The sequence below is a fragment of the Vibrio sp. Isolate33 genome (assembly GCF_022397895.1).
Classification (GTDB): domain Bacteria; phylum Pseudomonadota; class Gammaproteobacteria; order Enterobacterales; family Vibrionaceae; genus Vibrio; species Vibrio pomeroyi.
Window position 1 is genome coordinate 1 of record NZ_JAKEUP010000010.1, and the last position, 115,343, is coordinate 115,343.

Genomic DNA, 115,343 nt, shown 5'->3' on the forward strand with positions numbered 1-115,343 from the left:
GAAGTCATTCGACGATATGTACGGCACCAAGACAAGCAGGACATAGAGTATGAACAACAACTGCAGTTATTGAAGAACTGATAGCGCGGACGCCCCCTTCTAGGGGGTTATAAAGCAAAACCGCCTTCTAAGAAGGCGGATATTTTTTGTTTAATTAACCGCTTACAACAAACTGAACGCTACTGAGATTTGCCCTGTATTTGACTAAACTCCACCACATCTTTGTAGAAAGCGCGTTCGAACTGAGTGATTGGTGCTTCCACTGGTTTATCAGGATCTGACTTTTCAGGGAAATAATCACGAACAAACTGCACGAAGATTGAGTTTGGATTACCTGATTTATCTAAACCAAACCCCGCCATATTGTAACTGCCGTATAAAGATCCGCTTTTGGCTATGATGTTGCCTTGAATCGGCTCTTTTCGCATGCTTGGACGGTATTTGAGAGTTCCATTAGTACCAGAAGTAGGCATAACCTTAATCAGGTTGAGCTGTTGATCGTTTTCCCAGATATAACGCAGAACTTGCGCCATGGTCTGCGATTTCATTCGGTTATTTCTAGATAACCCTGAACCATCGACGAGCTGCGCTTTACTGAGGTCGATGTTGGCCTTAGTCAGTAAGATCTGCTTTATCGCTTCAGTGCCGTTATTGAAACTGCCCGGTTGAACATAAAATGTCGCACCTAGCGTTTTGGTAAGGTTGTCAGCAATTAGGTTGTCTGATTTCTTCAGCATGATATCGAGCAGTTCTGGAAGATTTTCAGAATGGTGGCTAGCGACTAATGTTATTTTGTCTGCTTTCTCTTTTTTCCCAAGGATCACATCGCCTTTAATCTGGATTTTCAATTCTTTAAGAAGTGATGTAACGACTTGAGAGGTATAAAGCTCTGGGTTTTGAATCGCAAACTTGAGTGGCAGTGGTTTCTTACGCTCAACCAAGCAACCAGAAAGCTTGTAAGCGTTGTCTGGGGTAGTAATGAGCTCTAAGTCGCATTGTGTGGCCTTCTGCCCTGAGCGCGTTACGGTGGCTGCAGTGGTTGTCACGTCTATCGGATAATGTGCAGGGATATATACACGCGTTGTCCCGTTATCTTTTGTATAAATAGAGGTTTGTGCGCAGTTGCTGTCCAGTGTCATCGCGCTAGAAGGCGCGCTGTAACAAACGCCTAAAATATCCCAAGGCCAACCAACGGCACGTTGATAGCCCGTATAAGCCGAGTTATCGAGGTATAAGTTGCCTTTGATGGTTCTAGATTGTGACTTAGCGTATTGAGCTAAAAGGCTTTTTAGATCTTCTCGTTGTAGTGTTGGGTCACCGCTGAATGAGATCACAACATCCCTATTAGAGCGAGCTATGTCGGTCGTGTAGTGAAAGTCATCCCCCAGTTCCAACTTAGCCGCTAAAGCCGTAACAAGTTTTAAAGTGCTGGCTGGTGGATAAAAGCCATCACTGTTGGTATTCATTTCATTTGAATCGCCACTCAATGACTGCAGTATTAAGCTTGTGCTGCTGCCATCGGGCAGTTTATCTAAAGGGGCGTATGCGAAAGCGTTAATAGAGGAAACGCTGATGGAAAAACTACACAGAAGTAGAGTAGGTAGAAGGCGCATAGAAGATTTTCTTGGATGGCTGATTTTTTCAGTATACAGATATAAAAAACGCCCGCTAGATAGCGGGCGTTTTGATTCTCAATTAACTAATTAATCAATTAGATAATCAGAATTAGAAGTCGTAACGTAGACCTAGAGCGATTTCGTCTTCAGCGTCAGCAGAATTTGCTAGGCCGTTTGATACTAGGTTAGTTGTACCGATCTTATCGCCTTCAGAGATTAGGTTGAAGTTGTAAGATACGTAGCCACGGAAGTTAGGCTTAAAGTAGTACGTTGCATCGATTGCGATGTTGTCTGCAGACGTTTCGCTATCAGTTTCAGCGTTGTTGTACGTAGTTGTGAATACCGTTTGACCTAGCGTGTAAGCCGCTGCAAATTCGTAACCAGTGTAGTCAACAGATTTATTGTTGTACTCATCGCCCGATACAGTAGTTGCTTGTTTTTCACCATCAGTGAATACACCTGCGAAGTACAGGTCAGAGATAGCGTAAGATGCAGAAAGCATGTACTCGTTAGATTGGTCTTGGTCTGCGTAACCAGCACCTAGTTTAGCGCCAGTTTCGCCGATTGCGTAGATAGCAGATAAAGAGTAACCATCTTTACCGTTGTCTGTGAACTCACCGTTAGTCTCTTCACGGTCAGCGAAACGGTAGCTTGCTTTTAGACCTAGGTCTTGGAATTGACCTTTGTAAGAAAGCATGTTGTCTGAACGGTCAGCTACAGCTAATTTGTCTGCTGCAGAGTTACCGTGGTAAGCCATGATATCTGTGAAGTCAGTGATTACACCTAGAGCACCTTCGTTTTTACCGTAAGTTACTTCACCGAATGTACCGCCTAGACCAGCGTAAGTGTAACGGTTAGTGATGCTGCCGTCGTTGTTATCAGTAGCGCCGCCGTTTTCAGCAGTTGTGAATTCGCCTTCGTAGAAACCAACACCGTATAGGCCGTCTTGGATTTCAACTTTACCTAGGAAGTTAAGACGGATACGTGTTTTGTCTTCAGCTTTGCCATCTTTTAGAGATAGACGAGCTTCAGCACGGCCGCCCATTTCAACAGAGTTACCGTCTTGGTTGTATAGTTCTGCCGCGTTAGCGCCAGTAGCAAGAGCTGCAGCAGATACAGCAAGCGCGATCATAGTCTTGTTCATGTTATTAATTCCTAATTACTGTCCATAAAGGTATTTATCAAGGATTTGAATCCTTTTTGTGTATTGCTCGTATTAATCAAGCTTCATAATCATGCTTAGAACAAAAGCGTGAAACTTGCCAGAGCAATTCATGGGGTACTTTTTACCTCTAAAGTTCCATTGCCAGTTAGTAAAATGATATCAATAGAAATAGTGAACACTGTTTTATTATATTTGCTGTTATTTAAGTGTTTGTTTTTATTTTATTTTTATAAAAGTGTGATCTGTGTTTATTTGGTTTGTTTTTGTTTTTTTTAGGTATTTTGTCGCTGACTTATTGATGGGTAGGTTATTATTCATTTTTGTGATGTCTGTAATTTAGACCTAGATAAAGCTTTTATAACGCAAAGTGGAATAAAGGTGATTTAGCTATAAAGTTTGTTTACACTAAGCCAAATCGTTTTGTTTCTATCACCCAATAAATATGTTGGGTGGATTTATGTTGGCCAAAGAAAGCTTTGGCATAGAGGTAAAAAATGGAAAAGGTTCCAATGACAGTACGTGGCGCTCAGCAGCTACGTGACGAATTAGATCGCCTACTTAAGCTGCGCCCTATTATTTCAGCAGCTATTGGTGAAGCACGTGAACTGGGTGACTTGAAAGAGAACGCAGAATACCACGCGGCTCGTGAAGAGCAGGGTATCTGTGAAGCTCAAATTCGAGATATCGAATACAAGCTATCACTTGCTCAGATCATCGATGTAACTCAGATGGATAACACTGGTAAGATTATCTTTGGTACGACAGTGACTTTGATTGATGTTGATACGGATGAAGAATTCCGCTACCAAATCGTTTCTGAAGACGAAGCTGACATCAAAACTGGCCGTATTTCTGTGAAATCACCAATTGCTCGCGGTCTTATCGGTAAGATGGAAGGCGACGAAGTAATGATCTCTACCCCTGGTGGTGACAAAGACTTCGAGATCGACAAAGTAGAATATATCTAATTGAATTTTCTTTGTTTCTGATAAGTAAAAAGGTCGCTTAATGCGACCTTTTTCGTTTCTCACGCTACACTAAAAGATAAGCGCAGTGGCTTTCTCTTGGCGAAGTTAGCTTATATTAAGCTCTTATTTACGTGGAATCTCGATTTTACGTGCTTCTGACTGACGGAACAGTACTAGAACTTTACCGATAGTCTGTACTTTCTCAGCTTTAGTTTCACGTACAATTGCATCGATAATCAGTTGCTTAGTCTCACGGTCTTCTGATGCAACTTTAATCTTGATCAGTTCGTGGTGGTCTAGAGCTAATTCGATTTCCGCTAGAACAGCTTCAGTAAGTCCATTTGCGCCCATTAGCACAACAGGTTTTAAACTGTGAGCTAGGCCCTTTAGATGCTGCTTTTGTTTGGTACTTAGGTTCATTACGCGGCCAATTTTCTTTACTATTAGGGTTGAAAAAACCTATTTTAACGCCATCTAAAGCTGAAGACTATAATTTATTCAGCAATTAGTACTTTCCTCCAATTTAGGTATCCAATGAGCAAACAGAAACACTCGGCCAGTTCAGGCCGTTGGTTGAAGGAACACTTCGACGACAAGTACGCAAACGAAGCAAGAAAGAAAGGCTATCGTTCACGTGCTTATTTCAAAATGGAAGAGATTCAAACGAAAGATAAATTGCTGTCTCCTGGGATGACCATTGTGGATTTAGGTGCAGCGCCTGGCGGTTGGTCTCAATATGCTGCTAAGATTGTTGGAGACAACGGACAAATCATTGCGTGTGACTTGTTACCAATGGATCCGATTGCTGGCGTTAGCTTCTTACAAGGCGATTTTCGTGAAGACGCTGTGCTAGAAGCTCTATTGGAACGTATACAACCAAACATGGTTGATGTAGTGATGTCAGATATGGCGCCTAATATAGCAGGCAACAATTCTGTGGATCAGCCAAGAGCTATGTATTTAGTTGAATTAGCTTTGGATATGTGTCGACAAGTTCTAGCTACCAATGGTAGTTTTGTTGTAAAAGTATTCCAAGGCGAAGGCTTTGACCAATATGTTAAAGACGTCCGTGAGATGTTTAAAACAGTCAAAGTTAGAAAACCCGACTCTTCTCGTGCTCGATCTCGTGAAGTGTTCATCGTAGCCACTGGTTACAAAGGTTAACGATTCTCTTCCAAGAGTGAGAGTTAACAACATGGCTACAGGTTACAAACTGTAGTACCCTACCTTTAATTACAATTAGTTATCGAGAGGCTTACACCTTGAGTGACATGGCAAAAAATTTAATTCTGTGGCTTGTTATCGCGGTAGTGTTGATGTCGGTGTTCCAGAGCTTCGGCCCTGGGGAAAGTAACGGCAGAGCAGTAGATTACACCACGTTTGTACAGGAAGTTGGCCAAGGCCAGATTCAAGACGCACAGTTCAATAACAGCGAAATCACTTTCACACGTCGTGGTGGTGGTTCTAAGTATGTAACTTACATGCCTGTTTATGATCAAAAGCTACTTGATGACTTAATTAATCAAAACGTAAAAGTTCAGGGTACACCACCTGAAGAGCAGAGCCTACTTGGCACTATCTTCATCTCTTGGTTCCCAATGATCTTACTGATTGGTGTGTGGATTTTCTTCATGCGTCAAATGCAAGGCGGTGGCGGCGGTAAAGGCGCTATGTCTTTCGGTAAGAGTAAAGCTCGAATGATGAGCGAAGAACAAATCAAAACGTTGTTTGCGGATGTTGCTGGTTGTGACGAAGCAAAAGAAGACGTAAAAGAGCTTGTTGATTACCTTCGAGACCCAAGTCGTTTCCAAAAACTGGGTGGTAAGATCCCGACAGGTATCCTGTTGGTTGGTCCTCCTGGTACTGGTAAGACATTGCTTGCAAAAGCGATTGCTGGTGAAGCGAAAGTACCGTTCTTTACTATCTCAGGTTCTGACTTCGTTGAAATGTTTGTTGGTGTTGGTGCATCTCGTGTACGTGACATGTTCGAACAAGCGAAGAAAGCGGCACCTTGTATCATCTTTATCGATGAAATCGATGCGGTAGGTCGTCAACGTGGCGCTGGTGTTGGTGGTGGTCACGATGAGCGTGAACAAACACTAAACCAAATGCTGGTTGAGATGGATGGTTTCGAAGGTAACGAAGGTATCATTGTTATCGCTGCGACTAACCGTCCAGACGTACTAGACCCAGCACTACTTCGTCCAGGTCGTTTTGACCGTCAAGTTGTGGTTGGTCTACCTGATGTACGTGGTCGTGAACAGATTCTTAAAGTACACATGCGTAAAGTTCCACTATCGGGCGATGTTGAACCATCTTTGATTGCTCGTGGTACTCCAGGCTTCTCTGGTGCAGACCTTGCGAACCTTGTGAACGAAGCGGCTCTATTTGCTGCTCGTGGTAACAAGCGCAATGTATCTATGGTTGAGTTTGAACTTGCGAAAGATAAGATCATGATGGGTGCAGAGCGCCGTTCAATGGTTATGTCCGAAGAAGTGAAAGAGTCAACGGCTTACCATGAAGCAGGTCACGCGATTGTTGGTCGCTTGGTGCCTGAACACGATCCAGTGTACAAGGTGTCAATCATTCCACGTGGTCGTGCACTTGGTGTGACGATGTACCTACCTGAACAAGACCGCGTAAGCATGTCTCGTCAACATCTAGAATCAATGATTTCTAGCTTGTACGGTGGTCGTCTTGCTGAAGAGCTTATCTACGGTAAAGACAAAGTGTCGACTGGTGCGTCTAACGATATCGAACGTGCAACTGATATTGCGCGTAAGATGGTAACGCAGTGGGGCTTCTCTGAAAAACTGGGTCCTCTTCTTTATGCTGAAGAAGAAGGTGAAGTTTTCCTAGGTCGCGGCATGAGCCAAGCTAAGCATGTTTCAGACGATACAACTAAGCTGATCGATGAAGAAATTCGTATTCTAATCGACCGCAACTATGCTCGTGCGAAGCAAATTCTTGAAGAGAACATGGATATCATGCACTCGATGAAAGATGCACTAATGAAGTTTGAAACGATCGATGCAGGTCAAATTGATGACTTGATGGAACGTAAAGACGACATTCGTGAGCCAGCTGGTTGGGGTGATCAGGTGAAAGCAGAACCTGCAAAGGAAGAAGCTAAATCAGAAGAAGTTACAGCCGAACCAAAAGCTGAAGAGTCGAAAGTTGAAGAAGTTAAATCTGAAACAGATGATGCTCAAAACAAAGATTCTTAATCGCTAAGTTATAAATTAAAACCCTGAGTACGCTCAGGGTTTTTCTGTTTATAGCCCAAGATGTTTTTACCTTTTAAGACCCGCCTTTCATGATATTAAAAGCACACAATAAAACACTCGTTTTAGATCGCCCACATGTAATGGGTATCCTCAATGTCACGCCTGATTCTTTCTCTGATGGCGGAAAATTCAATTCACTAGATAATGCATTACTGCAAGCTGAGCGCATGATTCAAGCTGGCGTGAGCATTATTGATATTGGTGGTGAATCGACTCGTCCCGGTGCTCCTGACGTTTCCCTAGAGGAAGAGTTAGCTCGAGTTATCCCTGCGATTAAAGCGATTCGCGCTAAATTTGATGTTTGGATCTCTATTGATACCAGTAAAGCGGAAGTGATGCGTCAAGCTGTTGAAGCGGGTGCAGATTTGATCAATGATGTGCGCGCGTTACAAGAGCCCGGTGCTTTAGAAGCTGCCGCTGATGCGAAGGTTCCGGTTTGCCTGATGCACATGAAAGGTCAACCAAGAACCATGCAGGCCAATCCTAGTTACGACGATGTTCTAATGGATGTTGAAGCTTTCTTACAAGAAAGGGTTGAAGCTTGTGAGGCGGTTGGTATCTCAAAAGAACAGCTGATTCTAGACCCAGGTTTTGGTTTTGGTAAAACTATCGAGCACAATTACCACCTATTAGCGCACCTTGAGAAGTTTCATACGTTGGGCTTGCCTGTCTTGGCGGGAATGTCGAGAAAATCGATGATCTTTAAGCTACTAGACAAGGCGCCTGCAGATTGCATGGTAGCAAGTGTGACTTGCGCGACCATTGCAGCAATGAAAGGTGCACAAATTATTCGCGTTCACGATGTCGAAGATACATTGGAAGCGATGAAGATAATCGAAGTGATGAATAACAATCACTAATCATAATTAAGGAAATCAACATGTCTGATAAAAGACGTTACTTCGGCACAGATGGTGTGCGTGGCAAAGTAGGCCAGTACCCGATTACACCTGATTTTGTTCTGAAGCTTGGCTGGGCTGCGGGGCGTGTTCTTGCAAAACAGGGCACAAAGAAAGTGATCATTGGTAAAGATACTCGTATCTCAGGTTACATGCTTGAATCAGCTTTAGAAGCTGGTCTTGCTGCTGCTGGCCTTCAAGCTACATTTACGGGACCAATGCCAACACCTGCGGTTGCTTACCTAACACAGACATTCCGCGCAGAAGCGGGGATTGTTATCTCTGCATCGCATAACCCTTATTACGATAACGGCATCAAGTTTTTCTCTTCTGAAGGTACAAAACTTCCAGACGATATCGAGCTAGCAATTGAAGCTGAACTTGATAAAGACATTGAGTGTGTTGATTCTTCTGAGCTAGGTAAAGCAGTACGCTTAAACGATGCGGCTGGTCGTTACATTGAATTCTGTAAGAGCACATTCCCAAATCAGATGACACTTGCTGGAATGAAGATTGTTGTCGATTGTGCACACGGCGCAACTTACCATATCGCTCCTGCGGTATTTAAAGAGTTGGGCGCTGAAGTGATTGCTATGGGCGTTGAGCCAAACGGCACCAACATCAACCATGAAGTTGGTGCAACCGATGTGCGCGCTCTGCAAGCAAAAGTGGTTGAAGAGAAAGCTGCACTAGGCCTTGGCTTTGATGGTGACGGCGACCGTATCATCATGGTTGACGAGCTAGGAAATAAAGTCGATGGTGACCAAATTGCTTACATCATTGCACGTGATGCATTGCGTCGTGGTGAGCTGAAAGGTGGTGTTGTTGGTACACTAATGACGAACCTGGGTATGGAAAACGGCCTTAAGCAACTAGGCATTCCATTTGTACGTGCCGCTGTAGGTGACCGTTACGTGATGGAACAACTTTTGGCTAAAGGTTGGAAGATCGGTGCTGAAAACTCGGGTCACGTTATCCTATTAGATAAAGTGACAACCGGTGATGCTATCGTTGCTGCGCTACAAGTTTTAGCTTCGGTTGTAGACAGTGAAATGACGCTGAACGAGCTTTCGCAAGGTATGACTCTATACCCTCAGGTTCTGGAAAACGTTCGTTTCAGCGGGGATTCAAACCCATTAGAAGCAGAAGCAGTGAAAGCAGCAGTTGTTGAAGTGGAAGCTGAGCTTGGTGAGAAAGGTCGTGTGTTATTACGTAAGTCTGGTACTGAGCCATTGCTACGTGTGATGGTTGAAGGCGAAGATGCCGATCTTGTTCAAGCATCTGCGCTTAAGATTGCTGATGCAGTAAAAGCAAACTGCTAATTTAACCTTTTACTGGATAGGCGTAGTGAATAGCGCCTATGATTTGAAGTGATTGACTTATATAACGGTCAAGAGATATAACGGTCAAAAGAGACGTAAATGAGTTTTGTGTCGCTTTTGACCTTTTTTTGACCATTCACTTGGTAAAGGCTTATTTTTTAGCAAATTCTCCTTGTCAGCCATCGTCGCATTCGCTAGTATTGCTCGGCCTTCAGTTAGGAGGTCGCTAGCCTTGTTCTTAAAAATAGTTTTTTGAACGGCGCTGGCTCAACAATTAGGAACATAGGTGGAAAAATGTTTACAGTTCTACTTGTGATTTACCTGTTGGCAGCGCTTGGTGTAATTGGCCTAGTGTTGATTCAACAAGGTAAAGGCGCAGATATGGGAGCCTCTTTCGGTGCTGGCGCTTCAAACACTGTGTTTGGTGCTGGTGGCTCAGGAAATTTCCTTACCCGAATGACTGCAATTTTTGCAACTACATTTTTTATCCTTAGCTTAGTGCTTGGTAATATGTCTACACATAAGACTGAGTCACAGTGGATTGACCCGACCCAAGGTCAGGTAATTCAGCAAGCTGATGATGCAGTGAGTGAAGTTCCATCGCAAGGCGATGAAATTCCACAATAATCTGTAAAGATTTGATGCCGAGATGGTGAAATTGGTAGACACGCTAGCATGAGGTGCTAGTGCCTTAGGGTGTGAGGGTTCGAGTCCCTCTCTCGGCACCATGTTTACAAACTTGTAAAACATCTTGTTGGGCGTATAATGCTCGCAAGTCGGACGCGGGATGGAGCAGCTTGGTAGCTCGTCGGGCTCATAACCCGAAGGTCGTCGGTTCAAATCCGGCTCCCGCAACCAATTTCAATGCTATTATATAGCTTGTGTTGGTAGCAAGTTTGCACAGTGTGAACCTCACTGTGAGTTAAGTGCGATATCGAATGTGATGGCACTTAGCATATAAGGGTCCAGCAACAAAAACCCCGGCTTATACGGGGTTTTTTGTTATCTAAGCATTTGTAAATGTATTTAGATAATGTTTGCTTGGAATTTAAATTGGGCTTTGAGCCCTTTTTTTGTTTCTGGAGTGGTTAAATGACTGGTTTAGAAAGACAACTTACTGAAATGCTTGACGCTCCAGTAGCAGCATCAGGTTATGAGTTAGTTGGATTAGAATTTATTCGTGCTGGTGAGCACTCAACGCTACGTATTTACATCGATTCACCAAACGGTATCAATGTAGATGATTGCGCTGAAGTTAGTCACCAAGTAAGTGCCGTAATGGACGTTGAAGATCCAATTTCAGTGGCTTATAACCTTGAAGTGTCTTCACCAGGTTTAGAGAGACCACTGTTCAAAGCAGAGCATTACCAACAATTTATTGGTCACGAGGTAAGCATCGTTTTGAAAATGGCTGTCGGCAACCGTCGTAAATGGAAAGGTGATATCCAATCTATTGAAGGCGAGACAGTAAAAGTATTGGTTGAAGGACAAGAAGAAGAATTCGTCCTGAGCAATATTGCGAAAGCGAACCTGATCCCTAAATTTTAGTTCTCCTAGAGAGAAGAGCTTAAGAGGCTAGATTAATGAACAAAGAAATTTTGGCGGTAGTAGAAGCTGTTTCTAACGAGAAAGCAGTTCCTCGTGAGCGTATTTTTGAAGCGCTTGAAATCGCGCTTGCAACAGCAACTAAAAAGAAAAGCGAACTAGAAATTGAAGTTCGTGTTGAAATCGACCGTAAAACGGGTGATTTCGAAACTTTCCGTCGCTGGGAAGCTGTTGAAGAAGTTGAATTCCCAACGAAAGAGATCTCTCTTGAAGCTGCAAAGTACGATGATCCAGAGATCGAACTTGGCGGTTTCATCGAAGACGACATCGAATCAGTTACATTTGACCGTATTACGACTCAAACAGCTAAGCAAGTTATCGTACAGAAAGTACGTGAAGCTGAGCGTGCTCAAATCGTTGAACAGTTCATCGACAACGAAGGTGAGCTAGTAACGGGTGTTGTTAAGAAAGTTAACCGTGACACAATTATCCTAGACCTAGGTAACAACGCTGAAGCAGTAATCCTTCGTGATGACCAACTTCCTCGTGAAAACTTCCGTCCAGGTGACCGTGTTCGTGGTCTTCTATACGCAGTTAAACCTGAAGCTCGTGGTTTCCAGCTATTCATTACTCGCTCTAAGCCTGAAATGCTTGCTGAACTATTCCGCGTTGAAGTACCTGAGATTGGCGAAGAGCTAATTGAACTTAAAGGTGCTGCACGTGACGCTGGTTCTCGTGCTAAAATCGCTGTGAAAACAAACGACAAGCGTATTGACCCTGTTGGTGCGTGTGTTGGTATGCGTGGTGCACGTGTACAAGCTGTTTCTGGTGAGCTTGGCGGCGAGCGTATCGATATCGTACTTTGGGACGATAACCCGGCTCAGTTCGTAATCAACGCAATGGCTCCTGCTGATGTTGCTTCTATCATCGTTGATGAAGATGCACACTCTATGGATATCGCTGTTGAAGCGGATAACCTAGCACAAGCTATCGGCCGTAGCGGTCAAAACGTACGTCTAGCATCTCAACTTACTGGTTGGGAACTGAACGTAATGACGGTTGAAGATCTTCAGAAGAAACACCAAGAAGAAGCCGTTGCTTCTATTGAAAACTTCATGAAGCACCTAGACATCGAAGAAGACTTTGCTCAACTGCTTGTTGAAGAAGGTTTCTCTACACTAGAAGAAGTGGCTTACGTACCAGTAAACGAACTTCTTGAAGTAGATGGTCTAGACGAAGGCATCGTTGAAGAACTTCGTAGCCGTGCTAAAGATGCACTAACGACTCTAGCACTTGCGAAAGAAGAAACTTTCGACGGTGTTGAGCCTGCTGAAGACTTGCTAGCTCTTGAAGGCCTAGAACGTGAAATGGCTTACAAACTGGCAGCTAAAGGCGTGGCAACATTGGAAGACCTAGCTGACCAAGGCGTTGATGAACTAGAAGGCATTGAAGACCTAACTGCAGAGCGTGCGGGCGAGCTAATCATGGCTGCGCGTAACATCTGTTGGTTCGGCGACGAAGAATAATTCAGCAAGGAGAGAAAGCGGTATGACACAATTAACAGTTAAAGCACTGAGTGAAGAGATTGGTACGCCAGTTGACCGCTTAATTGAACAACTTGCTGATGCAGGCATGAAGAAATCAGGGTCGGATCAAGTAACTGATTCAGAGAAGCAAACATTGCTAACGCACCTTAAAAAGGAGCATGGCGATACTTCTGGTGAAGCAGAGCCGACTCGTTTAACTCTTCAACGCAAGACCCGCAGCACGCTAAGTGTTGCCGCTGGAGGCGGTAAGAGTAAGGATGTTCAAGTAGAGGTACGTAAAAAACGTACTTACGTGAAGCGCAGCGCTATTGAAGACGAAGCGAAACGTGAAGCTGAGGATGCAGCATCACGTGAAGCGGAAGAGAAAGCACGTCAAGAAGCTGAAGAGCTTGCGAAACGTGAAGCTGCAGAGAAAGCACAGCGCGAAGCTGATGAGAAAGCAAAACGTGAAGCGGATGCAAAACGTGATGCTGAAGAAAAAGCTCAACGCGCACAAGCTGAAAAGGCTAAAAAAGACATGAATTCAAAAAATGCAGACGCTAACGCACAAGCGAAAAAAGAAGCGGATGAACTAAAAGCTCGTCAAGAGCAAGAAGCAACTCGTAAAGCAGAAGCTGAAGCAGCTAAGCTTGTAGAGGAAGCTCGTAAGCTAGCTGAAGAAAACGAAGCTCGCTGGACTGAAGAAGAGAAGAAGAAGAAAGAGCAAGAGAAGTCTGCGGACTACCACGTGACTACTTCTACTTACGCGCGTGAAGCTGAAGATGCAGCGGATCAGAAAGAAGAAAAAGCGCCTCGTCGTCGTAAAAAGAAAGCAGCTCCAGCTAACCAACCTGGCAACAACCGTGGTGGTCGTAACCAACGTGGTCGTGGCGCTAAAGGTAAGCTTGCGAAACCAACTTCAATGCAGCAAGGCTTCGATAAGTCAGCAACTGTTGCTAAGTCTGACGTTGCTATCGGCGAGACTATCGTTGTTTCTGAACTGGCTAGCAAAATGTCAGTTAAAGCAACTGAAGTTATCAAAGTAATGATGAAGATGGGCGCTATGGCGACTATCAACCAAGTGATCGACCAAGAAACAGCACAGCTTGTTGCTGAAGAGATGGGTCACAAGGTAATCCTACGTAAAGAAAACGAACTTGAAGAAGCAGTACTAGCTGACCGTGATAGCGATGCAATCGCTGAAGGTCGTGCTCCTGTTGTTACTATCATGGGTCACGTTGACCACGGTAAAACTTCAACACTGGATTACATTCGTAAAGCACACGTTGCTTCTGGCGAAGCTGGCGGTATCACGCAGCACATTGGTGCTTACCACGTAGATACTGACAACGGCATGATCACTTTCCTTGATACTCCTGGACACGCGGCGTTTACAGCTATGCGTGCTCGTGGTGCTCAAGCGACAGATATCGTTGTACTAGTAGTTGCAGCAGACGATGGCGTAATGCCACAAACAATCGAAGCAATCCAGCACGCGAAAGCGGCAGGCGTACCTCTGATTGTTGCTGTGAACAAGATCGATAAAGAGGGTGCAAACCCAGACAACGTTAAGAATGAGCTAGCTCAATACGACGTAATCCCTGAGGAATGGGGCGGTGAGAACATGTTCGTTCACATCTCTGCAAAACAGGGTACAAACATAGATGGTCTTCTAGAAGCTATCCTTCTTCAGTCTGAAGTTCTTGAACTTACAGCTGTTAAAGAAGGCATGGCGTCTGGTGTTGTTGTTGAATCTCGCCTTGATAAAGGTCGCGGTCCAGTTGCAACAGTACTAGTACAGTCAGGTACTCTAAACAAAGGCGACATCGTTCTTTGTGGTCAAGAGTACGGCCGTGTTCGTGCAATGCGCGATGAGAACGGTAAAGAAGTAACTACAGCGGGTCCTTCTATCCCTGTAGAGATTCTAGGTCTATCTGGCGTTCCTGCTTCTGGTGATGAAGCAACTGTTGTTCGTGACGAGCGTAAAGCACGTGAAGTAGCGAACTACCGTCAAGGTAAATTCCGTGATGTTAAACTAGCTCGTCAACAGAAAGCTAAACTAGAGAACATGTTCGCGAACATGGCTGCTGGTGAAGTTGCTGAACTGAACGTAGTACTAAAAGCTGACGTTCAAGGTTCTGTAGAAGCAATCGCTGATTCTCTACTGAAACTATCAACAGACGAAGTTAAAGTGAACATCGTAGGTTCTGGTGTTGGTGGTATTACTGAAACTGATGCAACACTTGCAGCAGCTTCTAACGCTATCATCCTTGGTTTCAACGTTCGTGCTGACGCAACTGCGCGTAACACGGTTCAGAACGAAAACCTAGACCTACGTTACTACTCAATCATTTACCAACTGATCGACGAAGTTAAACAGGCAATGGGCGGTATGCTTGCTCCTGAATTCCGTCAAGAGATCATTGGTCTTGCTCAAGTTCGTGACGTATTTAAGTCGCCTAAACTTGGTGCAATCGCTGGTTGTATCGTTACTGAAGGTACGATTAAGCGTAGCAACCCAATTCGTGTACTTCGTGAAAACGTTGTTATCTACGAAGGTGAGCTAGAGTCACTTCGTCGCTTTAAAGACGATGTTCAAGAAGTTAAGAATGGTTACGAGTGTGGTGTTGGCGTTAAGAACTACAACGACGTACGCGTTGGTGACCAGATCGAAGTATTCGAAATCGTTGAGGTTCAACGTACTCTAGACTAATCAGTCTGTACGACTCGACATATTGACTAAGGTTACTAACATTACTAGTAAAGGTAATAAGTAATCGGTTGTTGAATACACCATGGGGGGCTGGTAATTACCAAGCCCCCCATCTTTCTAAGTGAGAAAAGAAAATGTCAAAAGAATTTAGCCGCACACAACGTGTGTCTCAGCAGCTTCAAAAAGAGCTAGCACTTATCCTACAACGTGAAGTTCGTGACTCACGTATCGGTATGGTAACCATCTCAGACGTAGAAGTGTCTCGTGACCTTGCTTACGCAAAAGTATTCGTTACTTTCCTATGTATTGGTGAGCAAACACCTGAATCATGTCTTGCTGCTCTTAAAGAGCACGAAGTGCCAATCCGTATGGCGCTAGGCAAGCGTATTCGTCACCGTCTAACGCCTGAAGTTCGTTTTACTTACGACAACACACTAGTAGAAGGCATGCGTATGTCTAACCTAGTAAGTGAAGTGCTAAACGATGATAAGCGCAAGCAACAAGAAGCTGGCCGTACTGACGAAACTCAGTCTAAGGGCGAAGAGTAATGGCTCGCCGTCGTAAAGGTCGCCCTATTAACGGGGTAATTCTGTTAGATAAGCCAACAGGCATTTCGTCTAATGATGCACTGCAAAAAGTAAAGCGTATTTACTTTGCAGAGAAGGCAGGGCACACCGGTGCTCTGGATCCTCTTGCGACTGGCATGCTGCCAATTTGTCTTGGTGAAGCAACGAAGTTCTCTCAGTTTCTTCTAGATTCTGATAAGCGCTACGTAGTGATCGCCAAGCTTGGTGAGCGTACCAATACCTCTGACTCAGATGGTGAAGTGGTAGAGACACGTGATGTAAACGTGACTCAAGAACAACTTGAGCGTTGTATCGAAACCTTCAAAGGTGAAACTGACCAGATCCCTTCAATGTTCTCTGCTTTGAAATATCAAGGTAAGCCTTTGTATGAATACGCACGTGCAGGTATCGAGGTTCCTCGTGAGTCTCGTAAGATCACGGTGTACTCTATTGAACTGCTTCGCTTTGAAGGCGATGAAGTTGAGATGGAAGTACATTGTTCAAAAGGCACTTACATCCGCACAATCACCGACGATCTTGGTGAGATGCTAGGCTGTGGTGCTCACGTGACCATGCTTCGCCGTACTGGTGTAGCAAAGTACCCTTACGAGCGTATGGTAACGTTGGAACAACTGAACGAGATCTTAGAGCAAGCGCAGGCGCAAGAAATTGCACCTAAAGAGCTGCTTGATCCACTGTTGATGCCAATGGATACTGCTGTTGAAGACTTACCAGAAGTAAACCTGAATGCGGAACTGACTGACCTAGTTCAGCATGGTATGCCTGTTCAGGTTGCTGGTGCGCCGACGGAAGGTACGGTTCGCATGACAAGCGGTGAAGAGAAGCTGTTTGTTGGTGTTGCTCAAATTGCTGAAGATGGTCGTGTAGCACCGAAACGTTTGGTTGTTTTCAGAGATGAAGAACCACAAGCGAGTGCTTAAATCGAGTGAGATATTCGCGCTGAGTCGTTAAAGACGAGCAAATAAGACAGAAAGCGGACGCCTAATTTAGGCGGTTCGCTTTTTTCGTTTTTAAGGTGTTCGATTGTTATTGCACCAACTGACAAACTTCCCTATAATCCTCGGCTCGCGTAGTGGCTGAATCAGAGATTGGCTGCTACAAATATTAAACTACTCTTATCAGGAGAGAATTATGTCTCTGAATGCAGAAACTAAAGCAGCAATCGTTGCAGAATACGCACGCGCTGAAGGCGATACTGGTTCACCAGAAGTACAAGTAGCACTACTAACTGCTTCTATCAACCACCTTCAAGGTCACTTCAAAGCACACAAAGGCGATCACCACAGCCGTCGTGGTCTTCTACGTATGGTTTCTAGCCGTCGTAAGCTTCTTGACTACCTGAAAGGTAAAGACCTTTCTCGTTACCAAGATCTAATCAAGCGCCTAGGCCTACGTCGCTAATAGCGATGTCTGCAAAGACTGTTTGAAGAAAAGGAGCATTTATTGCTCCTTTTTTTGTGCCTGAAAGACAGAGTTTGAAGTAATTCACGGAGCTTTTTCAGCGCGAAAATATCCCTGTATATAAAAATAGTTTATACTATGCCTCGCCTGTACAGCTATCTGTATAGGTATTATACGACCCAGAAGTTACAGTCACAGATGTCGGCCAATAGGTCGCGACTATTCAAAGTGGATGCTCGTTGTATTTTTGATATAACGAATTAATTCCGTCTGCTTTGACTAGTCGCGATTGGTGATTTTTGGGTTCCAACTTACTGACTCTAAAGAACACTCTTTAGATAAAGGAAATACAATGTTTGAGAAACCAGTTGTAAAAACGTTTCAGTACGGTAACCACACAGTTACTCTAGAAACTGGCGTTATTGCTCGTCAAGCTACTGCAGCAGTTATGGTAACAATGGACGACACTTCAGTATTCGTATCTGTTGTTGGTAAAAAAGAAGCGGTAGAAGGTCAAGACTTCTTCCCTCTAACAGTTAACTACCAAGAGCGTACATACGCTGCTGGTAAAATCCCAGGTGGCTTCTTCAAGCGTGAAGGTCGTCCATCTGAAGGCGAAACACTAACGGCTCGTCTAATCGACCGTCCAATTCGTCCTCTTTTCCCTGATTCATTCAAGAACGAAGTTCAAGTTATCGCTACAGTAATGTCTGTAAACCCAGACGTTCAACCTGATATGGTAACAATGATCGGTACTTCAGCGGCTCTTGCTATCTCTGGTATCCCGTTCAACGGTCCAATCGGTGCTGCACGCGTAGGTCACATCGACGGTCAACTTGTTCTTAACCCAAGCACAACTGAACTTGAAGCTTCTAAACTAGACCTAGTGGTTTCTGGTACTGAAGGCGCGGTTCTTATGGTTGAATCTGAAGCTGATAACCTAACTGAAGAAGAAATGCTTTCTGCAGTTGTTTTCGGTCACGATCAACAACAAGTTGTTATCAACGCTATCAACGAGTTCGCAGCAGAAGTTGCTACTCCAGCGTGGAACTGGGAAGCACCAGTAGTAAACACTGAGCTTAAAGCTCGTGTTGCTGAGCTTGCAGAAGCTCGTTTATCTGACGCTTACCAAATCACTGAAAAAATGGCTCGTTACGAGCAAGTTGGCGCAATCAAGAACGACGTTGTTGAAGCACTACTAGCTCAAGACGAAGAACTAAACGAGCGCGAAATCCGCGGCATGCTTGGTTCTCTAGAGAAAAACGTTGTACGTAGCCGCATCATCGCTGGCAACCCACGTATCGACGGTCGTGAAAAAGACATGGTTCGTGCGCTAGACGTACGTACTGGTGTTCTTCCACGTACACACGGTTCTTCTCTATTCACTCGTGGTGAAACTCAAGCTATCGTTACTGCTACTCTTGGCACACAACGTGACGCTCAAATCATCGATGAGCTAACAGGCGAGCGTAAAGACAACTTCCTACTACACTACAACTTCCCTCCATACTGTGTTGGCGAAACTGGTTTTGTAGGTTCTCCTAAGCGTCGTGAAATCGGCCACGGTAAGCTAGCTAAGCGTGGTATCGCTGCAGTAATGCCTTCTGTTGATGAATTCCCATACACAGTTCGTGTTGTATCGGAAATCACTGAATCTAACGGTTCTTCTTCAATGGCTTCTGTATGTGGTACATCTCTAGCTCTTATGGATGCTGGTGTTCCAATCAAGTCTTCTGTTGCGGGTATCGCAATGGGTCTTGTTAAAGAAGGCGACGACTTTGTTGTTCTTTCTGACATCCTTGGCGACGAAGATCACCTAGGTGACATGGACTTTAAAGTAGCAGGTACTAACGAAGGTATCACTGCTCTTCAAATGGACATCAAGATCGAAGGTATCACTAAAGAGATCATGCAAATTGCTCTTAACCAAGCGCAAGGTGCACGTAAGCACATCCTTTCTGTAATGGATGAAGCTATCTCTGGTGCTCGTGAAGATATCTCTGAATTCGCTCCACGTATCCACACAATGAAAATCAGCTCTGATAAGATCAAAGATGTTATCGGTAAAGGCGGCGCAGTTATCCGTGCTCTTTGTGAAGAAACGGGTACTACAATCGAAATCGAAGACGATGGCACAATCAAGATTGCTGCTACTGAAGGCGCAGCTGCTAAAGAAGCTATCCGTCGTATCGAAGAGATCACAGCTGAAGTTGAAGTTGGCCGCATTTACCAAGGTAAAGTTGCTCGTCTAGCTGACTTCGGTGCATTCGTAACTATCCTTCCAGGTAAAGATGGTCTAGTACACATCTCTCAAATCGCTGACAAGCGCGTTGAGAAAGTGTCTGACTACCTAACTGAAGGTCAAGAAGTGCCAGTTAAGGTTCTTGAAATTGACCGTCAAGGTCGTGTACGTCTAAGCATGAAAGAAGCAGTTGAAACGCCAGCTGAAGGCGAAGCACCTGCTGCTGAGTAATTCTCAGTGTGTCGATGGTGATATCGCTTTTTAGTGATTTCTAACCTATCGTCAACAAAGCATGTTATAAAGGGGAGCATATCGCTCCCCTTTTTTATTGCGGTCATAACAGGAGTAATTATTTGTGAAATGGTTTCAAACCGCGAGTATGTGTTTACTGCTTGTACTAACTGGTTGTGCAACAACATCAGATAACGCCTCACGTTGGGTTTATCCACCAATGGCTGTGCCACTGCAACCAAGCGTTCAGCAAGAAGTTCAAATTGCACGCCTTAGTCAGTTATTGCAGCGCCCAGATTTGAACGATGAAGTTAGAGCTAAGATGCTGTTTGAACGTGGTAACTACTACGACAGTGTTGGCCTGCGTGACTTAGCGCGCCTCGACTTCAACCAATCTCTTTCATTGAACCCTGCTCAACCTGATATCTTCAATCTTTTGGGTGTTTACTTTACGCAGGTAGGGGAGTTTGATGCGGCTTACGAGTCTTTTGATTCTACTCTAGAGCTTGATCCTGCAAACTCTTATGCAGAAAGAAACCGCTCAATTGCTCTCTACTATGGCGAACGTTACGACTTAGCCAATGAAGAGATGATGAAGCACTACGCCGATGATCCTAGCGATCCGTTCCGTGCATTATGGTTGTACATCATTCAGCATGAACTCACGCCAGAACAAGCGAAGCTTGATTTACAAAAGCGTTACGAAAGCCGTGATGAGCAGTGGGGCTGGGTGTTAGTGGCCATCATGCTTGATGACATTACCGAAGAGCAGGCTTTCAAGGCGATCTTAACCGGTACTCGTGACAACACATTACTGGCACAGCGTCTAACAGAGACTTACTTCTACCTTGCTAAGCGTTACCATATGAACGGTGACTACGCGAATGCGATCTCTTTGTATAAGCTGTCTGTGTCTTTCAACGTGTATGAATACGTAGAGCACCGATACTCCTTCTTAGAGTTAAGCCGTATCTTCACTACGCTTAAAGCCGAACATCTAGCTCAAGTTAAGTTGGCAGAGGCTGAAGAAGAAGCTAACGCTCGATAAGCAATACATCATGAATATTAAGAAGCCGCTGCCTGTCAGCGGCTTTTTTTATGACTGTTTTTTATGATCTTCATCTCGTTTTGATTGCTTTTTATTTAAACAATATTAAAATAGTTAGTCTTGCTAACTAAATGTTATTCTTTGATCGGGTGAGTATGCTAAACCAGAATTTAGAAAAGATTGAGCGCTTCGCCTCTAAGATATGGCGTACTCAGGTGAATGAAGATCCTATCTGCCAATTGAGCTTCAACGAGTATGATTATCTGAAGGTCATACAGGCTTCACCAGAGCCGATTCGATTGACTGACCTTGCTATTGAAATGCAGGTGACTAAGCCCTCAGCGACCACTATGGTTCAAAGGCTTGAGAGAAAAGGCCTGGTTGAACGCAAGGCGTCACTTGAAGATGCAAGATCCAAGTTAGTGGTATTGACCAACAAAGCTGAGCTGGGTTTAGAAGAGGAGAGCAAGATCTACCAAGTGATGGCTCAAATACTAGAAAGCCGTTTATCTGAGCAAGAATCTAAGCAATTGAACCTATTATTAGACAAAGCTTTGAAGTAAATAATTTAGATATTTAGTTAGCCTTGTTAACTAATTTTACGAGTCATATCTCGTTGATATGCGACTCACAAATGAAAGTAGAGTAAGAAATGAGTAACTCAATTAGTCGTCAATTTTGGCGATACACAATCCCTACCGTGGCGGCGATGTTGGTTAATGGCCTGTACCAAGTGGTGGATGGCATTTTCATTGGCCGCTATGTTGGCGCTGATGGACTCGCGGGTATTAACGTCGCGTGGCCTGTGATTGGTTCAATTCTCGGTATTGGTATGCTGGTGGGCGTAGGTACTGGTGCGCTTGTCTCGATTCGCCAAGGTGAAAAAGACACTCAAGGTGCTAAGCAGATCCTGGCGACCGGTTTAACCTTGCTACTGGCGATAACGCCGATTGTTTCAGCGTTACTGTATCTGTTTGCCGACAACTTTTTGCTTTGGCAGGGTGCAGAAGGGCGTGTGTACGAACTTGGCCTGCAATATTTACACATCCTAATTGGTGCTAGTGTCTTCACTTTGGGCTCTATCGCGATGCCGTTTCTACTGCGTAATGACGACAGCCCGAACTTAGCCACGATCCTGATGATTGTCGGTGCGGTGATTAATATCGTTCTGGACTACCTGTTTATCGCTCAGTTTGGTTGGGAGTTGATGGGGGCGGCACTAGCCACAGCAATCGCACAATTTGTGGTAACGGGCTTAGGTCTGGCTTACTTCTTCTCACGCCGAGCAAACTTACGCTTACGCTGGAATGAGTTGCGATTAAAGCTATCTGTTATCCCACAGATCTTCGCAATTGGTACATCAAGCTTCTTTATGTACGCCTATGGCTCGATGATGGTGGCGCTACACAATGCGTTGTTCTCTCAATATGGCGACCAGTTGATGATTGGTGCTTACGCTATCTTGGGCTACATCGTGACGGTTTATTACCTCACGGCTGAAGGTATCGCAAATGGTATGCAACCATTAGTGAGTTACAACCATGGTGCGCGTAACCAAGCGAATATTCGTAAGTTACTTAAGATTGCGATGTTGAGTTCAGTATTGATTGGTGTGGCGTTTGTGTTGCTTCTCAACGCGTTCCCACGTGAGTTTGTGTCAGTCTTTAACTCGGACGAACCACAGCTAGTAGAGTACACAGTATTGGGTATTCGACTACACATGTTTGCATTGGCACTGGATGGTTTCTTAGTGGTAGCGGGCGCTTATTACCAAGCAGTGAACAAGGGCAGCAAGGCGATGTTTGTGACGATAGGCAATATGCTTATCCAACTGCCTTTCTTGTACATCATGCCGAAGTTGTACGGTGTGCCGGGGATCTGGATTGCGTACCCATTGTCTAACATTGCGTTAAGCGTAGTGGTTATGGTGATGCTCTACAAAGACGTAAAGAAGCTCGATGCTTCGCAGATGGAAACAGCGACGGCATAGATCGCTTTTCTTAAGTCGAACTAAAAAGGTCTAGCGAATGCTAGACCTTTTTTGTATCTGTCGCTGATAGGTTTAATTATCGAACTAGATGTTTTTTACGTCTAAACCTGCGAGTTGATGCCAGTAACCATTACATTGGCGGCTTTCAATCTTCATCGGGTTTTGACCTTGTTCGTTAGCTCTGAAGTTATTAATTTCAGAGAAGGTATCGATGCCGAGCGGGCTTAAACGAACTACATCAACCAAGTCGTGCATGTTGGGTAAATCATTCACTAGGTTGTAGCAGTAACCCGATTGGGTCTGGATACCATTAAGGTTGAATACCGATTGGCCTTCTTGGCTCTCGACCTGCAGTCCGGTTGGGTACTTAATACAGCAGGTTTCACAATCGTCTTTGGCTTTGTTTTCTGCGCGAGCGGTAAAGCAGCGTGCTGAGTAAGCAAGAGGCAAGTAACCGTGGCTAAATACTTCGACTTCGAACTTGTTACGAATATTGAGTTCTTCACATTGTGTCATCACATTGCTAAGCCATTCACGAGAAAGCTCGACAGGCATACACCAGCGCGTCATACCTTGCTTTAGGAACAGGTTCAGCGTGCGTGCGTTGTATGTATTTACCGCAGGGCCGACAACGAAAGGTACTTTGCTTTCGCTTGCCAGTTGAATAGCAGACACGTCATTGGCTTCAATCGCGAAGTCACCGTTATCAATGTACTTCTTCATGATGTTGACTTCGCTTGGCGCTTCCAGCAATGCCATGGTCGACAATACAACTTGCTTACCTGAAGCAGACAGCTCTTTAGCGATGTCCATCCAGTGTTTCGCTTTCATCTCACGACGTTTTGAACACACGGCTTCACCGAGATAGATGATGTCAGCGGAGCTTGATTTCGCTTGCTCATAGAAGCTTTCAACATCTTGTTTTGGCCAGAAATAAAGTAGAGGGCCTAATGCGTATTTCATTGAGTTCTCCATTTGGCTCTATTGCCATTTACGGTGATAAGCGCCAAGCGTGGTTTGTGTACCTTCAGATACATTCGCCAGCGTCGCATTCCAAGCTTGTTCTACTTGGTATTGTTCAGGATTTGCTAAGTAGCGGTCGATGGCTGCACGCCAAGTGCGAGTCACTTGTTCAACATAAGCTGGGCTGCGCTGACGACCTTCAATCTTCACTGAAGCAACATTCGCAGCGAACAACTCAGGAAGCATTGATAATGTGTTAAGGCTAGTCGGCTCTTCAAGTGCGTGGTAGCGCTTACGCTCACCGTCGATCTCCGCTTCAAAGCGACCTTTACACAGCGTTGGGTAGCCCGCGTTCTCACCTGCTTCATACTTATCAATAAGGATTTCATTCAAGCGAGACTCTAGGCCTGTTTCTGTCTCTTGCCAGCGAACGTATTTCGCAGGAGAGCATGCGCCCACTGTATTTGGTGATTCGCCAGTCATGTACGAAGATAGGTAGCAACGGCCTTCTGCCATGATACACAAGCTACCAAAAGCGAATACTTCAAGGTCAACGTCAGAAGTGATGTTACGAGAAAGCTGTTTGACCTGATGAATCGATAATACACGTGGCAGTACAACACGCTTAACGTTGAAGTTTTTGTGGTAGAAGTCGATCGCAGCGGCATTGGTTGCTGATGCTTGTACTGATAGGTGCAGCTCAAGATCAGGGTACTTATTTGCCGCGTATTCGAGTACTGCGATGTCTGCGATGATCAGTGCATCGACACCCAGATCAGCCGCGTTGTCTACCGCATTAGTCCAGCGTTCGAAGCCATTTGGGTGAGCAAACGTATTTAAGGCAACATGAATTTTCTTGTTGCGGTCATGTACATACTGCACGGCACGATCGAGCTTTTTACCCGCAAAGTTTAGTCCTGCAAAGTGTCGGGCATTGGTATCGTCTTTGAATCCGATATAGACAGCATCCGCACCGCAATCAATGGCGGTTTTCAAAGCAGGTAAGTTACCCGCTGGGCATAAGAGTTCCATTTGCTCACTACCAGTAGAATTAAGTTGAAGCGAGCATTTTATGAAGAATTGTGAATGACGGAATTGATGTAAGGCAGGTTTAGATGGATAAATCTGCTTTTACTCCGTTTGAGGTACTGACGAGCGGTGGTTTTGTGTGTTGCTTTGGCTTTGGAGGAGGTGTGTATTCGAATCGTCTAATCAGTTCTTATGACGGCGGTTTTGTGCGAATAGCTCTTCAACATCTTGTTTCGGCTGTGGGCGATAGAAGTGGAAGCCTTGAATGGAGCTACAGTTGAGGTTCGACAGAAGCGTCGCTTGCTCACTGGTTTCGACACCTTCTGCAACCACAGTTAAATCGAGAGATTTACCCAGGTTGATGATGTTTTCAATTACGGTAATTTGCTTTGGTAGGGTATCGATATCCGAGATGAAAGCACGGTCGATCTTAAGCTCATCAATAGGGAAGCGAGCAAGGTAAGACAGAGAAGAGTAACCGGTACCGAAATCATCAATCGATAGGGCGAAGCCGAGCTTTTTGATGGCGTTGAGCATTTGCAGCGTGTGTTCACTGTCACTCATCACTGCACTTTCTGTCAGCTCAAACGTAATTGCACTTGGGTCTAGCTCTGTCGAACGCAGTAGCTTTTCCATGTAATCAATCAGCTTTGGATTACCAAACTGTTCAGGAGAAAGGTTGATCGCTACACGGCCTGGCAGGATCCCCTGCATCTTCCAGCGTTTAACGGTCGCAAATACTTCACGCATCACCACACGACCAAGCTGCTCGATAAGGCCAGCACGTTCTGCAACTGGGATGAAAGCGGCAGGACTGATGTAGCCTTCAACTGGGTGTTTCCAACGAACTAGGGCTTCTGCTCCGTTGATGGTGAAGTCACGGGCGTTTACTTTTGGTTGGTACCAAACCTCGAGTCCGTTTTGTTGCAGCGCCTTCTGAAGCTCTATCTCAAGCCACAGTCGCATACGTGCTTCTTTGTTCATCTGTTCGTTGAACTTGATCAGGCGATTACGACCACGATCTTTCGCCTCATACATCGCAGTGTCGGCATTTTGTAAAAGGATGCGAGCATCCGTACCATCTTGAGGAAAGCTTACACTACCAATAGAGCAGGCTAAGCGTTTACTAAAGTGGTGAAGATCGAAGGGTTGGTTGATCAAGGAAATGATCTTTTCAGCGAGCATTTCAGGTGTTCGTTGATGTTCAGGCTCTGGCAGAATAATACCAAATTCGTCACCACCTAAATGACCGATAACGGCTTGACGAGGCAGCAAGCGTTTTAAGCGAGAAGCGACCTCTTTAATCACTTTGTCACCGATGTGATGACCCAGTGAGTCATTGATATTTTTAAAGTTATCAATGTCTAAGTAGAGCATGACAACAGGCGTGTCGTTGTGAATGAACTGCTCAAGGCGCTTGGTAAACCCAACTCGGTTGTAGAGCTTAGTTAACGCGTCGATATAAGCATCTTCACTGTTTGCCGGAGTGTATTGTTTTGCGGTTTCTTGTGCGTCTTGGATAAGCACAAGTTGGGTGCTACTGCCGAGAATGGCCGTTGAGTCGATGTTGAGTTGAACCTTACGTTCAAAGCCACATCGAGCGCCCGTTAAGCAAACCAAACCAGACTCAGAAATAATAGAGCTCAGGCTATTATTGAAGACTGTTTTGGTTTGTTCATCGATAAATAAGCGGCCTAACTCTTCGCCAATCAGCTCAGTAGTGGAATTGAAACCAAGTAAGCGAGCTGCTGCTGGGTTGGATGACAAGATGTAGTCGTTCTCAACCAAGAGTAATCCGTCTGGGAGTAGGTGAGAGAGCTTATGGAATTTCGCTTCGGACTCTTCTAAAGAACGGACAAGGACTTGGTTCTCTGATGTATCGAAGGCATGAAAGACGATGTAGTCAGTTTTGTTGCCGTTTGCTAGAGGGGATAAGCTGAAATGAAGGCTGGTATCGAGGTCAGTTTCGTTGAGGGTAACTTCGGCCTCAATTGTTTCGCCATTGAAGGCGCGCTCATAGTAAGGCTTAAGATGTTGGTAGAATTGCTCGCCTAAGGTTTGACGGTCATTCATGCCTGCAAGCTCTGTTTGGCTCAAACCAGCAATATCGCAGTAACGCTCATTCACCATAAAATAGTTATGTTGAGCATCAAGTACTGCAAAAAAGAACGGACTATTTGCAGTTAGCTGGGTAAACCAATGTTGTAGTTGCTGGGGAGGCATCAAAGTACTACCAATTCTCCAAGAGCTTGAATATTCACTATCGATAAATATTTATTACTTTTTGTGTGGTTATCGATATTTACCTGTGAGTGCAGCGATCCGCTGTAATTCTCATTACCTGAGTTACTATAACTGTGATTTTCAGGATATTAAAGGTCGAGTATCAAACAGAAGTTAATTTGATACATAACAGTAACTGAGATCTCAACATCATCTATGATGCATTCCATATTATTGACAAAGTTACGGATAAGTCACGTGATAAACAAGATTCGCACTCAACTAGTTCAAAATGCCGCATCAATTTTGCGATCTCCAGTCCAGTTATTACCTAAAACAGTACAAAAAAGAGCCTTATTAGAAGCACTGAAGAATGTCTTCAAGGAAGCTTTAGAAGACGGTGACTTTGAGTTCTTAGAAGATAAGTGGCTGAAAGTTTCAATAAAAGATATGGGGTTAAGTTGGTGTATTAGTTACGAAAATGAGCAACTGGTTGTAGCTGATAAAGAAGTCGCTGAAGATGTCAGTTTTAGCGGAAATCTTAACGATCTTGTGTTGATTGCGGGACGTAAAGAAGACCCAGATACGCTTTTCTTCCAACGTCGACTGTCTATTGAAGGCGATACAGAGCTCGGTTTAGAGGTCAAAAACTTGATGGATAGCGTAGATTTGGACTTATTGCCGACTCCTATGAAAACTTTGTTAAATCAATTAGCTGATTTTGTGCAGAAGGGAGTACAATCCCCAGATACACAAAGTGAGGTAATGAATGCTTATTCGAACTGAAGCACCGGCAGATATACTTGTCATTGATCGTCTATTGAAATCTGTTTTTGAAACGGATGCAGAAGCTAATTTGGTTATGAGCTTGCGTGAGAATAGTCATTTAACGCTATCGCTGGTGGCTTGTTCTGACGAAGGCGAGGTGGTTGGTCACCTGATGTTTAGCCCAATTACCCTTAAAGGTGACGATCACAACTGGCAGGGTCTTGCGCCACTTGCTGTGAAAGAAGAGTTCCGCAACCAAGGCATTGCTAAATCACTGGTTGAAGATGCTTTCTCTACTTTGGTTGATTTCGGTTACCCTGCCTGTGTCGTGCTTGGTGATCCGGCCTATTACGGTCGCTTTGGTTTCAAGGCTGCGAGTGAGTTTGGTTTGAGCTGCGCTTGGGATGTGCCTGAGGGAGCTTTCCAAGCTATCGAGTTAGTTGAAGGTGCGCTTGCCGGGCATTCTGGTGAAATTGCTTACAGTCCTGAGTTCAACGACTTATAAGCCTATTTCCCACGCAATATAATGCAAACTGATTTAGTCTAAATAAAGGAGCTTGATGCTCCTTTATTTTTTGTTAGTATCAGCCCAACTCTGATGAGCTCGTTTTAACTCTGCTCTAATAAGCCACCCACTATCAACCTAAGGTTATAACCGCTAGATATGTCACAAACACACGCACAATACCTGCAAGAGATGGGCATTAGCCAATGGGAGCTTAGCCACCCAGAGCGTTTGGCGGGCTATGAATCTGAATTGACTCCGCTCTCTAACGATTGCAAGTTACTGTTGGTATCGCCTGAAAAGCCTCAGGAAGACCTTGCCGTGATGTTTGAGCGTGTACTCAAAAGTATTAAGCTCGACTTATCTCAAGCCTTACATATTCAACCTCAACACCTATCTTCTATCGAACTTGGTGATGTTGAATGGGTTTGGTTTGCGGGTTGTGAGTCGGCCCAAGAGCTGAAAGCAAAAACATTACAATCGCCATTACTGTCTGACATCAATGGTAATAACCAACACCGCCGCGACTTATGGCAACAAATTTGTGCTTATGACTAATCTATTTTTACCGACTTCACAGCAACACCTAGACGCTATTTGGCAGATAGAACAGACCGCGCATTCTCACCCTTGGTCTGAAACGATGATTCGCGATCTCGATAGCCGAGGCGCTTGTCACCATGTACTTGAAGTCGATGGGCAAGTGGTCGGGTATTTCTTCGCGCAGAATATCGTTGGTGAAGTGACGCTGCTTAATATTGCTGTCGACCCAAGCCAGCAAGGTAAAGGTTATGGCAAGGCTCTGACCGAGCATTTTCTTGATATGTGTGAACAGGCTGACGCGGAAAGTGCTTGGCTAGAAGTGCGCGAAAGTAACGTGAACGCGTTTAACTTGTATGAGAAAGCGGGTTTTAACGAAGTCGATCGCCGCCGTAACTACTATCCGACTAAGCAAGGCAATGAAGATGCGATCATTATGAGCTATCTTTTTATGTCTTTTAGCTAAGCAGAGAATACGCCATAAAATAGGGTGTAAACTGACCCTTTAGAAAGTGATACGCTTTCTGTATAATCCGCACACAGAATTCAAGGGCAAGTATTATCTACTTGCCCTTTTTACGCTTTAGATCAGCAAAGGGCGACTATGTCTTTCCAACAAGAAGTGAGCAAACGTAGAACGTTTGCAATTATCTCTCACCCGGATGCGGGTAAAACCACGATTACTGAAAAAGTTCTTTTATTCGGAAACGCGATTCAGAAAGCGGGTACCGTAAAAGGCCGTGGCTCTAACCAGCACGCTAAATCTGACTGGATGGAGATGGAAAAAGAACGTGGTATCTCGGTAACTACGTCGGTAATGCAATTCCCATACAATGATTGCCTAGTAAACCTACTAGATACTCCAGGACACGAAGATTTCTCGGAAGATACGTACCGTACACTAACTGCGGTTGACTCTTGTTTGATGGTTATCGATGCTGCGAAAGGTGTCGAGGATCGTACTCGTAAACTAATGGAAGTAACACGCCTACGTGATACGCCAATCGTAACGTTTATGAACAAACTTGACCGTGACGTTCGTGACCCGATGGAAGTGCTTGATGAAGTGGAAAGCGAGCTGGGTATGGCTTGTTCTCCAATCTCATGGCCAATTGGTTGTGGTAAAGAGTTTAAAGGTGTTTACCACATTCACCGTGATGAAACGATCTTGTACGAATCTGGCCATGGTCATGAGATCCAAGAAGTACGTATCATCAAAGGTCTAGATAACCCTGAGCTAAATGAAGCGGTAGGCGACGATCTTGCTGAAAGCGTGCGTGAAGAGCTAGAGCTTGTTATCGGTGCTTGTCCTGAATTTGATCACGACTTGTTCCTTGCTGGTGAACTAACGCCTGTTTACTTCGGTACCGCACTGGGTAACTTTGGTGTTGACCACATGCTAGATGGTCTAACGAAGTGGGCACCGGCACCGCAAACTCGCCAAGCGAACGAGCGTGATGTTGTGGCTACAGAAGAGAAATTTTCTGGCTTCGTATTTAAGATCCAAGCAAACATGGATCCGAAGCACCGTGACCGTATCGCATTCATGCGTATCGTATCGGGTACTTACAACCAAGGTATGAAGATGAACCATGTTCGTACTGGCAAGAACGTAAGTATCTCTGATGCGGTAACCTTCATGGCGGGTGACCGTGCGCGAGCTGAGAAAGCGTACGCGGGCGATATCATTGGTCTGCACAACCACGGCACAATCCAAATTGGTGATACCTTTACTCAAGGTGAAAGCCTGAAGTTCTCTGGTATTCCAAACTTCGCACCTGAGCTATTCCGTCGTATTCGTCTACGCGATCCACTGAAGCAGAAGCAACTTCTTAAAGGTTTGGTTCAGCTTTCAGAAGAGGGCGCTGTGCAAGTATTCCGTCCAATGCAGAACAACGACCTGATCGTTGGTGCGGTTGGTGTACTTCAGTTCGACGTGGTTGTAGCGCGCTTGAAAGCAGAATACAACGTAGAAGCTATCTACGAAGGTGTTAACGTTGCAACAGCTCGCTGGGTTGAGTGTGACGACGCTAAGAAACTGGAAGAGTTCAAACGTAAGAACCAATCTAACCTAGCGCTAGATGGCGGTGACAACCTGTCTTACATCGCCCCAACTATGGTGAACTTGAACCTAGCTTCTGAACGTTTCCCAGAAGTTCAGTTCCGAGCGACGCGCGAGCACTAATAGCGACGGTTCCACATAACACTGTTGGATAATATTAAAGCCGAATTGCTTCTCGCATTCGGCTTTTTTGTTACACTAAGAGTACACCGTTTTGATGGAGTAAAGCGTGTTTGACCTCAATTTAGTAAAGCCATTCCTCTCTGTATATCAACAAAGATCGATAACCAAAGCGGCTGAATCGTTAGAGCTAACTCAACCTGCGGTCAGTGCTGCAATCAAAAGGTTTGAAACCGTCGTCGGCTATGCGTTATTTGTCAGAGTAGGTCGCTCAATAGAGCCAACCTCGATGGCGCATAAATTAGCAGGCCAACTGTCGAGTGCTTTAGAGTTGATGGAAGGGGCTGTATCTAGGAAGAGAGACTTTACGGTTTATATCCCTGCCAACCTTCTCCAAAAGCTACCCATGCTCAATGGGGTTCAATTAGTTGAATCACCAATATCTGTCGAACATATAATTGAAGATATTCGGTTGAATCGGGTCGACTTGGTTGTGGATACGGGGTTACCAAAGCAGGCGAGTCTAGAGTCTGAATTTGCGACGACTGACAGGCTTCTTCTTATGAGTGACCCTGAAGTGAGTAAGTTTGGTGAACGAATTTCCATGGAAGAGTTTCTTTCAGCACGGCATGTCACCTTAAAGCTACTGCGACAAGATACTCAAATTGTCGATTTCCTTTCTGAAAAGAGCTTTACTCGTGATGTCGCGATTGAGGTCAGAAATCTCACGAATCTAATGTTAGCGGTAAAAGGAACTGACTATATCGCTGCCGCCCCTGTAAGTATGCTCCACTTTGCCAAAGCGCTCGGGTTGCAAATTCACGAACCCCCATTCTCAATGCGTCCCGTGGAGTTTGAGTTTGTTTACCACAAAAAGTATCAAACTAATGGGCAACATCAAGAGTTACGCGAGATGATCAAAGAGCTACTCAATAACTAAAAGTCGAAAGATAATCCGAATTCAACATAGTTGTTATTTTCAGGGTATATCGTGTAGGTAACGGACGGTTTTACGTACTTCAAGTTAAGGAATATAGCTACCTCGTGATAATGGATGTTGGTCCTAGATTCATTTCTGATGTATCCAGGGCCCATAGCGGTATCATCTTTAATGTAAAAATCTTGGGTATCTTTTTTGAATCCGATTTCTTGGTTGAATTTGTAAAGAAAATCAGCATATTTAATCGGGCTCCACAAAGCGCCAGCGCTATAATCGAATGTATCAGAGGCTCTATATTCCACACATAAATTTGGAAGACAAGCATCGAAATCTCTATCCATGTAGTTGTAATTAAGATCACCGATTAATGTCCATTGCTCATGGATTAGCTTCGCGGCAAAGATTCCCGTTGTGATTTCATGCTCACTGACTTTTACCGTATTTTCAGTGTAGTACGTATCGCCTTGCCAGAAAGAGTAGCCAACACCGGCTTGCCAGTATTCTTGAGTATCAACTTCTCCAAAAATACGCAACTTATCATTGATTTGATAATTTACATCAAGAGTGGCTACCGTTTTTTCGTTGTCTGGATTTTGAGATAAACTGATGGAAAATATATCCGTAAAACGCTCAATAGATTCAACAAGGGTGTCATTGGCAGATGAGTAAAAAGGGAAGGTTGAAGCAAGTATTAATAGAAGGCGTTTCATATTCAAATCCCGAATCGCTTTCCTTAGCTAGTGAGTAAAAACACCCGATAATAGGAGTAACTATTATCGGGTGAACTGGTTTAACCTAGGCTAGTTATTAGCCACGTAAACGCTGTTGAATCGCTGATTTCGCTTTCTGAAGCTTATTTGGATCAATTGATTGGACTCTATCTTTTACGTTATTTTTTACCGCAGGTGGAAGTGTCACATCACCTCGGTCATTTACAACAATACCGTTCCCAAAAGTGACTGTTCCATTTACTTCATCTATGTAGCCTTCACCCACAATATTTCCATGACGATCTTTGATGTGCACGACACCACGGTCGTCAGCTTCAGCTGTATAGTCAGTCGTTTGAGATTTACCATTTACCGTTACAACAATGTTGTCACCTTCTAAACCAGCAGAAATGGTTGGCTTCGCAGGCGCGTCGATTTGAGGCATATCAGCAGGCTTTAAGTGCTCCTCGATGAAGTCTTTAGCTGCAGCAATTTTAGAACCGTCGAAGTGTTTCCAATCACCACCATTCACGCTGACATGAACACCACCGTCATGTTTACGCTGGTCGTTTACTTCAACAGTCTCAACGCCATCTTCAGTTACTTTCTCAAAGCGGTAGAAATCTTGAACGCCAGCACCAATATCGACACGAGTCCAGCCTTCTCCGACAATGCCGTTACCGTATTCTGGGTCAGACAGTTGAGGCATATCAGCAGGCTTTAAGTGCTCCTCGATGAAGTCTTTCGCTGCCGCAATTTTAGAACCGTCGAAGTGCTTCCAATCACCGCCATTAACGCTGACATGGACACCACCGTCATGTTTACGCTGGTCGTTTACTTCAACAGTCTTAACGCCATCTTCAGTTACTTTCTCAAAGCGGTAGAAGTCTTGAACGCCAGCACCAACGCTGACATGGACACCACCGTCATGTTTACGCTGGTCGTTTACTTCAACAGTCTTAACGCCATCTTCAGTTACTTTCTCAAAGCGGTAGAAGTCTTGAACGCCAGCACCAATATCGACACGAGTCCAACCTTCCCCGACAATGCCGTTGCCGTATTCTGGGTCAGACAGTTGAGGCATATCAGCAGGCTTTAAATGCTCCTCGATGAAGTCTTTAGCTGCCGCAATTTTAGAACCGTCAAAGTGTTTCCAATCACCACCATTAACGCTGACATGGACACCACCGTCATGTTTACGYTGGTCGTTTACTTCAACAGTCTTAACGCCATCTTCAGTTACTTTCTCAAAGCGGTAGAAATCTTGAACGCCAGCACCAATATCGACACGAGTCCAGCCTTCTCCGACAATGCCGTTGCCGTATTCTGGGTCAGATAATTGAGGCATGTCTGCAGGGCGGAAGTGTTCGTCAATGAAGTCTTTAGCTGCCGCAATTTTAGAACCGTCGAAGTGTTTCCAATCACCRCCATTAAYGCTGACATGGACACCACCGTCATGTTTACGYTGGTCGTTTACTTCAACAGTCTTAACGCCATCTTCAGTTACTTTCTCAAAGCGGTAGAAGTCTTGAACGCCAGCACCAATATCGACACGAGTCCAACCTTCTCCGACAATGCCGTTGCCATATTCTGGGTCAGATAATTGAGGCATGTCTGCAGGGCGGAAGTGTTCGTCAATGAAGTCCTGTGCTGCTTCAATCTTTGAGCCATCAAAGTTTCTCCACTCACCGCCCCCAATTCGGATGTCGACACCGTTACCGCTTGAGCGTTGATCCGCGACCTCGATGGTTTTTACGCCGTCATTAGTAACTTTTTCGAACTTGTGGTAGTTAGTGTTGCCAGCGCCAACATCAACTTTCACCCAACCTTGACCGACAATGCCATTGCCATATTCAGGATCAGACAGCTGGGGCATATCGTTACCATCCGGAATATCTATATCTGGACGGCTAACTTGATCTACTCGGTAAAGCTCATCCCCATTAACGCCCAGTGTAAGTTTGCGATCATTCAGGATAATGGTAGCTGTACCATCGTTATTAAGTATCACATTGCTCGAATCTACATAAGCGTCCTGCCCAGCTATCGTAACAATGTAACCATTATCATTTTCCGCTAGTTTCCATGTCCCTATATGGTCCATTGATGCAGTGACTGGAAGTTCCGGCGGGGTATTGCCATTATCAGATGAACTGGAAGATGAAGAGCTACTTAACAGACCTGCAACCAATGCCGCTGAAGCCGCACCAACAGCAGCCCAAGTGCCGTTAGATTGTTTCTCATAAGTGACATCATCGATTGTAGCTGTCGTGCCTGGAGTAGCATTGGCATATTGTTTGTTTAATTTATACTGAACAGAAGCATCAACAGCTTTCATTTGTCCATCAATAAGTTGAAGTGTTTGTTGGTTGGCTAGCTCAACGTCAACTTGGTAAGGTGCAGCAAAAGTGGGTGCAGCTAACACGCTAGAAATTGTAATGGCTAAGAGTGATGCTTTCATAATGTAGGATCTCGTCGTTTAATTAGGCGTCTTGCTATCAGTGCCTCCTTGGCAATTGCGTCTATTATTTGTTCTGGTAAGATTTTCAACAATATAGCTAACTAGGGTTTATCTATAAATAATATTTATGCATTTATCTTTTCTGGGTTAATTATTGAACTTAATTATTATTTGTATGTGTAGTTTTGTTGTTTTCTTTTATGTGTGGCTTTGTGTTGCTATACGTGGTGTTGAGGTAGACGTTTTTAATACGTGCTATTTGAGGTTGGAAGCGTGAGGTTTATATGTTCGGTTGGATAAAAGTTTGGATTAAGAAATACGATAAGTGGTGCGAGGAGCTTGGTTTAACACCTGAGAATAAGCGCAGCTGTGTGCCTCATCGTCGTGATCCTCAAAGACAACAAACAGAGAGTGGGGAAGATGACACCAGAATTAAGTGATTTTCCGCTATTTGATACCCATTGCCATGCGGACTTTGACGCCTTTGACAGCGGTTTTTCAGTTGAGCAAAGTCTTGATGGTTACCTAAAAGAAGCGAAACAAGCCCAAGTTGAGAAGCTGCTGATTCCTTCTATTGGTCAAAGTAATTGGCGGAAACTCGATAAAATCGCTCAATCTCACCCTAATATTTACTATGCATTAGGCTTCCACCCGTACTTTTTAGATCAAGCGGATGAGGCGCAATTTTCAGAACTTCGCCAGTTACTCTCTTCAAAAAACAGCCAGTGTATCGCGGTAGGAGAGTGTGGACTCGACTTCTTTGCCGACGTCGAAAAGGAAAAACAAGAGCGTTTTTTTATCCAACAAATGGAGCTTGCGAAGGCGTTTGACCTGCCTTTAATCATCCATGAGAGGAAGTCATACAACCGACTTATTGAGCTAATAAAGCAGCACAAGTTCACCTTAGGTGGTGTGATTCATGGTTTTTCGGGGAGTGAACAGCAGGCTTTGGCTTGGATCAAGCTCGGTTTCTATATTGGCGTCGGTGGAACGATAACTTACCCAAGAGCGCAAAAAACACGCACAACCATCGCAAAATTGCCCCTTGAATACTTGGTATTGGAAACGGATGCTCCGGACATGCCCATGCATGGAAACCAAGGAAATGTTAATCATTCCAAATATTTAGTTACGATCTTAAATGAACTTTTTTTGCTTAGAAAAGAGCCAAAGCAATCGATTGCAGCGCAAATTTGGCAAAATAGCCATCGCGCATTCGGTATATGTGAATAAAATCGAAGGTTTTTGTTTATCGTTTGCGTAAATTGCACTGAGCTTGTGATTTGGGTCACATTTGCGTGTGAATGGTACATGAATCTTCTACGAAAGTGTGAGGACGGCATTACTTTATTAGTGGTCGCATGAGTATAATTGCCTCCGCTTTATAGCCCCATTTTGTAACACGCCAATAAATAACTAATAAGGAAGTCATAAACTATGAGCCTGTTTATGAGCCTAGTCGGAATGGTTGCACTGATCGCAATCGCAGTACTACTATCTGACAACCGCAAAGCTATTAATCTAAGAACAGTGGGTGGCGCTTTCGCTATCCAATTCGCACTTGGTGCATTCGTACTTTACATCCCTTGGGGTCGTGATCTACTTGCAGGTTTCTCTGCTGGTGTAGCAAACGTGATCGACTACGGTAAAGACGGTACTGGTTTCCTATTCGGCAGCCTAGTTAACTTCTCAGTTGACGGTATCGGTTTCATCTTTGCTTTCCAAGTACTACCAACTCTGATTTTCTTCTCTGCACTTATCTCTGTACTTTACTACATTGGTGTTATGCAAATTGTAATCAAAGTTCTTGGTGGTGGTCTTCAGAAAGCTCTAGGTACTTCTCGCGCCGAGTCTATGTCTGCAGCAGCAAACATCTTCGTTGGTCAAACTGAAGCACCTCTAGTTGTTCGTCCATTTGTTCCTAAAATGACAAACTCTGAACTATTCGCAGTAATGTGTGGTGGTTTGGCTTCTGTAGCTGGTGGTGTACTAGCAGGTTACGCATCTATGGGTGTACCTCTAGAGTACCTAGTTGCAGCGTCATTCATGGCAGCACCTGGTGGTCTACTATTCGCTAAAATCATCAAGCCTGAAACTGATAAGCCAGACGACAACATCGCTGACGAAATGGACGGTGGCGATGACAAACCAGCTAACGTTATCGACGCAGCAGCGGGTGGCGCATCAGTTGGTCTACAACTAGCTCTAAACGTAGGTGCAATGCTACTAGCATTCATCGGTCTAATTGCTCTAATCAACGGTATCCTAGGTGGCATCGGTGGTTGGGTTGGTATGGAAAACCTAACTCTAGAACTTCTTCTAGGTTGGATCTTCGCACCACTAGCATTCATCATTGGTGTTCCATGGGAAGAAGCAACTATCGCTGGTTCTTTCATTGGTCAGAAGACAGTTGTTAACGAATTCGTTGCATACCTAAACTTCGTACCATACGTTGGTGAAAACGCTCAAGTTGTTGCAGCAACTGGTCAAGTGATGTCTGAGAAGACTCAAGCAATCATCGCATTCGCACTGTGTGGTTTCGCAAACCTTTCTTCTATTGCGATTCTTCTAGGTGGTCTAGGTGGTATTGCACCAAGCCGTCGCCACGACATCGCACGTATGGGTGTTAAAGCGGTAATTGCTGGTACTCTATCTAACCTGATGGCAGCAACAATTGCTGGCTTCTTCCTATCTTTCTAATCAAGTAGATTTAGATATATAGACGCCATAATAATATCGCCCCGTAGCAAGAAATTGCTGCGGGGCTTTTTTGTTTTTAGGCCTAGTGATTCTTTGGCATAAGCATCAGCTTGATGTCGCTTAATGGGTCTAGAATGTTTTTTTGAGATACAAACCGTTTGCGTTCTAAGGAGCACTACAATTTATTGATGGATACCTATAATGTATAAGCTTAAGGGATAGGATGTCTCTTTTGGCAAGAAAGTAACCGCTTGGATTCGTCCAAAGGTTATTCTTCTGGGATTAAGCCAAACTTAGCAATACGCTATAGATGTTAGACACAACATGACTGATTTGTTGTGCCATAGACCAAACTGGTACTGTGCGGTGACAAGGATTGCAATTGGTAGCGAAAGTTATCAAGTCTTCAGGGAACCAAGTCCGTTCATTTGTGACTACTGAGCATTACTAAAATATCCATCTATACTGGATGGAGGGCGAAGTAGTTAACTATTTGAATATATTGATCGGAGATAGAAATGAGCGATTTAAAAGCAGCAGCTCTACGTGCACTTAAACTTATGGACCTAACTACGCTAAATGACGACGATACTACTGAGAAAGTAGTGGCGCTTTGTCATGATGCGGAGACTGCAGTAGGCAACACCGCTGCAATCTGTATTTACCCTCGCTTTATCCCAGCAGCTAAGAAAGCGTTGCGTGAGCAAGGTACTCCAGAAGTACGCATTGCGACTGTAACTAACTTCCCTCATGGTAATGACGACATCGAAATTGCTGTTGCAGAAACAAAAGCAGCAGTAGCGTACGGCGCAGATGAAGTTGACGTAGTATTCCCATACCGTGCTCTTATTGCTGGCAACGAAGAAGTTGGCTTTGAGCTAGTTAAGCAATGTAAAGCGGCTTGTGGTGACATCACGCTTAAAGTGATCATCGAAACAGGTGAACTGAAAGAAGAAGCACTGATCAAGAAAGCTTCTCAAATCTGTATCGAAGCGGGTGCAGACTTCATCAAAACTTCAACAGGTAAAGTGCCAGTAAACGCGACTCCAGAGTACGCGCGCATGATGCTTGAAGTTATTCGTGACATGGGCGTTGCTAAAACAGTTGGTTTCAAACCTGCTGGTGGCGTACGTACTGCTGAAGATGCAGCACTATACCTAGCAATGGCTGATGAACTACTAGGCGCTGAGTGGGCAGACAACATGCACTACCGTTTTGGTGCTTCAAGCCTACTAACTAACCTTCTTAATACATTAGAAGTGACAGACCAGACTGCTGATCCAGCAGCATACTAATATCCCAATCGGGTGTAACAAGATTTAGTCTGTTTGATGGAGTGGCGTTAAGTCACTCCATATTACCTCTTTCCCCTACAAACCATACTCACTAGAGTTTGGGAGGCACTAATGTATCTACCTCAAGAAATTATTCGCAGAAAACGTGATGGCGAAGTCCTAACAGCTGAAGAAATTAACTTCTTCATTCAAGGCGTCGCTAAAAACACGGTTTCTGAAGGCCAAATTGCAGCATTCGCAATGGCTATCTTCTTTAATGAAATGACAATGCCAGAGCGTATCGCACTAACGTGTGCAATGCGTGACTCAGGCATGGTGATTGACTGGAGCCACATGAACTTTGATGGCCCAATTGTTGATAAACACTCTACTGGTGGTGTTGGTGACGTAACTTCTCTGATGCTTGGCCCTATGGTGGCAGCATGTGGCGGTTTCGTTCCAATGATCTCTGGTCGTGGTTTAGGCCACACTGGCGGTACACTAGACAAGCTTGAATCTATCCCTGGTTACAACATTACACCAACCAACGATGTGTTCGGTGAAGTAACTAAAGATGCTGGCGTAGCGATCATCGGTCAAACTGGCGATCTAGCACCTGCTGATAAGCGTGTTTACGCAACTCGTGATATCACAGCAACCGTAGATAACATCTCGCTAATCACGGCTTCAATCCTATCTAAGAAACTGGCTGCTGGCCTTGATTCTCTAGTAATGGATGTAAAAGTAGGTTCAGGCGCATTCATGCCGACTTACGAAGCGTCTGAAGAGCTAGCGAAATCGATCGTTGCAGTAGCAAACGGTGCAGGTACTAAGACAACAGCAATCCTAACCGACATGAACCAAGTTCTAGCTTCTTCAGCGGGTAACGCAGTAGAAGTACGTGAAGCGGTTCAATTCCTAACAGGTGAATACCGTAACCCACGTTTGCTAGAAATTACGATGGCATCGTGTGCTGAAATGCTGGTGTTGGGTAACCTTGCAAAAGATTCAGACGAAGCGCGTGAAAAACTGATGGCAGTACTGGATAACGGTAAAGCAGCAGAGTGCTTCGGTAAAATGGTAGCAGGCCTTGGTGGTCCAGCAGATTTCGTAGCGAACTACGATAACTACCTAGAAAAAGCAGAAATTGTTAAGCCAGTGTACGCGCTAGAAAGCGGTGTGGTATCAGCAATGGATACTCGTGCAATTGGTATGGCTGTAGTTGGTATGGGCGGTGGTCGTCGCGTAGCAACTGACAGCATTGATTACGCAGTCGGTTTTGATCACTTCATTCGTCTTGGCGAAGTGGCAAGTGAAGATAAACCATTAGCAATGATTCATGCTCGCAACGAACAACAGTGGCAAGAAGCTGCAACAGCATTACAAAATGCAATCACTGTGGGCGGAGAATATACAGCAACGCCAGACGTTTACCGTCAGATTCGTTCTGAAGACGTGTAAATAACAGGTATCGGCATACCTAGTGTATGCCGATAAACAGAGTTCTGGTGCAAAGAGCAATAAGTTGGTGAAGAAAATGAAAAGAGCATTTATTTTAGTTTTAGATTCATTCGGTATCGGTGAAACAGCGGATGCAGACAAATTCGGTGATGTAGGTTCAGACACTATGGGTCACATCGCAGATCATTGTGACAAAGGTCTTGCAGACAACGCAGATCGTCAAGGTCCTCTGACGCTACCAAACCTATCTAAGCTAGGTTTAGCTATGGCTCACAAAGAGTCTACAGGTCGTTTTGCTCCGGGTATGGATGCAGATGCTGAAATCATCGGCGCTTACGGTCACGCTGCTGAGTTGTCTTCTGGTAAAGACACGCCATCGGGTCACTGGGAAATCGCTGGTGTACCAGTATTGTTTGACTGGGGCTACTTCACCGACAAAGAGAACAGCTTTCCAAAAGAACTGACTGACCGCATTCTTGAGCGTGCAGGTTTGTCTGGTTTCTTGGGTAACTGCCACTCATCAGGCACTGAAATCCTAGATAACCTAGGTGAAGAACACATGAAGACTGGCCTGCCAATCTTCTATACTTCTGCGGACTCTGTTTTCCAGATCGCTTGTCATGAAGAGACATTCGGCCTACAAAACCTATTAGACCTTTGTCAGATTGCTCGTGAAGAGCTAGAAGACTACAACATTGGTCGTGTTATCGCGCGTCCATTCGTTGGCCCGGGTAAAGGTCAATTTGAGCGTACTGGTAACCGTCGTGATCTTTCTGTTGAGCCACCTGCGGCAACTATCCTGCAGAAACTTGCTGATGAGAAGGGCGGTAACGTTCACTCAATCGGTAAGATCTCTGATATCTACGCAGGCTGTGGTATCACTCAGAAAACCAAAGCAACAGGTATCCCTGCGCTATTTGAAGCAACAAAAGAAGCGATCAATGAAGCGGGCGACAACACGATTGTGTTCACTAACTTCGTTGATTTCGACTCAGCTTACGGCCACCGCCGTGATGTTGCGGGTTACGCAGCTGCACTTGAGTACTTCGATAGTCGCATCAATGAAATCATCGATATGATGAAAGAAGATGATGTACTTATCCTAACAGCAGACCACGGTTGTGATCCAACATGGCCAGGTACAGACCATACGCGTGAACATATCCCTGTGATTGTTTACGGTCAGAAGGTTCCAGCCGGTTCTCTAGGCCGTCGCGATACGTTTGCTGATATCGGTCAAAGCTTAGCGTCATACTTCGGTACATCGCCAATGGGACACGGTACAAGCTTCCTATAATAGTTAACTAAGAGAGAGGGAAACCTCTCTCTTCTTTTTTGTTTTGAGATTAAGGATATTTTCAATGGCTACTCCACATATTAATGCTGAAATGGGTGATTTCGCTGACGTAGTTCTAATGCCAGGCGACCCGCTACGTGCTAAATACATCGCTGAAACCTTCTTAGAAGAAGTGGTTCAAGTGTGCGACGTTCGTAACATGTTTGGTTACACCGGTACTTACAAAGGTCGTAAGGTTTCGGTAATGGGACACGGTATGGGCATTCCATCTTGTTCTATTTACGCGACTGAGCTGATCAAAGACTTCGGTGTGAAAAAGATCATTCGTGTTGGTAGTTGTGGTGCAGTGAGCGAAGATATCAAAGTGCGCGATGTGGTTATTGGCATGGGCGCATGTACTGATTCAAAAGTGAACCGTATTCGCTTTAAAGGTCACGATTTCGCAGCTATCGCAGATTACAAAATGGTGCGTGCGGCAGAAGATGCAGCCAAAGCGCGTGGTGTTGATGTAAAAGTCGGTAACCTATTCTCGGCTGAGTTGTTCTACACGCCAGATCCTGAAATGTTTGAAGTGATGGATAAATACGGCATTGTCGGTGTAGAGATGGAAGCGGCAGGCATCTATGGTGTGTGTGCAGAGTACGGGGCAAAAGCTCTGACTATCTGTACTGTGTCTGATCACATCAAAACCGGTGAGCAAACTACATCGGATGAGCGTCAAACAACCTTCAACGACATGATGGTTATCGCTCTAGATTCTGTGCTTCTTGGTGACCAAGAGTAATTACAGTTCACAATAGCTTGATAAAGTAACAGATAACAAAAAGCCCCGTCGCTGCCTGAGCGTCGGGGCTTTTTATTGGATCTTTTGAACTGAGTCGTTATGAGTTTACGTTTTTCAGCAGTAAATTCTCGCCTGACTTTGTTGGTCTTCTACGAATCAACATGATGAACAGTACACCACTGACGAAGCCCATCAAAACCATACCAATCATGTAACGATCACTTTTACGGTAGTGGTGATCTGAAATCGCCGTCATCTTACCGGTTTCGAAGGTCACACGAATAAAGCCGATGATCGTATGTTCTGCAGAGTAAATTGGCTCAACTAATTGCTGTCTACCGATACTTGCGGTTGAAAGTGGTGTGTCTAAGCCAAGAACCTCACGTACAGATAGTGCTTTTTCGCTTGAAGCCAGTCGGATACCCTCAGCATCGTATATGGTGGTATCGAATACTAGTCGGTCTTGAGACAGCTGATTGGTTAGATCAAGCAGTCGTTCTTGGTCTTGTTGCGTGATCATCTTGCTGGCTGAAAGTGATGCCTGAGAGATAAGCAGCTTGGTAAGAGTTTCCAACTGTTTCGCTTGGATCTTCTCGTTACCTTTACTGATCACGACCGTATTTTTAATCGTTACGACGAACATGGTAGCCAACAAAATGAGGGCTAGCATTCGTAAAGCGTTACGTATTGAGAACAATGATTCATTCATGTTTCACGAAGCCTGAAATAAACAAATGTTATGATTAAGACATATTGAGACTTGCGTTTTCAAATTGCAATAGGTTAACGTTTAGCATAGTTAATTAGGAATCATACACATGGACGCTCAGAAATATCTGCCGATTAAAAGGCATACTACATTATTAACTCGACTCCCCGAGACTCGTTTCGCTTCTCAACTCGCTAAGGCAAAGGCCAACTGGATTGTATTTGGCGAGTACCTATCTCCACAATATTTTGATGACATCGATTTTTTCACCGGCACTTACAACACCATTCTTGATACGTGGAAAGTTGGACATTACGAAGTGGCACTGATGTCTGGAAACTTAACACCTGCCCACGAAGAAATCCTACAAGCATTGAAGCTTGATTATGCTTGCCTTAGCGAGGTCCCAGACTTATCTAAGCCAGGTTTGATTGTGATGGATATGGATTCCACAGCGATTCAGATTGAATGTATTGATGAAATTGCAAAGCTGGCTGGAGTCGGAGAGCTAGTCTCTGAAATCACCGAACGAGCAATGCAAGGCGAACTCGATTTTGAACAAAGCTTACGCCAACGAGTGGGCGCACTAAAAGGTGCCGATGAAGCTATTCTGGAGCAAGTGCGTCAATCACTGCCATTCATGCCCGATCTCGTTGGGCTTGTGAACACGCTGAATAAGCTTGGTTGGAAAACAGCAATCGCATCAGGTGGCTTTACTTACTTCTCGGATTACTTGAAAGACACGTTAGACCTAGACCATGCTCAGTCGAACACTTTAGAAATCGTTAAAGGTAAATTGACGGGTGAAGTTCTCGGTGATGTGGTTTCAGCGCAAACCAAAGCTGATATTTTAGTGGAACTGGCTGAAGAGTATGAGCTTGAATTGCACAATACGGTTGCTGTAGGCGATGGCGCGAATGACTTGGTGATGATGGGTTCTGCAGGTTTAGGTATTGCTTACCATGCGAAACCAAAAGTAGAGCAGCAAGCTCAAACCGCTGTGCGTTACGCAGGTTTAGGCGGTGTGCTTTGTATCTTGTCGGGTGTACTGGCTAAGCAGCAAAAAATCAGCTGGCAGGCAAAACCTTAAGGTTTGCTTACTAGCTTCTATTAGCAGCAAACTACCATAGAACACAGATACAAAAAAAGCAGGCGATGAGCCTGCTTTTTCTATTTTCAAATCCAGTAAATGGATGCTGACCTAACGAGTCAGTTCTAATCGAATCAACACTTCATCAGTGATGTCTTCAATCTCACCATAGCCGATAAAAGCGGTGATCTCGTTCTCTAGCTTCTTCGCTTGGTGCATGCTAATTCGAGCCAGTTCTTCTAAGTCCGATTGAAACAAGGTGGTCAATGGATTAAAGATTGGCGCGGTTGTAACACGAAGCACATACACATCACCCAAGTGCTGTGCCTTCTTGATGAATAAGATGCGTTCTTTTGCCGAAGCAAAATCTTTTACCAACTTGGTATGCACTGATTGGATCTTGTCGCCAAACTTCACCGCAGCAATATACACGTCATGGTGTTTAGGCTCTGCGCCTTCGATTCTCTTCAGCGGCTCAGCCAGTAATGAGCTAGTGTGACCCTTAAAGATCGGTTCTAGTGAGAACTTCTGATTATGCCCAAGCTTAGCCAGCAACGTTAGGTGCTTATTCAGTGGGAAGTTCACACCAATGATCTTACAACGTAGCGTTGAGCTTGGCTTATCAATGAAGATAGGGTTACTGACCATTTTGCTAAGCAATATATTGTGCAACGATTCGAGCAACGAGTTGGTTGGCAGTATCTCTTTTTTCTTAATCAGTTTGCTTTGGTTTTGATCGATAAGTCCGTTAAGGAAAGCGATGGTACGCATTGTCTTAGCATTCTCTGCAATAACCAATTGTACGTTTCGGCCATTCGGGCTTACGCGAATCACATGATAAGGCACCGTGCTCAGTGGCAAGTTCTTATCATAGAGCTGTAGCTCATTGAAGTTGACCAATACAGGGTCATTAATCTTGAGTACCATCGGGTGCTCAAGAGTAATGCTGAGCCCGCGCTTCGAGATATCTAAGGTGTGCCCGTTTGCTGCTGCACCATCTTGTGAGGTCAGTTGTAACGGCGATTTAAACTGGTATCTCGGTTCTTTACGACGAGTCTGAGAGTCAAAGTAGATACTTTGAATATTGCCGACGACAGTGCGTGGGTGTCGGAATCGATTCAGTTCACTGCTTGGAATACGTGGCTTCTCACTCAATAGATAATCAGCCGCACTTTCGTGATCGCCGATCTCTTGCAAGATTCCGCAATGTGTCAGTTGTGCTGAGCTTTGAGCCAGCGTATCTGAGTGTTTGGCTAACGCTTGTCGCTCAGTCTCAGAGAGTTCGAAAACCGAGAACTTGAACGCCTTCCAACTTTTACGTTTACCACCAATGTGCCAGAACAGTTGTCTTTGCTCGCGAGAAGCTTCTGGGAGCATCATCGAGTAGAACAAGGTCTTACTCTGATGTTCGTGGGTAAACGAATAGATGACGTTACTGGTACCTTTAACACCGGGCTTAGCCAATAGGTTCATTCGTTGTTCGTTGAACAGGGTACCCAGAGCTTGTTGGTTACGCTCGTCGTGCCAGTATTGCCACAATGGATGGTTGTTATCCGTGAGTAAGGCAAGCTTGAGTTCGCTACCACTGAAGAACAAAGGCAGGTTACAGGTATGTTTTAGATAAGTGTGCTCGATGCCTCGCGTACGAGTTCGAATGATCCTATCTTGGTTCTCATGGCTGGTTTTCTTACTGGTGCTATTTAAAGACTCATCAAGTAAGCGAGCCACAATATTGGTGTCGCTTACCTTGATAGTTCTCAGAAATTTAACTGCGTTGTTCTCGTATGATTCATCAATACCCAGAACGCGAAATTCTACTGCTTGGTTAACGTCGTTTTCTTGGGACTTTTCGACAAGTTCTGTGAATTTAACGCTGATGATTTCACCAAGGTTATAGCGAAAGGTGCAGGGCACTTTGAACTTTGCACCAGAAGGGGAGATATCAACGGTCACACCGTGTAGGCTTTGCCCTTTCGATGTGGTGATCTCAACCTGTGAGCTAATCTTGAGTCTGTTCTCTTGGCGCTTTAAGTCGTAACCTAGGTTAATGGCTTCCGCTTCATAAGGACTGTTAGCGCTTGTGATGTCGTGGTTATCTAGAGACGAGGTTTTCACTACATTGCGAAGCGGCTGAGTTCGCGGAGTCATCACTAACTCCCATGCGCCCTCGGTGTAACCTTTAAACTTTTTTGTACCACGTTGATACGCGTTTAAAGCGATGTCATCGAGCCAGTGCTTACGGCCATCGAGAGTGAACTGACGACACTCATTATCAATGCGTCCGCGTAAATCAATGCTCTTTGTACACGGAGCCATGATACGATTCAGTTCCATTTTAACGAGCAGCTTCAGAGACGGCGATTCCCCTTCTGTCATTTGAGAAAGAAGGAATTCGAAATCTTCGGCGTGGTAAGCCGGGATTAAACGTTCTGCTACAGATAGAATTTCAGATTGCTGCATACTTTTCTTGTTAGAATGGACGGTGCGTTTATGTTATCGACTAGTTTAAATCGATCTTTAAGTATAAGTGGTATGACTGCAACTTTTATTTTCATCCGTACGGTCAAATAAGTCACAAATTGACAACATCATTGTGTAATTGAGTAAATTATTGAGGTTTTATGGCTAAGGCAAAGCGAGCTTATGTGTGTAATGACTGTGGTGCCGATTTTCCACGTTGGCAGGGGCAGTGCAATGCATGTGGTGCTTGGAACACGATTACAGAAGTTAGATTAGCTGCTTCACCTCAGGTCGCGCGTAATGAACGATTGAGTGGTTATGCGGGTGGTGCAACTGAATCTTCAGTTCAAACGCTGTCAGAAATCGATCTGCAAGAAGTGCCACGTTTTAGCAGTGGCTTTAAAGAGCTAGACCGCGTACTTGGTGGTGGTGTCGTGCCGGGTGCTGCGATCCTGATTGGTGGTAACCCAGGTGCCGGTAAATCAACGCTGTTATTACAAACCATGTGTCAGCTTTCTTCTCAATTACCAACTCTCTATGTCACCGGGGAAGAATCTCTGCAACAGGTCGCGATGCGTGCGTCTCGACTTGGATTACCAAAAGAGCACCTAAAGATGCTCTCAGAAACGAACGTGGATAAGATCTGTCAGGTTGCCGAAAAAGAACAACCTAAGATCATGGTTATCGACTCGATCCAAGTTATGCACGTTGCGGATGTTCAATCTTCTCCGGGCAGTGTTGCACAGGTTCGTGAATCAGCAACCGCATTAACGCGCTACGCAAAACAGAATAACGTTGCCGTGTTCTTAGTCGGACACGTAACTAAAGACGGCACCTTGGCGGGGCCAAAAGTACTTGAGCACATTATTGACTGTTCTGTTCTATTAGATGGCGGAACCGATAGCCGTTTTAGAACGCTACGCAGCCACAAAAACCGTTTTGGTGCAGTGAATGAACTGGGTGTGTTTGCGATGACAGGCCAAGGGCTAAAAGAAGTCAGCAACCCATCCGCTATCTTCTTGTCTCGTGGTGAAGAAGAAACCTCGGGCAGTTCTGTCATGGTGGTGTGGGAAGGTACGCGTCCACTTCTTGTCGAAATCCAAGCGTTGGTGGATTATTCACAGCTGGCTAACCCACGTCGTGTCGCTGTCGGCCTAGAGCAAAACAGGCTTTCACTGTTATTAGCGGTGCTGCATAAACACGGCGGCTTACAAATGGCTGACCAAGATGTGTTTGTGAATGTCGTCGGTGGTGTTAAAGTAACCGAAACCAGTGCTGATCTTGCGTTGGTGATGGCTCTACTTTCTAGTTTCAGAGACCGCGCATTGCCAAAAGATGTGGTGGTGTTTGGAGAAGTAGGCCTAGCGGGTGAGATTCGACCTGTACCGAGCGGACAAGAGCGTTTGAATGAAGCATTTAAACACGGCTTTAAGAAAGCAATCGTACCGGCAGCAAACATGCCTAAAGGTGGCATTCCAGGAATGCAGATCCACGGTGTGAAAAAATTATCGGAAGCAATTAATGCTTTTGATGAGTTGTAATTGAACTCACTTCAGCTACTCTATACAGCAGCAATTCAGCCTAACCTTAACGCCGATTAGGCTTTAGGTTAGCACTATAATTAACAATCATTTAGATTGTTACTACTGAGTGCCTTTTTCTATATGTTAGAAAAAGGCAAAGTTTTTTAGTCCCAAATGCATGCAAAGCTATCAGTCTTCACAGATTGTGATATACTCTGCGCGCATTTTATATCCTATTAACAGAGTAAGACAATGGCAGATTTATCGAAATACAGAAACATTGGTATTTTCGCGCACGTTGATGCGGGTAAAACAACTACCACTGAGCGTATCCTTAAGCTAACTGGTCAAATCCACAAGACTGGTGAAGTACATGATGGCGAATCAACGACTGACTTCATGGAACAGGAAGCTGAGCGCGGTATTACTATCCAATCAGCAGCTGTAAGCTGTTTTTGGAACGATCACCGTCTAAACGTTATCGATACTCCTGGACACGTTGACTTCACAGTTGAAGTATACCGTTCTCTTAAAGTTCTTGATGGCGGTATCGGTGTATTCTGTGGTTCTGGTGGTGTTGAACCTCAATCAGAAACTAACTGGCGCTACGCTAACGAATCAGAAGTATCTCGTCTGATCTTCGTTAACAAACTAGACCGTATGGGTGCAGATTTCTACAACGTTGTTGACCAAGTTAAAAACGTTCTAGGTGCTACTCCTCTAGTTATGGTTCTACCAATCGGTCGTGAAGACGAATTCGTTGGTGTTGTAGACCTACTAAGCCGTAAAGCATACGTTTGGGATGACACTGGTCTTCCTGAAAACTACGAAATCAAAGATGTTCCTGCGGACATGGTTGATGACGTTGAGCAATACCGTGAAGAGCTAATCGAAACTGCTGTAGAGCAAGACGATGACCTAATGGAAGCTTACATGGAAGGTGAAGAGCCTTCTATCGAAGACATCAAGCGTTGTATCCGTAAAGGTACTCGTGATATCGCATTCTTCCCAACGTTCTGTGGTTCTGCGTTCAAAAACAAAGGTATGCAACTTATCCTTGATGCTGTAGTAGATTACCTACCAGCACCAACTGAAGTTGATCCTCAGCCTCTAATGGATGAGAACGGTGAAGAAACTGGCGAACACGCTATCGTTTCTACAGATGAGACTTTCAAAGCGCTTGCATTCAAAATCATGGATGACCGCTTCGGTGCTCTAACTTTCGTTCGTATTTACTCTGGTAAACTGAACAAAGGTGACACGATTCTTAACTCATTCACTGGCAAGACTGAACGTGTTGGCCGTATGGTTGAGATGCAAGCTGATGACCGTAACGAACTAACTAGCGCACAAGCTGGTGACATCATTGCGATCGTTGGTATGAAGAACGTGCAAACTGGTCACACTCTATGTGATCCTAAGCATCAAGTAACGCTTGAGCCAATGGTATTCCCAACTCCAGTAATCTCAATCGCTGTATCTCCAAAAGATAAAGGCGGTTCTGAGAAAATGGGTATCGCGATCGGTAAAATGGTTGCAGAAGATCCATCTTTCCAAGTTGAGACTGACGAAGAGACTGGCGAAACTATCCTGAAAGGTATGGGTGAACTTCACCTAGACATCAAGGTAGATATCCTTAAGCGTACATACGGCGTTGACCTAACTGTAGGTGCTCCTCAAGTTGCTTACCGTGAAACTATCACTCAAGCAATTGAAGATAGCTACACGCACAAGAAGCAATCTGGTGGTTCTGGTCAATTCGGTAAGATCGATTACCGTATCAAACCAGGCGAAGCAGGTTCTGGCTTCAAGTTCAACTCTGTAGTTGTGGGCGGTAACGTTCCTAAAGAATTCTGGCCTGCAGTTGAGAAAGGCTTCGCATCTATGATGGAAAACGGCGTACTAGCTGGCTTCCCAACTCTAGACGTTGAAGTTGAACTTTTCGATGGTGGTTTCCACGCAGTCGATTCATCTGCTATCGCATTTGAAATCGCAGCGAAAGGCGCATTCCGTCAATCTATGCCTAAAGCTGGCGCGCAACTTCTTGAGCCAATCATGAACGTTGACGTGTTCACTCCAGACGATCACGTTGGTGATGTTATCGGTGACCTTAACCGTCGTCGTGGCATGATCAAAGATCAACAAGCTGGCGTAACTGGTGTTCGTATTAAAGCTGACGTACCTCTTTCTGAGATGTTCGGCTACATCGGTCACCTACGTACTATCACTTCTGGTCGTGGTCAATTCTCTATGGAATTCGCACAATACGCACCATGTCCAACTAACGTTGCTGACGAAGTGATTGCAAAAGTTAAAGCAGAAAAAGAAGCTGGTAAGTAATTAGCCCTTTTCTCAATTAGCTAAAAAAAGCCCCGCAAGTGAAAGCTTGCGGGGCTTTTTATTGCTTGTAACATAATACGAGATACGAGATACGAGATACGAGATACGAGATACGAGATACGAGATACGAGATACGAGATACGAGATACGAGATACGAGATACGAGATACGAGATACGAGATACGAGATATGATGTTGGTGTTGTCCCTAAAAAGTAGACACCGGGGTTGTCCCGTATTTAATCAACACGGGACTGATAAAGAAGGGAGAGATTAACGCTTTAAGTCGATGTAGATCTGCTCTACTTTGGTACGAGCCCAGTCTGTTTTACGCAAAAACTTTAGGCTAGATTTAATACTCGGGTCTTTTTTGAAACAGTTGATGTTGACCATGTAACTCAACTCTTCCCAACCGTAATGTTCAACCAATTCAGTCAGTAGCTTTTGAAGAGTGATACCGTGAAGTGGGTTATTTTCTTGTGTCATGAGATGTTCTCGCCATTTATTTGAGCTCAGTATACCAGTTTCGCTTTATTAATTATCAGACCATTTAAGTTCGTAATCGGTGTGGATAATCGACAGTTCTTCTCTACCTGTATCACTAAACAGTTTAACTTGAGCCTGCATCCATTCTTCGAAGCGTTTTATCTTTTCTCGATGGAAGTAACCTGGAGGGGCGCATAAAAAGTAATTGTATTTAGGCTTCAGCGCGATGTTACCGATGCGGACGAGTTTCTTTTCCTGCAAATAGCGATACACCAAGCTGTGCTTAACCAAGGCTACGCCTTGGACAGATAATGCACCCTCTAACACAAAATGTGAGCCGTCAAATTGCAGTGACGAACGGCCTGCCTTCGCCCCAACAACGTCTAACCATAGATTCCAATCCATATCAGGCCAACGGTCTTCAATTAACTCTGCTTTATGCAGATCGCTGATGTCATAGATTCCATATTTTTCTTGGTAGATAGGATGGCAGACAGGGTAAACCACTTCGTCCATTAACCAACGTGATTCAATGTTTGGGTAGTTACCATGACCATATCGAACACAGACATCGACAGCCGAGTCTTCAAAGGTAACCAGTTTGTTGGTCGGTTCTATTAACATTGATAAATCTGGGTGACGGTCGCGGAAGTCGCCAATTCTAGGCACTAACCAATGTTGTGCAAAAGAGGGCACGGTCGAAATCGACAATTGAGTGGGGTTGGGGTCTTGGTTTATTCGTCTTACTCCATCTTGAATATGAGCAAAGCCTTTCTTCGCTTGCAGATAGAGCACTTCACCTTCATGAGTTAATACTATTTTTCGGTGCTGGCGAACAAAGAGGTCTGCGCCTAACCACTCCTCAAGTTGACGAATTTGTTGACTCACCGCAGCAGCAGTAACAAATAGCTTTTCTGCTGCGAGCTTAAAACTGCCAGTTTCAGCGGCGATATAAAAATAGTAGATCCCTTGGAATGGTGGGGTTCGTTCTCTCACATTAGTTTTCCTTAACTGAATGCCAGTATCTATCGTTTGTCGCTAATGCGTTGCTGGTCGATTATTGACCATAAGAAAGCAAAGCGTCAATAGGAGAACGATCATGAACACGATAACCGCGACATCAAATACTCATCATTCATTCTTATCATCGTTATCAGGTAAGAAATTCTATTCTAAATTTAGGATTTATCTTCAGAATCGTAGGACGAGAAAACACCTAGCTGAGCTATCGGATCATTTACTTGAAGATGTTGGTATTACCCGAGAGCAGGCTAATGAAGAGATGAGAAAATCTTTTTGGGAATAACTAACCTTCACACACGTAACTCTTTCAATATAAAAGGAGTTACGTGAACGCGGAGTGTGATAAGTAATGCTGAGTTATCTTTGCAAAGCCAAAGCCAAAGCCAAAGCCAAATCCAAATCTAAAGCTAGATCTTAGATATTTCAGACACTTCTTCATGCAACCACTCAGTAAATGCCTCTATACGTTCTTTTCTCGGAGAGCTAGGGTCAAAACATAAGTTCACTTGAACGCCGGGTGTCATTCCAATATTAAAGGGCTTCACAAGTAGGCCACGTTCGATAAAGTCTCCAGCCAAGCTATCTGTTGCTAGACAAACTCCATGACCTGCCATCACCGTCGTTAAACCCATATCAAAGGTACCCACTTCCATCCACTGAACGGTACTGTCTTGCATTGGTATATCCGCTTGTCTGAACCATTCCTCCCAAGGGAAGAGACCACCCTCAAATTGGATCAGCCAACACTTAAGTAGCTGTTCTGGCGAAGTAAACTTCAAAGAGTTAGCGAGTTCAGGTGAGCAAAAGGGATATAAAGGTTCATTGAACAGTACTTCAAGCGCTAAGCCTTGCTCAACACACAAGTCTTCTCCTTGTCGAATAGCGACATCAATTTCGCCATGTTTTAGGTTAGGAGTGTCGCACCCTGTCAGGATCTTGATTGGTATCTCGGGGTGTTTGACTGAGAACTTCCAAAGCCTCGGCAACAACCAACGTGAAGCAAAAGAGGGGGGACTTCGAACGATGATTACGCCTTGTAGCGGCTCCGACTGAATCTTGTTTAATCCGGCAACAAGCTCTTTGAATCCGTCTGATACATGTGTGAAGAGTGTTCGACCCTCTTGAGTCAGAGCCATTTCACGCCCTTTCCTAATGAACAACTTGCACTCAAGTTGCTCCTCTAACTGTCGGATCTTTTGGCTAACAGCGGCTTGGCTAACAAAGAGCTCTTCTGCTGCCTTGCTATAGCTGCTTAAACGAGCTGCGACTTCAAAATAACGCAGTCCGGAAAGGTGGCGTAGTCGATTGTCCATAACTTCTACTTATAGTTCTTGTTAGGAATGGTTGTTCGCTTATCGAACAGGTTGTTTTCATAATAACGACAGAACGATAGCAAGCACAAGAGAGAAATTATGGAAGCACTAATGAATTGGACGAGATGGTTTGGTATTAAATTATTTAAAAATAATAATATAAAGGAACGTCAGACTGAGTTGAAACCGAATGGTGCTTTATATTTAGAGCAGCTAAGCCCTAGATTAAAAAAGGATGTAGGATTAGATTATGAGAGCAATGATGCGTCTGATTACACAAAATATTTATAACCAGAACTTATTTATAAAAGAATATAAAGGTATATAGAAAAAGAACATAACGTCGAGGTTGACTGTTCTGGGTTCTATCACCGAGTTTATTTTTTAACTCAACTCAACTCAATCTGATTATTCACCAATAATAACTTAGCGTTTTTAGAATTCTATTTACTACTAAACTAAATGCTTAGTTTTAATGATTTGCTGTCTTATTTTTGAGACTGGAGCTCAGGTTTATATGGAAATCACCTTCATACTCTTTATATCCTTTCTTTTTCTAATGGATATAAAACATACAGTTATTTGAATGATGAACAAATGAAGACTCGATGTTTATTGTGTTTTTATCTATCAGAATCTCTATTAAGTAATTGAAAGTAAGATGGTTAAACTTATTTTGGTTATTATTAATTTTCCATTTATAACCTTTTAAATACGCCTGTGATATAAATCTTGATCAACTCATCCGTCAAAACTATAGGTGTAGGATAAGTTTTTCTATATTTTCTGAATTTCCAATGGGCCGGAAGTGATGATTAGAAAAACGTATGGGTGGGGGCTGTATAATGTCTATTGTAAGAGGTTCGGGGCGTAACCGCGCACCTGGCTATCTCAAATCCAATATTAAAGGCATCGCTATTATCGAGTTTACGATCGTGGTGAGTCTGTTTTTCGCGCTTTTTTTAACGGTTGTTGATCTTGGGATCTACGGGTTTGTTAAATTAACCATGCAACACTCGGCAAGAGAGGGCGCAAGATATGCCATTACAGGTCGTTCTGATCTGGATCCCGACGCATCGAGTAACCGAGAAGCGGCAATATTAGAAAAAATCTCCCAATCTTCGAGCGGTCTACTCGATAAAGTGATGGATGTTCAAAACATACGTGTTGAAGATGTCTACGGCAATGCGATCGCCGGATTTGGTGGTTCAGGAGACATTATTTCTATTCATCTAGATTGCGAGTGGCCATCCGTAAATCCTTATATGTATGTTTTGCTCGATGACGGGAAGTTTAAATTTACCGTTAGCGCGGCAATGAAAAACGAAGCTTTTTAAGGAGGAACAGGATGTTTCCTTTGAAGATCAAAAGAGCCGCTGAGAAAGGGTTTGCGGCAATAGAAATGACGTTGATAGCACCATTATTTATGTTGCTCATTGTTGCTGCTGTTGACATCACACATCTCATTCAAGCTAACCATATCATTATCAGTATCAGTCGAGAGGGCGGAAATATTATCTCGCGGAGCAATACTGATACCCCACAAGAAGTCATGGATATTATAGCAACGACATCTGGAACATTAGATTTGACGCAAGACGGCGTCATTTATATTACCGAGGTGGTTGGGCAAGAAGATGCGTCTCCATACATTAAAAGCCAATACCGATGGAACCAACATGGCCTGAGTAAAAATAGCGCCATTTGGTCGAGTTGCAGTAATTGGGCAAGCGATGGAGAGTGTTCAGATGTCGATGCTGATGATCCTCCTCTCATTAACAATCTAGCGGTGGCGCTTGATGATGGGGAGATCGTGTACAGCGTAGAAGTATTCTATGACTATTCGCCTATTTTTAGTCGAGTTTTTGATGATGAATATATTCTGAGCGACACAACATATATGTAAGGGAGGTCAATATGGATAATGGAACCCCAATCAAATATCGTTACAGTCGAGGGTTAGTGGCTTTGATGTCAGTCATCGCACTGCCTTTTATTCTCTTAGTTGTGGGACTTTCTGTTGATGCTGGGCGTGCTTATATTGTTAAGTCTAAACTCTTTGCTGCAGTCGATGCGGCGAGTATTGCGGCTGCAAGAGCGGTAGCTAATGGTGAAGATGCAGGGCGAGCAGCGGCACAAAAATATTTCACGGCGAACATTCCTGCCGACTTTTATTCGGCGACACCTAGTTTAGGTGCCGTCAACTTCGCATATGATTCGTTTGGTAATATCTCTATCGATATATCAGCGACAGCGCAAGTACCTACTGTCTTTTTACCATTGATAGGGCTAGATACGTTCAATCCAGGTGTGTCGGCACAATCTATTCGTCGTCCAGTGGATTTGGTATTAGTGATTGATAACACGACTTCCTTGAGGCTCGGGAGTATCGGAGACGTGACACAAGACGTCATCGATAGGTCTAAGTCATTCGTTGAGAATTTTCATGAAGGCTTTGATCGAATTTCATTGGTTAAGTTCGCGTTCGGCTCAGAGGTGCCAGTCGCATTTAACGCGACTCGAGGTCATAGTCGAAGCACAATCAAATCAGAGATTGATAGCTTTAATTTTGGTAGCACGTCTAATGCGCAATATACCAATGCATCAGAAGGGATGTATCGTGCTCTGAATGAGTTAAGAACGGTGACGGATCCTGCAAACCTGAAAGTGATCGTATTCTTCACCGATGGGGCACCAAATACTTTTGCGACTACGTTTGATTTTGAGAATGGGGACTCACACACAGGCGCAATTCGATCGAGTGATGGTAGCAGTGGCACACCGAGAGGGCTTTGGAGACATGACTCTATCGCCACTACTTTGTCTGGTGGTTATGAAGGGAATAATATTGACGACCATATCAGTGAAATGCCTCAGTACTACACGACTCATGATTCCAGCGCTACAGAGTTCAATATTCTAAATCCAACTCATTCGGTTCGTCCTGTCGCGCAATACGACCCTGATAGTCACTCTGCCAATGATCTGTATACCAGAGTTAATCGGGTTGCGCGTAATTTAGTGGAGGACATTGCTGAAGCGGCAAGAGGGGAAGATATTTACGTCTTTACCTTGGGGTTAGGTTCATCATTAACATCGGCAACTGGACCAGATAGTGAATTTGGGGAGGACTTGTTGTTGCGAATGGCAAACTCTAGTGCGCTTTTGGATGATCCTGATTTAAGTGCGGATTATGACCCTGCTCAGTTAGAGGGAGTGTATTGTCACGCTATCGATGAAGAGGCGTTAGGCCCTTGCTTTGATGAGATGTTGGATGTGATTATTCGTTTAACCTTATAAGGTGTCTGTTAATTACCTTTGATTACCTATGATCATTAAGCTCGCGACAGAGAGTTGAGTTAAATAAAAAGAGGGGACTTTTTCAGCCCCCTCTTAGTGCTATGTGTTGTTTTGTCGTTGTTTATTCTTCCCAAACCACTAGTTTGTCTTTCGGCCAGTTATGGCCAACTTCGTGGTATTTCTGCTCGAGGATATGTCGTTTGATCTTAAGAGTCGGAGTTAAAACACCATTCTCAATACTCCACGGTTCCTTAATCATCAATACGCCTTTGATCTTCTCGTGTGAAGCGAGTTGTTCGTTCATCTTCTCGATAACACGCTTGGTCGTTTTCTCATAACGAGCTCGATCAAAATTAGGAAAGTCGTGTGGAACGACAAGCAGAATAGGGCCAGGCAAGCCTAAGCCTATCAAACACATCATTTCTACGCGGCTGTATTCAAAGAGTTTGTTCTCGATAGGAACAGGAGCAACAAACTTACCTTTCGCAGTTTTAAAGGTATCCTTCTTACGTCCACGAATTGTTAGGTAGCCTTCGCTGTCGATATCACCGATGTCTCCTGTATGAAGCCAACCCTCTGAGTTAAAAGATTCTTGAGTCGCAATATCATTCTTGTAGTAACCAGAGAATAACCCTTTACCTCGAACTAGAATCTCTTCGTCTTCAGCTATCTTGAGTTCGATCCCTGGACCAGCATTACCGACAGTACCAATTTTATCGGCTCTGAAAGGGTAGTTGAGCGTGCTGTAGGCGAAAGACTCAGTCATGCCCCAAGCCTCAGTAATGTGTAAGCCAACGCTTTCGTACCATGCGAGCAGAGCTGGTGATACTGGCGCTGAGCCACAGCCGAGAACTCGTGCTTGATCTAAGCCTAGGCCGTCAGCTAGCTTTTTCTTAATGATGTTATTCACAAACGGAATCTTCAGTAAGAAATTCAGTTTTTTCTGCGGGAGCTTGTCTTGAATTCGTTGTTGGAACAGGGTCCATAAACGAGGTACTGATATAAACAAGGTTGGACGATGCATCTTCACATCATCAATAAAGGTATCTAAAGACTCAGGGAAAGCAGTAACCACACCACCCATCACTGAAGAACCGAAGATGTAAACTCGTTCTGTAATATGGGCAAGTGGGAGGTAAGAAAATAGACGATCATCTTTTTGGATGCCGATATGATCAATCAACCTCTGAACTGACCACGTAAAGGCGCCGTAGGTCAGCATTGCGCCTTTCGGCAACCCAGATGTACCAGAAGTATACACAAGCGACATCAGCTTATCGTCGTGGTGCTGAGGTCGTTTGCTTGAGGGTTCGTGTGTCTCGATGAGCTGCTCGAATGTGTGTTGGCACTTCGCAGCACTATCGTAAGGTAATGAGATACTGATCAAGCTAGGGTTGTCATCAAGTACTTGTTGAGTCGCCTTAGGGTCGTCAAGCTTACCTGCGATCACAATCTTACTTTCACTGTGTTCAATACAGTATTGAATGGTGTCTGCACCAGCTGTTGGAAAGATTGGGACGCTGACAAAATCTCCTAACATCATGGCAAGATCACAGATAAACCACTCTGCACAGTTTTTTGAAACCAGAGCGACTCGATCGCCTGGTTGGGCTCCGAGTCCTTCTAATGCTGACGCCAGTTTGAGTGCTTTGTCGGCCACTTCTTTATAAGTGAATTCAACAAATTGGCGGTTAATTATTTGTTTTAGATAGACTTCATCTGGGCGTTCTTCTGCCCATTTTAAAATCATCTCATTGGGTGTAGGGAGAGCTGTTGCTTGTTCTTGGCTAAACTCGTTAGGCTGAATCATTGTCTAACTCCATGTTTTTCGCTAAGTTATTTTTGTTAAAATCATGTTAAATGTACCATGATTTTTTCTTTTAGGGAGTAAAATTAGCGTTTTCTGTTATCCGTGCAGGCACGTCTGTAACTTGCGGGCGTTACTCCGGTCCTTTTCTTAAATATTCTCGAAAAATACGACACATCCTTGTATCCACATTGATAAGAAATGACAGCGATTTTTGATTCGGTATCGGCTTCGATTAACTTCTTGGCTAACAGGATTCGTTTATCGCACACAAAGTCTCTAAAGCTTACTCCAAAGTGTAGATGAAACTTCTTAGAAAAGTAGGTGGTGGAACAATGACACTTTTCAGCGATCTCTGTTTCTCTTATCTCTTTGTTAATGTTGTCCATAACAAAGTTTACGACCTCAGACGTGAACAGTTTTGCTGGCTGTTGATTGTTGCTATTGGTATCTCGGTCGAGATCGAAGTGAGGTTCGAAGATATGTTGTGTTTTATTCTTAAGTTCTTCAAAAGTACTGGTCAGATGATTACTGTTAGTTTCGATAACAAAGAATATATTCTTATGATTTCGCACGATATTAGGTATCTGACCTGAACAAATAATGACTATTCGTTTGTTGAGATTTTCACAAATAGAGAGTGCCATTTTAATCAGTTGAAGATTATCTGTTTTATTCAATATAAAGAATACGAGCCTTACGTCTAAGTTACTGATTATAGATATATCTTGTTTATAGTTATCAATAGGGAAGTAACGACTAATTTTATTGATCATGATTGAATTAAAGTCGCTATCGATATCTGACAGTAAAGGTGTAATTATTTTCATTAATATTGAACCTGTATCATATTCAGATTGGTGGCGAAAAAATATAACAAAATCGTGTTTATTAAATAGATTAGAAGTACGACAAAAAAGTGCAAGTAAATGGCAAGAAAATCCTAACCGAATATATTGTTCAGCTCTAGATTTAGTTTACAGGTAAACAAAACCTGATACGTAAATCAAGGAGAGATTCTTATGAACAACTTATTGAAAAATATTAAAGAATTCATGAACGATGAAGAAGGTCTAACTGTCATCGAATATGTAATCGGTGCTGCTATGTTAGTTTTAGGATTGACAACCATATTTAGTGGAATAGGTAGTGCGTTGTCCACCAAACTAAGCGCGATTGTTGGTGCGATTAGTACGACAACTGCACCATAGAAATATGAATCTTAAGGGAATTAAAAAGCAGAAAGGACTAACCATTGTCGAATACATTATAGGTGCGGCTTTGCTTGTATTTCTTGCTTGGGCAATATTCTCTGGTATAGCCACCGCTTTATTCAGTAAATTTTTAATAATTGTGTCAGGTATATGAATGAATGATAAGTGAATCTCTTGTATTTTGGGTGTTATTAGTTGTCGTATCTGTTTTCGATGTAAAAGAAAACAGGATACCAAATAAAGTATTGATTTTATTTATATTGTTATATTTTGTTTTGTCAATTAATAACGGATTAACTTGGGGTTCACTTGCCATTTCTCTGGCAGGGTCGGCAGCATTTTTCGTATCTGGGCTTATTTTATATTTCTTACGAGCAATGTCAGCGGGGGATGTCAAATTTTTAGGTGTGATAGGTTTATATGTTGGGTGGGGTAATTTAGTCGATATTTCTTTCTATATTCTTATTGCTTCAGGAATAATAGCTACCTTTTACTTATTTCATAGTCGAGCTAATAGCGAGTCTCTAACCGTTAGAGGTTATTTTGAAGAAAAATTAATGTTAGTCAGTGGAATATCGCCAATTACTAGAAAACTGTCTACAGTTCATTCTAGGTATTCTAATAAGGTGACGATGCCTTTCGCACCTTCAGTTGTTATAGGCTTAGCAATGTATAGCTATTTTATGTAATTTAAATTTAACCATTATTCGGTGTGTTGGAGAGAACATATGGATATGAGAGGGATTCCTTCCCCGAGCACTTTAAAGCCTCAAATATCAGCTCCTTTGGTTCCGACTTCCATTGAATCGCTTGGTATACCTGAAGTTGTGATTGAAAATCTATTGCTCAAGCACTTATCTGCATACCCTAAATCTGATGTCTTAGAGCTTTCTAACTACTTGTGTGTAGTGACGCATATTGTTGAAAACGGACTTGCGGTACTCAGAAAAAAATCATTGATTGAAGTTTTCCAGCCAGTGTCAGCTCTCTCCTTAGAGTCATCTTCACATAGCCATGTCCGATATTCCTTGTCGGAGAAAGGTATGGAAGAAGCTGACCTCGCCTTTACCCGTGATGCCTATCTTGGACCTGTTCCTGTTTCACTTGCTCAATATAGTGACATTGTAAAACAACAAGATCTGAGAGCTGAGTTAGTGACGCGACCACATGTCGAAGCGGCACTGAGTGATGTTTATGGCGTCAACAGAATGATCTCGGTGTTGGGACCTGCAATTAATTCGGGTAGAGCTTTGCTTCTGTATGGGCATGCAGGAACCGGTAAAACCTTTGTTGCAACACGTATTGTGAATGCTCTACACACATCCGTTTTTATTCCTTATGCCGTTTATGCGCTCGGAAATATCATTAAGGTTTTTTCTACTCAACACCATAAACCACTAGATAGTAATGGTAGTGAGAATGTCGTCTCTCTTAAAGATCAATACGATAAGCGTTGGCTTAATTGTGAACGACCGAACATTCAGGTTGGTGGTGAGCTGACCATGAGCATGCTTGAAGTTAATCACTCTGAGAACAGTCGAGTTTGGTTGGCTCCCGTACAAATGATGGCCAACAACGGCATCTTTGTTATTGATGATCTTGGACGCCAACCAATGCCAGTGGATACATTGCTTAATCGCTGGATTGTGCCGATGGAGTATTCTTTTGATTACCTCTCGTTACCTAATGGCCAACAAGTTACGATGCCATTTGTGTTAACGCTTGCCTTCTCCACGAACTTGAACCCTGAGAAGATCAGTGACCCAGCATTCTTACGCCGACTGGGTTATAAAATTGAGTTTAAACCTCTTAATCAACGTGATTATGAAGCTTTATGGATGAACGTTGTAGCGGAGAAAGAGATGGAGCTACAAGATGGATTCTTTGAGCGTCTGTCGCAAATGCACACCCTTTATAAGGTGCCACTTTTCCCCTGCTTACCGAAAGACCTCGTAGGTATTAGTAAAGACATTCTTTCGTTTGAGCAACTCCCGCCCGTTATTACTTTCGATATTCTTTCCATGGCATGGGAAGTCTACTTTACCTCTGATGGACACGAGGAAGAAAATAATGAATAAGAGTCAGGTTTTCCTACTGTTTTTACTGTCCGTAGTATTCGGCTTAGCAGCTGTATTCTTTGCTAAGCAATGGATGGACGACCAAGTTCAACCGACTGTTGAAGTCGAAGAGGTTGAACGTCACCCGGTTGTAGTTGCGTCTCAAGAAATTGAAGCTGGAACCATAATTGAAAAGCAATTCTTAACGACTAAGTTGATGGAAGTTGATTGGATTAATGACAACAACTATTCAGATGAGTCAGAGCTCGTTGGTAAGGTTGTTGCGAACACTATTTATGCCGGAGAGGTACTTCATAAGTTACGTTTTACCGTTCCGGGTGAAGGTTCGACACTTGCGGCACTCATTCCTGAGAATAAGCGAGCAGTGACGATTCGAGTGGATGATGTTATTGGTGTGGCTGGTTTCCTACTACCCGGAAATAAGGTCGATATTCTTAATACCGTTTCCTACGGTAAAAACTCTGCGTCGACTCAAACGGTGTTGAAAGACATTAAGGTATTAGCCGTTGACCAGACTGCCAGAACCAAAGAAAACAGCCCTATTATTGTTCGTGCGGTAACGCTTGAGGTAACCCCTAAAGATGCTGAAAAGCTTCTGACGGCGAAGAGCAAAGGCAGTATCCAGCTAACCTTAAGAAACCCTCATGAAGTAGAAAAGAAAGTCGTTCGTCGATACGTGCCTAGACCAAGCGTGACCATTATTAAGGGTACGGAAACATCCAATGTTCGCGTCAAGGATTGAGGTGAGATATGAGAATAATATTAGTGTGTGCGTTGAGCCTGATTTGTTTTTCGACTGTAAGTTTTGCTTCATTACAAACCGGAAAAACGGTCACGGTTCCACATCATAAATCCACGCATGTGGTGCTTTCAGGCAAAGCGAGCAAGGTTTCTCTTGGTGATCCTGATGTTTTGGATATCGTGATTCTGAAGTCAAACGAAGTGTTTTTAATTGGTAACAAATTGGGTGCAACCAACCTGATGGCATGGGATTCACGCGGCCAGTTGATTGAATCTATTAATATCGAAGTCACTCATGATCTTAATAGTTTGAAGTCGAAGCTGTACGAGTTCCTTCCTGATGAAACGATTGAGGTACACAGCGCTCAGAATCGTTTGCTGTTAAGTGGGCAAATCAGTAACCAACAAAAAATGAATGTGGCGATGAGAATTGCTGAAACTTACGCAGCAGGGCAAGCCGCGGATGATTCAAAAGAAAGTGGCAGTGAGCAAGCGGCTGCAACTGGGGTTATCAACTTGATGTCGATTGGTGGTGCTCAGCAAGTCATGCTAGAGGTGACCGTCGCAGAAGTGCAGCGAAGCCTAGTGAGAAAGTTCGATGCAAACTTCCACTTCTTCCAAACCAGTGGTTCTAATTTCTCTTGGGGTGGCTCATCGGTTCCAGCTGGTGTATTGGGGGCAACGCCCATCTTTGATATTCCCACGTCAACCGATTATGGGATTCTAGGTTCATTCATTGATAGCAATACCTTGTTTACCTTTGCGTTGGATGTCGCCAAGCAGAATGGTGTGGCTAAGGTATTAGCAGAACCTAACCTAACGGCATTGAGTGGATCTAAGGCCGAGTTCTTAGCGGGTGGTGAGTTCCCTATTCCTGTTCCAGACGATGACGGTATTACCATTGAGTACAAAGAGTACGGGGTAGGGCTGAAATTTATTCCGACTGTACTCAGCGATCAAAAAATCAATCTGAACCTAGCGGTAGATGTGAGTGAGATTGCTAATAACAGCTCATTGACGATCGACCCAGGTTCGACCAATGCAACATACTTTATTCCACCGATCACACGTAGAAGTGCTTCTTCCACACTTGAGCTCGCTGATGGTCAAACCATCGGTATTGCAGGGCTTTTGAGTGAGAACGTACGAGATGTAAGTAACAAAATGCCAGGTATCGGTGATGTGCCAGTGTTAGGTCAGCTTTTCAATAGCCAAGAATATATATCCGGTGAAACCGAGCTCGTCATTCTTGTTACACCGAGGCTCGCTAAACCCGTAGACCGAAGTAAAGTCACGTTACCAACCGATGCTTTTGTTGATCCTAATGATCTTGAATATTACCTGTTGGGTAGAGGTGCTTATATTGCTGAGCCTTCCGATTCCGAAGATAACAGTAGTACAAGTTCTTCTAAGAGTATCGCGCCAACTGATGGTGGTAGTGAAGGTTCATTTGGTCATGATTTATAAGGAGATAGATATGATAAAAACAATGATGGTCTTTCTCGTCGTTTTATTGGTGGGGTGTGCGAATGATGCCCCTTTAGGTCAGTCGGTTGCGAAGCTGAAAATGGAGCAAACGTACAACCCGAATGCAACTCAAGAGAACTTGCAGGTTCTACCTGATGGTACTGGGGAGCGCATGCAAGCGGGATACGATAAGTATGTGGGTAAAGGCGGCGATGAAGAACTTGCCGGAAGTAGCAGCCAGGTTTTGAAGAGCTTTAATTAGTTTGGAGGTACTTTATGTTGTATCAAGTATCAAAAATGCCTAAAAAACAGAGCGGGTTGGTAGTCATCTTTGTGACCATTGCCCTGTTAGTTTTTCTAGCCGTATCAGCTTTAGCTGTGGATATAAACCATATGCTAGTGAATAAAACTCGCTTACAGAATGCGGTTGATTCAGCGGCGTTAGCGGCAGCGACGATTTTGGATAACAGTAAAGATCAAGCCGCGGTATCTGCTGAAGTTACATCAACATTGAATGCCATGGCTGGATCTTCTGGTAATCATGAATTTGATTTCTCGACGGCTGTGGTTAGCGTTGAATACTCTAATGATCCTCAAAGCTTTGCGGGGACACCTACGTTTGGTGTTGATGATGATGTATATATTCGAGTTAATGTCAGCTCATTAGATATGGATGAATTTTTTATTCAGATGTTCGGTTTAGAGAAAAGCGTATCGGCATCGGCGGTTGCAGGACCAAGTTCAGGGCTGCAAGTCGTGAATAACATTGTGCCTATTGGAGTGTGTATTGGTGACGGGACTTCAGATAACGATATTAACGAAGATGGTTATGATGATGCTACCGGTGAGGCAATCACCAATGTCTTTGGTTATGAGGTAGGCGCAGTTCATGCTCTAAAAGTGGGCGATAAAAAACTGTCTCAAATGGGAAATGGTAATTATCACTTACTGGATTTTGGATCTGGAGGAAGCACGGTAAAAGAAGCCTTAGCTGGTTACTATGATTACTCCGTCGCTATTGGAGACAGTGTTACTACCAAGCCTGGGGGAACGGTTGGTCCTACAGCTGATGGTTTAAATACTCGTTTTGGTGATTATGGTGGCGGCTTATCAAGTTCAGATTACCCATCTGATTATGTAACTACTGAGCCCAGTTCTGAAATTAAGATAGACAGTAAAACGGGTGATATTGATTTTGATGGCTCTTATACCTATTCCCAATATGAGGCCGACACCAACGCATGTATAGCAAGTATGGGCTCTGGCTGTGTCTCTGATGGTACAGCATGGCGACGCATTCTTCCTATTCCTATGGTTGATTGCTCAGGTAAAAGTGGTGGAGTAACCAGTTTTACCGTTCAGAAAATAGGGTGCTTCTTCTTATTGCAAAAGGCGCCAACTAACAATTCAGGTACTCCGGCAGTGTTTGGTGAATTTATACATTCTTGCAGTGTTGTTGGCGGTTCAGGTGGGGCTGAGTCATCAACTGAAGGTCCTTACAAAATTGTTTTGTATAAAGACCCAGATGGAGGAGGCTCTTAGTTATGGATAACAACTTAAAAAAACAACAAGGCCTCGCTGCGATTGAAATGTTGATTGCGACACCGGTATTACTGTTTTTCTTGGTGTTGGTTCTTGAACTGGGAAACATCCTAATTCACTACAATATCATATCAAAATCGGTTCAAAACGGGGTTCGTTATGCTGTGAGTGAGGTTTACGGAACAAAGGGTGGGACATTGGCTCCTACTGCGGAAATTCAAAATGTTGTGGTTTACGGTAAGAATACTGCAGGTACGGCCATACTTTCTAGTCTTGCTACTTCTGACGTAGTTGTCACTCCTCCTTCAGCAGACAGTTATGTGAGAGTAACGGTTAATTACGACTATGTTCCTCACTTTTTATCGATTCCATTTTCATCTGAAAGCTTATCTGTCCCCTTGAGTGTGTCGTCAGTTATGAGGGTTTTCTGATGAAATCAATCAAGAAGCATAACGGCTTAGCCATTATCGAGTTTACGATAGTTTCTTGGTTGGTTTTCTTGCTGATTTTTCTGATTTTGGCTTTGGGGGCTTATGTGTTCTCACTCCAGATTGTTAACGAGGCGACGAGAAAAGCGGCAAGGCTGGCGACCGTTTGTTACGTCTTAGATCGCGATAATATTGCGGAGATTGTTGTAGAAGACATTCCACTACTGGGGTTTAGTGACAGCAACTTGGAGGTGGCGTATTTGGATGCTGCTGGCGCTGAAATTACCTCTGATTTCGAAACCAATTTTAGTGCAATTAAGTTTGTACGAGCAAGAGCAACAGGCTATGGCATTCAGTTGATCAGCAACCTCAGCTTTTTAGGGACAAATGGGTTTCTTGCGGCACCTGCGTTTGAGACGATTTTACCCGCTGAGAATTTAGGTGTAATTAAAGCCAATACAAATACTAGGACAAGATGTCCGGAACAAATACAGGGTGGGTAATATGGGCGAAGCAATTGATATTTTACCGAATGAAGACGATGCGATTCGCCTTAAAACCAACTTGAATGTGTGGCTCATTTATAACAATGAGAATTTTCATTCTCACATGAGACAGCAGTTGAAACGCTGCCGAAATGTTCACATCGAGTCATTTTCTTTGCTTGGGATGACGGAAGAATACGTAAAAAATATTGATGCGCCCGATTTGATTTTTGTCGAAGCCAGTGGTGGTTGGGCTCAGAAAATGGTCGACCTACAAAGCTACAATCTGCAGTTAGAAGAGCATGATTTATCTTTGGTTGTGTTTGGTGATGAGAATGACAACGGGTCGTTAAAAATAGCATTAAGACTTGGGGCTTCAGATTTCCTATCTCACGATATTTCTATTTCAGGTCTTCTGCCGCTACTCAAGAAAACGGCGGCAGAGAAAATTGAAAACTCGAGTTATGGAGAAGTGTTCCTATTTATCAACACCAAAGGTGGAATGGGAGCAACAACCTTGGCGCTCAATACGGCCGTAGAAATAGCTAGCTATCATCCAGATGAGGTGCTTTTACTTGATATAGACCTTCAATTTGGTGTTATCCCTGAATATTTAAATATCACACCAACTTACAGCATCTCAGATGCCATCGATAGCTCCAATGACTTGGATGAGATGTCATTGGGAAGCTTGGTGAACAAGCACTCGTCAGGATTACACGTCTTAAGCTTCAAGCATGAAAATAACGCGGATGATTATGAACACGCGCAGAAAATTGGGCGGTTATTGCCTGTATTACGTCGCTTCTATCGCTACATTATTATCGATTTCTCTCGAGGGCTAGATCATATTTTTGCATCGGCTATCTCTCCTGCGACTAAGGTGCTACTGGTTGCTCAGCAAACCTTAGTGTCTGTCAAAAATAGTAACCGATTGGTAAGAACTCTGAAATTTGAGTATGGGTTACAACAAGACGCAATCGAGATCATTGTAAATCGCTATGAGAAACGACAAACCATTAAGTTATCGGATATAGAACAAACCGTTGGAAAGCACGATATCCATTTAATGCCCAACGATTTTAAAGTGGCACTAGAGAGCGCCAATTTAGGACTGCCTTTGGTTGAGTCAAAGAAGAAGAGTTCGATTACGCGCTCGATCATCGATTTGTCTCATATCCTTTCTCCTCCCGAGCAGGAAGAGAAAGGCTGGCTCAAAAAGATATTTTCATAGGTTGTTTGTTCTAAGCATAGGTGAGGGATCGGTATGTTTTTTAAACGGAAAAATATAAACCCTGAGTTTGAAAAAAAAGTAGAACAATTTTCACAACAAGAAAGTGATAACACCGCGGCTTTTCCTATGGGTGTTGTTAATGAATCGACTGCTCCGCAAGGCTTAGATGCCAATGAGGAGCAGGAAAAATCAGTCAATGAAGCCAGAAAAGTCTTAGAGCAAGAGCTTTCTATTAAGCATTATTTTCATAAGCAGTTGCTCGAAACACTCGACCTTGGCTTGCTTTCGAGCCTTGATAAAGAACGTGCCAAGGTTGATCTTCATGAAGCCATTGTTCAATTAATGGCTGACGATCAAAGTCATGCTCTGAGTGCCGAGGGTCGGAAGAGAGTTATCAAGCAAATCGAAGATGAAGTTTTTGGTTTGGGGCCATTAGAGCCATTATTGGCAGATAAAACGGTATCCGATATTTTGGTTAACGGACCTAAAAATGTGTTCGTTGAACGTGGCGGTAAATTAGAAAAAACACCTTATACTTTTTTAGATGACCGACATCTTAGAAACATCATAGATCGCATTGTTAGCCAAGTAGGGCGTCGAATCGACGAAGCGTCGCCAATGGTCGATGCTCGATTAGTTGATGGTTCACGGGTTAATGCGATTATCCCTCCTCTGGCTTTAGATGGCCCTTCAGTCTCTATACGACGTTTCGCAGTAGACAGCTTAACGATGGACAACTTATTGGAATATAAGTCTGCGTCCCCACAAATGGCTAAGTTTGTCGAAGCTGCTGTAAAAGGTGAACTTAATATCTTGATTTCAGGTGGTACCGGGTCAGGAAAAACCACCACACTGAATATTTTTTCTGGTTTTATTCCTCGAGACCAACGAATCATTACGATTGAAGATTCCGCCGAACTCCAACTCCAACAGCCACACGTTATTCGCCTAGAAACTCGCCCTGCAAACCTTGAAGGTAAAGGGGAGATCAGTCAGCGAGAGCTCGTCAAAAACACCTTACGTATGCGACCTGACCGTATTGTTGTTGGGGAGGTGCGTGGTAGTGAAGCGGTGGATATGTTAGCGGCGATGAACACGGGGCATGATGGTTCATTGGCAACTATTCACGCTAATACACCAAGAGATGCACTCAGTCGTGTCGAGAACATGTTCTCGATGGCGGGCTGGAATATTTCAACGAAAAACCTCAGAGCACAGATAGCTTCTGCGATTCATTTGGTGGTTCAAATGGAGCGCCAAGAAGACGGTAAGCGTCGCATGGTCAGTATCCAAGAGATCAATGGGATGGAAGGAGAGATGATAACCATGTCTGAGATCTTCCATTTCCAGCGTCAAGGTGTAGATGAGCATGGCAACATCTTAGGTTACTACACTGCAACTGGCGTGGTACCTCAGTCTCATGACCAGTTAGTTAAGCGTGGCCTTGACCTACCGTTTGAGCTCTTTACTGAGTCACATAGCTGAGGAGCCGATTATGGATAATGTAACTGTATCGTTGGCCCTGTTGTTTGTCGCAGTGTTATTTATTTCACAGGCATTGCTATTACCTGCTGCTGGCAAGAAAGCCAAGCACAAAGAGCTATCTCGTCGTTTAAAAGAGACGCAGAGGAATATCGACGAGGAGAGCTTGTCGCTCTTAAAAGAACACTACAACAAAGAGTTATCACCGCTCGATAGAAAATTGATCGTTATTCCTTTCTTTGCTGACCTGAAACGCATGCTTGAGTTAGCTGGCCTTAAACTCACATTGAGTCGTTTCTTGTTGATTGTATTTTTATGTGGAACGTTATTAGTTCTGATCGCTCTGGTTTTTAATCAGGTGTGGTTCATTTGTGTTGCCGCTTTTGTCTTTGTTTGGGTCATCGCTTATCTGTTTGTACAAAATAGAGTGACCTACAGAATGGCAAGATTTGAAGAACAGCTACCAGAAGCCTTGGATATTATCAGAAGGGCCTTACAAGCTGGCCAACCACTGGTTCAGTCTTTCAATGAGGTAGGCGAAGAGATGCCTGAGCCTATTGGGGTCGAATTTAAAAATACCTATAACTTACTCAACTATGGCTACGATTTAAGACTCGCCATTTTACAAATGTCAGAAAGGGTGCCGACCGTCTCAATGTTGGCTTTCTCTAGTGCGGTTATGCTGCAGAAAGAAACCGGGGGCAATCTCTCTGAGAACCTACAAAAAGTATCTGAAGTATTAAGAGCCCGCTTTAAATTAGAAAGGAAAGTTAAAACTCTTTCTGCCGAGAGTCGACTTTCAGCTTGGATACTGACTCTGTCTCCGTTTGCCCTTTTTTTCGGTCTTAAATTCGTAAACCCCGAATATATCGAGCCTTTGTACAGTGACCCGAGAGGAATATCGATGGTCAGTGTTGGAGTGGTTTTATTGGCTATTGGGGCCTTGTGGATAAGAAAAATCATAAATATCGAGATATAGATTATGGAATTCTTTGATTTGGAAGTATGGAAACAAACACTCTCTGAGATCGGTTTCAGCAGTCAAACCTTGCTTTACGGAATGATTCTGCTCACCACGATGTTACTTACTCTTACTTTAGGTTTTTTGTTTGTTGGTTCACGCTCGCCGTTGGATAAAAAGTTAAAGCAGATTTCTGGGGGCGGCAACCAAACGGGCAGCCGAAAACCTTATGATTTTACTAATACCTTGGAGTCTTTAACGCCATTTATTGGGCGAGGAAACACAAAGGACAACGAAACGTACTCCGAAAAATTAATGCATGCGGGATACCATGAAAAAAGTGCACTTTCGGTGTTTTACGCTCTAAAAGTGCTTTCAGCATTAATCGGGTTTGTTTGTGCTTTCATGGTGTTTTATCTAGCCATTGGCGACAGTTACAACAATTTATTGATTGTGACTTGTATCTTTGTCGGTACGTTTTTACCTAACTTTGTGTTGAGTAAAATGCAAAAAGAGAGACAAAGAAAAATTAGAAATGGGGTGCCGGATGCACTTGATCTACTTGTCGTGTGTACTGAATCAGGTCTTGGCTTTAATGCTGCTCTAGGGCGCGTCGCTAATGAGCTCTACATTTCTCAACCTGAACTTGCCGATGAGCTAGATACGGTATTTGCCAAAATCCAAGCGGGTGTCACCATGCCAGATGCCCTGAGTCAGTTGGTGGAGCGGACGGGACTTCGTGAGCTAGAAGGGCTTGTGTCTTTGCTCTCACATGCTTCAAGAATGGGGGGGAGTTTGGCGCAAACCTTACGTGATTACACCGAAGATTTTCGAGATAAGCGCCAGCAGGCGGCCGAAGAAATTGCCGCTAAAATACCTACCAAGATGCTGTTTCCTATGTTGTTATTTATTTGGCCTTGTTTTTTCATTGTTGCCCTTGGACCAGGGATGATGATTGTTATGGACGCATTAAGTGCGCCAGGAGTTGGTTTATGATGCGAATGAACAGAATGGTTTTACTTTTACTGCCTTTATTGATTCTCGGGTGTGCCTCTTCTGATGAACCAACCAATCAGTTTGATGCTGAATTGTATTCGGGAAAGCCAATCGACACCTTAACCAGTGACGATCCACCTGTTAGTGAAAAAGAAGCCATCATGCGAGGTGACGTGGCATTAAGAGACAACAACATCGATTTAGCGCTTTATGAATACATTCGATCTTTGTCTTTTACTGAACAAGAGTTTCACGATAAAACGCTCTTTACGATCGGTCGAATTCACTCATCTAGAGGCAATTATGCTCTCGCTGAAAAAGCGTATCTCGCTGCACTAGATTTTAACCCTGCGCATACTGAAGTCTTAGAGCAATTAGGTGTTTTATATACTAAACAGCGTCGTACAGACGAAGGTCGCAGCTATTTCTTTAAAGCGGTTAATGCAGACCAAGTTCGTTTAAAAAGCAGTGAAACGACGAAAAATTACCAAGCGTTAAGTCAAAGTGAAGTTGCGGGTTTGAAGGTTGATAGTATGTCTCCGGCATTGGCTTACATGGGAATCGGAGTCTTGGAAGATGTAGAAGGTAAACATCAGATTGCCCAAGAATATTTTAAGAAATCGCTGACTATCGATAAGACTTCGGTAAAAGCACTATTGAACATGGGCTATTCCCATTACATGTATGGTAACTACAAAGAAGCGTATCAGTACACGCGTTCGGCGTTAGAGATAGAACCTAATAATGAGAAAGCTCAGAACAACCTTGCACTTATCTACCTAGCATCAGGTGATGTGAAAAAGGCGATCAATGTTTTCATGCGCCATATGGATGCACCGGAAGCTCTCAACAATGTTGGGTACTTTCTGATCATTCAAGGAAGACCTGATGAAGCGATTCCCTATCTTCAACAAGCGATCGATAAAAAACCTTCTTACTACAAAATTGCCAATGAGAACCTAAATCGCGCGTTGGCAGAGGTAAGGGAAATGAAAGCAAGCACTCCGATATAACGCTTCTATCGAGTTAAACCATTACAAAGAAGATAGCCGCTGATGAGTTTCCTTATCAGGGGCTATTATTTGTTAGTCAGTTTGGTATTTGAGCGCTTAATTACAAGTAGTTAAGAATTACACCTGCCGCGATAAAGGTACCAACTAACCCTACAATCGGCATCTTCATTATTTTCAATAGCCACACACCAATAATGATCAGAGCGAAGTCTATGCCGCTGCTCACTGCGCTTGTGAAGATAGGTTGATACAGGGCTGCAAGCAATAGACCGACAACCGCTGCATTCACACCAGTAAGAGCGCCAGCTACCAAAGGTTTACTCGCAATTGCTTGCCAGTTTTTCAGTACACCTAGTAGTAATAAGAAGCCTGGCAAGAACACAGCAATCGTTGCGAGTAGTGCGCCTGTGATCGGTGCTGATGGCATCAATACATAACCTAAGTAAGTTGCGAGTGTAAACATAGGCCCTGGTACTGCCTGTGCTGCTGCATAACCCGTAAGGAACGCATCTTGCGATAGTTGGTCGCCAATACTATTTTGTAGCAATGGGAGTACCACATGGCCGCCACCGAATACTAAGCTGCCCGCTTGGTAGAACAAACCAAATACTTCAACACCTTGAGAGTACGCACTGAACAGAGGAAGACCAACCAAAAGCGCTACGAAAACAATGAGCGGTGTTATGGATATTTTGTGTGTCGATGGAACCGTCTTTAGCTCTTGTGAAGTCAAAAACGTGCTGCCAATGATAGCTGCAAACAGAAGTACGAAGATTTGCGACCAGATCCCCGGAATTAACAGCAGTACAATCGCTGTCATCACACACAAGGCGATCGCTATCTTTGATTGGCAAAAGTTTTTGTACATGCCGAACGTTGCATCAGCTACAACCACAACTGCGAGTAGCTTTAGTCCGTGGATGATTGAGTTGAATAACGGCGCTTCTAATAGTTGGTTGCTCACTAAAGCCAATATCAGCATCAGAATGACCGATGGGGAAGTGAAGCCGATAAAAGCGGCAATCGCACCAGTTAAGCCACCTTTCTTGTAGCCAACCGCAAAGCCAACTTGGCTTGAACCGGGTCCCGGTAGGAACTGACTGAGAGCAACAATTTGCCCATACTCTTCGTCGGATAACCAATTCAGTTTCTCCACAAAGGTTTTACGGAAGTAGCCAATATGTGCTGCTGGTCCACCAAAGCTAATCCAGCCAAGCCAGAAAAAGGTTTTAAAAATTGAAAGCATGCTCGATTCCAGATAAATGTTTAGCGTAATTTAGGTGGAGTTGCACTATGATTCAAATTAATTGTTTTAATTATAACTATTAATGAAGTGGGTTTTGATGCATGGCTGATTTTAACTGGAAAGGAATCGACCTTAACTTACTGATTGCATTACAGGCGCTGTATAAAACCAACAGTGTCAGTAAGGCTGCAGAGCGTTGTTATGTTAGTCAATCTGCGATGAGCCATAGCCTGCAACGATTACGAAAGCTGTTTGATGACCCTTTATTTGAACGTGTTGGTAGCAAGATGGAAGCAACCGACAGAGCGATTGAATTATCAAGCACAGTCGATGCGCTGCTTAATACCATTCAATCAGAAGTTCTTTTATCCAAAAGGTTTGAAGTTGATAGCTATAAAGGCAGTTGGAAAATAGGGCTTACCGATTATGCAGAGCAGATGTTTGGGCCAATGATATTCGACTTTATCAAACAAGCTTCACCAAGCTCTCAAGTTGCGTTTTTCAACGTTAATCGAACCAATTACCAGCAAGTATTCGAAGAGGCAAAGCTAGATATTGCAATAGGTAGTTTCGGTGAGGCTCCTAAATTGTATGGTATTGAACACCTCTACACTGAGCAGCATGTCTGCTTGCTTGATGAATCGGTTATGGATGTAGACCTGCCGATGTCACTAAAATCGTTTGTCTCTGTAGAGCACGCGTTAGTGTCACCGAGTGGCGCGCTAACAACGGCGGTTGATATTAAACTGGCAGAGCTGGGCTACACAAGAAAAGTGGCAATCGCATCGAGTAACTTCTTAACGGTTAAACGGTTGATCAGTGGAAGAAAGCTATTGTGCATTGTGCCTAAGCTAGTTGCTAGAAATGCCCCTAATGTAGATAGTTCATTGATAGCAGTTGCTCCGCCGATAGATGTCCCAGACTTCGATATACAGCTTGTTTATCGCAAGGGAAAACAATTGGACGACAAGAATACTCATTTGAGAAAGATAATTTCTCAAGCGGTTGAGATTGTTATTACTGCCGAGTAATTTAGGGCGCGTTCCTTCGGAGTAAGTAACCGATCAAATGCCAGAGAGCAACAACAAGTATTGCGCCGAAATAGCCATCTATCGCGTAATGCCAAGCTAAGTGAACGGAACCAATTTGGACAAAAAAAGCGTAAACCCACGCAATATATCCCCAGTTTTTGTTTAACCGAAATACGGTCATGGCCATTAACACTGCGATTGTTACATGCAAACTAGGCATGGCAGAGATGCCCGTTCCTCTACCTCTTATTCCTGTAACATAGCTATCCCAAAGCATATCCTGTGCTGACAATGTCCATAAAGAAAATACACTTAGTTGAGTTATTTCATTGTTCTGTAGATCCAGACGTTGCATCAACTCTAGATAGAGATCTTGATGATGAAAATGATGAAAGAATGCAGGGCCAGCAGATGATAATAATGTTGCCATGATGTTTCCCAGAAGGAACCACGAGACTAAAAATGTGAGGATAAACTGGTTACGCAGTTGGTCATTTTTCCGATAGACAATGAAAAACAGTAACATCCCCCACATAAGAAAAAACCACAAATTGTATAGAAAATTAATCACTAAAGTTGAAGCTGCATTAGGCAGGAAGAAATGTGTTATTTCCCATGGAGATATACCGAAGTGCAGCCACTTGTCCAAATGATAAAAGGTAAGGTCTAAGTTGTATGGATTAAAGTGAGGTATGAGTGACTTTATAAATGTATAGCTCGAGAATGAAATGTTTAATACGAGCATTAACAAAACAAAATAAATAGGCTTAGATATGGGGAATAGCAGTGATTTTACTTTTTTTATTAGCCGTATCGTTGGGCTCTTTTCTCGTTTAAACAATAAATAACAATAGTAATATGTGGCCCAAATAATAAAAGTGACATAGCAAATAGTAATCAAAACATCGATATAGCTATAAATGTCATATTTCATATTCTCGGGAACAAACATGTTTATGATTAAAGTGAGTGGGGCAATGAATGCAACATAATACAAAATCAGTTTGTTTCTTCTGAATTCATGAAGTAAAGACGATATCAAGCTTGATTGTTCTTTTTGGGGAACGGGTTTAGCGGCTGTCGTCTCTGGATCCATGTAACCCCTCATCAAGATTTTCTATCATGATTAAAGGTTAGTTCATTTAAGCTCCTTTGCTACTTTAGCTTTATTCGTTTTAGCAAAAATAAACGAAATAATTCCTTCCATTTTTCACAACCCGACTATACTTAATTTACGGCTCAAAGCAGTCGTAAAGAATAGGCTTTTTGATTTACCTAAGTAAAAAAATTGGTTATATCCCTATGATATAGCTCAAAAACCTACCAGGCTAAACGGACTTAGTTGGTCTTAAAGCGCTAGCTCCCCCTAGCGCTTTTTCTTTTCATCTCGATTCAGGCAGAAGGGTTTGAATCCGTTGCAGCAGTTGTTCTATCTCTTGTTTCTTATAATGAGCAGTCACCTTAGGTTGGCTGCTTTCTCTTGGAAGTAATGTAGTTTCGATATGGTGTTGTAGCAAAGCATCTTGTGAATTAGCGTTGAGCTTCTCTGCAAGTTTCACGGCTTGTCGGCCAATCGTGGTGAAGTCTTGCTTGATGGTGGTCAATGGTGGGTTAAAGAAAGCGCTGTCTTCGATGCCATCAAAACCGACGACTGCGACCTTGTCAGGCACTGGGATTTTCAGTTCTTGCAGGGCGCGTAATGCTCCTAATGCCATCTGATCGCTTGCCACCAACACAGCATCAAATACAGCTTGCTTCGCGACAGCTTCGCGAACACCAAGGTAGCCACTTTCTGCTTGCCAGTTTCCTTGATGTTGATACGGCACTTTGCAATCGGCATCTGATAACACTGCTAACCAACTCTGGTGACGAATCTGTGATGCACTGGATTCATTTGGACCTGTGATCAATAGGTAGTGAGTTCGCCCACTCTCTATCAGATGTTGAGCTGCAAGTTTTGCTCCTTCAGCGTGATCACCGCAAACATAGTTCACTTGGCTGTTAGAAGGGACATCAATGAAGATAAGATTTAAGTGTCGGTACTGTTCGACTAATAACTCTGCATCGGCACTTTTTAAAGGCACATTCAGAATGATGCTGTCGACCTGTTGAGCCATCAATTCTCGGATGGCTTCACGCGTGTTAGCGAGGTTGGGCTCTGACACAACAGAAAAAGCGATACCATAATTCATGTCATGAGCCTGCATTCGCACGCCATTGGCGATCATCGCTGCGCCATGCAGTGCCATATCGAGAGTCACCAACCCAACGCTGGTGGACTTAGCTCGACTGAGCATTTGCGCGCCTTTGTTTGGCACATATCCCAACTGCTTAATGGCCGCATTAACCTTGTTACGTGTTAATTCGGCGACGCTCTCTGAACCATTTGTCACTCGAGAAACGGTTTGGGTAGAGACACCCGCTAACTTTGCGACATCTTTAAAGGTGACACTCATTATTCTGCTCATCAGACTTTGACAATGATATAAGCCTAACCAATCTTGATGAAATAAACCTTGTACACCTTCAAATAAATGTCATTTGAAACACTATTTATGTTTCCGAAAACAGTCGATCTTGTGCAAATTTTCATAAGGAATAACTGCTTTTAGATCACGTTATTTGTTCGAATTAGTATTAATTATAGTCTCTAGGTTCACTATTAATCTCAACTTATGTTTACGAAAACAATATGAGATTGGCTATGAGCGAGTTTATTCATCTAACAAGTAAAAATCACAGTTTGATCATCAAATCAGGGCGTGTTCCAGAGATCCTGCACTGGGGAGCGAAGATCGCCAGCATTGATGAAGATCTGCTGTTATCAACCGAGAGACCGATTTCTCAAGCACGCCTTGATGTCGATGTGCCACTTTCTCTATGTCCTGAATTGGGCAGTGGTCACTTTAACGCACCGGGAGTTGAAGGGCATCGTGATGGCTTGGATTGGGCGCCAGTATTTAATACCACACGTGTTGAGGCTAATACTACAGACGTTGAAGCTAACGTGCAGCAAGCGACATTTGTTCTTGAAGACACGGTAGCCAAGCTTGAACTGACCGTCGAAATTAAGCTTGATTACCAATCTGATGTGGTTCAAAAGCGTGTCACAATTACCAATAAAGGCGACAGTAAATACTACCTCAACAAATTGTCCTCAACACTGCCACTGCCGAATCACGCTAATGAGCTGATGACGTTCCATGGTCGTTGGTGCCATGAGTTCCAAACACAGCGACAGCGCTTTGAGCACGGTGGTTTCATGCAAGAGAACCGCCGCGGCCGAACCTCTCATGAAAACTTTCCAGGTATGTTTGCCGGCACTCAAGGATTCTCAGAACAACAAGGTTTGGTGTGGGGCTTCCATTTAGGTTGGAGTGGCAACCACCAAATGCGTGCTGATGTTCGTAGTGATGGTCGTCGTTTTGTGCAAGCTGGCGAGTTATTGCTGGCGGGCGAATCCATTCTTGAACCTCAAGCAAGCTATCAAACACCTTGGCTATTTGGCTGTTACAGCAATTCAGGGCTGAATGGTATCGCTCAGCGTTTTCAGCAATTTGTTCGCGATAACATCATCAACTTTCCAACCGATAAGCCACGTCCTGTTCACCTAAATACTTGGGAAGGGATCTACTTCGATCATAAACCTGAATACATCATGCAGATGGCGAAGGAAGCCAGTGTGATGGGCGTGGAGCGTTTCATTATTGATGATGGTTGGTTCGTTGGGCGTGACGGCGAACGTGCAGCGTTAGGCGACTGGTATCTCGATGAAGCGAAATACCCAAATGGTTTAGAGCCTGTCATTGAGCATGTGAACCAGCAAGGTATGGAGTTTGGCCTTTGGGTTGAGCCTGAAATGGTGAGCCAAGATTCAAATCTATATCGTAACCACCCTGATTGGGTTCTTGGTTTGCAAGGCTATCATCAACCTTCAGGTCGTTGGCAGTATGTTTTAGACCTGCAAAATTCAGAGTGCTTTGATTACCTGTTCTCACGTTTAGATGATCTGCTCACTCGCTACAACATCACCTACCTTAAGTGGGACATGAACCGCGAATTGGTTCAACCTGGGCATAACGGTAAAGCTGCAGTGCACGGCCAAACTCAGGCTTTGTATCGTTTAGTTGACCAACTTAACGAGGCACACCCAGAGGTTGAGATTGAATCTTGCTCGTCTGGTGGTGGTCGTATCGATTTTGAAATCCTTAAGCGTACCCATCGTTTTTGGGCATCAGACTGTAATGATGCGCTTGAGCGTCAAGCGATTCAAAAGGGCATGAGTTACTTCTTTCCACCAGAAGTGATGGGCGCACACATTGGCCCAGCTGAGTGCCACTCAACGAATCGTCGTCATAGTATCAATATGCGCGGTGTAACGGCATTAATGGGACACATGGGCGTTGAGCTAGACCCAGTAAAAGAGTCCCAAGAAGAGAAGAAAGCCTTCTCTCACTATATCGCTCTACATAAACAGTTCCGCCATATTCTGCACTCTGGTCGTAGCTTCCGTATGGATCCTGCGGATAAGAATCAGAACATTTATGGTGTGCAAAATGATGACGAGATGTTGATTACGGTGTGCCAATTAGCCATGCCAGATCATGCTCTGCCGTCACCCCTTCGAATCAGTTGTGTCGAAGACAATGCTCAATACAAAGTGAAGCTGGTGGAGATGCCACAAACCAGCTTCCAACTGATGAAGCAACGCCCTCAATGGTTGGATAAAACATTGACGTTAAGCGGTGACAACCTCAAAGAAATTGGACTGACCTTACCTATTTTAGACCCGGAGTCAGCCTTAATTGTGCATCTAAAAAAGATGTGAATTTCTGACTCTGAGTACCCCTACAAATAAAAATCTAAATATAAAAATTATAATCGGCAGCGGGGTAGTGCTGCCGCAATAACTAAACGAAAGGAAAACAAAATGTCTATTACAGTTCTGCTGTCATTTTTGTTGTTTACTGGTTTTGTTGTCGCGTACACCTACAACAAAGTTAAGAACGACAAAAACACCTCACAAGATGGCTTCTTTCTTGGCGGAAGAAGCCTGACCGGTGGCCTGATCGCCAGTTCACTGATCTTAACCAACCTAAGCGCAACCAGCTTTGTGGGCATGAGTGCCCAATCTTACACGCATAATATGAGTGTGATGGGATGGGAAGTTGCATCGGGTGTCACGTTGGTCATCATCGCATTGATGCTTGTTCCTCGCTATTTGAAGCAAGGCATTACCACCATTCCAGATTTCTTAGAAAGCCGCTACGACATGTCTGTGAAGAAGTTCGTAACACTGCTTTTCTTGTGCCAGTACGTTATCAATATTTTGCCAACCACACTTTACGCTGGTGCCGTTGTTCTTGGCGAAATCTTCGATGTTCAAGCCTTACTGAATATCTCTGAATTTAGCTCGATAGCGTTAATTTCGGCGACAATTGGACTACTTGGCTTCTTTTACGCCATTTATGGCGGTCTTAAAGCCGTGGTCATCGCAGATACCATCAATGGTATCGGTCTGATTGTCGGCGGCATGATGATTCCAGTATTTGGTTTGATGGTGCTGGGTGAGGGCAGCTTTGGTGCAGGTCTAGATATTCTGCTGTATGCGGCACCAGAGAAGCTTCAATCTGTCGGTACAGAAAGCGATCCACTGCCGTTCTCGACATTGTTCACTGGTCTACTGTTGGTGAACTTGTATTACTGGGGTACTGACCAATCGATCATCCAACGTGCATTGGGTGCTAAGAACCTAAAAGAAGGACAGAAAGGTGTCATCCTTGCCGGCGCAATTAAGGTTATCTCTCCGCTGTTCCTGATCATTCCAGGTATTATTGCGTTCCACATGTTTGGTGCTGATGCAGGCAACCCAGATACCATGTATACCCGTTTGGTTAACGAAGTATTACCTAAGCCTTTGGTAGGCTTCTTCGTTGCCGTGATGTTTGGTGCGATTCTGAGCACCTTCAACGGCGTGTTGAACAGCTCAACTACCTTGTTTGCATTGAACGTGTATAAGCCGCTGTTTGGTCAAGGTAAAACGGATGAAGAACTGGTCGGTAAAGGACGTATCTTTGGTGTTGTGATTGCGATTATCTCGGTATGTATCGCTCCTTTCATCATGTACGCACCTGAAGGCTTGTTCCAGTACCTGCAAATGGTGGCTGGTTTCTTTAGTGTGCCAATCTTTACCATCGTATTTGTTGGTTACATCTCTAAACGTGTACCTGCTCTAGCAGCAAAAGTGGCGCTGGTGGTGTTCGTAAGTTCTTATGCGGCAATGCAGCTAGTCTTCAAAACACCGATTCACTTCCTACACCAATTGGCGATTCTGTTCGTAGTATGTACCACGCTGATGTTCATCATTGGTCACTTTATGCCTCGTGAATCTGAGTACGAGATGCCAGTAAACGAAAATATCGATGTGACGCCGTGGGAGTTCCGCTTCGAGGCTTCAGCTATCATTCTTTACATGGTGCTTGGCGCTTACGTTATGTTCTCTGATGTTGGTTTTGTATCGGACGATCCAACCATCATGCAAGTTTATGGCGTGTGTGGCATTGTTATGTTGCTCGGTATTTTTGGACGACTAGCAAAGCGAAAGAAGGGCGTTGAAGCGACGGTTTGATACTCTAAGATAACTTATTAACTAACTGATTATTTGGTAATTAATAGTTGGTTAAGTGAAAAGATCATCATAGGCCAAATGCTTTAGAGCGAACAATAAAAAGCCGCACCATCACAATGATGGTGCGGCTTTCTAGTTTTGGAAATGGTCATGTTTAATCATAGCCATTAACTAAGAATTGGACTCTTGATTACGCTAGGTCGTCTTTACCTTCGATAAGCGCATGGTGGCTAACTGAACCTGCAGTGCGGGCTGCTAGGTGTGGAACGTAACCAGGATCGTTCATGAAATCTACCGCAGCTTGCTTCGATGGCCACTCGATGATGATACGAAGTGCAGGCTGTTCTGCGTCGCCTTCAAGGCGTTCGTGGCTAGAAGTACGGGCTAGGTATTTACCGCCGTATTGAGCAACCAGTTTGTTTGCAGGGCCAATGTAATCGGCAACCCATGCATCTGTTGTTGGTGTTACTTCTAGTACTGAATAGTAAGACATAATGATGTTCTCCACGTTGTGCACTCTGAATGAGCCTGTGCACTTTAGTTATTAGTCGTTTTAGTCGCTATCTTGCTAACGTCTTGGCTAGGGGACGAAATAATAGTAGTTCGAGTGACCCTGTTTGATAATCCTTACGATTGAATAATCTTTATATAGAAAATGTTGATAATGCTTTCCTCTAGTACACTTTCTATATTGGATAGAAGGTAATGAAGAGTAGAGGTGTGATTAGAAATAGGAGGGAATTGAACGAGTAGGGTATGGAGGCCGTACAGCTAATAAACGGGAAGGAACATTATAGGCCAAATACTATAAAAGGCAGCCCAGTTGTGATAACTGAGATGCCTAACGTTTTGTTTAGGTAATTGTTTTTATTGGATTATAAAGAGAAGCGAGTCCATTTTTTTGCTCGCCAACGACGAACCATGATTAACCCGCGGAACCATTCATCCATCGCGATTGCCATCCAAGCACCAAATACGCCATAACCCCAATGCACACCAAGTAGATAGCTCATCGCGACGCCAATGCCCCACATGCTGACAATGCCCATTTTCACTGGGAACTTGATGTCGCCAGCGGCTTTCAAACAAGAGATGAAGATCAGGTTAAACACGCGGCCTGCTTCTAAAATAATAGATCCAGCAATCAGAGAGGCTGTCAGCGCTAGAATTTCAGGGTCTTGAGTGAACACGTCCAGAATCTCGAAACGGAACAGATAGATCACGCAGGTAATGGTGGTCGAGGCGATAAAGCCAACCACAAAATAACGCTGCACTCGGCTGGCGATTTCATCAATCCAACCTTTGCCGATGTAGTAACCCGTTTGAATTTGGCTGCCTTGACCAATCGCCAGTGCAAATGCAAAAGAAAGGCGAGCGATGTTTTGTGCATAGGTGAATGCTGCCAACGAAGCCGTGCCCATTTGCACGACAAAGAACATGATGGTGATCTGCGCCATGTTGTAAGACAGCACTTCTCCGGCGTTCATCGAGCCAATCTTAATGATCTTCTGATAGATGGCTTTAGGTACCGACTTAAATTGTTTCAGTGGTAGATCAATGCCCTTACTTCTGACGACACCAATCAGGATAAACATCCCTATTACTTGGCTAATGACGGTCGCAATTGCTACGCCTTGCACGCCGTAAACCGGCAGACCAAAAGGTTGGTAAAGTGCGCAGTAGTTGCCGAACACGTTAATAACACCTGCAATCATATTGATGACCATGGGTGATTTTGAATAGCCATGACTGCGCAGGATCGTGGTGAGCACCACACCTATCGTGACGTTAAAGGTCAGCGCACCACTGATGAACAGATACTCTTGAGCGTACTGCTCTACCTGAGCTTCAAGTTGATAGAGCGGAATAAAGTATTCAGCGCCCAGCACAGCGAAAATACTCAGCAATACACCCATAACAATCGCCAATATGATGCTAGCAACGCCGACCTGTGCGCTTTCTTGGTCGCGAGAGGCGCCGTTATATTGGGCGATTAGAATGCCAGTACCACTGCTGACCATGGTCGAGACGATGATAAGGAAAAAGGATATCTGAGAGATAACACCAACGGCAGACACGGCTTTGTCTGAGTATCCCGATAACATGAATACATCACTGGTGTTGAGTGCTGTTCTTAAAAGAACTTCGATAAAAATTGGCCAGGTGAGCGCAACGATTCCCATACGTTTGTTTAGGGTGGAATCAGCATTAGGCATTTAGGTTTTCTCAAAAAGGGGTAGGCGACATTATAGTTTAGCGATTATTTAGTAAACGACTATCAAATTAATGTCCGGATAGCTATTAAGGGTAAAGAAAATACCAATAAGGTCGTTAGAGCCAAAAACTAAGTGGGGTACATGAAACTTTTTGAATCGTTTCATAGAGAGATAAGAAGTAAAGAATAGAGGTAAGCACTACAGAATAAGGTGATTACGGTGAATGAATTATGAGGTAAAGCTAGCGTTTCGAGCCAGCTTTACCGTTTGAAAGAGCTAGTTAATACGTTGACCTTCGGCATCAAATAGGTGGCAGTTAATGGATGCGAAATTTAAATTGAGGGACTGATAACGAGTGACCTCTTGATCTCCAGGGAGGTGAACTTTAAAGCTATCAACGCCACATGATTGGCCAAACATGTAAGTGCTGTTGCCCAATCGTTCTACCACTTCGCTCTGGAACTCAATCGTGATATCTGACTCGCCATTGATCTCTAGATGTTCAGGTCGAATACCAAGAGTCAGCTTTTGCCCTTCAACAAGGCCATCATTTGGCAGGGGCAGAGTGATTTTACTAAGGCCATTAACGGTCAGTTGGGCATGAGTCTCAGAGGTACTATTGACCAAACTAGGTAAGAAGTTCATTTTCGGAGAACCGATAAAGCCTGCCACAAATTCATTTTGAGGAGAATGGTACAGTTCTAGAGGTGAGCCGACTTGCTCCACTCGACCGTCTCTAAGCACGACGATTTTGTCCGCAAGTGTCATTGCTTCGACTTGATCGTGAGTTACGTAAATCATGGTATTTTGCAGATCTTGATGCAATTTAGCGATTTGTAAGCGCATATCGACACGAAGTTCTGCATCTAGATTAGACAAGGGTTCGTCGAATAAGAACACTCTTGGGTTACGAACTATTGCTCGACCGATAGCGACACGTTGACGTTGTCCGCCAGATAACTCTTTAGGTTTACGTTTCAATAGAGGTTCTAGTTGAAGCGTTTTCGCAGCACTGGTGACCTGTTTCTCGACGGTTTCTTTGGCGACGCCATTCATCTTCAGGCCAAAGCCCATGTTCTCTTCAACAGTCATGTGAGGGTAGAGTGCATAAGACTGGAACACCATAGCGACACCACGTTCAGCGGGATCAACATCATTGACTAGGTCGTTGCCAATATGGATTTCACCTTCTGTGATCTCTTCTAGGCCAGCCACTAAGCGTAGGAGGGTTGATTTACCACAGCCAGACGGGCCAACAAATACAACAAACTCGCCATTATTTATCTCTAGATCAACACCATGGATGGTTTGTATATCACCGTAACGCTTGATGACCTGTTTTAAGCTGATATCAGCCATGCTTTCTCCTTGCCTCGTTGGACTACATCACTTTGCCTTTAAAACATACGCTTTCATCAGAAATTTGTTAGATGCCTCGCATGAATTATTGATCCTCGTCATACAAATTTTACAAATCATATTGTTTTTTGTGGAAACGTTTACAGAAATGAAACATAACTGTGCGTAATGTTATCAATGAGCCTAATATTTGAACGTAATTACTATAAACGCTGAGCTGCTTGATTGAATTTACGAAAATGACTGGTAATTCATCAAATAGAAAATAAAGCTTTGAAGACAAGGAATTTCGGGAAATGGAGCAATCTGTGAAAACGATATACCCAGAAAATCGTACCCCATCAGCCAATAAAAAGCGGCGTATTAGTTCCAAGGTATCCCCTTGGTTATTCTTAGCGCCCGCTATCGCAATTTTTTCGCTCTATGTGATCTACCCCATCTTAGACAGTATCTGGTTGAGCTTCTTTGAATGGGATGGCTTGGGTGAAAAAGAGTGGGTGGGGCTTGAGAACTATCGTGAGCTTTTTGATTCAGATGCTTTTTATACTTCGTTAACGAATAACTTCCTTTGGTTGATCTTCTTTATGCTCGCGCCACCGTGTGGCTTGGCTATTGCCCTTTTTCTCAACCAACAAGTGAAGGGCATTCGTGTCGTAAAATCTCTGTTTTTCTTCCCGTTTGTTATCTCTCAAGTGGTGGTCGGTCTCGTATTTTCTTGGTTCTATGATCCCTCTTTTGGTCTTTTCAATATTGCTCTTGGATCGCTTGGCTTTGAACCCATTTCGATACTTGCCGATGAGGACTACGTGACCTATGGAATCATCGCTGCGGGCTTATGGCCGCAGATCTCTTATTGCATGATCTTATATTTAACGGGGCTGAATAACCTCGACCCTGAACAGTTAGAAGCGGCTCGCCTTGATGGTGCGAAGAAGTGGCGCATGTTGTGGTATGTGGTGTTGCCTCAACTAAGGCCAGCCACCTTTATCGCGGTCGTAGTGACCGTGATCGGGGCACTGCGTTCATTCGATCTAGTGGCGACCATGACTGCTGGTGGCCCTTGGGGTAGCTCAACCGTTCTGGCGTATCAAATGTATGAAGAGTCAATCTTCAACTACCGCATGGGTTACGGTGCCGCGGTGTCTGTAGTGCTATTCCTGATCATGGATATCTATATCGCTTACTTCTTGTGGCGTATGTTAAGGAGTGAAAAATAATGTATCCGCAACCTATTCAAAAAGCTGGCCGCTTTACTAATATCAGTTATCGCGTTGCTCTACCGCTCTCGATCGTGATGTGGTTATTGCCATTGATCGCAGTGATGATGACGTCGATCCGTTCGATGGAAGACATCAATAAAGGTAACTACTGGGGCTGGCCGACCGAGATTCAATTCATTGAAAACTATACCCAAGTCTTTACCTCGACCTCAATGGGGCAATACTTAATCAACAGTTTGATCATCACTTTACCTGCTGTCGCAGGGGCTGTGGCGTTGTCGACACTGGCTGGCTACGCTTTGGCGAAGTACAACTTCAAAGCCAATGTATGGATCTTTGCGATGTTCATCGCGGGTAACTTTGTACCATTCCAAATCCTGATGATCCCAGTACGTGACCTAACGATTGGCCTTGGTCTCTACGATACGCACTGGGCGTTGATTTTCTTCCATATCGCTTTCCAAGCCGGGTTTTGTACCTTGTTTATGCGTAACTTCATTGTGGGAATTCCGGATGCATTGATTGAAGCGGCACGCGTTGAAGGGGTGAGTGAATGGAGAATATTTTGGCATGTGGTGTTGCCACTGGTTCGCCCCGCACTAGCGGCACTGTCGGTACTGGTGTTTACCTTCATCTGGAATGATTTCTTTTGGGCGTTAGTTCTGGTTCAGAGTGACGAAGTTCGCCCTGTGACTGCGGGACTAAGTTCTCTGCAAGGACAATGGTTAGCGTCTTGGCAATTTATGTCAGCAGGCGCGGTTGTCGCTGCGATCCCTCCAGTTGTCTTGTTCTTTACCATGCAAAGACACTTCATTGCTGGCCTTACATTAGGCGCAACGAAAGGGTAGAAACTATGAAAGGCGCCTATGTAACGGGTGCCTTTATTGAACCCAATCCATCGTGGATTAATACAAAAAGAGTAACCGAGCACGACAAACTCTACGCAACACAATAATAAAAATTGGACTTAGTGAGCTTAGCTCCACAACAAGGACCTTAATATGAAATACGTGAAACATATCGCTGCTTCTGCAGTGCTTGCTGCCTCTCTGACGACCACTGCTTTTGCTGGCACGTTAGTCATTAACTCAGATGCGTCCGATCCTGCACCCAAAGAGGCGTGGGGAGAGATCATCAGTCGCTTTGAGAAAGAGAACCCTGATATTACGGTGAAGTACAATCTATATGACCATGAGTCGTATAAGACCACGATCCGTAACTGGCTGGTGACTTCGCCGCCGGATGTGGTGTTCTGGTATGCGGGTAACCGAATGAAAGCCTTCGTTGACCGTGGTTTGTTTGAAGATGTGAGTGACATTTGGGCAGATAAAAACATGAAGCAAGACTTTGCTGCCGCCGCTCCAGCGATGACAGTGCAAGGCAAGCAATATGGTGTGCCATACACGTATTACCAGTGGGGTATCTATTACCGCAAAGACATTTTTGAACAGTACGGCATTGGTGAGCCGAAAACGTGGGAAGACCTAAAATCAGCGTCTGCAACGTTGAAAGAGAATGGTGTTGCGCCATTTGCGATAGGCACTAAATACCTATGGACTGCGGCAGGGTGGTTTGATTACATCAACATGCGTACCAATGGCCTTGATTTTCATATCCAGTTGATGGATGGCAAGGTGCCTTACTCGGATGAGCGTGTGAAGAAAACCTTCGCAAACTGGGCAGAATTAGTTGAGCCAGGCTATTTCCTTGAGAATCACGCGTCTTACTCTTGGCAAGAAGCGCAGCCTTTCTTGTATAACGGCAAGGCGGCGATGTACCTGATGGGTAACTTCATCACGCCAAACTTCCCTGAAGAGTTGGATGGTAAGATGGATTTCTTCCAATTCCCGGTGATCGATCCAAGTATTCCTATGTCTGAAGATGCGCCAATGGATACGCTGCACATCCCTTCTAAGGCAAAGAACAAAGAAGATGCTCGTAAGTTCCTTGAGTTTGTAGCTCGCGCTGAAAACCAACAACTGATCAATGAGATGTTGCTACAGATCCCAACCAACAACAAAGCCAAGGCGAAATCTGACCCGTTTTTAGACAAAGGCGTTGCGATGTTAGCGTCAAGCGCAGGTACTGCTCAGTTCTATGACCGTGACACCAACCCAGCAATGGCCAAAGAGGGAATGAAAGGTTTCCAAGAGTTTATGGTTCACCCTGAACGCATCGATAAGATATTGAAAAAACTGGATAAGGTGAGTAAACGCGCCTTCAAGTAAGACTCATGAGCCGCAGCTATTTTGGTTGCGGCTTTTCTTTTCTCGTTTGTCATTGCCAGTGCCTTTGTTTAGCTCGCTAGCCCTTGTTTAGTTTGCTAGCGCTTGTTGTCACTCAGTCGCACTCGCAATGATTCGCGTTACACGGTTTATAGTAAGGAATGCTCCATGAGAAACTTTTCTCAAATCATCTCGGCTCGCGAGTGGGAAAACCAACACGTTACTCATCACAATGTTATTGAGGCTCACGCGCCTTTGAATGGCTATCTTTCAAGTGCCGACGCACTGGCTAAACGTTCTGAGCGTAAGCTTTTTCTAAACGGAAAGTGGCGCTTTCAGTTGTTTTTTGCCCCCGAGCTAGTGACGGAAGAATCGGTATCTCAAGACTTTGATGACTCACAATGGGCGCAGATAGATGTCCCAAGTAATTGGCAAATGCAGGGCTTCGATAAACCTATCTACACCAACGTGAAATACCCTTTTGCTGATACGCCTCCTTTTGTGCCAAGTGATAACCCAACAGGGCTATATCGAACTCGTTTTGAATGTACCGAAGAAGCGTTATTGGATACCCATAGGCTAGCCTTTGATGGCGTTAACTCCGCCTTTCATGTGTGGTGTAACGGTAAATGGGTGGGCTATTCGCAAGACAGCCGATTACAGGCTGAATTTGATCTGTCTGAGTATCTTAATGTGGGTGAAAATACACTTGCGGTGATGGTATTGCGTTGGTCGGATGGCTCGTACCTTGAAGACCAAGATATGTGGTGGCTGAGCGGTATATTCCGCGATGTCACTTTGCTAATTAAGCCAAAGACGGCGATTGAAGATGTAAAAATTGAAACTCAGTTGGATGGTGCCTATCGCGATGCGCAGCTCAATGTAGATGTCAAAATATCAAAACATGATAACGAGAGTAGCGGTGCTTATCAGGTAAAGGTTGAGCTGTATGATTCGCAAGGTCATCGAGTGAGCGAGCCTGAAGTCGTCGGTTTTGGGCAAAGATATGTCGACGAAAAAGGGCCTTGGCAGGAAGTGGCACACAGTCAACACTCAGTCGCCAATCCACACAAGTGGAGCGCTGAATCTCCTTATCTCTATCGTTGTGTTATCTCATTAGAGAATAAACAGGGCGAATTGATCGATTGTGAGGCTTACGATGTTGGCTTCCGCTGTGTTGAAATTACCGATGGTTTGCTAAAAGTGAACGGCAAGCCTTTGCTTATTCGAGGCGTGAATCGACATGAGCATCATCCTGAGCTTGGTCATACCATGACTCGAGAAGGGATGATTGAAGACATCAAGCTACTCAAGCAGAACAATTTTAATGCCGTCAGAACCGCGCACTATCCGAATCACCCGATGTGGTATGAGTTGTGTGATGAATATGGTTTGTACTTGGTCGATGAAGCAAACATTGAAACTCATGGACAAGTCCCGATGTGTCGCTTGTCGGACGATGCTTCTTGGCTCAATGCCTATATGCGTCGCATGACTCGTTTGGTGGAGCGCGATAAGAACCACGCCAGTATCATCATTTGGTCGCTGGGTAATGAATCGGGGATTGGTCGTAATCACCACGCGATGTACCAATGGGTGAAGCAGGCTGATCCAACTCGCCCCGTTCAGTATGAGGGCGGTGGTGCAAATACTGCTGCCACTGATATTTTGTGTCCTATGTATGCTCGTGTCGATTGGGATTTACCTGTGGTTGAGCATCAACCTGAGGTCACGCCGCGTGTCGGCATTCGTAAAGCCATTGCCTTGCCTAATGAACAGCGTCCGCTGATCTTGTGCGAATACGCACATGCGATGGGCAATAGCTTAGGTAGCTTTGATAAATACTGGCAAGCCTTTCGCGATAACCCAAGGCTGCAAGGTGGCTTTATTTGGGATTGGGTCGATCAGGGGATCACCAAGCAGGATAAAAACGGTCAGCCTTATTGGGGGTACGGTGGTGATTTTGGTGACGACATTAACGACCGTCAATTCTGCATCAACGGCTTGGTGTTCCCAGACAGGACGGTTCATCCCACCCTACATGAAGTGAAGAAAGCGCAGCAGTTTTATCAGTTCACTCTAATTTCTGCGTCACCTTTGGTCATTGAGATATGCAGTGAGCACTTATTCCATGTCAGTCAGATTGAAACCTTGAACTGGAGTATCACCCAAGATGGTGAGGTGCAAAGCCAAGGTAGTATTGAGTTGTTGGTTGAACCGGATTCTTGCACACGTTTAGAGTTGGATGGCGTCGACGTGACGCCTTCAATTAATGCGCTCAACCACTTGAACTTAGAGGTGGTATTGAGTGCAAAAACGTCATGGGCTAATGAAGGGCACGTTACCGCGAATGAACAGTTACTTCTGCCTGCAGCACCGCAACTGTTGCTCGATATGAACCTCTCCGCGAAACCTCCTAAAGTTCAAGAAATGGGAACTACACTGACGATTCGAGGAGACGATTATCAGGTCGAATTTAATCGACTCACTGGTACTCTCGAGAGCTGGCAGCTAAGAGGTGTCGAGCAATTAGCGAGTGGTATTCGAGACCATTTTTATCGTGCGCCACTGGATAATGATATTGGTGTTAGTGAAGCCAATCGAATTGACCCCAGCTCTTGGATAGCGCGTTGGCAATCCATGGGGCTAGATAAGCTGTCTCCAGAATGTATCGAGTTTACCTTCGGCACTCCGGGTAACTGTGTTGCGGTGACTTCAAGAATTGCACACGTTGTTTCCGGGCAAGTGCGACTGCTATCAACATGGCGCTATCAGTTATTTTCCGATGGTGAGGTGAAGGTTGATGTGCATGTTGAAGCGGCGAAAGGATTGCCATCACTGCCGCGTGTTGGGCTTACGTTTGCTTTAGCTGATGTGCCTGAAAATGTGGCATGGTTTGGTCGAGGCCCGCATGAAAACTATCCTGATCGCAAATTAGCTGCACACATGGGGTTGCATCAACAGAGTATCGAGCAGATGCATACTCCTTATATTTTCCCATCCGATTGCGGATTGCGCTGTGACGTGCGTGAAGCCGTGATCGGTGGATTTGAGCTACAAGGCGATTTCCAGTTCTCTGTCAGCCGTTTTGGGCAACAGCAATTACAACAAGCGAAGCATACTTGTGACCTAACCGATCAAGACCAGTTGTTTGTCTATGTCGATGGTTTTCATATGGGCGTGGGCGGTGATGATTCATGGACGCCAAGTGTCCACGATGAATTCAAGTTGCAACGAGAACATTACCACTACCAAATACGATTCTTTCCTAGCTAGTTGATAATATTGGTTTTATATAGGTTAGATAGTAAAAAGATCATAGTAGGCCAAATACTTTGATAGCTTGTTTTTCGCTTACGTTACTTCAGATATAAAAAAGGCACTCAGCGAGAAACTGAGTGCCAAAACCTGAAATTTATGAGGTTAGATTTTCATTGGATTTCAGAAGACAGGTATAGGTTTTTACTTACTCTGCGTCAGTAAAGAAATCGTTGTACAACATGTATAGGTGAGCGGCACTCCAAGAGAAGTTTGGTGCACCTTGCTGTTCACCGTTTAGTGGGTTGTAGTTTTCACGGATAGGGCCGTCTTGCACCAAGCCATCGGCGTGGTCGAAGAATGCGCCTGCCATTTCAATCGCATCGTCACGGTAGCCGTAGCTGTCCATGCCTTTTAGACCGAAGTAGAACTGGTCTACCCATACACGTCCACGCCAGTAAATATCAGGGCCAAATGCTGGGCTAGAAAGCGCTGCAGTGCCCAGTGGAACGTAGGTGTTGAACTCTCCAGTATCTTTCATCACAGAAACAACCGCATCAGCATGTGCTTGCGTTGCGGCGCCGTTGAACAGTGGTGACCAACCCTCAGGGCCTTTGCCACGTTCTACAATCGGTTTACCCGCACAGCCATTCGCTAAAGGCTTGTCTTCAATACGAATATCGTAGTAGAAATTCGTGCCTTCATCGAACATACAGGTGTTGATGTAATTCGATAGGTGCTCCGCTTTTTCGCGGAACTCTTTCGCTTCTGCGTCTTTACCCAGAATGTCAGCCATTTCTGCTAGGTACTTGTTATCGCTGTACATGTAGCTTGCTTGGTCAACCGACTCTTGCAGCAATGAGTAGCCTAGCAGTGTGCCGTCTTCGGCGCGGTTTTGAGCGAATTCCACATCCCAATCACTGCGCTTGCCACCGTTCGCGACATACGCGTCTAGCTGGTCTTTATCGATGAAACCAAAGGCTGCGGCATCGTCACGACCGGATTCCCAAGATGCAGCGGTTTGAGCTGGGCTTTCGATGTAATCGTAGTTACCTTCCGCTATTACTTTATCCAGTGCAGCTTGGCCTACGACGGTTTCATGCTTATCGCCACGAACCACAGTGAAGTACATTTCGCCTTCAGGAGTGTTGTGTGCTTTGTCGCGCGCTGCGCCATATTCTGGTACGCCATTGCCGTTGTTATCACGATTACGTAGCCACCAATCGTGGTATGCGACTAGCTTTGGATACATCTCTTCTAACCAAGCTTCGTCGCTGGTGGTCTTGTAGACTTCCATTACCGCCCATGCCGCTAGGCTTGGTTTAGTATTACGTTCATTCCAGTTACCACCGTCGCCACCGCGTTCTGGGCTTAGGTTGTATGCCAGTAGGTCTGGCACGTAGCCTTCATCCCAAGGGCGAACCGCGTCGTCAGCCTGAATCTGGTAAGCGAACATCGCGCGGATGTTATCTTTCGCCACATCTGGGTTGAAGTGAGCCATTGCGTAGGCTTGCTTCCAAGTGTCCCACGGCCATGTTTGGTTTCCTGAGAACCAGCGAGCGGTTACCGATGGAGTGACAGAATCAAACTCCATTGCACCTGCTGCGCCACGCCAGTTGCCGTTTAGGGTTTCCATCGCTTTTACTGCAACACGCTCTTGCTCTGGTGTTGCATTCGGGTTGGTTAAGCCCATCTCAAGGTAGCCTTCCCAACGCTCTGCTGATGCCGCTAAGAAGTCAGTCGGGTTTGCCATGATCTTTTTGATTTCAGACTGTTCAGCTTGTGCTTCTTCTGCCGTTAGAACATGCGAGTAAGTCGTGTAGATGGTGGTCGATTCTTCAATGTTTGCCGTTGAAGTAAACGTTAGGCCATCAACTGTGGTTTGGGTTGGAATCGATTTATGAACTTGGTACTCAGACTCGCCTGAAGTCAGCAGATCCCATGTTGAACGCACCTTACCGAAAGTCACCTTCAAGCCATCGTCAGTTGCAACGATTTGACGGTCGTATTCAGGGTAGGTTTCAGCAATGGTTTTATCAGTTTGCGCGACGCCTTCTTTCGCGTGTGTCTTCTCTAGTAGTTCGCCATCCCAAACCAACTCAACAGGTGAGTCTGTGGTGATTTTGGTTTCTAACAAAGAGGTACGGTTAGAAGCAAAACGCATTGTCATCTCTACCGTCACATCGTCAGATTTCAGTGTCTGAACCAATGCGCCCGGTAGGCTGTAAGCTTCCATGGTAAACGCGACTTTTTTGCCATCTTTGAACACGCTTAGGCGGTCAAAGTTGTCAGCCATGAAGTTAATGTACTCTTCGGTAAGCAGCGCTGTACCCGGGAAACCGCCCATGCTTTCCGCTGTGTCTGGCAGCAAGTGACCGTGCCATGCTCCTAAATCGAAGAATGGGTTGAAACGCTGGTGGTCATCGAAGTCGTAATCACGCATGTATTCTGGTGAGCCAGTACGGTCGATAACGTTTTTAAATTGGTTGGCTTGAAGTTCTTCAGAGCCTGTATTTGATGTACAGCCAGTAACAACAAGTGCTGCGCCAATAGCGAGAGCTGCGAATGATTTGTTCAGTTTCATAGTGAGTTCCTGTTATTACCAGTAGAAGTATTGCATTGCGAACACTTGTGCGTCGCCAATTTCAGTGTCGCTGCCTACGCCAAAGCGGCTATCGAAAGCAGTCGCAAACGCACCGTTGCCGTATTCGTACCAAACACCTGCGTTGATGTAAGAGGTGATCTCTTTTTCGCCATTGTCGCCGTCAAAGTTTGCGTAGTTGTAGGCTGCTGATAGGTAAACGCCTTGTGCCGCTTCGTACCAAGCACTGGTTTGAATACCTGACTCGCTACCGAAAGACTCTTGGTTGCCTTTGTCTGTGTCGTGCCATACACGCGTTGCGAAGTTCTTGTACTCAGCACCTAATAGTAGAAGTTCACCACCGTCGTTATTACGAACTTCACCGCCACCCATTAGAGTCAGGTCGTCAGTCAGATCGTATTGGAGGTAACCGTTGACCATGGCATTTTTGTCTTTCCATTGGTCTGCGAAGTTGTCGTACTTACCGAAGTGAAGCAGGGCATCGTCTTCAGAGAAGTCTGATTCAGGCGCGAATGAAACGCTGTAGCGTAGCTTGCCTTCTAGGTTTTGGATCTTCACACCGACATGCACGTCACGCGTGTTTGAGATCGCGTAGCCGTACTCGACGGTAGGGTCACCCCACCATTGAACGTCATCCAGTGACGAGTCCATACGACCAACAATAAATTCTGTTTTTGCATCGGTGCGGTAACCAGCGTAAAAGCGGTTAAAACCCCCTTCGAAGCCGCCCCAGCCGTGGCCAGTTGCCCATGCATTGCCTTCGTCATCGGCTTGTACTGTCCAGCCTTCCATGTAAGCAAGACCAAACCAATTGCCATGCTCGATAGCCAAGCCAGCCTCAATGTAAGTGCCGTCTGAGTAGCGGCCTTTGTCGTCGCCTTCTAATGCAACGTGACCACCAAGGCCAAGCTCACCATAGAAGTTAAATAGCGTTTCAGATTCTGTTTTAGGGGGCTGAGTGTCGCTGTGGTTAGCGGCTGTTTCATCAGCGTGGGCATTAGCCGTTAGAGCAACAAGGATACAGCTTGTAATAAGAGTGGTTTTAGTAAAACTACGTTTCATTTTATTCACTTCTGTTTCGGGTTGATAAATGAAGCTTCGCAGGCTGTTCTGACTTCTAATATTGGGGTGCTCTTCAAGGCGTATATGGTCAGGTCACTTACGATCGCAAAACCGATATTAATGATTATTTTTGTGTTTAAAATTAAATCGATCTAAAAATGTGATCTGTTTTTAGTAAATATTTACTTTTGGTTTATTTCGGTTTTTAGTTGAATTTGTACGCTAATGCTTGGGGTGGGAGGTATTTGTAATGTGAATTGAACTTTGAATAAATAAACAGGCTTGCAAATAAAAAGGCACTCACCAAATGGAGAGTGCCTTAGATTTTTAATGAGAGTATCAAGCCAAATTAAGCGTTAGCAGGTTCTGGCTTTGCTTCGAGCTTCTTCTCTTCAGGAGACAAGCTTTTCTCGTATTGACCGTACTTCCACCACGCGTAGCCAAGGAAGATCACAATGCCACCCACGTTGTAGAAAATGATGGTCATGATGTCTGCGCCAGTCGGGAAGGTCGATGCAAAGAATCCTACCGTGAAGATACAGATAAGAATCGATACTGCGGTAATACCTACTCGACGTGAGCCCATGCGGAAATCACGAGGTAGATGGTCCAGTTTTACACGCAGGTGCAGGTAAGCAATCATGATGAACAATGGCGGCAACATAGAGGCTGCGGCTGTCATGTTTATGATGGTGCTCATTAGGTCTTGTACTGTGTCCGACGCCAGTGTTGGGATGAACATCAGTGGAATTACGATGAAGAACTGAACCCAAGCCGCACGCTCTGGCACGCCTTGTTTGTTGAGTGCGACAGTTTTCTCACCGAAGATGCCTTTAGGGATTTCAGAGAAGAAAATCTTAACCGGTGTTGCTGTCCACATCAGTAGCGACCCCAGCATTGCCGTGAATGAAACCACACCCACAAAGCGATTCATCAGGATCTCAGACAATCCAAAGTGTCTTGCTAGCCCTTCAAATACCTGTACTGAACCACCAGTAAACTTCAACTCTTCACGTGCAACGAACACGTTTGCAAGTACAGAGCCAACCGAGTAAAGCGCACCGATAAAGATACCGGCAATGATGATTACTTTAACGAAAGACTTGTGACCGCCCTTGATGTCGTTAACGTAAACCGCAACCGATTCTGCACCGCCTGCCGCCATGAAGATCCAAGTGATTACGCCAAGGAATGCCCAGTTAAAGCTTGGTGTCATTGCCTCAATCGTGATTGGGTCAGCGGGTTCGATACCACCAACCAATGCGCCGCCTGACAACAGGATGTAAGACATAGTCAGTAATAGCATCAGTGACGAAGTTAAAGAGGTGATAGGGCCCAGTAGCTTCGCGCCGTTGTTCGAGATGTGAGTCGCGACCGCAAACAAAATGGTACTCAGAATTGCCGTGGTCATTGGCGTGAAGATGTACTCGAAACCTAAGAACGCATACGACGCGTAAGCGATGATTCTAGGCAACAGAGACGTGAAGAAGAATAAGTTAACAAACCAGTATGTGTAAGCCGAAATAAACGCCCAGCGGCCGCCTAGCGAGCTTTTAACCCAAGAATAAACACCCGCTTCAGAGTCTTTATTCAGTGACACAAACTCAGCGACTATCAGACAGAAAGGAACAAAATAAAAGATGGTTGCTAAAAAGAACATCGGAGCCGAAGAGAGGCCGATTTCGATGTTGTTATTAATGATGTTATTGAAGCTATATACCGCCGCGAAGGTCATAGACAGTAGGGCAAATTTGCCTATCGTACTGCGTTTATTATCGGACATGATGTTCTCCGGTGAATCACGTTGATGATCGTTATAACTTGGTCCTAGAGAGGGAAACTCTAGGCCGCACTTTTATTGTTATGTTGGTTTGGCAAACACCCGCTCAGATCAATCAGGGTTGGCTCAGATATTATTTTTATTGATTTACGATCGGACTTCTCAGTTATTTACCTTTGCGTTTTCAGTAAATTTATTACCGAAACAACAGGTTAACGACTCAGAAGTTCTTTCAAGAGATTGGCTGTTTCATGTGCGACGTTTAATAAGGCTTGTAGGGGCTTTGTGTCGTTTTTTTATATGGAACAGCTTGTCTCTTCAGCAAGAAGATTAAAGATTAAGCGGCGGGAAGTTAATCAAAATTGATCAATTATGTGACCTTGAGTAAATAAATTTAGTTAATGTTTTACCTTGGTTTTTATTCGAGTTTTATTTCCGATTAATTGGCGTTTTTCGTGAAGTGAAACCTTGACGAACGGCGTTTTTAATTTTTGAGGTTTTGTTTTAATTATCTGATTTAAAACAAAAAAGCGCCAATTAAGGCGCTTTTAATTAGGTGTGAAGATTTTGGATTACGACTGCTTAGCCGTTTCTAGCTTTGCTTCTTTACCTGATTGCTTCTTTTCAAAGCGAGAGATCCACCACCATGCAATACCAGAGAATACCGCTGTCATGAAGACGTTGATGAAGAAGGCTTGAACAAGGTCAACACCTGTCGGGAATGCTGATGCTGTCATGCTCACAACGAAGATACCAATCAGTACCGATACCACTGCCATACCTTGAACTCGAGTACCCATACGGAAATCACGCGGAGTGTCGTCGTGTTTCAAGCGGAATACAAAGTAAGCCACCATGATGAAGATAGGCGGTAGCATTGCGGTACCTGCTGTTAGGTTGATAGCCGTGTTCATCATGTCTTGTACCGATTCAGAGCCGAAGCCGTTAACCACAAGCATCACGAATACGAACGCGAACTGCCACCATGCAGCACGAACAGGAACACCGTGTTCGTTCAGTTCTGTTGTTTTCTCGCCGTAAACACCTTTAGGGATTTCAGAGAAGTGAATTTTTACAGGAGCTGCAGTCCACATCATCATCGAGCCGAACATTGCAACGAACAGTACGATACCAACGAAGCGACCCGTTAGAGATTGTGAAATGTCGAAGTAGTTCGCCATACCTGTGAAGATTTCAACCATGCCGCCAGCGTAAGTGAGTTCATCACGAGCAACGAATACGTTTACCAGTAGAGAGCCAACTGCGTACATCGCACCAATCGCGATACCTGCACCAATGATGACCTTGATGAAAGACTTATGACCACCTTTCACATCGTTTAGGTATGCCGCTGCTGTTTCTGCACCGCCAGCTGCTTGGAAGATCCAACACATAATACCCAGTGTTGCCCAGTTGATGGTTGGTGTCATCGCTTCTAGCGTGATTGGTTCAACCGGTTCGTGGTTACCGCCCAGTGCCATCAGTGCACCGATAACGTAAATCGCGAACAGAGCAAATACGCCGTATGCCACGATCTCTGCAATCTTACCTAACCAGCTCGCGCCCTTGGTTGAGATGTGCGTTGCTGCAGCAAATAGACCAATCGAAATGGCCGATGTCACGACAGGAGAGAAGGCGTATTCGTAGCCAAGCATTGCGTAAGATGCGTAGGCGATGACGTTTGGTAGCAGAGATACAAACCAGAAAAGGTTCACGAACCAGTAAAGGAACGAACCTAGGTAGGCCGCTTTCGTACCCAGCGGTTTTTTAAGCCAGTCGTACATGCCTGACTCAGAATTTTTGTTTGCTGATACGAATTCAGCAATGATGAACACGAATGGAATGAAGTAAATAAGGGTCGCAAGCAAAAAGATAGGAGCAGAACTCAATCCCAATTCGATGTTGTTATTTACGATGTTGCGAACGTTAAATACCGCTGTAAATGTCATGGAGAGCAAGGCAAATTTGCCCAACTTACCGCGTACAGATTCAGACATAGTGTCCTCCGGGGAATCACATAATTATAGTCGTTATTTCTCTATGCTTCTTTGTAGGGAAGAAGCATAGAGGCTTTGTTCAGTCTACTTGAGCCTTGAACGGCAAGGCTCAAACGCGCTGTGAATTAATAGGGTTTTACTTACTTATTAAGGAAGTAGCCGTCTTCAATGGTCACTTTCAGCACCACCTTGCGAACTCGGTTATCGCCGTGGAAGCGGTAAGCTTTGCTGTTATCAAAGATCGCCACTTGGCCTTCAGCTAACTCACGAGTTTCACCGTTACCCAATAGGTGTTCACGGTCAGTTTCATCGCTGTAAGCTTGGATTTGTTCTAGCTCTGATTTCGCTGCGAACTCGACAGTTTCACGACCTTCTAGGTAGTAGTGCACATCGAAGTAACGACGGTTACCGGTGAAGTTTTCCGTGTTACGAGCCACACCGTCTTCAATCATGTAAGCCAGTGAGTCACCAATCGAATACATCACGCCATCTTTGATGTTGCCGATGTTTTCAATCGCCTCTACACAGCGTTGCCATTTACGACCATCGCGGTAAACGACTTTAAATTGTTCTAAGTTTTCTAAAACGATCATCGCTTATGCCTCGTTCTGTAGTGGTTGAGCTTTTGGTGCGTTACCCGTAAAAAACTCATCGCCAAAGTTATGATTGATTAGGTGCTGCGCGTCGCAATCGCCTGCTTGGAATGGAATCAGAGTTAAGCCGTAGCGGAACTCGTCCATGTACACGCGGTAAGAGTCGAGCACTTCGCTGCCCCAAGAGTTAGAGCCTAAGCCCATCACTTGGTGGTCTAGGTTTAGGGTGATGTAGCCGCTCTTCTCTAGCTCAATAGTGTGTTGTGCTTGGTGCAGGTTTTGGTTGGTGTAGAACCACGCGCTGAAGTTGATTTCTTGCTGTGGTTTTACTGCAATACCATTACCCGCACGGCTTGAAAGCGCAGCCCAACGAACGTGTTGGCGGTTGCCATTGTTTTGTGGGAACGGGTAGTTCTCGAACATGTCAGCAACCGTTGATTGGTACACATCAATCATGTTGGCTTGCTTGCTGTCTTGGTAGTTCTCTTCTGGGCCGCGGCCGTAGTATTGAACTTGGTCGAAGTCGCCGTTGATGCCCATATCGAAACCAATAACTGGAATCACGTGTGGGTAATCACCGTAGCGTTCACCGCTTAGCTCAACGTTCAGTTGGCCTTCAGCACTGATTTGGTAGCGATATTCACAACGCATGCCGAAATCGAATACTGGTGGAGCAATAATGCTGGTGGTCGTGATCTCGACCTTACCGTTTACCTGTTCAACGTTAAGCGTGCGGAAGTGTTCCTGCATGATCTGCAGGTGTGCTGGCTCCCAGTAACCATCGTGTTCTTGCTTGTGGTTATCGATCATTGGCTTGAAGAAGTTGAGTCTTGGTTCTGACTTAATCATCTCTTCGCCATTGACTAGCCATGACGTCAGCTTGCCGTTCACTTTCGAGAAGTTCAGCGTGAAGTTGTGGCCTTTGATTAGGTAAGCAAGACGAGACTCTTCAACATTCAGTGCTGTCGCATTGTTGTTAGTGAAAGCTTCTAGCTGTGCCGTGTTCTCTTTCACTTGGAATTGGTAAATCGCGATATCGTGGTTCGCTTCGCTGTAAGGCGTGCGGGAATCCTTGCGAACAGTAAAGTTCACAAACACTTCGCGCTCATCAAGCTGTGGCAAGTTAAGTGTTAGTTCACGGCTAGAGTTTTCTGCCAGCTCTTCAACCTTGATGTGTTGCACTGCAATGGTTTCACCTTCAGCGCGAATTTCTGCAGTGATGGTGTAGTCATCAATGTTTGAGAACCACAGTTTGTTATCAACGGTGAAGGTGCCAGTTTGCGCATCGAAATCGCGAAGCTTCACAGGGGCAATCACTTGCTTGTACTCTTTCAAACCTGGCCCCGGTGTTTGGTCTGGGTAGATCAAACCATCCATGCAGAAGTTGTAGTTGTTCGGGTAGTCACCGTAGTCGCCACCGTACTTGTAGAACTCAGTACCTGCTTCATCACGTGCGAGAATGCCGTGGTCACACCATTCCCAAACATAGTGACCTTGAATTGCATCGTGCTTGTAGAACACGTTTTGGTATTCGGTTAAGCCACCTGGGCCGTTACCCATTGCGTGTGCGTATTCACAGATAATGCGTGGTTTTTCGTGTGGGTACTCGCCGAAGGCATTCATTAGTTGAGCACGTGAGTACATGGTAGAGATAACATCAACCACTTCAGCATCACGGTCTTCTTCATAGTGAACCAGACGTGTGTCATCAATCGCTTTAGCTGCATCGTACATAGAACGAATGTTGCAGCCGTAGCCAGACTCGTTACCTAAAGACCACATGATGATAGAAGGGTGGTTCTTTTGAGCATGAATGTGACGTTCGATACGCTCAACAAACACCGCTTCCCATGCTGCATCGTTAGTGATGCGGCTTAGGTCGCCAACGTTAGCAAAGCCGTGTGTTTCAACATCGGTTTCACCCATCACGAACAGACCGTAGATATCACACAGTTCGTAGAAACGTGGGTCGTTCGGGTAGTGTGCAGTACGTACTGAGTTGATGTTGTGTTGCTTCATCAACACTAAGTCTTTCTCTACGCGATCCATGCCAACAGCGCGACCTTTTAGATGGTCGTTGTCGTGGCGGTTCACACCGTGCAGCATCACGTATTTGTTATTGATGTAGAACAGACCATCGCGAACTTTAATGTCACGGAAACCAACGCGTTGTGGGATCACTTCTAGCACTTTGCCGTCTGCGTCTTTCAGCGTAAGCAGCAGTTGGTAAAGGTACGGGTTTTCAGCATTCCATTGAACTGGGTTAACCACATCAATAGAGAATTGAGTGTTCGCATTGCCGCCAGTCTGTTGGTTAGGAACCGTTAAGTTATCTACTGAGCCTTGGGAGATAACTTGGCTGCCATCAAGCAATGCGTACTCAAGAGTTGCGTTTGTCGCTGCTGCTAGGTTTTCTAGAGCAACGTTGCACGAAAGGGTAGCGCTTTGGTAAGCGTCGTCAAAATCAGTGCGAACCGTTAGATCTTGAACGTGAAGTTGTTCTTTACCAACAAGGTAAACATCACGGAAGATACCGCCTGTCCACCACATGTCTTGGTCTTCAATGTAGGTAGAGTCTGCCCACTGCATCACGCGAATAGAAAGTAGGTTGTTGCCTGCTTTTACGTGGCTAGAGATATCGAATTCAGCAGTTAGTCGGCTGCCCTTGCTGAAACCAACGTACTCACCGTTTACGTAAACTTCGAAGTAAGTTTCTACGCCATCGAATTTAATAATGGTTTGTTTCTCGTCCCAGCTTTCGCCAAGGAAGAAAGAGCGTTGGTATGCGCCTGTTGGGTTGTCTGATGGTACGAAAGGCACATCAATTGGGAATGGGAAACCTTCATCTGTGTATTGAAGATCGCCGTGGCCTTCCATTTGCCACATGTTTGGAACCGTAATATGGCCCCAGTCGCTCATCTCTTGAGAGTAAAACTCTTCAGGAACCAATAGTGGGTTGGTGAAGTAGCTGAAATTCCATTGACCACTTAACAGTTGGAAGTGGCTGCTTAATTCACGTTGAAATGTCTTAGCTGTTTTTTCTGATGCGTATGAGAAGAAGTAAGCACGTGGTGCCATACGGTTCTCATGTAGGTTCAGGAAGTTTTCCCAGTTGTTCACGTTGCCTCTCTCTCGGCCTGTTTGAATGCTAGCCGACGTTCTTATGCGTAATTGGGTCGTAGTGAATACGAGTATTTTTGGACTGAGGTAATTATTGGTAAAAGTTTTACTAAATGAAATTGGTGAAAACGTTTTACTTTAACTCCATCACGTTTTTTGTGGGCTTTTTACAGTGCTGTGTGATCCACTTAAAAGAATGCTATTTGGTGTTTTATACAGCAGATTGGAAGAGACGATATGTAATTGGAGAGGGAGATAACAGGTACAAAAAAGGCCACCTATAATAGAGGTGACCTTTCATTATCTATTTGAAATATATTGTTATTTTGTTGTATCGCGCAGCTTGAGTTTACTTGGTACGTAAACTCTTAGTGGGATAGTTCGGCCATCGCGTGCTTTCTCAATCAGAAGGTTAACACCTTGAATTCCCATCAGTTCAGAGTGAATACGAACGGTTGATAAACTTGGGAAGGTAAATTTAGCGGTTGGGATGTCATTGACACTGATTAGCGCAATGTCTTCTGGAATGCTTAATCCGTGTTCATGAACGGCGCGTAAAACACCGATTGCAATCGAATCTGATGCAATAAACATCGCTTTCGGGTAATCGCCGCTCTCTAGCATCTTCTTCGCCAGCTTGTAGCCAGATGAACTAGAGAAGTCACCGCGGTAGATATCTTGTTCGCTGACCACGTTCTTCAAACCACCGTATTCTGCAAAGGCGACTTCGCGAATATCAGAGGTGTTAATGTCGTCTTGGCCACCGATGAAACCAATGCGTTCGTAGCCTTGGTTAATGAAGAAGTTGGTGATCTCTTTGCTGATACGAGTAAGGTCAATATCAATTGAGTCATAAGGTTCAGAGTGATCGGTAAAGTCGACATAGCAGATATTATCGGTGAGCTTTTTCGCTTGTGCGATAACTTCTTGCGTCATTCTACCAACCAGTAAAATACCGGTTATCTGGCTAGAGTTTGTCTGTATTTTACTTTCATAACAGTTGGTTAGATTAACTTCCATCTTCTCGCACTGTGTCTCAATACCGTGGCGAATCGATAGATAATAAGGGTCGTTAACTTCCGCTTCTTGCTTGTAGTTGTACAGAGCAAGGAAGTGGTGGTTTTGCTTTTTACCGCTAACCGATTTACGTGAGCTGCTGGTTTTGTATTCCAACTTCTCGGCAATTTCAAAGATACGCCTTTTGGTCTCTTCCTTGACGCTTAATGTAGGATCTTCATTGAGAACCCGAGAAACGGTAGCTAATGAAACATTTGCTTCCGTCGCGATATCTTTTAACGTTGCCATACTCACTTCCTGTTCTTGGAACATTGCGCTGCTTTGAAATTCGTCTTTAGTAAAAAAAGCAATGCACCTCTTTATTCTACTGACCTATTGTAATCAAACTGAAAGCCAATGCATTAACTTTTAGTAAAATAAATGCTCAACTCCTCTGTGATGTCGCAAATCTAACTATCTATAAAGATCTCATTTAATTTCAATGAATTAGCACTATCTATCGATTCGTCAATTCTATGTTGATATGAATATGTCTCGTGGAACTTTGTGTAAACGTTTACACTTCGTGGTTCTGATCACAGAATTATAGTCAGATTGGCTGCTACTATTTCTGTAACAACGAACTAATACACAGAGTATTGGTTCAGGTTTCATCATGAATGACAGTGAAGAGAGGTTGATTGTGAAAGTACTGGTAACGGGCGGAATGGGTTACATCGGAAGTCACACATGTATTCAAATGATACAGGCGGGCATGGAGCCAATCATTGTAGACAACCTTTGCAACAGCAAAGAGCTAGTACTGGAGCGAATCAATGCGCTAACCGGTCAAACACCAACATTTTACCTTGGCGATATTCGTGATGAATCCTTCTTAGATGGTGTTTTTGCCAAGCATGACATTCAAGCCGTCATTCATTTCGCTGGCCTAAAAGCGGTGGGCGAATCAGTCGCTAAGCCTTTGGAATACTACGATAACAACGTCAATGGTTCTCTGGTTCTAGCGCGCAGCATGAAGAAAGCTGGCGTGAAAAGCATCGTGTTCAGCTCTTCAGCAACCGTATACGGCGACCCTGAGATTGTGCCGATCACCGAAAGCTCACCAACGGGCGATACCACGAACCCTTATGGTCGTAGTAAGTACATGGTCGAAGAGTGCTTGAGTGATTTGTTCAACGCTGAAAACGACTGGAGCGTCACTTTATTGCGCTACTTTAACCCTGTCGGCGCACATCCATCGGGCACCATGGGTGAAGACCCACAAGGCATTCCAAACAACCTAATGCCATTCATCGCGCAAGTTGCCGTTGGCCGTAGAGAGAAGCTTTCTATCTTTGGAAAGGATTACCCAACCGTTGATGGAACTGGCGTTAGAGATTACATCCACGTGATGGATTTAGCTGACGGTCACGTAGCAGCATTAAAAGCAGTGGGCGAGAAAGCGGGTTTGCACATCTACAACCTAGGTACAGGTAAAGGCTCAAGCGTACTTGAGATGGTTGAAGCCTTTGCACAAGCATCGGGTAAGCCAGTGCCTTACGAATTATGTCCGCGCCGTGCAGGTGATATTGCCGAATGTTGGGCAAGCACTGAAAAGGCAGAGCGTGAACTGGGTTGGAAGGCGACACGCAGCGTGATGGAAATGACGGCGGATACGTGGAAGTGGCAGTCGAATAACCCTCAGGGTTACTAAGAAACTTTTAGGTTATAGAGAAAAGAGAGATTCCAGATATCTCGTACCTCGATTCTGGAATGACGAATGAGCACAAGGCTATGAAGCGGTGGCCTTTGCATAAATAGCACAACGAGATTACACGTCATTCCCTACAGCGAGGGACGAGCGTGATAGGGAATCTCCTTGTAGAAGAATTATTCGTCTTGGTGAATTGACCAAGATACAAAAATTAAGAGCAATGTAAGTATGTCAAAAGTTGAATTTAATCCAGTAGACCACCCGCATCGTCGTTATAACCCACTAACGGGTCAGTGGATCTTAGTATCACCACACCGTGCTAAACGCCCGTGGAGCGGTCAAGACGAGAAGCCGTCGACTGAACAACTTTCTGAGTACGAGAAAGAGTGTTTCTTGTGCCCGACCAACACACGTATCTCGGGTGACGAAAACCCAGATTACGACGGTACTTATGTGTTCAGTAATGATTTCGCGGCGTTGATGCCCGATTCGCCTGACGCTCCAGAGTCTGACAACCCTCTATTTAAGACTCAAGGTGTTCGAGGGTTGAGCCGCGTTATCTGTTTCTCTCCAGACCACAGCAAAACGCTGCCAGAGTTGCCGGTGAATAAAATCCGCGGAGTGATCGATACTTGGAACGAGCAGATTGAAGAGCTTGGTAAAGATTACCTATGGGTTCAAGCGTTTGAGAACAAGGGCGAGACAATGGGCTGTTCTCAGCCTCACCCACACGGTCAAATCTGGGCGAACAGCTTTTTGCCAAACGAGATTGAACGTAAAGAAAAGTTGCTAAAAGAATACTTCGAGCAACAAGGTTCAAACCTATTAGTGGATTACGTTGAAGCTGAAATGAAAGACGGCTCCCGCACTGTGGTTGAAACGGAACATTGGATTGCTGTAGTGCCTTACTGGGCAGCATGGCCATTCGAAACCATGTTGCTGCCAAAAACACACATTCGCCGTATGAGTGAACTGACTGACGAACAACGTGATGACTTGGCACTTGCGATCAAGAAACTGACCAGCCGCTACGATAACTTGTTCCAGTGTTCATTCCCATACTCGATGGGCTGGCACTATGCGCCGTTCTTTGAAGAAGGCACCGACATCGACCATTGGCAACTGCACGCGCTTTTCTACCCGCCACTACTACGCAGCGCATCGGTTCGTAAGTTCATGGTGGGCTACGAAATGTTGGCGGAATCGCAACGCGATTTGACCGCAGAACAAGCGGCGCAACGTCTTCGTGATTTAAGTGACGTTCACTACAAAGAGCAGTAATACCTGCTTCGTAAATAACAAACGAGATTCCTGATATCTCGTCCCTCGATTCTGGAATGACAGTTTCATTGAAACTTTTAGCGTCAATCCCGAGAGTGAGGAACAAAGGAGTCGGGAATCTCAAAGAATTAAAGTGGTGCCATGAAGGGGCCACAATTGAACAAAGAGTTTAAGCAGAGAGTTTACTTATGTCTGATCTAATCCAAAACGTGAAAGCATCTTTTGAGCAAGTCCTTGGTTACCAAGCGAGTCACATCGTTCAAGCGCCTGGTCGTGTGAACCTGATTGGTGAGCACACTGACTACAATGATGGTTTTGTTCTACCGTGTGCCATTAACTACCAAACCGTTGTTGCGGCAGCAAAGCGTGATGACAACATGGTGCGTGTGGTGTCTGTCGACTACGATAATGCGGTAGACGAATTCGATATCACGCAAGAGATTACCTTCCAACAAGACAAGATGTGGGCGAACTACATTCGTGGTGTGGTGAAGTGTTTAATTGGTCGTGGCTACCAGTTTAAAGGTGCGGATATTTCTGTATCAGGCAATGTACCTCAAGGTGCGGGTTTGAGTTCATCGGCGGCACTAGAAGTGGTGATTGGTCAGACATTCAAGGTGCTTTACAACCTAGAGATCACTCAAGCTGAAGTCGCGTTGAATGGTCAGCAAGCAGAGAACGAATTTGTGGGTTGTAACTGCGGCATCATGGACCAAATGATCTCGGCTGAAGGCCTAGCGAACCACGCGATGCTTTTGGATTGCCGTAGTCTAGAAACTCAAGCGGTTTCAATGCCAGAAGACATGGCGGTGGTTATCATCAATTCAAACAAGAAACGTGGCTTAGTCGACAGTGAATACAACACACGCCGTGAGCAGTGTGAAGAAGCGGCTCGCTTGTTCGGTGTGCCTGCACTGCGTGATGTAACGATTGAGCAATTCAAAGCGAAAGAGTCTGAATTGGACGAGATGGTTGCTAAGCGCGCTCGCCACGTGATTACTGAAAATGACCGCACAGTAGAAGCGGCTCAGGCTCTGCGTACTCATGACATGAAGCGCATGGGCGAGTTGATGGCAGAATCGCATGCATCAATGCGTGATGATTTTGAAATCACAGTCAAAGAGATCGATACGCTGGTGGATATGGTTAAAGAAGTGATTGGCGATCAAGGCGGTGTGCGTATGACGGGCGGTGGCTTTGGTGGTTGTATCGTGGCATTGGTTCCGCCAGCTTTAGTTGATGAAATTAAAACAACCGTTGAGCAGAAATATCAAGCAGCGACGGGTCTAAAAGAATCAATTTATGTGTGCCAAGCGAAAGACGGCGCCGGCCTAATTGAAGTAATCTAACTGCTTCGAGACTTAAGATAGTGCTTACCGAGTAAAAAGATCATGGTAGGCCAAATACTAAAGCCTTTACCTCAACGTAGAGGCTTTTTACTGGCAGTAGAAGGAATTTAGAATGACACAAGCGCAGAACCTGCATCAATCCATGACAGAAACTGCAGCCTATGATGGCCAACCTGCTCAGCTTGTCACGCTGTCGAATGCACACGGCATGGAAGTGACATTCATGGATATTGGCGCAACGTGGTTGAGCTGTATCTTGCCAGTAAAAGGAAACAGACGAGAAGTGCTATTGGGTGTTAATTCAATGGATAACTTCGAGAAGCAAGCCAGTTATATGGGGGCGACAGTCGGTCGTTATGCTAACCGCATTGCCAATGGTCGTTTCAAGATTGATGGCAAGAATTACAAGCTGGAAACGAACCAAGCGGGAAACACCTTACACGGTGGTCCCAATGGTTTTGATAAACGTCGTTGGAATATTGCTGAGCAAACTGAAACATCGGTTGTGTTTAGTTTGGTATCAGCGGATGGCGACCAAGGTTTTCCGGGTAATTTGAACGTGTCGGTTCGTTATGAAATCACCGAAGATAATCGAGTCTCTATCGATTACACAGCCAACACCGATAAACCAACTGTAGTTAACCTGACTAATCACGCCTACTTCAACCTGCTCGGTGCAGAAGCAGGGCACGATTGCTTGTCTCACATTGTGAGTATCAACGCGTCTCAGTTCTTACCAACCAACTCTGTCGGCATTCCATTAGGCAACTTGAAATCGGTGAAATCGACCAGCTTCGACTTCGCACAGCCTATGATGATCTCAGAGCGTTTATTAGGTGATGAACAACAGAAAGCCGCCAAGGGTTACGATCACTCTTTCTTATTGGCTGACGGCTGTAAACGCACTCAATGTGCCGCGACCGTGACTTCGCCAGATGCGCTAGTCACCTTAAAAGTATTTTCAACCAAACCTGCTATGCAGCTATACACCGGAAACTGGCTTGGTGGCACACCAAACCGAAGTGGTGGCAGCTATGAAGATTACGCAGGTTTGGCATTAGAAACCCAGTTCTTACCTGACTCTCCAAACCACCCAGAGTGGAAGCAGGACAGTTGTATTCTCCAGCCTGAACAAGAATACAACTACCGTACCTGCTACCAGTTTGAATTTTCGGGGGATTCTTCAAACTAGTACGCTCTAGCTCAAATCGGTGATGCCAAGTTCTTTTGTTGATTTATGAATGGAGTGATTTATTACGCAGCTCTTGGGGGGATGAACAAAAGTGGCACCTAGCAATCGGCGACCTAATAAGGGAGTGATTGTTGGGTACGAGAGTAAGGTAGGAAAGCCCTAACAGAAGCGATTCTGTTAGGGCTTTTTTTCGTTTGCTGTTTGGTCTGAGACCAGAACTTAGATTTTCTCTACCGAATTACGGCGCACCAAAGTTGGAGAGAACATCATCGGCTCTGCTGAGGTGTCTTCACCTTTAGCTAGGTTCAAGGCAAGTCGTGTTGCTTTCTCTGCCATCATTTGAATTGGGTAGCGAATCGTAGTCAGCTTTGGATGAACATAGCGGGCAATCAAGCCATCATCGAATCCGATGATCGACATCTTCTCTGGCGCTTGGATTCCGTTTTCATCGAGTACCGACAAAGCACCCGCCGCCATGTAATCGTTGTAAGCCACAATGCCTGTGATTGGCAGTGACTTAGTCAGCAGGTTCGTCATCGCATATTCGCCACCGTCACTGGTTGGTAGAGCCTGTTCAACATAGCTTTCAGATAACTCGATACCATACTCTTTGAGCGCGGCTTGGTAGCCTTCAACACGTTCGTTGGCATCTTCAATGCTTGAAGAAGAGGCGATGCACGCAATGTTTTTGTGACCGTGTCGGATTAAGTATTCAGTCGCGAGGAAGGCGCCTTTCTTGTTATCTAGGAAGATGCAGCGATTGGCAATTTCTTCGATGTAACGGTTGATCAGCACTAAGCCTTTCACTTCTTTAGAGTAAGCAATCAGCTCTTCGTCTGTGAGGCCTTTCGAGTGAATGATGAGGGCGTCACAGCGGCTGTTGATCAGCAACTCAATCGCTTGTTGTTCCTCTTCACGATTGTGAGAACCATTGCCCACCAATATGTGTTTGCCGTTCTCTCTGGCAACGTTGTCGACCGATTTAACTAGCGTGCCGAAGAAAGGATCGGAAATATCACCCACCAACACACCGACGGTATTGGTGCTTTGGCTTACGAGCGCACGGGCATTGGCATTCGGGCGATAGCCGAGTTTTGCCATCGCTTTGGTTACCGACTCAATAGAGCTCGCACTGGCCTTCGGAGATTTGTTGATCACCCGAGATACGGTTGCGACTGATACACCGGATTCTTTTGCGACATCCTTGATTGTTGCCATGAGAGACCTTTCTGGGCTGAAAAATGTTAACCAAAGTATTAAACACGCATTGTGTAATAAGTGCAATTGATGTCGATTCTATATTTCTAGATAAGCCTCTTAATATCTGAATTTATTAGGAATATGAGATGTGTAAACGTTGTCCTAATTTATCAGAACAATTCAGGATAAGTCGGTAGGAAATAAAAATCGCGGCCAAAGCACTGACCGCGATTCTTGAGAAAAAATGATAGATTTGCTCTGGTAACAGAATGACTCTACAACTAATTATTGTTCATCCAATCAAGCATTTGGGTTTTGTACACGTCACTGTTGCCACCAAAGATAGCCTGAACGCCCGTGCCTACTCGAACGACACCTGCAGCACCAAGTTGTTTCAGTTTTGCTTCGTCTACCTTGTCTTGTTCAGACACTTGGATTCTTAAACGTGTGATGCATGCGTCTGTGCTCAAGATGTTTTGCTTACCACCAAATGCACTTACCAATTCGCTAGCGAACTCAGAGCTGGTGTCATTGATGACTTTACCGTTGTCTTGATCTTCACGGCCTGGTGTTTTCAAGTTGAACGTCTTGATAAACCAAGTGAACACAACGTAGTAAAGCGCCGCGTATGCCAGACCGAGTGGAATGATCATCCAACCTTTGGTCGAGATACCGAAGAAGGTCACATAGTCGATCAAACCCGCACTAAAGCTGTAGCCGTGTTTCACACCCAGCAGAATACACAGTGGGTAAGCAAGGCCAGCAATGATCGCGTGAATCACGTAAAGCACTGGCGAGATGAACATGAAAGCAAACTCAATTGGCTCAGTGATACCGGTTAGGAATGACGTCAATGCTGCTGAAATCATGATGCCCATAACCTTGGTGCGGTTCTCCGGTTTTGCTGCACGACCAATTGCGATAGCTGCGGCAGGAAGGCCAAACATTTTAAATAGGAAGCCACCCGCTAGATTTCCGGCATTTGGATCGCCAGCGAAGAAGCGTGGGATTTCACCGTGGAATACTTGCCCTGCTGAGTTAATGAATTCGCCCGCTTGCAGTTGAATGATCACGTTAATTACATGGTGAAGTCCAAATGGAATCAAAGCACGCTCCGCGGTGCCATAAGCCCAAAATGCCATCAGTGGGTTTTGTTCTGTTGCCCAAGCGCCGAACCAATCAATGCCTGCGCCAATCGGTTGCCAGATAAAGGCAATCGCGATACCTAAGAACAGCATCGAAAACGATGTCACGATTGGGACAAAGCGCTTACCCGCAAAGAAGGCCAAATATGCGGGCATCTTAATGGTGTAAAAGCGGTTAAACATATAAGCGCCAACCGCGCCAGAGATGATGCCGCCCAATACGCCGGTATCGATATGGTCAACGCCAAGTACGCCCGCCATTACCTTCAGTGTTGCCACTAGAACGTAGTAACCGATACCTGCCGCTACTGCACCCACACCGTCATTGTTGGTGAATGAAATCGCGACGCCTAATGCAAAAATCAGTGGCAGGTTACCAAATACGGCGCCACCGGCTTCGGCCATTAACTCGGAAACCACAGGCGGGATAAACCCAAATTGCGCTGAGCCAATACCCAACAAAATACCCGCCGCAGGCATTGAGGCTATGGGCAGCATTAAGGCTTTACCGACCTTAGACAGGTTGGCAAAAAAGTTAGCAAACATAAATATACTCCAATTTGTTATCTAAAATTTGGGGCGCGCATCATCGGTGAGTAATGGCAAAAGGGGGATTAGCGATAGCAGCGAGATTATGGTTTGCAGGGGGTAGGAGCATAAACATAAAGTAGGTTGCTATCGCTAAAGCTTTAAAGTGTGGATTTGCCTATGGTGGAAAGAGGCTTTTCTTGTGAATGCTTTTTTCACTCAATAACCGTGAGTTGTCTTCAGCTGAATTACTCAACCGTAGAGCTACGCTAGAATCTATGGTTATTTTTGCTAAAAATGAGGTAGGGAAAAAGAGCGTAATTTTTAGATTTTAAGTTCCCTATAACGAAGTTTTTAGACCTTTTTACTTGAGTTAGGTACTGGTGAGCTAATATAAGGAACTCAAACTTAGTTTTGGAGTGCCTGTTTTGGAAGGTATTAACCTTTTTCGATACTACGAACGCCTAGAAGAATTTGAATTGCTGGTTGAGCATGCCGTCACGCTTGCCGAGACCTCAGACAAGATGTGTACTAGCCCACGACACGCGCGCGCGATTCTCAAGCAGATGAGTGAACTCAAGTGGATTGCTTGGATACCACGAGTCGGGCGAAATCAGCGTTCGACTCTGATTCGTCGTATCGACCGCACTGAGGTAAAGCGCGCGATTGCCTTAGAGTGGATCAAAGAAAGCAAGTACGACCGAGCTCTGGAATTTCTCGACTACAACCAAGTGGTGTTCGAACAGCTGCTCAAGCAAACCTCAGGAGCACAGGTGAAGGAAGGAAAGGTGAGTGTTCAGCTTACTTATAATCGACCATTTGCTTCTCTTAACCCGACAACGCCACATCGAAACAGCGAACGCTACCTGATTCGTCAGATCCACTCTTGCTTAGTATCAATGACCCCAGAAGGCGAACTGATTCCGAACATCGCACACCACTGGGAAGCAAACCAAGATTGGACAGTATGGACGTTCTATCTTCGTCCTTCTGTGAGCTTTCATTCGGGCGGAAAAGTAGACGCGGAGGTTGTCGCGCAACTGTTACTTGAACTGCAAGGGCTTCCTTATTACCAAAATGAACTCGAGCATCTAGAGTCGATTACGGTTGAAACGCCTTATCGATTTTCCGTTCAGCTCAATCGCCGAGACAAAGGCTTTGCGGCATTAATGAGTGATTTAAAGTACTCACTTCAGCCTCCAGAACAACTCAAAAACTCATCGTCTAATGTGGTTGGTTGCGGCATCTTCGCTCTTGAACTGCATTCAGACAGCAAGCTTATCTTGGCGGCCAACGAGCACTTTCATGGCTTTCGTTCTCTAACGGATAAAGTGACGATTTGGTCTTTGAATGCGGCTACCGCGAATCATGACCGGACCTCTGGCGATTCACAGACGCTTCCTGACACAGAGCAGTATTCTAAGAAGATCATCACTAATGCGACAACTGAGCCGAGTGAGAGTGCTTTGGACACAGGAAGTACTGCTGACCTACCACACACAGCATCAAGAGCTCGGATTGAGGAAGGGTGTCTGTTCGTTATTTTTAATCAGAACAACTCAAGTTTGTCTTACCCTCAACGTCGTTGGTTGAGTGAACGACTCAATGGAGAGCAGATTTGGCGTCAGCTTGAATTGAATGAAACGACTTTTGGCGCCGAAATCGCGCATAACTTCTTTCCTTTCTGGCATAACGTCAAACACATCAGGAGCCAACCGATCGAATTGCCTCGTTCGGTTCAGATTGCCTGTTATTCCCATTTAGGTGTTCAACGCAGTGCCAAAGCCGCTGTGCAAATATTGGCGAAAGAGGGGATTGAAGCGCAGATTAACCTTTACACATTTGAAGCCTTTATAGAGAAAGCGCAGGGCGATGGTTTTAGTGAAGAGATTGTTTTAAGCAGCCTTAACCTTGATGACAACCGCCAAGTATCGGCGCTGTTGTTCTTTCTGAGTGATCCGGTTTTGCATGCCACGATTGGCTCTGAGGTGAGTGAATGGCTGGTGGATGAGCTTAATCGTATCCGAGAGGATTTTTCCCCGGGTGAGTACCTCAATCAACTTGAGCAGCTTGGCTCTGTTCTTATCTATGAAGGCTTGATTTGCCCAATGCTTCATCATAGACAAACGCTCAGCTTTCTCGATGTTTTTAAAGGCGTTGAAATCACGGCTTGGGGTTGGCCAAAATTAAGTGAGATTTGGTAACTGTCGCTGACAAATTTTATGATCTTTACTTATCAGAATGAGATCTTTACCTCTTGTAATTATTAGGCTTACTGCTAATGTTAGATTTTAGTTTTACTTAATTTTAGTAAATTTATTTGATAAATAAAAAATCAATATAGGAAGTGAGAAATGGATACTGTCTCTTATGGCGACTTTGCTAAGTTAGAAATGCGTGTAGGTAAGATCATCGAGGTTGTGCGTCATGAAAACGCAGACAAGCTTTACATCGTGCAAGTGGATGTGGGTGAGAAGACGCTACAAACAGTGACCAGCCTAGTCCCTTACTACACAGAAGATGAGTTGATGGGCAAGCAGGTTGTTGTGCTGTGTAATTTAGCGAAAGCCAAGATGAGAGGCCACACTTCTGAATGCATGCTGCTGTGTGCGGAAACCGATGATGAATCTGAAAGTGTATTGCTGACACCAGAACGTGCAATGCCAGCGGGTATTCGAGTGGTTTAAGCGGTCTATTTTAGTCGGTGAGTCTATTCGTTATAAGCTCATCGACTTCTCTGTTCTCAAAGCTCCAAACTTATCAAAGCTCCAAAATACCGAAACTCCAAAATTATCACAGTTCCAAACTTATCAGCACCCTCAAAGACTAGCTGCGAACACTCAGTATCAAACCATCAATCACACTGTGGTGGTGATCAGAAACGCCAGCAAGGTTGCCGTATTTTGGCTGGTGGCGATCATTTTCTAATGGGTGGTGCCAACCTTGTGTATGTTCAACAAAGTGCGCCGCAAAGCTTTCAGACACTTCTAAACATCCGGCCATAACGGTATCGACATAGGTTTGAACGATAGGGCTGTTTTCACAAGGCGCTTGAATCTCATCTTTGATGTATACCCAGATCGATTGATCCGTTTTAAAGTCTGTTTGGCTCTCTATCTGATCGGCTTTCAATTCGATTCGGTGATAACCGCGTTCACGACGATCAAATTCCGCCAATGCCACATCATCGACCTCAAGCAAAACACCGTTCACTTGCCCTTCACCAAGGTTGACGATCAAAGGAGATAACACGTAACTGTCATCGATCTTACTCCAATGGCGTACTAAGCCATGAACAATCGCTGGGATCGCTTGACCCGTTTGACCGGTAAGTTGACGTGAAGATGAGTTGATCAAGCTGCCATAACCAAAAATATACATCGCGTTCCTTGTCTGTTCTTTTGTATTTGAGACTAGTCTTACTATATGTGGCGAGGTGGCAAAAGTCAGTAAGTTTCTATTTACACATCTATATGTCTTTATGACTCTTTTGGTTGTGTTTTTTTGACTTGTTTATTGGCTAGCGAACCTCG

Annotated in this window: 95 protein-coding genes and 2 tRNA genes; 66 read left to right on the forward strand and 31 right to left on the reverse strand. The window is 44.5% G+C overall.

All coding sequences use genetic code 11. The annotated features are described in order from the left end of the window. Positions 1 to 179: 179 nt before the first annotated feature. Positions 180 to 1,613, reverse strand: a complete 1,434-nt coding sequence (dacB, locus tag L1D37_RS14590) for a serine-type D-Ala-D-Ala carboxypeptidase (RefSeq protein ID WP_239848321.1) — start codon at positions 1,611 to 1,613, stop codon at positions 180 to 182. A 112-nt stretch (positions 1,614 to 1,725) separates the two neighbouring features. Continuing rightward, positions 1,726 to 2,760: a porin gene (locus L1D37_RS14595; RefSeq protein WP_239848322.1), complete on the reverse strand. Its 1,035-nt coding sequence runs from the start codon at positions 2,758 to 2,760 to the stop codon at positions 1,726 to 1,728. 515 nt (positions 2,761 to 3,275) lie between these two features. On the opposite strand from L1D37_RS14595, the gene greA reads away from it, so the two are divergent. Beyond that, complete coding sequence (greA, locus tag L1D37_RS14600) at positions 3,276 to 3,749, forward strand: transcription elongation factor GreA (protein ID WP_017633277.1); 474 nt, start codon at positions 3,276 to 3,278, stop codon at positions 3,747 to 3,749. A 123-nt stretch (positions 3,750 to 3,872) separates the two neighbouring features. Here greA and yhbY read toward each other — a convergent pair whose 3' ends face one another. Beyond that, positions 3,873 to 4,169: a ribosome assembly RNA-binding protein YhbY gene (yhbY, locus tag L1D37_RS14605; protein WP_004738252.1), complete on the reverse strand. Its 297-nt coding sequence runs from the start codon at positions 4,167 to 4,169 to the stop codon at positions 3,873 to 3,875. A 114-nt stretch (positions 4,170 to 4,283) separates the two neighbouring features. On the opposite strand from yhbY, the gene rlmE reads away from it, so the two are divergent. From rlmE to L1D37_RS14690, 17 genes are all read left to right on the forward strand, one after another. After that, entirely contained in the window at positions 4,284 to 4,913 is a 630-nt protein-coding gene (gene rlmE, locus L1D37_RS14610; RefSeq protein WP_017633278.1) for a 23S rRNA (uridine(2552)-2'-O)-methyltransferase RlmE, read from the forward strand. A gap of 107 nt (positions 4,914 to 5,020) precedes the next feature. Beyond that, a complete protein-coding gene (gene ftsH / locus L1D37_RS14615; RefSeq protein WP_239848323.1) occupies positions 5,021 to 6,976 on the forward strand; it encodes an ATP-dependent zinc metalloprotease FtsH in 1,956 nt (651 codons plus the stop codon). A gap of 89 nt (positions 6,977 to 7,065) precedes the next feature. Further along, positions 7,066 to 7,896 (forward strand): dihydropteroate synthase, encoded by an 831-nt coding sequence (gene folP, locus L1D37_RS14620; protein ID WP_239848324.1) that lies wholly within the window; start codon positions 7,066 to 7,068, stop codon positions 7,894 to 7,896. Positions 7,897 to 7,916: 20 nt separating this feature from the next. Continuing rightward, positions 7,917 to 9,257, forward strand: coding sequence for a phosphoglucosamine mutase (gene glmM, locus L1D37_RS14625; protein WP_176680394.1), 1,341 nt, complete (start codon positions 7,917 to 7,919; stop codon positions 9,255 to 9,257). Between the two features lie 294 nt (positions 9,258 to 9,551). After that, on the forward strand, positions 9,552 to 9,884 hold the full coding sequence (gene secG, locus L1D37_RS14630; RefSeq protein WP_017633282.1) for a preprotein translocase subunit SecG: 333 nt from the start codon (positions 9,552 to 9,554) through the stop codon (positions 9,882 to 9,884). Between the two features lie 16 nt (positions 9,885 to 9,900). Then, positions 9,901 to 9,985: transfer RNA gene (locus L1D37_RS14635), tRNA-Leu, on the forward strand. A 53-nt stretch (positions 9,986 to 10,038) separates the two neighbouring features. After that, a tRNA-Met gene (locus L1D37_RS14640) sits at positions 10,039 to 10,115 on the forward strand. Between the two features lie 234 nt (positions 10,116 to 10,349). Then, a complete protein-coding gene (rimP, locus tag L1D37_RS14645) occupies positions 10,350 to 10,805 on the forward strand; it encodes a ribosome maturation factor RimP (protein WP_004738265.1) in 456 nt (151 codons plus the stop codon). A 35-nt stretch (positions 10,806 to 10,840) separates the two neighbouring features. Continuing rightward, complete coding sequence (nusA, locus tag L1D37_RS14650) at positions 10,841 to 12,328, forward strand: transcription termination factor NusA (protein WP_017633283.1); 1,488 nt, start codon at positions 10,841 to 10,843, stop codon at positions 12,326 to 12,328. Between the two features lie 22 nt (positions 12,329 to 12,350). Then, positions 12,351 to 15,041, forward strand: coding sequence for a translation initiation factor IF-2 (gene infB, locus L1D37_RS14655; RefSeq protein WP_176680393.1), 2,691 nt, complete (start codon positions 12,351 to 12,353; stop codon positions 15,039 to 15,041). 134 nt (positions 15,042 to 15,175) lie between these two features. Next, entirely contained in the window at positions 15,176 to 15,589 is a 414-nt protein-coding gene (gene rbfA / locus L1D37_RS14660; protein WP_017633284.1) for a 30S ribosome-binding factor RbfA, read from the forward strand. Continuing rightward, on the forward strand, positions 15,589 to 16,548 hold the full coding sequence (truB, locus tag L1D37_RS14665; protein ID WP_176680392.1) for a tRNA pseudouridine(55) synthase TruB: 960 nt from the start codon (positions 15,589 to 15,591) through the stop codon (positions 16,546 to 16,548). Before rbfA ends, truB begins: the two co-directional genes overlap by 1 nt. 211 nt (positions 16,549 to 16,759) lie before the next feature. After that, a complete protein-coding gene (gene rpsO / locus L1D37_RS14670) occupies positions 16,760 to 17,029 on the forward strand; it encodes a 30S ribosomal protein S15 (RefSeq protein ID WP_004728948.1) in 270 nt (89 codons plus the stop codon). Positions 17,030 to 17,381: 352 nt separating this feature from the next. Further along, positions 17,382 to 19,502, forward strand: coding sequence for a polyribonucleotide nucleotidyltransferase (pnp, locus tag L1D37_RS14675; protein ID WP_239848325.1), 2,121 nt, complete (start codon positions 17,382 to 17,384; stop codon positions 19,500 to 19,502). A 124-nt stretch (positions 19,503 to 19,626) separates the two neighbouring features. Continuing rightward, on the forward strand, positions 19,627 to 20,550 hold the full coding sequence (nlpI, locus tag L1D37_RS14680; RefSeq protein ID WP_239848326.1) for a lipoprotein NlpI: 924 nt from the start codon (positions 19,627 to 19,629) through the stop codon (positions 20,548 to 20,550). Between the two features lie 155 nt (positions 20,551 to 20,705). Next, positions 20,706 to 21,113: a MarR family transcriptional regulator gene (locus L1D37_RS14685; RefSeq protein ID WP_026084112.1), complete on the forward strand. Its 408-nt coding sequence runs from the start codon at positions 20,706 to 20,708 to the stop codon at positions 21,111 to 21,113. Positions 21,114 to 21,202: 89 nt separating this feature from the next. Further along, positions 21,203 to 22,540, forward strand: coding sequence for an MATE family efflux transporter (locus tag L1D37_RS14690; protein WP_239848327.1), 1,338 nt, complete (start codon positions 21,203 to 21,205; stop codon positions 22,538 to 22,540). 84 nt (positions 22,541 to 22,624) lie between these two features. On the opposite strand, the gene L1D37_RS14695 is transcribed toward L1D37_RS14690, so the two are convergent. The 3 genes from L1D37_RS14695 to L1D37_RS14705 form a co-directional block, all read right to left on the reverse strand. After that, on the reverse strand, positions 22,625 to 23,503 hold the full coding sequence (locus L1D37_RS14695; RefSeq protein ID WP_176680389.1) for a U32 family peptidase: 879 nt from the start codon (positions 23,501 to 23,503) through the stop codon (positions 22,625 to 22,627). A gap of 18 nt (positions 23,504 to 23,521) precedes the next feature. Continuing rightward, positions 23,522 to 24,535, reverse strand: coding sequence for a peptidase U32 family protein (locus tag L1D37_RS14700; protein WP_239848328.1), 1,014 nt, complete (start codon positions 24,533 to 24,535; stop codon positions 23,522 to 23,524). A 180-nt stretch (positions 24,536 to 24,715) separates the two neighbouring features. Continuing rightward, positions 24,716 to 26,755: a bifunctional diguanylate cyclase/phosphodiesterase gene (locus L1D37_RS14705; protein ID WP_017629626.1), complete on the reverse strand. Its 2,040-nt coding sequence runs from the start codon at positions 26,753 to 26,755 to the stop codon at positions 24,716 to 24,718. Between the two features lie 216 nt (positions 26,756 to 26,971). Here L1D37_RS14705 and L1D37_RS14710 point away from each other — a divergent pair, with 216 nt between their 5' ends. The 6 genes from L1D37_RS14710 (at position 26,972) to L1D37_RS24060 (ending at position 31,690) form a co-directional block, all read left to right on the forward strand. Next, entirely contained in the window at positions 26,972 to 27,541 is a 570-nt protein-coding gene (locus L1D37_RS14710) for an SCP2 domain-containing protein (RefSeq protein ID WP_176680387.1), read from the forward strand. After that, the gene (locus L1D37_RS14715; protein WP_132743249.1) at positions 27,525 to 28,028 is read left to right on the forward strand and encodes an N-acetyltransferase; all 504 of its coding nucleotides are present in this window, start codon (positions 27,525 to 27,527) and stop codon (positions 28,026 to 28,028) included. Before L1D37_RS14710 ends, L1D37_RS14715 begins: the two co-directional genes overlap by 17 nt. A 159-nt stretch (positions 28,029 to 28,187) precedes the next feature. Further along, positions 28,188 to 28,586, forward strand: a complete 399-nt coding sequence (locus L1D37_RS14720) for a DNA polymerase III subunit psi (protein ID WP_132743247.1) — start codon at positions 28,188 to 28,190, stop codon at positions 28,584 to 28,586. Continuing rightward, complete coding sequence (gene rimI, locus L1D37_RS14725; protein WP_239848329.1) at positions 28,579 to 29,034, forward strand: ribosomal protein S18-alanine N-acetyltransferase; 456 nt, start codon at positions 28,579 to 28,581, stop codon at positions 29,032 to 29,034. The genes L1D37_RS14720 and rimI overlap by 8 nt, the downstream gene beginning before the upstream one ends. Before the next feature lie 138 nt (positions 29,035 to 29,172). Further along, positions 29,173 to 30,753, forward strand: a complete 1,581-nt coding sequence (gene prfC / locus L1D37_RS14730; protein WP_132762122.1) for a peptide chain release factor 3 — start codon at positions 29,173 to 29,175, stop codon at positions 30,751 to 30,753. A 106-nt stretch (positions 30,754 to 30,859) separates the two neighbouring features. After that, entirely contained in the window at positions 30,860 to 31,690 is an 831-nt protein-coding gene (locus L1D37_RS24060) for a LysR family transcriptional regulator (protein WP_239848330.1), read from the forward strand. On the opposite strand, the gene L1D37_RS14740 is transcribed toward L1D37_RS24060, so the two are convergent. Both L1D37_RS14740 and L1D37_RS14745 read right to left on the reverse strand, forming a co-directional pair. Continuing rightward, positions 31,687 to 32,400 carry a hypothetical protein gene (locus L1D37_RS14740; RefSeq protein WP_239848331.1) on the reverse strand — a complete coding sequence of 238 codons (714 nt, stop codon included), beginning with the start codon at positions 32,398 to 32,400 and terminating at the stop codon, positions 31,687 to 31,689. The two genes, L1D37_RS24060 and L1D37_RS14740, sit on opposite strands and share 4 nt — an antisense overlap. A gap of 97 nt (positions 32,401 to 32,497) precedes the next feature. Next, entirely contained in the window at positions 32,498 to 34,861 is a 2,364-nt protein-coding gene (locus L1D37_RS14745; RefSeq protein ID WP_239848332.1) for a hypothetical protein, read from the reverse strand. A gap of 284 nt (positions 34,862 to 35,145) precedes the next feature. Between L1D37_RS14745 and L1D37_RS14750 the strand changes: the two genes are divergently transcribed. The 7 genes from L1D37_RS14750 (at position 35,146) to deoD (ending at position 42,377) form a co-directional block, all read left to right on the forward strand. Further along, positions 35,146 to 35,301 carry a DUF5363 family protein gene (locus L1D37_RS14750; RefSeq protein WP_176680924.1) on the forward strand — a complete coding sequence of 52 codons (156 nt, stop codon included), beginning with the start codon at positions 35,146 to 35,148 and terminating at the stop codon, positions 35,299 to 35,301. Beyond that, positions 35,282 to 36,094, forward strand: coding sequence for a TatD family hydrolase (locus tag L1D37_RS14755; protein ID WP_239848333.1), 813 nt, complete (start codon positions 35,282 to 35,284; stop codon positions 36,092 to 36,094). Before L1D37_RS14750 ends, L1D37_RS14755 begins: the two co-directional genes overlap by 20 nt. Positions 36,095 to 36,298: 204 nt before the next feature. After that, the gene (locus tag L1D37_RS14760) at positions 36,299 to 37,561 is read left to right on the forward strand and encodes a NupC/NupG family nucleoside CNT transporter (protein ID WP_017629634.1); all 1,263 of its coding nucleotides are present in this window, start codon (positions 36,299 to 36,301) and stop codon (positions 37,559 to 37,561) included. Positions 37,562 to 38,079: 518 nt separating this feature from the next. Beyond that, positions 38,080 to 38,856, forward strand: coding sequence for a deoxyribose-phosphate aldolase (gene deoC, locus L1D37_RS14765; RefSeq protein ID WP_239848334.1), 777 nt, complete (start codon positions 38,080 to 38,082; stop codon positions 38,854 to 38,856). A gap of 111 nt (positions 38,857 to 38,967) precedes the next feature. Next, positions 38,968 to 40,296, forward strand: a complete 1,329-nt coding sequence (gene deoA / locus L1D37_RS14770; RefSeq protein WP_176680382.1) for a thymidine phosphorylase — start codon at positions 38,968 to 38,970, stop codon at positions 40,294 to 40,296. 76 nt (positions 40,297 to 40,372) lie between these two features. After that, entirely contained in the window at positions 40,373 to 41,593 is a 1,221-nt protein-coding gene (locus L1D37_RS14775) for a phosphopentomutase (RefSeq protein WP_239848335.1), read from the forward strand. 64 nt (positions 41,594 to 41,657) lie between these two features. Continuing rightward, a complete protein-coding gene (deoD, locus tag L1D37_RS14780; RefSeq protein WP_004734474.1) occupies positions 41,658 to 42,377 on the forward strand; it encodes a purine-nucleoside phosphorylase in 720 nt (239 codons plus the stop codon). Between the two features lie 97 nt (positions 42,378 to 42,474). Here the strand turns inward: deoD and L1D37_RS14785 are convergent, their stop codons facing one another. After that, positions 42,475 to 43,086, reverse strand: coding sequence for a YtjB family periplasmic protein (locus L1D37_RS14785; protein WP_128644330.1), 612 nt, complete (start codon positions 43,084 to 43,086; stop codon positions 42,475 to 42,477). 109 nt (positions 43,087 to 43,195) lie between these two features. On the opposite strand from L1D37_RS14785, the gene serB reads away from it, so the two are divergent. After that, a complete protein-coding gene (gene serB, locus L1D37_RS14790) occupies positions 43,196 to 44,176 on the forward strand; it encodes a phosphoserine phosphatase (RefSeq protein ID WP_048612297.1) in 981 nt (326 codons plus the stop codon). Positions 44,177 to 44,287: 111 nt separating this feature from the next. Here serB and L1D37_RS14795 read toward each other — a convergent pair whose 3' ends face one another. After that, positions 44,288 to 46,636: a PilZ domain-containing protein gene (locus L1D37_RS14795; RefSeq protein ID WP_239848336.1), complete on the reverse strand. Its 2,349-nt coding sequence runs from the start codon at positions 46,634 to 46,636 to the stop codon at positions 44,288 to 44,290. Between the two features lie 161 nt (positions 46,637 to 46,797). Between L1D37_RS14795 and radA the strand changes: the two genes are divergently transcribed. Together radA and fusA are read left to right on the forward strand one after the other, a co-directional pair. After that, positions 46,798 to 48,177, forward strand: a complete 1,380-nt coding sequence (gene radA, locus L1D37_RS14800) for a DNA repair protein RadA (protein ID WP_017063288.1) — start codon at positions 46,798 to 46,800, stop codon at positions 48,175 to 48,177. A 234-nt stretch (positions 48,178 to 48,411) separates the two neighbouring features. Then, entirely contained in the window at positions 48,412 to 50,499 is a 2,088-nt protein-coding gene (fusA, locus tag L1D37_RS14805) for an elongation factor G (protein WP_017629642.1), read from the forward strand. Between the two features lie 272 nt (positions 50,500 to 50,771). Here the strand turns inward: fusA and L1D37_RS14810 are convergent, their stop codons facing one another. Both L1D37_RS14810 and L1D37_RS14815 read right to left on the reverse strand, forming a co-directional pair. Next, on the reverse strand, positions 50,772 to 50,984 hold the full coding sequence (locus L1D37_RS14810) for a VF530 family protein (protein WP_017106559.1): 213 nt from the start codon (positions 50,982 to 50,984) through the stop codon (positions 50,772 to 50,774). Positions 50,985 to 51,032: 48 nt separating this feature from the next. Beyond that, on the reverse strand, positions 51,033 to 51,980 hold the full coding sequence (locus L1D37_RS14815; protein WP_239848337.1) for a LysR substrate-binding domain-containing protein: 948 nt from the start codon (positions 51,978 to 51,980) through the stop codon (positions 51,033 to 51,035). A 103-nt stretch (positions 51,981 to 52,083) separates the two neighbouring features. Between L1D37_RS14815 and L1D37_RS14820 the strand changes: the two genes are divergently transcribed. Further along, complete coding sequence (locus tag L1D37_RS14820; RefSeq protein WP_239848338.1) at positions 52,084 to 52,290, forward strand: DUF1127 domain-containing protein; 207 nt, start codon at positions 52,084 to 52,086, stop codon at positions 52,288 to 52,290. 124 nt (positions 52,291 to 52,414) lie between these two features. Here L1D37_RS14820 and L1D37_RS14825 read toward each other — a convergent pair whose 3' ends face one another. Then, complete coding sequence (locus tag L1D37_RS14825) at positions 52,415 to 53,320, reverse strand: LysR substrate-binding domain-containing protein (RefSeq protein WP_239848339.1); 906 nt, start codon at positions 53,318 to 53,320, stop codon at positions 52,415 to 52,417. Positions 53,321 to 53,419: 99 nt separating this feature from the next. On the opposite strand from L1D37_RS14825, the gene L1D37_RS14830 reads away from it, so the two are divergent. The 4 genes from L1D37_RS14830 to L1D37_RS14845 all read left to right on the forward strand — a co-directional run bounded on the left by L1D37_RS14830 (position 53,420) and on the right by L1D37_RS14845 (position 56,620). Beyond that, positions 53,420 to 53,611, forward strand: coding sequence for a hypothetical protein (locus L1D37_RS14830; protein WP_239848340.1), 192 nt, complete (start codon positions 53,420 to 53,422; stop codon positions 53,609 to 53,611). 554 nt (positions 53,612 to 54,165) lie between these two features. Next, positions 54,166 to 54,657 (forward strand): TadE family protein, encoded by a 492-nt coding sequence (locus L1D37_RS14835; RefSeq protein WP_239848341.1) that lies wholly within the window; start codon positions 54,166 to 54,168, stop codon positions 54,655 to 54,657. 11 nt (positions 54,658 to 54,668) lie between these two features. Next, entirely contained in the window at positions 54,669 to 55,226 is a 558-nt protein-coding gene (locus L1D37_RS14840) for a TadE family protein (protein WP_176680375.1), read from the forward strand. Positions 55,227 to 55,237: 11 nt separating this feature from the next. Continuing rightward, positions 55,238 to 56,620, forward strand: a complete 1,383-nt coding sequence (locus L1D37_RS14845; RefSeq protein WP_239848342.1) for a vWA domain-containing protein — start codon at positions 55,238 to 55,240, stop codon at positions 56,618 to 56,620. A gap of 121 nt (positions 56,621 to 56,741) precedes the next feature. On the opposite strand, the gene L1D37_RS14850 is transcribed toward L1D37_RS14845, so the two are convergent. Then, positions 56,742 to 58,430, reverse strand: coding sequence for an AMP-binding protein (locus L1D37_RS14850; protein WP_239848343.1), 1,689 nt, complete (start codon positions 58,428 to 58,430; stop codon positions 56,742 to 56,744). Positions 58,431 to 58,513: 83 nt separating this feature from the next. Beyond that, positions 58,514 to 59,257, reverse strand: coding sequence for an AraC family transcriptional regulator (locus tag L1D37_RS14855; protein ID WP_239848344.1), 744 nt, complete (start codon positions 59,255 to 59,257; stop codon positions 58,514 to 58,516). 192 nt (positions 59,258 to 59,449) lie between these two features. On the opposite strand from L1D37_RS14855, the gene L1D37_RS14860 reads away from it, so the two are divergent. From L1D37_RS14860 to L1D37_RS14925, 14 genes are all read left to right on the forward strand, one after another. Beyond that, positions 59,450 to 59,638, forward strand: a complete 189-nt coding sequence (locus tag L1D37_RS14860; protein WP_076675737.1) for a fimbrial protein — start codon at positions 59,450 to 59,452, stop codon at positions 59,636 to 59,638. Between the two features lie 161 nt (positions 59,639 to 59,799). Continuing rightward, the gene (locus L1D37_RS14865) at positions 59,800 to 60,330 is read left to right on the forward strand and encodes a prepilin peptidase (protein ID WP_176680371.1); all 531 of its coding nucleotides are present in this window, start codon (positions 59,800 to 59,802) and stop codon (positions 60,328 to 60,330) included. A 39-nt stretch (positions 60,331 to 60,369) separates the two neighbouring features. Beyond that, complete coding sequence (locus L1D37_RS14870) at positions 60,370 to 61,719, forward strand: AAA family ATPase (RefSeq protein WP_176680370.1); 1,350 nt, start codon at positions 60,370 to 60,372, stop codon at positions 61,717 to 61,719. After that, entirely contained in the window at positions 61,712 to 62,461 is a 750-nt protein-coding gene (cpaB, locus tag L1D37_RS14875; protein ID WP_239848345.1) for a Flp pilus assembly protein CpaB, read from the forward strand. Before L1D37_RS14870 ends, cpaB begins: the two co-directional genes overlap by 8 nt. Positions 62,462 to 62,469: 8 nt before the next feature. Then, entirely contained in the window at positions 62,470 to 63,927 is a 1,458-nt protein-coding gene (locus tag L1D37_RS14880) for a type II and III secretion system protein family protein (RefSeq protein WP_176680368.1), read from the forward strand. Continuing rightward, positions 63,917 to 64,189, forward strand: coding sequence for a hypothetical protein (locus L1D37_RS14885; protein ID WP_239848346.1), 273 nt, complete (start codon positions 63,917 to 63,919; stop codon positions 64,187 to 64,189). Before L1D37_RS14880 ends, L1D37_RS14885 begins: the two co-directional genes overlap by 11 nt. Positions 64,190 to 64,203: 14 nt before the next feature. After that, complete coding sequence (locus tag L1D37_RS14890; RefSeq protein WP_176680366.1) at positions 64,204 to 65,469, forward strand: Tad domain-containing protein; 1,266 nt, start codon at positions 64,204 to 64,206, stop codon at positions 65,467 to 65,469. A gap of 2 nt (positions 65,470 to 65,471) precedes the next feature. Beyond that, positions 65,472 to 65,900 (forward strand): TadE/TadG family type IV pilus assembly protein, encoded by a 429-nt coding sequence (locus L1D37_RS14895; protein WP_176680365.1) that lies wholly within the window; start codon positions 65,472 to 65,474, stop codon positions 65,898 to 65,900. Beyond that, positions 65,900 to 66,400 carry a TadE/TadG family type IV pilus assembly protein gene (locus L1D37_RS14900; protein ID WP_176680364.1) on the forward strand — a complete coding sequence of 167 codons (501 nt, stop codon included), beginning with the start codon at positions 65,900 to 65,902 and terminating at the stop codon, positions 66,398 to 66,400. The genes L1D37_RS14895 and L1D37_RS14900 overlap by 1 nt, the downstream gene beginning before the upstream one ends. Position 66,401: 1 nt before the next feature. After that, positions 66,402 to 67,616, forward strand: a complete 1,215-nt coding sequence (locus L1D37_RS14905) for an AAA family ATPase (RefSeq protein ID WP_239848347.1) — start codon at positions 66,402 to 66,404, stop codon at positions 67,614 to 67,616. 33 nt (positions 67,617 to 67,649) lie between these two features. Further along, positions 67,650 to 69,101, forward strand: coding sequence for a CpaF family protein (locus L1D37_RS14910; RefSeq protein WP_176680362.1), 1,452 nt, complete (start codon positions 67,650 to 67,652; stop codon positions 69,099 to 69,101). 10 nt (positions 69,102 to 69,111) lie between these two features. Next, positions 69,112 to 70,077, forward strand: coding sequence for a type II secretion system F family protein (locus tag L1D37_RS14915; protein WP_176680361.1), 966 nt, complete (start codon positions 69,112 to 69,114; stop codon positions 70,075 to 70,077). A gap of 3 nt (positions 70,078 to 70,080) precedes the next feature. Beyond that, complete coding sequence (locus L1D37_RS14920; RefSeq protein ID WP_239848348.1) at positions 70,081 to 71,055, forward strand: type II secretion system F family protein; 975 nt, start codon at positions 70,081 to 70,083, stop codon at positions 71,053 to 71,055. Further along, positions 71,052 to 72,068 (forward strand): tetratricopeptide repeat protein, encoded by a 1,017-nt coding sequence (locus L1D37_RS14925; protein WP_239848349.1) that lies wholly within the window; start codon positions 71,052 to 71,054, stop codon positions 72,066 to 72,068. The genes L1D37_RS14920 and L1D37_RS14925 overlap by 4 nt, the downstream gene beginning before the upstream one ends. Positions 72,069 to 72,168: 100 nt before the next feature. Here the strand turns inward: L1D37_RS14925 and chrA are convergent, their stop codons facing one another. Further along, a complete protein-coding gene (gene chrA, locus L1D37_RS14930) occupies positions 72,169 to 73,314 on the reverse strand; it encodes a chromate efflux transporter (RefSeq protein WP_239848350.1) in 1,146 nt (381 codons plus the stop codon). A 101-nt stretch (positions 73,315 to 73,415) separates the two neighbouring features. Here chrA and L1D37_RS14935 point away from each other — a divergent pair, with 101 nt between their 5' ends. Next, entirely contained in the window at positions 73,416 to 74,345 is a 930-nt protein-coding gene (locus tag L1D37_RS14935; RefSeq protein ID WP_239848351.1) for a LysR family transcriptional regulator, read from the forward strand. Between the two features lies 1 nt (position 74,346). Here the strand turns inward: L1D37_RS14935 and L1D37_RS14940 are convergent, their stop codons facing one another. Together L1D37_RS14940 and L1D37_RS14945 are read right to left on the reverse strand one after the other, a co-directional pair. Further along, positions 74,347 to 75,441, reverse strand: a complete 1,095-nt coding sequence (locus tag L1D37_RS14940; protein ID WP_239848352.1) for a phosphatase PAP2 family protein — start codon at positions 75,439 to 75,441, stop codon at positions 74,347 to 74,349. Positions 75,442 to 75,727: 286 nt separating this feature from the next. Continuing rightward, positions 75,728 to 76,801 carry a LacI family DNA-binding transcriptional regulator gene (locus L1D37_RS14945; RefSeq protein ID WP_239848353.1) on the reverse strand — a complete coding sequence of 358 codons (1,074 nt, stop codon included), beginning with the start codon at positions 76,799 to 76,801 and terminating at the stop codon, positions 75,728 to 75,730. A gap of 248 nt (positions 76,802 to 77,049) precedes the next feature. Between L1D37_RS14945 and L1D37_RS14950 the strand changes: the two genes are divergently transcribed. Beyond that, on the forward strand, positions 77,050 to 79,173 hold the full coding sequence (locus L1D37_RS14950) for an alpha-galactosidase (RefSeq protein ID WP_239848354.1): 2,124 nt from the start codon (positions 77,050 to 77,052) through the stop codon (positions 79,171 to 79,173). 102 nt (positions 79,174 to 79,275) lie between these two features. After that, positions 79,276 to 80,973, forward strand: coding sequence for a solute:sodium symporter family transporter (locus L1D37_RS14955; protein ID WP_176680353.1), 1,698 nt, complete (start codon positions 79,276 to 79,278; stop codon positions 80,971 to 80,973). A gap of 190 nt (positions 80,974 to 81,163) precedes the next feature. Here the strand turns inward: L1D37_RS14955 and L1D37_RS14960 are convergent, their stop codons facing one another. The 3 genes from L1D37_RS14960 to ugpC all read right to left on the reverse strand — a co-directional run bounded on the left by L1D37_RS14960 (position 81,164) and on the right by ugpC (position 84,548). Continuing rightward, positions 81,164 to 81,466, reverse strand: coding sequence for a DUF1330 domain-containing protein (locus tag L1D37_RS14960; protein ID WP_017632557.1), 303 nt, complete (start codon positions 81,464 to 81,466; stop codon positions 81,164 to 81,166). 382 nt (positions 81,467 to 81,848) lie between these two features. Next, the gene (locus L1D37_RS14965; RefSeq protein ID WP_239848355.1) at positions 81,849 to 83,189 is read right to left on the reverse strand and encodes an MATE family efflux transporter; all 1,341 of its coding nucleotides are present in this window, start codon (positions 83,187 to 83,189) and stop codon (positions 81,849 to 81,851) included. A gap of 276 nt (positions 83,190 to 83,465) precedes the next feature. Beyond that, complete coding sequence (gene ugpC / locus L1D37_RS14970; RefSeq protein WP_239848356.1) at positions 83,466 to 84,548, reverse strand: sn-glycerol-3-phosphate ABC transporter ATP-binding protein UgpC; 1,083 nt, start codon at positions 84,546 to 84,548, stop codon at positions 83,466 to 83,468. A gap of 296 nt (positions 84,549 to 84,844) precedes the next feature. Here ugpC and L1D37_RS14975 point away from each other — a divergent pair, with 296 nt between their 5' ends. From L1D37_RS14975 to L1D37_RS14990, 4 genes are all read left to right on the forward strand, one after another. Continuing rightward, positions 84,845 to 85,765, forward strand: a complete 921-nt coding sequence (locus L1D37_RS14975) for a sugar ABC transporter permease (RefSeq protein ID WP_239848357.1) — start codon at positions 84,845 to 84,847, stop codon at positions 85,763 to 85,765. Continuing rightward, the gene (locus tag L1D37_RS14980; RefSeq protein WP_239848358.1) at positions 85,765 to 86,616 is read left to right on the forward strand and encodes a carbohydrate ABC transporter permease; all 852 of its coding nucleotides are present in this window, start codon (positions 85,765 to 85,767) and stop codon (positions 86,614 to 86,616) included. Before L1D37_RS14975 ends, L1D37_RS14980 begins: the two co-directional genes overlap by 1 nt. 153 nt (positions 86,617 to 86,769) lie before the next feature. Beyond that, positions 86,770 to 87,996 carry an extracellular solute-binding protein gene (locus L1D37_RS14985; protein ID WP_176680349.1) on the forward strand — a complete coding sequence of 409 codons (1,227 nt, stop codon included), beginning with the start codon at positions 86,770 to 86,772 and terminating at the stop codon, positions 87,994 to 87,996. A gap of 165 nt (positions 87,997 to 88,161) precedes the next feature. Beyond that, positions 88,162 to 91,269, forward strand: coding sequence for a beta-galactosidase (locus tag L1D37_RS14990; protein WP_239848359.1), 3,108 nt, complete (start codon positions 88,162 to 88,164; stop codon positions 91,267 to 91,269). Between the two features lie 190 nt (positions 91,270 to 91,459). Here the strand turns inward: L1D37_RS14990 and ygjK are convergent, their stop codons facing one another. The 7 genes from ygjK to ebgR all read right to left on the reverse strand — a co-directional run bounded on the left by ygjK (position 91,460) and on the right by ebgR (position 103,710). After that, positions 91,460 to 93,835, reverse strand: coding sequence for an alpha-glucosidase (gene ygjK, locus L1D37_RS14995; RefSeq protein ID WP_239848360.1), 2,376 nt, complete (start codon positions 93,833 to 93,835; stop codon positions 91,460 to 91,462). A gap of 15 nt (positions 93,836 to 93,850) precedes the next feature. Beyond that, the gene (ygjJ, locus tag L1D37_RS15000) at positions 93,851 to 94,915 is read right to left on the reverse strand and encodes a protein YgjJ (protein ID WP_239848361.1); all 1,065 of its coding nucleotides are present in this window, start codon (positions 94,913 to 94,915) and stop codon (positions 93,851 to 93,853) included. Between the two features lie 349 nt (positions 94,916 to 95,264). Then, positions 95,265 to 96,698: an amino acid permease gene (locus tag L1D37_RS15005; RefSeq protein ID WP_239848362.1), complete on the reverse strand. Its 1,434-nt coding sequence runs from the start codon at positions 96,696 to 96,698 to the stop codon at positions 95,265 to 95,267. Between the two features lie 569 nt (positions 96,699 to 97,267). Next, positions 97,268 to 98,692, reverse strand: coding sequence for an amino acid permease (locus tag L1D37_RS15010; protein ID WP_239848363.1), 1,425 nt, complete (start codon positions 98,690 to 98,692; stop codon positions 97,268 to 97,270). A 140-nt stretch (positions 98,693 to 98,832) separates the two neighbouring features. Beyond that, positions 98,833 to 99,285: a beta-galactosidase subunit beta gene (locus L1D37_RS15015; protein ID WP_161748949.1), complete on the reverse strand. Its 453-nt coding sequence runs from the start codon at positions 99,283 to 99,285 to the stop codon at positions 98,833 to 98,835. A gap of 3 nt (positions 99,286 to 99,288) precedes the next feature. Further along, positions 99,289 to 102,405, reverse strand: coding sequence for a beta-galactosidase subunit alpha (ebgA, locus tag L1D37_RS15020; protein ID WP_239848364.1), 3,117 nt, complete (start codon positions 102,403 to 102,405; stop codon positions 99,289 to 99,291). 321 nt (positions 102,406 to 102,726) lie between these two features. Further along, positions 102,727 to 103,710, reverse strand: a complete 984-nt coding sequence (ebgR, locus tag L1D37_RS15025; protein WP_239848365.1) for a transcriptional regulator EbgR — start codon at positions 103,708 to 103,710, stop codon at positions 102,727 to 102,729. 394 nt (positions 103,711 to 104,104) lie between these two features. Between ebgR and galE the strand changes: the two genes are divergently transcribed. From galE to galM, 4 genes are all read left to right on the forward strand, one after another. Beyond that, positions 104,105 to 105,115, forward strand: a complete 1,011-nt coding sequence (gene galE / locus L1D37_RS15030; RefSeq protein ID WP_239848392.1) for a UDP-glucose 4-epimerase GalE — start codon at positions 104,105 to 104,107, stop codon at positions 105,113 to 105,115. Between the two features lie 228 nt (positions 105,116 to 105,343). Next, positions 105,344 to 106,396 (forward strand): UDP-glucose--hexose-1-phosphate uridylyltransferase, encoded by a 1,053-nt coding sequence (locus tag L1D37_RS15035; RefSeq protein WP_239848366.1) that lies wholly within the window; start codon positions 105,344 to 105,346, stop codon positions 106,394 to 106,396. A 188-nt stretch (positions 106,397 to 106,584) separates the two neighbouring features. After that, complete coding sequence (gene galK / locus L1D37_RS15040; protein ID WP_239848367.1) at positions 106,585 to 107,745, forward strand: galactokinase; 1,161 nt, start codon at positions 106,585 to 106,587, stop codon at positions 107,743 to 107,745. 112 nt (positions 107,746 to 107,857) lie between these two features. Further along, positions 107,858 to 108,937: a galactose-1-epimerase gene (galM, locus tag L1D37_RS15045; RefSeq protein ID WP_239848368.1), complete on the forward strand. Its 1,080-nt coding sequence runs from the start codon at positions 107,858 to 107,860 to the stop codon at positions 108,935 to 108,937. Between the two features lie 219 nt (positions 108,938 to 109,156). Here galM and L1D37_RS15050 read toward each other — a convergent pair whose 3' ends face one another. Continuing rightward, on the reverse strand, positions 109,157 to 110,155 hold the full coding sequence (locus L1D37_RS15050) for a substrate-binding domain-containing protein (protein WP_102507700.1): 999 nt from the start codon (positions 110,153 to 110,155) through the stop codon (positions 109,157 to 109,159). 263 nt (positions 110,156 to 110,418) lie between these two features. Then, positions 110,419 to 111,828 (reverse strand): PTS glucose transporter subunit IIBC, encoded by a 1,410-nt coding sequence (gene ptsG / locus L1D37_RS15055; protein ID WP_239848369.1) that lies wholly within the window; start codon positions 111,826 to 111,828, stop codon positions 110,419 to 110,421. A 401-nt stretch (positions 111,829 to 112,229) separates the two neighbouring features. On the opposite strand from ptsG, the gene L1D37_RS15060 reads away from it, so the two are divergent. Both L1D37_RS15060 and L1D37_RS15065 read left to right on the forward strand, forming a co-directional pair. Beyond that, the gene (locus tag L1D37_RS15060; RefSeq protein ID WP_239848370.1) at positions 112,230 to 114,014 is read left to right on the forward strand and encodes an SgrR family transcriptional regulator; all 1,785 of its coding nucleotides are present in this window, start codon (positions 112,230 to 112,232) and stop codon (positions 114,012 to 114,014) included. A gap of 150 nt (positions 114,015 to 114,164) precedes the next feature. Further along, complete coding sequence (locus L1D37_RS15065) at positions 114,165 to 114,497, forward strand: tRNA-binding protein (RefSeq protein WP_239848371.1); 333 nt, start codon at positions 114,165 to 114,167, stop codon at positions 114,495 to 114,497. A gap of 139 nt (positions 114,498 to 114,636) precedes the next feature. On the opposite strand, the gene L1D37_RS15070 is transcribed toward L1D37_RS15065, so the two are convergent. Next, entirely contained in the window at positions 114,637 to 115,191 is a 555-nt protein-coding gene (locus tag L1D37_RS15070) for a gamma-glutamylcyclotransferase family protein (protein ID WP_239828687.1), read from the reverse strand. Positions 115,192 to 115,343 lie beyond the last annotated feature (152 nt).

Excerpts from the sequence above, each read along its gene's own strand:
- L1D37_RS15070 (WP_239828687.1), bottom strand. The coding sequence starts at position 115,191 with ATGTATATTTTTGGTTATGGCAGCTTGATCAACTCATCTTCACGTCAA.
- fusA (WP_017629642.1), top strand. The coding sequence starts at position 48,412 with ATGGCAGATTTATCGAAATACAGAAACATTGGTATTTTCGCGCACGTT.
- L1D37_RS14750 (WP_176680924.1), top strand. The coding sequence starts at position 35,146 with ATGTTCGGTTGGATAAAAGTTTGGATTAAGAAATACGATAAGTGGTGC.
- L1D37_RS14880 (WP_176680368.1), top strand. The coding sequence starts at position 62,470 with ATGAGAATAATATTAGTGTGTGCGTTGAGCCTGATTTGTTTTTCGACT.
- L1D37_RS14855 (WP_239848344.1), bottom strand. The coding sequence starts at position 59,257 with ATGAAAATAATTACACCTTTACTGTCAGATATCGATAGCGACTTTAAT.
- L1D37_RS14885 (WP_239848346.1), top strand. The coding sequence starts at position 63,917 with ATGATTTATAAGGAGATAGATATGATAAAAACAATGATGGTCTTTCTC.
- serB (WP_048612297.1), top strand. The coding sequence starts at position 43,196 with ATGGACGCTCAGAAATATCTGCCGATTAAAAGGCATACTACATTATTA.
- deoD (WP_004734474.1), top strand. The coding sequence starts at position 41,658 with ATGGCTACTCCACATATTAATGCTGAAATGGGTGATTTCGCTGACGTA.
- L1D37_RS14710 (WP_176680387.1), top strand. The coding sequence starts at position 26,972 with ATGATGCATTCCATATTATTGACAAAGTTACGGATAAGTCACGTGATA.
- L1D37_RS14915 (WP_176680361.1), top strand. The coding sequence starts at position 69,112 with ATGGATAATGTAACTGTATCGTTGGCCCTGTTGTTTGTCGCAGTGTTA.
- rbfA (WP_017633284.1), top strand. The coding sequence starts at position 15,176 with ATGTCAAAAGAATTTAGCCGCACACAACGTGTGTCTCAGCAGCTTCAA.
- L1D37_RS14905 (WP_239848347.1), top strand. The coding sequence starts at position 66,402 with ATGGGCGAAGCAATTGATATTTTACCGAATGAAGACGATGCGATTCGC.
- L1D37_RS15065 (WP_239848371.1), top strand. The coding sequence starts at position 114,165 with ATGGATACTGTCTCTTATGGCGACTTTGCTAAGTTAGAAATGCGTGTA.
- L1D37_RS14895 (WP_176680365.1), top strand. The coding sequence starts at position 65,472 with ATGGATAACAACTTAAAAAAACAACAAGGCCTCGCTGCGATTGAAATG.
- L1D37_RS14685 (WP_026084112.1), top strand. The coding sequence starts at position 20,706 with ATGCTAAACCAGAATTTAGAAAAGATTGAGCGCTTCGCCTCTAAGATA.
- L1D37_RS14835 (WP_239848341.1), top strand. The coding sequence starts at position 54,166 with ATGTCTATTGTAAGAGGTTCGGGGCGTAACCGCGCACCTGGCTATCTC.
- ebgR (WP_239848365.1), bottom strand. The coding sequence starts at position 103,710 with ATGGCAACGTTAAAAGATATCGCGACGGAAGCAAATGTTTCATTAGCT.
- galM (WP_239848368.1), top strand. The coding sequence starts at position 107,858 with ATGACACAAGCGCAGAACCTGCATCAATCCATGACAGAAACTGCAGCC.
- L1D37_RS14985 (WP_176680349.1), top strand. The coding sequence starts at position 86,770 with ATGAAATACGTGAAACATATCGCTGCTTCTGCAGTGCTTGCTGCCTCT.
- L1D37_RS14920 (WP_239848348.1), top strand. The coding sequence starts at position 70,081 with ATGGAATTCTTTGATTTGGAAGTATGGAAACAAACACTCTCTGAGATC.
- ftsH (WP_239848323.1), top strand. The coding sequence starts at position 5,021 with ATGGCAAAAAATTTAATTCTGTGGCTTGTTATCGCGGTAGTGTTGATG.
- radA (WP_017063288.1), top strand. The coding sequence starts at position 46,798 with ATGGCTAAGGCAAAGCGAGCTTATGTGTGTAATGACTGTGGTGCCGAT.
- L1D37_RS14705 (WP_017629626.1), bottom strand. The coding sequence starts at position 26,755 with ATGCCTCCCCAGCAACTACAACATTGGTTTACCCAGCTAACTGCAAAT.
- L1D37_RS15035 (WP_239848366.1), top strand. The coding sequence starts at position 105,344 with ATGTCAAAAGTTGAATTTAATCCAGTAGACCACCCGCATCGTCGTTAT.
- L1D37_RS14740 (WP_239848331.1), bottom strand. The coding sequence starts at position 32,400 with ATGAAACGCCTTCTATTAATACTTGCTTCAACCTTCCCTTTTTACTCA.
- L1D37_RS14595 (WP_239848322.1), bottom strand. The coding sequence starts at position 2,760 with ATGAACAAGACTATGATCGCGCTTGCTGTATCTGCTGCAGCTCTTGCT.
- L1D37_RS14720 (WP_132743247.1), top strand. The coding sequence starts at position 28,188 with ATGTCACAAACACACGCACAATACCTGCAAGAGATGGGCATTAGCCAA.
- L1D37_RS14820 (WP_239848338.1), top strand. The coding sequence starts at position 52,084 with ATGAACACGATAACCGCGACATCAAATACTCATCATTCATTCTTATCA.
- L1D37_RS14890 (WP_176680366.1), top strand. The coding sequence starts at position 64,204 with ATGTTGTATCAAGTATCAAAAATGCCTAAAAAACAGAGCGGGTTGGTA.
- L1D37_RS14955 (WP_176680353.1), top strand. The coding sequence starts at position 79,276 with ATGTCTATTACAGTTCTGCTGTCATTTTTGTTGTTTACTGGTTTTGTT.
- L1D37_RS14935 (WP_239848351.1), top strand. The coding sequence starts at position 73,416 with ATGGCTGATTTTAACTGGAAAGGAATCGACCTTAACTTACTGATTGCA.
- L1D37_RS15050 (WP_102507700.1), bottom strand. The coding sequence starts at position 110,155 with ATGGCAACAATCAAGGATGTCGCAAAAGAATCCGGTGTATCAGTCGCA.
- galK (WP_239848367.1), top strand. The coding sequence starts at position 106,585 with ATGTCTGATCTAATCCAAAACGTGAAAGCATCTTTTGAGCAAGTCCTT.
- L1D37_RS14690 (WP_239848327.1), top strand. The coding sequence starts at position 21,203 with ATGAGTAACTCAATTAGTCGTCAATTTTGGCGATACACAATCCCTACC.
- ptsG (WP_239848369.1), bottom strand. The coding sequence starts at position 111,828 with ATGTTTGCTAACTTTTTTGCCAACCTGTCTAAGGTCGGTAAAGCCTTA.
- ugpC (WP_239848356.1), bottom strand. The coding sequence starts at position 84,548 with ATGGCTGATATCAGCTTAAAACAGGTCATCAAGCGTTACGGTGATATA.
- L1D37_RS14695 (WP_176680389.1), bottom strand. The coding sequence starts at position 23,503 with ATGAAATACGCATTAGGCCCTCTACTTTATTTCTGGCCAAAACAAGAT.
- rlmE (WP_017633278.1), top strand. The coding sequence starts at position 4,284 with ATGAGCAAACAGAAACACTCGGCCAGTTCAGGCCGTTGGTTGAAGGAA.
- secG (WP_017633282.1), top strand. The coding sequence starts at position 9,552 with ATGTTTACAGTTCTACTTGTGATTTACCTGTTGGCAGCGCTTGGTGTA.
- L1D37_RS14715 (WP_132743249.1), top strand. The coding sequence starts at position 27,525 with ATGCTTATTCGAACTGAAGCACCGGCAGATATACTTGTCATTGATCGT.
- L1D37_RS14850 (WP_239848343.1), bottom strand. The coding sequence starts at position 58,430 with ATGATTCAGCCTAACGAGTTTAGCCAAGAACAAGCAACAGCTCTCCCT.
- L1D37_RS15010 (WP_239848363.1), bottom strand. The coding sequence starts at position 98,692 with ATGTCTGAATCTGTACGCGGTAAGTTGGGCAAATTTGCCTTGCTCTCC.
- prfC (WP_132762122.1), top strand. The coding sequence starts at position 29,173 with ATGTCTTTCCAACAAGAAGTGAGCAAACGTAGAACGTTTGCAATTATC.
- greA (WP_017633277.1), top strand. The coding sequence starts at position 3,276 with ATGGAAAAGGTTCCAATGACAGTACGTGGCGCTCAGCAGCTACGTGAC.
- nusA (WP_017633283.1), top strand. The coding sequence starts at position 10,841 with ATGAACAAAGAAATTTTGGCGGTAGTAGAAGCTGTTTCTAACGAGAAA.
- L1D37_RS15005 (WP_239848362.1), bottom strand. The coding sequence starts at position 96,698 with ATGTCCGATAATAAACGCAGTACGATAGGCAAATTTGCCCTACTGTCT.
- deoA (WP_176680382.1), top strand. The coding sequence starts at position 38,968 with ATGTATCTACCTCAAGAAATTATTCGCAGAAAACGTGATGGCGAAGTC.
- pnp (WP_239848325.1), top strand. The coding sequence starts at position 17,382 with ATGTTTGAGAAACCAGTTGTAAAAACGTTTCAGTACGGTAACCACACA.
- L1D37_RS14870 (WP_176680370.1), top strand. The coding sequence starts at position 60,370 with ATGGATATGAGAGGGATTCCTTCCCCGAGCACTTTAAAGCCTCAAATA.
- L1D37_RS14845 (WP_239848342.1), top strand. The coding sequence starts at position 55,238 with ATGGATAATGGAACCCCAATCAAATATCGTTACAGTCGAGGGTTAGTG.
- L1D37_RS14825 (WP_239848339.1), bottom strand. The coding sequence starts at position 53,320 with ATGGACAATCGACTACGCCACCTTTCCGGACTGCGTTATTTTGAAGTC.
- L1D37_RS14775 (WP_239848335.1), top strand. The coding sequence starts at position 40,373 with ATGAAAAGAGCATTTATTTTAGTTTTAGATTCATTCGGTATCGGTGAA.
- L1D37_RS14795 (WP_239848336.1), bottom strand. The coding sequence starts at position 46,636 with ATGCAGCAATCTGAAATTCTATCTGTAGCAGAACGTTTAATCCCGGCT.
- L1D37_RS14760 (WP_017629634.1), top strand. The coding sequence starts at position 36,299 with ATGAGCCTGTTTATGAGCCTAGTCGGAATGGTTGCACTGATCGCAATC.
- chrA (WP_239848350.1), bottom strand. The coding sequence starts at position 73,314 with ATGCTTTCAATTTTTAAAACCTTTTTCTGGCTTGGCTGGATTAGCTTT.
- rimI (WP_239848329.1), top strand. The coding sequence starts at position 28,579 with ATGACTAATCTATTTTTACCGACTTCACAGCAACACCTAGACGCTATT.
- dacB (WP_239848321.1), bottom strand. The coding sequence starts at position 1,613 with ATGCGCCTTCTACCTACTCTACTTCTGTGTAGTTTTTCCATCAGCGTT.
- yhbY (WP_004738252.1), bottom strand. The coding sequence starts at position 4,169 with ATGAACCTAAGTACCAAACAAAAGCAGCATCTAAAGGGCCTAGCTCAC.
- L1D37_RS14865 (WP_176680371.1), top strand. The coding sequence starts at position 59,800 with ATGATAAGTGAATCTCTTGTATTTTGGGTGTTATTAGTTGTCGTATCT.
- deoC (WP_239848334.1), top strand. The coding sequence starts at position 38,080 with ATGAGCGATTTAAAAGCAGCAGCTCTACGTGCACTTAAACTTATGGAC.
- L1D37_RS14785 (WP_128644330.1), bottom strand. The coding sequence starts at position 43,086 with ATGAATGAATCATTGTTCTCAATACGTAACGCTTTACGAATGCTAGCC.
- rimP (WP_004738265.1), top strand. The coding sequence starts at position 10,350 with ATGACTGGTTTAGAAAGACAACTTACTGAAATGCTTGACGCTCCAGTA.
- L1D37_RS14755 (WP_239848333.1), top strand. The coding sequence starts at position 35,282 with ATGACACCAGAATTAAGTGATTTTCCGCTATTTGATACCCATTGCCAT.
- ygjJ (WP_239848361.1), bottom strand. The coding sequence starts at position 94,915 with ATGAAACGTAGTTTTACTAAAACCACTCTTATTACAAGCTGTATCCTT.
- ygjK (WP_239848360.1), bottom strand. The coding sequence starts at position 93,835 with ATGAAACTGAACAAATCATTCGCAGCTCTCGCTATTGGCGCAGCACTT.
- L1D37_RS14900 (WP_176680364.1), top strand. The coding sequence starts at position 65,900 with ATGAAATCAATCAAGAAGCATAACGGCTTAGCCATTATCGAGTTTACG.
- truB (WP_176680392.1), top strand. The coding sequence starts at position 15,589 with ATGGCTCGCCGTCGTAAAGGTCGCCCTATTAACGGGGTAATTCTGTTA.
- L1D37_RS14840 (WP_176680375.1), top strand. The coding sequence starts at position 54,669 with ATGTTTCCTTTGAAGATCAAAAGAGCCGCTGAGAAAGGGTTTGCGGCA.
- L1D37_RS14810 (WP_017106559.1), bottom strand. The coding sequence starts at position 50,984 with ATGACACAAGAAAATAACCCACTTCACGGTATCACTCTTCAAAAGCTA.
- L1D37_RS14975 (WP_239848357.1), top strand. The coding sequence starts at position 84,845 with ATGGAGCAATCTGTGAAAACGATATACCCAGAAAATCGTACCCCATCA.
- L1D37_RS14980 (WP_239848358.1), top strand. The coding sequence starts at position 85,765 with ATGTATCCGCAACCTATTCAAAAAGCTGGCCGCTTTACTAATATCAGT.
- L1D37_RS14965 (WP_239848355.1), bottom strand. The coding sequence starts at position 83,189 with ATGCCTAATGCTGATTCCACCCTAAACAAACGTATGGGAATCGTTGCG.
- L1D37_RS14990 (WP_239848359.1), top strand. The coding sequence starts at position 88,162 with ATGAGAAACTTTTCTCAAATCATCTCGGCTCGCGAGTGGGAAAACCAA.
- L1D37_RS14950 (WP_239848354.1), top strand. The coding sequence starts at position 77,050 with ATGAGCGAGTTTATTCATCTAACAAGTAAAAATCACAGTTTGATCATC.
- L1D37_RS14945 (WP_239848353.1), bottom strand. The coding sequence starts at position 76,801 with ATGAGTGTCACCTTTAAAGATGTCGCAAAGTTAGCGGGTGTCTCTACC.
- L1D37_RS14910 (WP_176680362.1), top strand. The coding sequence starts at position 67,650 with ATGTTTTTTAAACGGAAAAATATAAACCCTGAGTTTGAAAAAAAAGTA.
- L1D37_RS14860 (WP_076675737.1), top strand. The coding sequence starts at position 59,450 with ATGAACAACTTATTGAAAAATATTAAAGAATTCATGAACGATGAAGAA.
- glmM (WP_176680394.1), top strand. The coding sequence starts at position 7,917 with ATGTCTGATAAAAGACGTTACTTCGGCACAGATGGTGTGCGTGGCAAA.
- cpaB (WP_239848345.1), top strand. The coding sequence starts at position 61,712 with ATGAATAAGAGTCAGGTTTTCCTACTGTTTTTACTGTCCGTAGTATTC.
- infB (WP_176680393.1), top strand. The coding sequence starts at position 12,351 with ATGACACAATTAACAGTTAAAGCACTGAGTGAAGAGATTGGTACGCCA.
- folP (WP_239848324.1), top strand. The coding sequence starts at position 7,066 with ATGATATTAAAAGCACACAATAAAACACTCGTTTTAGATCGCCCACAT.
- rpsO (WP_004728948.1), top strand. The coding sequence starts at position 16,760 with ATGTCTCTGAATGCAGAAACTAAAGCAGCAATCGTTGCAGAATACGCA.
- L1D37_RS14960 (WP_017632557.1), bottom strand. The coding sequence starts at position 81,466 with ATGTCTTACTATTCAGTACTAGAAGTAACACCAACAACAGATGCATGG.
- L1D37_RS14940 (WP_239848352.1), bottom strand. The coding sequence starts at position 75,441 with ATGGATCCAGAGACGACAGCCGCTAAACCCGTTCCCCAAAAAGAACAA.
- L1D37_RS14925 (WP_239848349.1), top strand. The coding sequence starts at position 71,052 with ATGATGCGAATGAACAGAATGGTTTTACTTTTACTGCCTTTATTGATT.
- L1D37_RS14700 (WP_239848328.1), bottom strand. The coding sequence starts at position 24,535 with ATGGAACTCTTATGCCCAGCGGGTAACTTACCTGCTTTGAAAACCGCC.
- L1D37_RS15015 (WP_161748949.1), bottom strand. The coding sequence starts at position 99,285 with ATGATCGTTTTAGAAAACTTAGAACAATTTAAAGTCGTTTACCGCGAT.
- L1D37_RS14830 (WP_239848340.1), top strand. The coding sequence starts at position 53,420 with ATGGAAGCACTAATGAATTGGACGAGATGGTTTGGTATTAAATTATTT.